Genomic DNA, 115,343 nt, shown 5'->3' with positions numbered 1-115,343 from the left:
CGCTTGCGGCGGCGCCGGTGGCAGGGGCTTGCTACTGGCGACGTAGGGATTGCTGCCCTGACAGGCGGCAAGCCCGGAACACAGGAAGATCAGACCCAGGCGGCGTTTCATTGCGCACTCCGTTAGACCGGCCGGCACAGCCAATGCAGATAACGCCCAAGCCCGGCAAAACCTGGGTGTCGGCGGTGAGCCAATTCCATCTCCAGCAAATCCGTCAGCTCGGCGCGAGCCTGGAATTCCACCGGCATGTAATCGTGGAAAACCCGCACTCCGCTCTGGGTTTCGACTCGCCACAAGCCCTCAAGTTGCGCCGCCAGCTCGCGCGGATCAAGCGGTTGTTGCGGGGTCAGGCTCTGCTTCTCGCCGGCCATATCGTTCTTGCGCAGCTTGCGAAAGTGGCCCTTGAGCAGATTGCGATAAACCAGGGCATCGCGGTTATAGAACGCCAGGGACAGCCAGCCATCGGCGCTGGTCAGTTGGTGCAGTACCGGCAGGATCGCGTGGGGCTCGGCCAGCCATTCCAGCACCGCATGGCAGAGCACCAGGTCGTAGGGCTCGGTCAGTTGCCCCAGCAGTTCCTGCCAGGGCGCCTGGATGAAGGTCGCCTGCTGCCCGGCCTCGGCAAAGCGCTGGCGGGCGCCTTCGAGCATCGGCGCGGCGGGCTCGGCCAGGGTCACCTGGTGCCCATGTTCGGCCAGCCACAAGGACATGTGTCCCAGGCCCGCACCGATATCCAGCACCCGCAGCGGCCGCTCGGGCAGGCTTTCCTTGAGGTCGGCCTGGAGCACTGCGAGGCGGATCGCGCCTTTGGCGCCGCCATAGATCTTCTCGGCGAAACGGGTCGCCAACTGGTCGAAATGCCGATCACTCATGAGCAGAACCGCCGTTCGCTGTCCGCCAGCTTGCTGCGCACCACCTGGTCCATGTCCAGCCCCAGCTCGCTGCACAGCAACAGCAGGTAAAGGACGATATCGCCTACCTCCTGTCCGGCGTGAGCCAGCTTGTCCGCGGGCAGTTGCCGCGACTGCTCCTCGGTCAGCCACTGGAAGATTTCCACCAGCTCCGCCATCTCGACGCTGGCGGCCATGGCCAGGTTCTTCGGGCTGTGAAATTGCCGCCAATCGTTGTGGTCACGAATGGCGTGCAGGCGTTGGGTCAGTTGCTCTAGATTCATCGGGGTCTCCTGAAGGCGTATAGCTTCCGGGGGATAGCCGTGGGACGCAAGAGTGCTTTCGCCGGCCGGTCGGCTCCTACAGAATGAGCGGCCCCGGCAGCTTCTATGCTTAACAGGGAACTCGCTGCGGGCATTCATGGCCCAAGGTTGAGCTCGGGCACCCGCCCCCTCTTTCATCAGGACGCACACATGCAGGTAGAAAGTTTCTTCGAGTGGCTTGGCCAGGCCATAGGTTCGGTCATCCGGTTTATCGTCGACCTGCTCAGCGGGTTGTTCAATACCCTGACCCACGCCGGTGGCAACTTCGTCGACGGACTGTCCCGGGCCCTGGGGATGGACACCTCCATTGTCAGCATCATTGGCCTGATCATCGGCCTGATGTTCCTCTACTCGGCGATCCGCGCCTTCATGCGCGCCTCGATCATCCTCGGCATCATCTGGCTGGTGCTCGGTCTCTGGCTGCTGAGCTGGATCATTCACTGATCCCCTTCTGAAACCTCGGCGCCTCTCGTCGCCGAGGCTACAATGCCGGCTCTCGCAAGGAGCCCGCATGTCCCCCCTGATCACCGATTGGCATCATCGCCCCACCCATCGCCGCGTCTGGGCCCTGGCCGCGCCGATGATCCTGTCGAATATTTCCGTGCCCCTGGTGGCCCTGGTGGACAGCACCGTGATCGGTCACCTGCCCCACGCCCATCAGTTGGGGGCCGTGGCAGTAGGCGCCAGCCTCTATACCTTCCTGGCCTGGGCCATGGGTTTTCTGCGCATGGGGGCCACCGGGTTTGCCGCCCAGGCCGCCGGCCGCGGCGACGGTGCCGCCCTGCGCCAGATCCTCCTCCAGGGCCTGTTGCTGGCGTTGGGCCTGGCACTGTTGCTGGGGGCCATCGGCGTGCCGCTGAGCGGCGCGGCCTTGCACCTGATGCAACCCTCGGCGGGCCTGGACCAGATGACCCGGGCATTTTTCCACACTCGATTGCTGGGCCTGCCAGCGGCTCTGGCCAGCTTCGCCCTGGTGGGCTGGTTCCTCGGCACCCAGAATGCCCGGGCACCGCTGGCCATCCTGCTCAGTACCAACCTGGTGAACATCGCGCTCAACCTGTGGTTCGTCCTGGGCCTGGACTGGGGCGTGGTGGGCTCGGCCCGGGCCTCGGTGATCGCCGAATGGACCGGGGCATTGATCGGCCTGGCCATGACCCGGCCGGCCCTGCGCGCCTATCCGGGACGGATCGTCTGGGCCGCGCTGCGCCGCTGGCAGAGCTGGCGCCCGCTGCTGGCAGTGAACCGTGACATCTTCATCCGCAGCCTGGCCCTGCAATCGGTGTTTTTCCTGATCACCGTACAAGGCGCCCGCCTCGGGGATGCCACGGTGGCAGCCAACGCTCTGCTGCTCAACGGCCTGTTGCTCACCGCCCATGCCCTGGACGGACTGGCCCACGCGGTGGAAGCCCTGTGCGGCCACGCCATCGGCGCCCACGATCGCCAGGCCCTGCGCCGTTCGCTGGTGGTGGCCGGTGGCTGGTCATTGCTGGCCAGCCTGGGATTCGCGCTGATGTTCTTGCTAGGTGGTCACCTGTTCATCGAAATGCAGACCAACATTCCCGAGGTCCGCCAGACCGCCTTCACCTATTTGCCCTACCTTGCCGTACTGCCCCTGATCGCCGTCTGGAGCTACCTGCTGGACGGCCTGTTCATCGGTGCCACCCGAGCCCGGGAAATGCGCAACGGCATGCTCCTCACCGTGCTCCTGCTACTGCCCTTCGCCTGGGGCCTGCAAGGCTTCGGCAACCACGGCCTGTGGCTGACCTTTCTGCTGTTCATGCTCCTGCGCAGCCTGACCCTGGCAGCCTTCGCCTGGCACCTGGAGCGGCGCGACGGCTGGTTTGCCGGGGCTCACTGAGTCGGCGTCGACTCGACAAAACCACTGACCCGATCCAGCACCGGCGCCAGCCCACGCAAGGGGCGAGACAGGGCGGCCACCAGCGTGGCGTGGCCAGTGCGGGAGAAATAGAACTCCTGCACCGGTACTCTTGCCGCTCGCAGCTTGCTGGCCAGGCCACCGGTATTACGCTGTGGGTTGACCAGCGAATCATCATCGGACGCTATCAGCAGCGCCGGCGGCGCGCCGCGGCTGACGTGGTTGATCGGCTGCGAGTCCGGCGGCGAATCAGGGTAGAAAAACACCGGACGTACCTCAGGGTTGCGGATCGGCAGAAAGTCATAGGGCCCGGCCAGGCCGATCCAGCCCTTGATGATCTGCGGCGTCAGCCCGACTTGCCCCAGCAAGCGCGAGTCCAGGGCGAGCATGGCCGCGTTGTAGGCGCCAGAACTGTGCCCCATCAGATACAACCGCCGCGGGTCGGCGCCAAACTCACCGATATGTTCATGGGTCCAGGCCACGGCGCGGGCCGCGTCTTCAAGAAAAGCCGGATAGCGCACCTGTGGATACAGCCGGTAGTCCGCCAGGACCGCCACCATGCCCCGAGAGGCCAGGGCCTCGCCGACAAAGTCGTAGTCGTTGCGCGAGCCGCTGTTCCAACTGCCACCGTAAAAGAACACCACCACCGGTGCACCGGGAACCGCCTGCCGGGGCTGATAGACATCCAACTTCTGCCGTGGATCGCTGCCATAGGCAATGTCCCGGGTCTTGATAAAGGTGCTGTCGGGGGTCAGGGAATTAAGCGCCTTGAGCGGTGAACAGGCCGCCAGCAGGCTGAGCACCAGGGTGCCGAACAGCAGACGCCAGGCGCCTTTCGATGTATTGAGCATCAGCAAGCCTCGTTGCGCCCACCATGGACGCCTCTTTGCAGGCTAGCTGAAATGGAACGGGGCCCCCTCTTGCGTGGCGAACCTGGAAACAGTTCAAAAAAAAGCCGCGCCCTCCATCGCAGGGCGCGGCTTTGTGCCGGGACGGAACAGGCATCACTGGGGATGCCCGGGCCTTCAGGACGACAGGTAGGACGAGCGGGTCAGGCCCAGGCGCAAGGCGTCGAGGAACTGGGTGCGCTCGGCGGCGCTGATCTTGGCGCTGGCCACTTTATCGCGGTAATGAGTCATCAACTCCTCCGGCGACAAGTGCACGTAACGCAGCATGTCTTCGATGGTGTCGTGGGTCTCGATCCCGGCGTGGTACACGCTGCCATTGGGCCGCTGGTAGATGTTCACCGAGTCGGTGTCACCGAACAGGTTGTGCATGTCGCCGAGGATTTCCTGGTAGGCGCCCACCAGGAAGATCCCCAGCAGGTAGTCCTCGCCCTCGTTGAGGCCATGAACCGGCAGGCTGGTCTCGATGCTCTGCTCATCGACGTACTGCTTGATCTTGCCGTCGGAGTCGCAGGTCAGGTCTTGCAGCACCGCGCGACGCAGCGGCTCTTCGTCGAGACGGTGCAACGGCAGGATCGGCAGCACCTGGCCGATGGCCCAGGTGTCCGGCAGGCTCTGGAACACCGAGAAGTTGCAGATGTACTTGTCCGCCAGCTTGTCGTTGAGTTCATCCAGCACCTGGCGGTGGGAACGCTGACGTGCCTTGAGCGAGTTGTGCAGGCGACGGCACACGGCGAAGTAGCACTGCTCGGCCAGGGCTTTTTCGGCCAGGGTCAGCTTGCCGTCGGCATACTGGGCCGCCACGTCGCTCATGTAGTGCGTGGCGCGCCAGTAGGTTTCGGTGACCATCTCGATGTCGGTCGGCCCCAGCAGGTCCACCAGCCATTGCACGGTTTCCGGCAGCTCTTCCTTGTTTTCGATCTTCGGCACGTCGTCGTTGTGTTTCTCGACGTCGGTCACCTGCACCACCAGCATGGCGTGGTGGGCGGTCAGGGAACGACCGCTCTCGGAGAAGATGTGCGGGTGCGGCAGGTTCTGCGCATCGCAGAATTCCTTGAGCATGCCCACCACCACGCCGGCGTAGTCGTCCATGTCGTAGTTGATCGAGCTGGCGTTGCGCGAGTGGGTACCGTCGTAGTCCACGCCCAGGCCACCACCGACGTCGATGTGATCCACCGGCAAGCCGAGGTTGCGCAGTTCGCCGTAGTAGCGGATGGCTTCCTTGAAACCGTGCTGGTAGTCCGCCAGGTTGGCGATCTGCGAGCCCATGTGGAAGTGCAGCAGGCGGATGCCCTGGTCCAGGCCGGCGGCGCGGAAGCGCTCCACCACCGACAGCAGTTGCGCCGCCGACAGGCCGAACTTGGATTTCTCGCCGCCGGTGTCGGCCCACTTGCTCGACGCCAGGGACGACAGACGCACCCGCAGGCCCACCTGTGGCTTGACCTTGAGGAAGGCCGCTTCCTCGATCACCAGGCCCACTTCGGACTCTTTCTCGATGACGATGAACACGTTGTGGCCAAGCTTCTGGCCCATCAGCGCCAGGCGAATGAACTCACGGTCCTTGTACCCGTTGCAGACGATGGTGCCGCCCTTGGGCGCCAGGGCCAGGACCGCCAGCAGTTCCGGCTTGGAGCCGGCTTCCAGGCCGATGGAGACGTTCTGGGTGGCGATGATGTTCTCGATCACCGCTTCTTGCTGGTTGACCTTGATCGGGTACAGGGCGGTGTACTTGCTCTGGTATTCCAGGCGCGCGATGTTGGCGTCGAAAGCGCCGGTCAGCTGGCGTACACGGTCCTGGAGGATGTCCGGGAAGCGCACCAGCAAAGGCAGGGACAAGCCGCTCTTGCGCAGCTCCTCGACTTGTTCGAACAGATCGATGGGCAAACTGCTCGGGCCATTCGGGCGAACTTCGACGCGACCGGCGTCATTGATCGCGAAATACCCGGCCCCCCAATGGCGAATCCCGTAGACACTGCGGCTGTCCGCAACGGTCCATTGGCTGCCATCGTCTTTACGTGTGCGTCGTACGGACATCGAAGTCCCCTATAAAGAAGTCATAGAGCGCCGCCCCAATCCGGGGTCGGCGCAGTCTAAAGAATGAAAATGACGATTAGCCTGCAAGCGCAATAGACCGCGCCTGCCGTGCTGAGTTTAGAAACCGTTCATGAACAGGCTCTGTGAAAACCATGGAGACGACACCTGCGTCCTGAGCCAATCAAGACAGCGTCCAGTCAGAGGTGGTTTTCACAGAGGCTGCTAGCCGCCGGACTTCTTCGCCTTGAAACCGTGCTTGACCAGTTCCGCCAAGAGTAGCTCGACATGGTCACCCTGGATTTCAATGACGCCGTCCTTCAAGGCGCCACCGGTGCCACAGCGTTTCTTCAACGTGGTGGCAAGCTCCTTGAGGGCGTCTTCGGCCAGAGGCACGCCGGTGATGGTGGTCACCGTCTTGCCGCCACGGCCCTTGCTCTCGCGACGCACGCGGGCAATGCCGTCGCCGGCCGGAATCACGGTTTGTTTGCAGATACAGGCGGCCACCGGCTGGCTACAGTCCGGGCAATGTCGACCTGCGTCGGTGGAAAACACCAGGCCACCAAGGGCGGCGAAGGATGCGGCTTTTTTGGCCACCGGCAATCCTCTTGGGAGGACAAAGACTGGTCGAAGCACATGGCGGTGCCATCGACCGCGAAGCCCCACTCAGGCAGGGGCAGCGCTACTGAGCCGGGCGCCCTTGTTTAAGAAGCAGCATCGGTTCAGCTTGAAAAGTCGCGCAGTGTAACGGCAAAAAGCCCGGTTGCTAAGAGCCAATCAGCGTCAATTTATGCAACTTTAACGACGTCGGGCCAGATAACGTTGCAAGGCGGCCAGGGAGTCCGGGCAATAGGGCTTTTCGTGGATTTCCCGCAGCACCTGATCCAGGGGAATGAAGTGCGCTTCCAGGACTTCTTCCGGCTGCAAACGCAGCGGACCGTCCCACACGGCAGAGAACGCCGAACACCAGAGACGGTTGCCGGTGTCCTCGAAAAAGAAGTGATCATGGGCAGTCAGTTCGACGCCGCTCACCCCCAGCTCCTCTTCCAGTTCCCGGGCCGCGGATTCGGCATAGCTTTCAGTCGCCAGGACCATGCCACCGGCGGCAACATCCCAATAGCCCGGGTAGATGGCCTTGCTCAGGGTACGCCGGTGCACGCACAGCTCACCGGCAGAATTGAACAGCATGATGTAGGTGCCACGCCCGATCAGGCCGCGCTCGCGCAGCTCCGAGCGGACCATGGCCCCCAGCAGTTGGTCTTCGCCATCGACCCAGGCTATTTCTTCAGCGTCGGAGGCGGCGCGATGGGCCGCCTCATTGGTGGTCGCAACCATGGATCAGCCTTGATTGAGCAGTTGGCGCAAGTCGATGACCGCCGCGTTGGCTCGGGAAATATAGTTGGCCATGACCAGCGAGTGGTTGGCCAGGACGCCGAAGCCGCTGCCATTGAGAATCATCGGGCTCCAGACCGGCTCCTGGGAGGCCTCCAGTTCGCGGATGATCTGACGCACGCTGACCGTGGCGTTCTTTTTCGCCAGCACGTCGGCGAAGTCCACTTCAATCGCACGCAGCAGGTGCGACAGCGCCCAGGCCTGGCCACGGGCCTCGTAGAAGACGTTGTCGATCTGCATCCATGGGGTTTCCACCACTTCCTCATCCACCTGCGGGCCCTGGCCCGGGGCCGGCACTTCGGTTTTCAGTGCGGTGTTGAGCTTGACCCGGCCCACACTGGCCGACAGCCGTTGAGACAGCGAGCCCAGGCGCGTCCCTACATCACCCAGCCAGTTGTTGAGGTTGTCGGCACGGGCATAGAACTGCGCGGTCTTCTGGTTTGGATCGGAAAGGCGAGCCTGGTAGCGGCTAAGGGAATTGATGCCGTCCTGGTACTCGGACTCGCTGGACGGCAGCACCCAGCTCTTGTTGTCGAAGTTGAAGCGCGGTTCGGCCTTGGCCAGGTCGGAGTCTTCAGCGGACTGCGACTGGGAGCGGGCGAAGTCCTTGCGCAAGGCGCGGGTCAGGTCGCGGACCTGGACCAGCACGCCATATTCCCAGCTTGGCATGTTGTCCATCCACAGGCCCGGTGGAAAACGGTCGTTGGAGATATAGCCACCCGGCTTGTCCAGCAAGGTACCGACCACGGTCTTCAGGGTTTCCACGGTGGTGTAGCCCACCACCATCTGCCGGCCTTCCTTCTCGGCAGCGATCTGGGCGTTCTGCTGGACCGGGAACAGCGCAGGTTCCTGACTCCAGTACCAGCCCAGGCCGCCCGTGACCAGCAGGTACAGGCCCAGCAAGGTGGCCAGGGCACGACTGAACAGCAGGCCACCGAAATAGCTGCGTGTCGCCGACTTGGGTTCGGCAGCACGATCCGGCGCGCTACCTGCGCGATTCTTCCAATCCAGCATGGCTATGTCCTTTCAATCACTTGGGTTCATCGGTTCGACCACAACCCTACTCCATCGTGCCTTGCCTTGACGGGATATATCTTCCGGCAAATGCGCGCCGCGCAATGATTGCGAATCAGGCGGTCACTATAAATGAAGCACACTCCAGAGCCTATGCGACCAGTGGGTCAGGAACTGAATAACCCCGCCTTGCACATTATTGACGTACGACACTCATGGGACACAAAAGTGGTGCTAGCATAGAGCCACCAGTCGACCTCAGCATGCACCCTACCTAGTAGTCAGGATATGACCGAGCCAGAAGACCCCAGCCGTGAGCGCCTCAAGCACCACTTTGCCCAGCGGGTAATTCATCAGGCACGTCAGATTCTTGAGATATGGCAGCGTCTGCAACGCAGCGAATGGTCCACCACCGACATGTCGGAACTGTGCGAAGCCAACCTGCGCCTGCTGCGTTTCGCTGAACGCTTCGAGCAACCCGAACATACCCAACTGGCCCGCAGCATCAGCCAATCGCTGGAGGCTGTAGATGCCAATCGCGGTCGCCTGAGCAGCAACCTGATCACCGACCTCAATCGCTTGATGCAGCGTTTGTCGCGCACCGGCCTGCGCCACGGCGACCAGTTGGAACAGACCTTCCTGCCGCCGTTGCGCAAACCTATCTATGTGATGTTGCAGGATCACGACCGGGCCGAGCGCCTGGCCAAGCAACTGGAATTCTTTGGTCTCACGGCCCAGTCCCTGGACAGCATCGCCGCCTTTCGTTCGTCCATGGTCGAGCGCTTGCCGGCGGCCATCGTCATTGATGTGGACTTCTGCGGCCCCGGCATGGGCCTGACCCTGGCAGCCGAAGCCCAGGTCGGCCTGGAGCAGAAACTGCCGCTGCTGTTCTTCAGCCTGCATGAAACCGACACCCCGACTCGCCTGGCGGCAGTACGCGCCGGCGGCCAGGAGTTCCTGACTGGCACCCTGGAAGCCTCCAGCCTGCTGGAAAAGATCGAAGTGCTGACCTGCGTCGCCCAGTACGAGCCTTATAAAGTGCTGATCATCGACGACTCCCGGGCCCAGGCGCTGCATACCGAGCGCCTGCTCAACAGCGCCGGGATCGTCACCCGCACCCTGATCGAGCCGATCCAGGCCATGGCCGAGCTGGCGGACTTCCAGCCGGACCTGATCATCCTCGACATGTACATGCCGGCCTGCACCGGCACCGAGCTGGCCAAGGTGATCCGCCACAACGACCGTTATGTCAGCGTGCCGATCATCTACCTGTCCGCCGAGGACGACCTGGACAAGCAACTGGACGCCATGAGCGAAGGCGGCGATGACTTCCTCACCAAGCCCATCAAGCCGCGGCACCTGATCACCACCGTGCGCAACCGCGCCGCCCGGGCCCGCAACCTCAAGGCACGGATGGTCCGCGACAGCCTCACCGGCCTGTACAACCACACCCACATTCTGCAACTGCTGGAAGACTGCAGCTTCCGCGCCCGTCGCGAGGGCAAGCCGCTGAGCTTCGCCATGCTCGACATCGACCACTTCAAGCGGGTCAACGACAGCCACGGCCACCCCATGGGCGACCGGGTGATCAAGAGCCTGGCGCTGTTTCTCAAGCAGCGCCTGCGCAAGACCGACTTCATCGGCCGCTACGGCGGCGAAGAGTTTGCCATCGTCATGCCCGACACCGATCAGGACGCCGCCTGCAAGGTCCTGGACGAAATCCGCCAGCGCTTTGCCGAGATCCATTACCCGGCCCAGCCTCAAGACCTGTGGTGCACCTTCAGCGCCGGCGTGGTGGAGATGCAGGAAGACTCCGACAGCCTGATGATGGCCAGCCAGGCGGACGAGGCGCTGTACCGCGCCAAGCACGGCGGACGCAACCGAGTGCAGGCCGCACGGCAATCAAGTCAAAGTGCCATCTTTTCATCCGAATCCACAGATTCGGTCATAACCTTGTAATACAAACGCAATAAATTCAGGCGCTTACCATTTTTGCCGTTGGTAGAGCCCTGATGCGCCTGAAGCTGCTGACCAATCTCAATACCCTGTTGTTAGTTGCCGTCTGCCTGGCCCTGGGGGCCACGCTCTGGTGGTCGCAACGAGCCCTGGAGCGCCCCTATCTGCTGATGGAGCGCTACCTGGGACTGTCCCAGCAGTTTCAAAACCAGGTAGCGCGCAATATCGAAGACTACCTGGCCAGCGGCGACGCCCTGCGCCTGAGCAGCGCAGCCCAGGCCATCGAGGCCCTGCAAGGCGAACTGACCGAGCTGCCGCCGCAACTCGCGCAAAGCTTGCGCCCGAGCCTGGCCAGCCTCGATGACTTCAGCAAGACCGACCTGCTGGCCGCGGGCAAGCTGGCCGGCGATCCCCAGGCCCTGCTGTTGCAGGCCGAGCGGGAGCTGGGGGCCAACCTGGAACAGCTCAGCCAGTACGCCAGCGGGACCAAGACCGCAGAAGGCGCCACTTACCTGCCCTTGCTGCTCACCGCGGCGCAGCACCTGGGCAAACTGTCCCTGGCCCGGGACAAGTTGGTGAGCAGCGGCCGCAGCGAACTGGCCGCCGATGTCGAACGCGAAGTCAACAACATCAAGGCCCAGGCCGACCGGCTCGAAGCCCTGCCTTTATTAGGGGTGGCCGCCAGCAGCGAATCGGGCACCGATGACTTTGCCGCCCTGATGGGCCTGGAAAACACCCAGAAAGCCACTGCCGAAGACGCCGGCATCGGCCTCAAGCGCGAACTCCACAGCCTGCTCAACCGCTACCCGGCGGAACTGCAGCGCACCCGCGAGCAGATCCAGAAACGCGCCGACCTGAGTGCCGCGACCCTGCTGAAGATCACCGCCGTGCGCCAGGCCATCGCCGAGCTGGAACCGGTGGTGCGGGCCCAGCACGGCCAGATCCAGGGCGAGGTACGGCTGATCCAGGGGCTGATGATCGGCCTGATCCTGCTGATCGCCCTGGTCATCGACACCTTGCAGCGCAAGCTGGCCCGGGTCCTGACCAACCTGGCCCCGGCGCTGTCGACCTGGGCCGAAGGCGACTTCAGCCGACCGATCCAGCTGGGCAAGACCAACCGCGAACTGCACGCCATCGAAGAATCCCTCAATCGCCTGCGGGCCTACCTGGTGGATCTGGTGGGCACCATTCGCCAGAACGCCGAGCAAGTGGCCGGCAGCAGCCGCGCCCTGGCTGACCTCAGCAGCGGCCTGCACAGCGGGGCCGAGCGCCAGGCCGGCGATACCGCGCAGATCCGCGATGCCCTGGGGGAGCTGGAAGCCACCATCCAGCAGGTTGCCGGTGACGCCAGCCAGGCCGCCGATGCCAGCCGCAGCGCTGGCCTGGCGGTGCAACAGGGGCAGAAAGTCATAGGCCTGAGCCTGACCGGGCTGCACGCCCTGGTGGGCGAGGTACAGGGCAACGCGCAGATGATCGAGCACCTGGCCCAGGAGTCCGCCACCATTGGCGGCGTGCTGACCGTGATCCGCTCCATTGCCGAACAGACCAACCTGCTGGCCCTCAACGCCGCCATCGAAGCCGCTCGCGCCGGGGAAATGGGCCGTGGCTTTGCCGTGGTCGCCGAAGAAGTGCGCTCCCTGGCCCAGCGTACCGCCGGCGCTACGGCAGAGATCCAGACCTTGATCGCCGGCCTGCAGGCCGCCGCGCAACAATCGGTGCAAGGCATGCGTGCCCAGGTGGAACACGCCGAAGCCACCGCCAGCCAGGCCCAGGCCGCCGACGGTGCCCTGGACGAAATCGTCGGGGCGATCCAGACCATCGCCGACACCGCCGTGCGCATCGCCGATGTCACCGCCCAGCAAAGCGGCGCGGTCAGCGAGATCCGCGACCACAGCGAGCGCATCCATCAGTTGGGCGGCGACAACCTGCTGCGCATTGGCGAAGGCCGGGCCCAGGGCGAGAACTTGCTGGACCTCGGGGGACAATTGCATACGGCGGTGCAAGCCTTCCGCGTCTAAGCTCTGCCTGTGCCCCGGTTTTCCCTGACAAACGCCCCATCATCGGCGAAACGGCTGGCCGGGAGTGCAGCGCTCTCACCCTGCAGGCAAATGACCGGATTTAAGTGCTTGGTCACATATTTTGCGCAAACATCGGTCATCGTGCTGGCTATTGCAGAGAACTGGACAGTCATAAAGTCTTTCCGGCATAGTCGCCGGGTTCTGACAACAGCACCCCGATAACAAGGAACAACCGATGGCCACCCTACTGGTGCTTCACGGCCCCAACCTGAACCTGCTCGGCACCCGTGAACCGGGGGTCTACGGTGCAACCACCCTGGCCCAGATCAACCAGGACCTGGAGCAGCGGGCCCGTGATGCCGGGCACCATCTGCAGTATCTGCAGAGCAATGCCGAGTACGAATTGATCGAACGTATCCATGCCGCCCGCGATGAAGGCGTGGACTTCATTTTGATCAATCCAGCAGCTTTTACACATACAAGCGTCGCATTACGTGACGCGCTGCTGGCAGTGAGCATCCCATTCATCGAAGTGCATTTGTCCAACGTGCACAAACGCGAACCTTTCCGCCATCACTCCTACTTCTCCGACGTTGCGGTGGGAGTGATCTGCGGCCTTGGCGCCAGCGGTTACCGACTGGCCCTGGAGGCCGCACTAGAGCAGCTTGAACAACAAGCTAAACGCCCCTGACCGACCCTTGGGAGTTGATGATTCATGGATATCCGTAAAGTTAAGAAACTGATCGAACTGCTGGAAGAGTCCGGCATCGACGAGTTGGAGATCAAGGAAGGCGAAGAGTCCGTGCGCATCAGCCGCCACAGCAAGACTCCAGCCCAGCAGTACTACGCACCGGCTCCGGTTGCCGCCCCCGTAGCTGCACCAGCCGCTGCCGCCCCGGCCGCCGCCGCTGCTCCTGCCGCCCCCGCCGCACCTGCGCTGAACGGCACCGTGGCCCGCTCGCCAATGGTCGGTACTTTCTACCGCAAGTCTTCGCCTACCTCGCCAGCCTTCGTTGAAGTCGGCCAGAGCGTGAAGAAGGGCGACACCCTGTGCATCGTCGAAGCGATGAAGATGATGAACCACATCGAAGCTGAAACCAGCGGTGTGATCGAATCCATTCTTGTCGAAGACGGCCAGCCGGTTGAGTACGACCAACCGCTGTTCACCATCGTTTGAACCGCGGAGAGTCTTTGATGTTGAAGCCTGCGAAGTTGGAAAAAGTCCTGATCGCCAACCGCGGCGAAATCGCCCTGCGGATCCTGCGTGCCTGCAAGGAAATGGGGATCAAGACCGTCGCCGTCTACTCCAAGGCCGACAAGGAGCTGATGCACCTGGGCCTGGCGGACGAATCCGTCTGCATCGGGCCTGCGCAAGCCGCGCAGTCCTACCTGCACATTCCGGCCATCATCGCGGCCGCTGAAGTCACTGGCGCTACGGCAATCCACCCTGGCTACGGCTTCCTGGCGGAAAACGCCGACTTCGCCGAACAGGTGGAAAACTCCGGCTTCGCCTTCATCGGCCCGAAAGCTGAAACCATCCGCCTGATGGGCGACAAGGTTTCCGCCAAGCACGCCATGATCGCCGCTGGTGTTCCTACGGTTCCAGGTTCCGACGGCCCACTGCCGGAAGACGAAGAAACCGCCCTGCGCATCGGCCGTGAAGTCGGCTACCCGGTGATCATCAAGGCCGCTGGCGGCGGCGGTGGTCGCGGCATGCGCGTGGTGCACAAGGAAGAAGACCTGATCGCCTCGGCGAAGCTGACCCGCTCCGAAGCCGGCGCGGCGTTTGGCAACCCGATGGTCTACCTGGAGAAGTTCCTGACCAACCCACGTCACGTGGAAGTTCAGGTGCTGTCCGACGGCCAGGGCAATGCCATCCACCTGGGCGACCGCGACTGCTCGCTGCAGCGTCGTCACCAGAAAGTCCTCGAAGAAGCGCCGGCACCGGGCATCGACGAGACTGCGCGCCAGGAAGTCTTCGCCCGCTGCGTCAAGGCGTGCATCGACATCGGCTACCGCGGTGCCGGTACGTTCGAGTTCCTTTACGAGAACGGCCGCTTCTACTTCATCGAGATGAACACTCGCGTGCAGGTAGAGCACCCGGTTTCGGAAATGGTCACTGGCATCGATATCGTCAAGGAGATGCTCAGCATCGCCGCCGGCAACAAGCTGTCGTTCACCCAGGATGACGTGGTCATTCGCGGTCACGCCCTGGAATGCCGGATCAACGCCGAAGACCCGAAAACCTTCATGCCAAGCCCAGGCACGGTCAAGCATTTCCATGCTCCGGGCGGCAACGGCGTGCGCGTCGACTCGCACCTGTACAGCGGTTACGCGGTTCCACCGAACTACGATTCGTTGATCGGCAAGCTGATCACCTACGGGGCGACCCGTGACGAAGCCATGGCGCGCATGCGCAATGCGCTGGACGAAATCGTCGTCGACGGAATCAAGACCAACATCCCGCTGCACCGCGATCTGACCCGTGACGAAGGCTTCTGCAAAGGGGGCGTGAACATTCACTACCTCGAGCACAAGCTGGCCGAGCAACACTGATCGGCACTCGCCACACCGACAAGGCCGCTTTCGAGCGGCCTTGTCGTATCTGTCATTTGCCCCTGCGCCCCCCCTGTTCAAGCGAGCTTGCCCGCCAACCGCACAACAGCCATTGCGTGCACTCCCCGATCAACGGCCAACGCGAGCAAGAACTAGGCGTCCCCCTCGCTCCTGCGGGTCGTCTCGCGTAAACTTGCGCGCTTCTCGCGGCCCGCTAGGCTGCACATCACATATTTTCAAAGGTGCCCGCCATGCCTTGGCTGCAAGTCCGTCTCGCCATCAGCCCAGAACAAGCCGAAACCTATGAAGACGCTTTTCTTGAAGTCGGTGCCGTCTCGGTCACCTTCATGGACGCCGAGGATCAGCCGATCTTCGAACCCGAACTCAATACCACGCCACTGTGGTCCCACACTCACTTGCTGGCTCTGTTCGAAGGCGGCACTGAAGCCGCCAGCGTGCTCGCTCACCTGGAACTGCTGACCGGCAGCCCGTTGCCCGAGCACCACAGCGAAGTCATCGAGGACCAGGACTGGGAACGCAGCTGGATGGACAACTTCCAGCCGATGCGTTTCGGCCAGCGCCTGTGGATCGTTCCAAGCTGGCACGCCGCACCGGAGCCTGACGCGGTCAACCTGCTGCTGGACCCGGGCCTGGCCTTCGGCACCGGCACCCACCCGACCACCGCGCTGTGCCTGGAGTGGCTGGACGGCCAGGACCTCAAGGACTGCAACGTGCTGGACTTTGGTTGCGGCTCGGGAATCCTCGCCATCGCTGCCCTGCTGCTGGGCGCCAAGCAAGCGGTCGGCACCGATATCGATGTCCAGGCACTGGAAGCCTCCCGCGACAACGCCGGGCGCAACGGTATTGCCGACGAACTGTTCCCGCTGTACCTGCCCGAGCAACTGCCACAAGTACAGGCCGATGTGCTGGTGGCCAATATCCTGGCCGGCCCGCTGGTCTCCCTGGCCCCGCAACTGTCCGGCCTGGTGAAGTCCGGAGGACGCCTGGCACTCTCCGGCATCCTCGCCGAACAAGGCGAAGAGGTGGCTGCGGCCTATGCCCAGGACTTCGATCTGGATCCGATCGCCACCCTCGATGGCTGGGTGCGCATCACCGGCCGTCGGCGCTAGAATGGCCGCCTGCATAATCCGGATGGCCGCATGACCGACAGTTTCGTCACCCAGTGCCCGCATTGCCAAACCAGGTTCCGTGTCAGCCATGCTCAGTTGAGCGTGGCCCGCGGGGTGGTTCGCTGTGGCTCCTGCCTGCAGGTGTTCAACGCCGCGCGGCAGTTGCTTGAGCAGCGCGCCGCCAAGGAAAACGCAACGTCCAGGCCGGCGGCGAAACCGGCAACCGCGCCCGCGCCCGCGCCAGCTGCGACGCCTAAACCCGAGCAGCCGCCCGCCCCCGCACCAACGCCGGCGGCGGCACCTCCCCAGCGCGCCATCAGCCAGAAACAATGGTCGGCCGCCGAGATGGACCTGGATCACCTGGACCTCGACGAGGAATTGGCCAAGCTCGAGCAACGGGAGATCCAGCCGGCCAAGGCCTTTGGCCAGGAACGCGAACACCAGGAAGACAGCCTCAGTGCCCGTCGCGACCCTCAGGGCGCCGATGAAGCCCACTGGCCCGACGGCCTGTTCGGCAGCGCCAGTGAACACGATGAGTCCGAGCCCGCCCCCCTCAAGGCCCAGGCGCATCAGGACGACATCGCCCCCGAGCCGGTCCGTCCCAGTCGCACCGAGCCTTCGCTGTCCTTCAACCTGGCGGATCTGGATGACGAGCCAAAGACGCCGAAACTGCGCCATGACGACGACCTGGAACCCTTCGAGGCCCAGGTGTCCACAGACGCCGACGAACACGACGAACCATCGCCAGCAGCCTCCCCCGGCAAGAAGCGCCGCGAACGCAGCGAGCCCGGAGTCAAGGAGGATGTACTGCTGGACCTGGTGGACGATCCGATCCACCTCGATTGGCAGAAACGCCGCTCCCCCTGGGGCCGGCGCCTGCTCTGGCTGCTGCTGATCCTGCTGGCCGCCGGCGGCCTGGTCGGACAATACGTCGCGTATCACTTCGACGAGCTCGCACGCCAGGACCAGTACCGGCCGTGGTTCCAGGAGTTGTGCCCGGAGCTCGGCTGTACGGTGCCATCCCGGGTGGATATCGCCCGAATCAAGAGCAGCAACCTGGTGGTGCGCAGCCACCCGGAATTCAGCGGGGCGCTGGTGGTGGACGCCATCATCTATAACCGCGCGCCCTTCTCCCAACCCTTCCCTCTGCTGGAGCTGCGCTTCGCCGACCTCAACGGCCACCTGATTGCCAGCCGCAGTTTCAAACCCGGGGAGTACCTGGGCGGCGAGATGCAGGATGTGGCGGAAATGCCACCGCAGACGCCGATTCACATCGCCCTGGATATTCTCGACCCAGGACCGAAAGCGGTGAACTACAGTCTGAGTTTCCACTCGCCCGAGTGAATCGGCTGATCAGACTAACGGACAACTCTGGATTGACGACAGATTTATGACTGCATCGCTCAGATTGATCACCGGGCGATAACGGAAGAACTGTTCAGATTTTATCCAATTCAGCCTTTATCCGGTCATCGAGAGCGGGTATCATGCCAACCCTTTTTCGAACTCTCATGATCCGGCCCCACAACAGGGAAGTCCTATGTCGGCGGTACGCATCGGCCCATATACATTGCACAACGGCTTGATTCTCGCCCCGATGGCGGGGGTCACCGACCAGCCCTTTCGTCAGCTTTGCAAGCAGTTGGGCGCGGGCCTTGTAGTCTCGGAAATGGTCACCAGCGACATGAGCTTGTGGAACAGCCGCAAATCGCGGTTGCGCATGATCCACGAAGGCGATCCCGAGCCACGCTCGGTACAGATTGCCGGTGGCGATGCACAGATGCTGGCAGACGCCGCCCGCGCCAACGTCGAGTTGGGCGCACAGATTATTGATATCAACATGGGTTGTCCGGCGAAGAAGGTCTGCAACAAGGCTGCCGGTTCCGCGTTGCTGAAAGACGAAGCCCTGGTCAACGAGATTCTCCAGGCGGTGGTGGCCGCAGTGGATGTACCGGTCACCCTGAAGATCCGCACCGGCTGGGACCGGCAGAACAAGAACGGCCTGACGGTGGCGAAGATCGCCGAGCAGGCGGGCATCACGGCACTGGCGGTCCACGGTCGGACCCGGGCAGACCTGTACACCGGTGAAGCCGAGTACGACACCATTGCCGCGATCAAGCAGGCGGTGTCGATTCCGGTCTTTGCCAACGGCGATATCGACTCGCCCGAGAAGGCCCGGCAGGTATTGCACGCCACCGGGGCCGACGGGTTGTTGATCGGCCGGGCCGCCCAGGGGCGGCCATGGATTTTTCGTGAAATCGAGCACTTCCTGCGTACCGGTGAAACCCTCCCGGCACCGGAGCTGTTCGAGGTGGAACGTATTCTGCTAGAGCACCTGGCCGCGCTGCATGCCTTCTATGGGGAGGTCATGGGCGTCCGCATTGCGCGCAAGCATGTGGGCTGGTATCTCGCAACCCTGCCGGGCGCCAGGGAGTTTCGCGCCCACTTCAATCGTTTGGAAGATACGGAAGCACAATGCGCCAACGTTCGTGAGTTCTTTGCCGGACGTTACAAGAGCCTGGAAACAGGGGACGGAGAGGGGGTGGCCGCATGACGATGATGACCGAGACTTTAGTGAGTGGAACTGCACCCGTGAGCGACAACGTGAATTTGAAACAGCACCTCAATACCCCCAGCGAAGAAGGCCAGACCCTTCGCGGGAGTGTCGAGAAGGCGCTGCACAATTATTTCGCCCACCTTGAGGGCGCTGCCGTCACGGACGTGTACAACCTGGTGCTCTCCGAAGTCGAGGCTCCGTTGCTCGAAAGCGTGATGAACTACGTCAAGGGCAACCAGACCAAGGCCAGCGAACTCCTGGGTCTGAACCGCGGCACCCTGCGCAAGAAACTCAAGCAGTACGATTTGTTGTAAGCATTCAATCAAACCAGAAAGGCGCCCGCGTAAAAAACGGTCGCCTTTTTTGCTGACTCCTTTGCTTTTGATGGAAATTGAGATGACCGACCAGACTACCCGCCTGCCGATCCGCCGCGCCTTGATCAGTGTTTCCGACAAGACCGGGATCCTCGAATTCGCCAAGGAGCTGGAAGCCCTCGGTGTGGAGATCCTCTCCACCGGCGGGACCTTCAAACTGCTGCAGGACAACGGCGTGGCCGCAGTGGAAGTCGCGGATTACACCGGTTTCGCGGAAATGATGGACGGCCGGGTCAAGACCCTGCACCCGAAAATCCACGGCGGTATCCTCGGTCGTCGCGGTATCGACGACGCCATCATGAACGAGCACGGGATCAAGCCCATCGATCTGGTGGCGGTCAACCTCTACCCCTTCGAAGCCACCATTTCCAAGCCCGGCTGCGACCTGCCGACCGCCATCGAGAACATCGACATCGGCGGCCCGACCATGGTCCGCTCGGCGGCCAAGAACCATAAGGACGTGGCCATCGTGGTCAATGCCAGCGACTACGCCGGCGTCCTGGAAAGCCTCAAGGCCGGCGGCCTGACCTACGCTCAGCGTTTCGACCTGATGCTCAAGGCCTTCGAACACACCGCCGCCTACGACGGCATGATCGCCAACTACATGGGCACCGTGAACCAGGCCGCCGAGACCCTCTCGACATCCGGCCGCAGCGAATTCCCGCGGACCTTCAACAGCCAGTTCATCAAGGCCCAGGAAATGCGCTACGGCGAGAACCCGCACCAGAGCGCGGCGTTCTACGTGGAAGCCAAGCCTGCCGAAGTCGGCATCGCCACCGCCACCCAGCTGCAAGGCAAGGAGCTGTCCTACAACAACGTAGCCGACACCGACGCCGCCCTGGAATGCGTGAAGAGCTTCGTCAAGCCGGCCTGCGTCATCGTCAAGCACGCCAACCCGTGCGGCGTGGCGGTAAGCCCGGACGCTGAAGGCGGCATCCGCCAGGCCTACGAACTGGCCTACGCCACCGACACCGAATCGGCCTTCGGCGGCATCATCGCCTTCAACCGCGAACTGGATGCCGAAACCGCCAAGGCCATCGTCGAGCGTCAGTTCGTCGAAGTGATCATCGCCCCGAGCGTCAGCGAAGAAGCCCGCGCCATCGTCGCCGCCAAAGCCAACGTGCGCCTGCTGGCCTGTGGCCAGTGGTCGGCAGACCGTGTACCGGCCTGGGACTACAAGCGCGTCAACGGTGGCCTGCTGGTGCAGAGCCGTGATATCGGCATGATCAGCGCCGATGACCTGAAAGTGGTGACCAAACGCGCCCCGACCGAGCAAGAGATCCACGACCTGATCTTCGCTTGGAAAGTCGCCAAATACGTCAAATCCAACGCCATCGTCTACGCCAAGAACCGCCAGACCATCGGTGTCGGCGCCGGCCAGATGAGCCGCGTGAACTCGGCGCGGATCGCTGCGATCAAAGCCGAACACGCCGGCCTGCAAGTGCAGGGCGCAGTGATGGCTTCCGACGCCTTCTTCCCGTTCCGTGACGGCATCGACAACGCGGCCAAGGTCGGCATCACGGCGGTGATCCAGCCAGGCGGCTCGATGCGTGACAACGAAGTGATTGCCGCAGCTGACGAGGCTGGCATTGCGATGGTGTTCACCGGCATGCGCCACTTCCGTCACTGATACGACAACGGTCGCACTGGCACCGGCATCTGCTGCGTTGGAGCCCACCCCGATGATGCTCATTGCCAACAGGCAACTGCGCTCATCGAGGTGGGCTCCGCCTTGCATCTACCTCTGTCATTGCAACCTCCTGAGGCGTGCAGCGCTTCAGGTTCCAAAACAGAATTAGCGTCATCCGAGGTTTTTGAAATGAATGTACTGATCATTGGTAGCGGCGGTCGCGAACACGCCCTGGCCTGGAAAGTCGCTCAGGACCCACGGGTCGAAAAAGTATTCGTCGCCCCCGGCAACGCCGGTACCGCCATCGAAGCCAAGTGCGAGAACGTCGCCATCGACGTCCTGGCCCTGGAGCAGTTGGCGGATTTCGCTGAGAAGAACGTCTCCCTGACCATCGTCGGTCCGGAAGTACCGTTGGTGGCCGGCGTGGTGGATCTGTTCCGCTCCCGTGGCCTGGACTGCTTCGGTCCGACCGCCGGCGCCGCGCAGCTGGAAGGTTCGAAAGCCTTCACCAAGGACTTCCTGGCACGCCACAAGATCCCGACGGCCGACTACCAGAACTTCACCGAGATCGAGCCGGCCCTGGCCTACCTGCGGGAAAAAGGCGCGCCGATCGTGATCAAGGCCGACGGCCTGGCCGCCGGTAAAGGCGTGATCGTCGCCATGACCCTGGCCGAAGCCGAGGAAGCCGTGCGTGACATGCTGGCCGGCAATGCCTTCGGTGATGCCGGTTCCCGCGTGGTCATCGAGGAGTTCCTCGACGGCGAGGAAGCCAGCTTCATCGTCATGGTCGACGGCAAGAACGTGCTGCCCATGGCCACCAGCCAGGACCACAAACGCGTCGGCGACGGCGACACTGGCCCCAATACCGGTGGCATGGGCGCTTACTCGCCAGCACCGGTGGTCACTTCAGAAGTGCACCAGCGGGTGATGGATCTGGTGATCTGGCCCACCGTTCGCGGCATGGCCGAGGAAGGCAACGTCTACACCGGCTTCCTCTATGCCGGTCTGATGATCGACAAAGCCGGCAACCCGAAAGTCATCGAGTTCAACTGCCGCTTCGGCGACCCGGAAACCCAACCGGTGATGCTGCGCCTGCAATCGAGCCTGGTGCTGCTGGTGGAAGCCGCCCTGGCCCAGGCTCTGGACAAGGTCGAAGCCCAGTGGGACCCACGCCCGAGCCTGGGCATCGTCCTCGCCGCCGGCGGCTATCCTGGCGACTATGCCAAGGGCGCGGCCATCACTGGCCTGGACGCCGCCGCTGCACTGGAAGGCAAAGTGTTCCACGCCGGCACCGCACTCAAGGACGGTCAGGTCGTGACCTCCGGCGGCCGGGTGCTCTGCGCCACCGCCATGGGTGACAGCGTCGATGCCGCCCAGCAACAAGCCTACCGCCTGGCGGCCAAGATCGACTGGCAGGGCTGCTTCTACCGCAACGACATCGGCTACCGTGCCATTGCTCGTGAGCGCGGCCAGGAGTAAAGCTGCCAGCGCCCCCCGGCAAGGGCCTCGCGCCCTTGCCGTGCGGTGATCACGCCGCGCATAGTTATAATCAGGCATCAACCAATGAAGGGATTTCGCCGTGCGCTGGCTCAGGACCGCCCTAGGCTTCACCGTCACATTGCTGACCTTGCTCTGCTTGAATCCGGCCCTGGCCGCTCAAGGCAGTGGCTGGGCGGTTTTGCTCGACGAACAGGCCGACCTGCAGCTCAGTGATATCCGCTCCCCGCGCTACACCAACCAATTCAGCCCCATCGAACTGGACAAGCTGACCGCAGCCGAACCCGACGGCGCCCTGTGGTTGCGCTTCAAGCTCCAACCGGGAACCCACGAGCAGATCCTGCGGATCTTCGCCCCCGACCTGTCCCACCTGAATCTCTACGTGCTCGACGGCGACAAGCTGATCGAACAAGTGAACACCGGCGCCAGCCAGTCGCAAGCCCAAAAGCCTTTGCCCAGCAGCGACTTCATGCTGCCACTGCCGCAAAGTGCCAAGCCGCTGGACGTCTATCTGCGCCTGGTGTCCGAACATGAACTGCGTCCCTACATCACCCTGCAATCGGCTGTGATGGGCGCCGCCGACCAGAGCCAGACGCTGATCTACGGCCTGTTGTTCGGCTGCCTGGCGATGCTGATCCTGCACAACCTCACCCGCTTCGCCTACACCCGTTCACGCAGCAGCCTGTGGCTGGCAGCCTGTGAAGGCCTGCTGACCCTCAGCCTGTTGATGCTGCTGAACCTGCTCGGTCCCTGGCTACCGGACTGGCAAGCGTTGCAGACACCGGGCGCCTACGTGGCCCTGCTGCTGACCGCGCCCTGCGGGATGATGTTCGCCTACCGCTTCTTCGCTCCACTGGGCCCGCACCCGCTGAACCGCTTGCTGCTGGGCAATATTCTGCTGATCGGCCTGTTCGGTCTGTTGCTGCTGTTCGTCAACACCCTGCCGCTGAACATCATCACCTACGGCCTGGTGGCCCTGGCCGGCCTGAGCATGCTGTTCGTTGGCGCCTACCACTGGCACCAGGGCTATCGTCCGGCCCGGCTGTTCGTCACCGCCATGGTGATTTTCAACCTCGGCACCCTGGTGATTCTCCCGGCGCTGCTGGGCCTGACCCTGGTAGCGCCGCAAGGGTTGATCGTCACCCTGCTGAGCGTGGTGTGCATCGCCGGGTTGCTGATGAGCATTGCCTTGGGCGAACGCCAGCGCAACATCACCGAGAACCGCTTCAGTGTCAGCCGCGACCTGGCCGCCAGCACCGCCGAGATCAATGCCAAGGCCGAGTTCCTGGCCAAGATCAGCCACGAGATCCGTACGCCGATGAACGGTGTGCTGGGCATGACCGAGTTACTGCTGGGCACCCCGCTGTCGGTCAAGCAGCGTGATTATGTGCAGACCATTCACAGTGCCGGCAACGAGCTGCTGACCCTGATCAACGAGATCCTCGACATCTCCAAGCTGGAGTCCGGGCAGATCGAACTGGACGACGTGCAGTTCGACCTCAACGCCCTGATCGAGGATTGCCTGAGTATCTTCCGGGCCAAGGCCGAACAGCAGAACGTCGAGCTGATCAGTTTCATCCAGCCCCAGGTGCCGCGGGTCATCAGCGGCGACCCGACGCGCCTGCGCCAGGCCCTGCTGAGCCTGTTGGAAAACGCCCTGAAGAAGACCGACGAAGGCGAAGTGCTGATCGTCGTCGCCCTCGACGAGCGCAGCAGCAAACCGCGCCTGCGCATTGCCGTACAAGACAGCGGCCAGCCCATGGATACCGAGGAGCGCGAAGCGCTGCTGCACACCGAACTGCACAGCAAGAACTTCCTCGCCACCACCCGCCTGGGGGGCAACCTGGGGCTGGTGATCGCCCGCCAGTTGATCCTGCTGATGCACGGCGAATTCGGCATCAAGAGCGGCACCAACCAGGGCAGCACCCTGTGGCTGACCCTGCCCCTGGACGCCGAGCGCCTGGAACATCCCACCGCCGACCTCGACGGCCCCTTGCAGGGCGCGCGGGTGCTGGTGGTGGACGATAACGACACCTGCCGCAAGGTGCTGGTGCAGCAATGCAGCGCCTGGGGCCTGAACGTCAGCGCCGTGCCTTCGGGCAAGGAAGCCCTGGCCCTGCTGCGGACCAAGGCGCACCTGCGGGACTACTTCGACGTGGTGCTGCTGGACCAGAACATGCCCGGCATGACCGGCATGCAGCTGGCGGCGAAGATCAAGGAAGACCCGAGCCTGAACCACGACATCCTGCTGATCATGCTCACCGGCATCAGCAACGCGCCAAGCAAGGTGATTGCGCGCAATGCCGGGATCAAGCGCATCCTCGCCAAGCCGGTGGCCGGCTACACCCTCAAGACCACTCTGGCCGACGAGCTCAGCCAACGCGACAAGGCCCCCGCCGCGCCCTACAACATGCCCCTGAACCCGGCACCGGGTCCGGCGCCGATCACCGTTCCCAGCGACTTCAGCATCCTGGTGGCCGAAGACAACAGCATCTCCACCAAGGTCATCCGCGGCATGCTGGGCAAGCTCAATCTGCAGCCCGACACCGCCAGCAACGGCGAAGAGGCCTTGCAGGCAATGAAGGCCAAGCGCTACGACCTGGTGCTCATGGACTGCGAAATGCCGGTGCTCGACGGTTTCTCCGCCACCCAGCAGTTGCGGGCCTGGGAAGTCGGCAACCAGCGGGTGCGCACCCCGGTGGTGGCGCTGACCGCGCACATCCTCGCCGAGCACAAGGAGCGCGCGCGCCAGGCCGGCATGGACGGGCACATGGCCAAGCCGGTGGAGTTGTCGCAACTGCGCGAGCTGGTGGAACACTGGGTCACCCAGCGCGACCTGCGCGAGCGCAGCACCGCGCACACCAGTTGAGCCGACAGCCTGCGCGGCGCCTGTTAAACTCTGGCTCGCCCTCCCTAGTCGTGAGCTCCCGCCATGCTCCACGTGCTGTTCAGCGTTTACCTGAAGATGCTGGTGCTCTATAGCCCGTTCTTCGTCCTCTCATGCTTCATCAGCCTGACCCGCGGCTACTCCTCCAAGGAGCGCCGACGCCTGGCCTGGAAAGTCGCCCTGGCCACCCTGGTTTCCAGCGTCTTGCTGTACCTGTTCGGGCGGGTGATCTTCAGCGTGTTCGGCATCACCGTGGACGCCTTCCGCATCGGTGCCGGCAGCGTGCTGTTCATCTCGGCCCTGGGCATGGCCCAGGGCAAGTCGGCTGTACAGACCGACAACGTGCAACAGGACGTGACCATCGTGCCGCTGACCATTCCCCTGACCGTAGGCCCGGGCACCATCGGCGCCCTGCTGGTGATGGGGGTCAGCCAGCCCCACTGGGACGACAAGCTCACCGCCATTCTCAGCATCGCCCTGGCCAGCCTCACCGTGGGCGTGGTGCTGTACCTGTCCAACCGCATCGAGCGCATCCTTGGCGACCAAGGCTTGCAGATCGTCAGCCGGCTGATGGGACTGTTCGTCTGTGCCCTGGCGGCGCAGATCATCTTTACCGGGGTAAGGGGTTACCTGGTCCCTTAGGTTCGCCAGGTCTCGAACCTGTAGGAAACCTTCCCAGCAGGAGCAGGAACCGCACCATGCCCTACAGCGCCGACACGGCCTTTATCCAGGAACAATGGCAGGCCGGGTACTTCCCCCGGGAAAACACCCTGGTCCTCAACAGCGGGTTCTACTGCCTGTTCGACCTGCCCTACGAACATCCCCGGCTGAGCAACAAAGTCTGGATGCCGGCCCTGGACTTCCCAGGCAGGGATGAACCTGATTTCGTCACCACCCTGGGGTTTGCCACCGAAGGCCCGCAGCCCTTTCATGCCCAGTGCGGTGAGACCGCCGGGCACGGCGGCGACGGCTTCCTGGCCTTGCTGGAAAAGGACACGGATGCACTGATCTGGCTGCTTGTCCTCAGCGAAACCAATCCCTTCTGCCGAGTCGAGATCCACGACCAGCAGATCCATGCCGAGTCGACCTCCGGCGTCACCGTGCGGGTCCCTGTCGAGCGCCCCGATCAGTTGACCCTGGTCTGGCCATGAACCGCCCGCCCACACCGAGCCCAATGAAAAAACTGAGCGCCACCGCCGCCATCGACCTCCTGAGCACACACAGGCTGCCCGGCCTCGACCTCGCCGCTCGGGCTTCCCTGCTCCTGGACTGGTGGGGGATCGACAGCGACAACCTTGAATTCGCGACACTGCCACCCGACCTGCAGCAACAGCTCATCTCGCAACCGGAGCCCCCGGACGATGCGCAAGACCCGCGCTACGACGCCCTGCTGCTGGTCGCCCTGCGCGCCGAGTATCGTGGCGTGACCCAGCTGTACCTGAGGCGCTGCCTGCGTGAAGCCGGGCTGGGCGACTACGCCGTCAGCGCGGACATCGAGTACCTTGAGGCCTGTCCCTGCTGCGGTTATCGAACCCTCACGGCGCGGGGCGACTACCAGATCTGCGACCTCTGCCATTGGGAGGACGACGGCAGCCAGGCGCTGGATGTGCTGAGCGGACCCAACCACAAAACCCTGGGCCAGGCCCGGGAACACTTTGCCCAGCAGCAGGGCCGCCTGCCCTTGGATAAGTGGCCACACATCAGCAAGGAGCACCCATGATTCCCCCGCAGTTGATCGCCCTGATCGAAGCCCAGCCCCGCTTCCGCACGCGCCCCGACACCGCCGAGGTCACCCGAGCGCTGGCAACATTGGGGATTGCCCTGGACAGCGAGTTCGCGCAGATCTACCTGACCTGTCACCCCGCCGACTTCTTAGACCGAGTGAGCTACGGAGCGCTGATGAACATCGACGGGCCCAGTGATGAAATCCTGATGAGCACCGAGTTCATTCATGAAGTCTGGGAGTTGCCCAAGAACTTCATCGCCTTCACCTCACTGCAAGGTCAAGGCGGCTACTTGCTGGACAAGGACAGCGGTGGCGTCTGGGATTTCGACCTGGGCGACAGGGAAGCTTTTATCGCCGGCCGCATTCCCGCCAGATGGGCCAGCTTCTTCGAATTCATCACCTGGCTGCTGACCGCCACGGACAAGGACAAGGATGAGGATGAGGATGAGGACCCTACGCGCTAGAAGCCGCTGCCGGCGATGGCGATCTTACGAGCGCCTTCGCCGGCAAGCCGGCTCCTACAAGGGTTTATTGCCGTACCAGCGCGGCGTGTAGACCCACTCGCCCCCCTCGGCCCGGGGGAAGACGCAGGTGGTGGAAGAGCCCACCAGCACCATGGTGCGCATGTCCACCTGCTCCGGGGTCAGCTCGCCCAGGGTGATCACCCGCAAGGTCTGGCCCGGACGGCCAATGTCGCGCCCCAGCACCACCGGGGTTTGCGGCGTGCGGTGCTGGCGCACGATCTCCAGGGCCCGGCCCAGTTGCCAGGGTCGGGAACGGGAGATCGGGTTGTAGAAGGCCAGGGCCAGATCGGCCTGGGAGGCGAGATCGAGGCGCTTCTCGATGATGTCCCAGGGCTTGAGGTTGTCGGACAGCGACAGCACGCAGAAGTCATGACCCAGCGGCGCGCCGGCCTGGGCGGCGGTGGCCAGTGAGGCGGAGACGCCCGGGAGGATCTCCAGGTCGACACGATGCCAGGCCGGATCGCTGGATTCGTGCAGGGCTTCCAGGACCGCCGCGGCCATGGCAAACACCCCCGGATCACCGGACGACACCACCACCACCGAACGGCCCTGGGCCGCCAGTTCGAAGGCGTGCCGGGCGCGCTGCATTTCTTCGCGGTTGTCAGTGCAGTGCATCACCTGATCGGCGCGGAACGGGCCGGCCATGCGCACGTAGGTTTCATAACCGAGGATGTCGTTGGCCCGGGCCAGTTCGGCTTTCACCGCCGGCACCATGAGTTCGGCAGCACCAGGACCGAGGCCGATGACTGCCAGGCGTCCGCGGGGACGACCGATCCGCTCAGGGTCCAGGGGCTGGCTGGCCACGGCGATGGCGATGTCGTCCCCCACCTTCAGCGGCGGCAGCAATTGCGGCACGGCTTGCTGTGCCAGTTCGACGACACTGCCGGCGGCCGGCAGGAAACGCAGCGGCACACCCAGTTGCGCAGCCGCCTGATGCAGGGCGCGGTCAGCCATGTCACTGTCGGCCGCCAGCAGGCAGGCGACGGACTGCACGGCGATGCGCGCCTGATGCAGGGCCTGACGGATATGGGTAGCGAGGCTGGTATCGCTTTCGCCAGCAAGCTGGCCGCTACGGCAAGCGACCAGGACGCTGCGGGGGTAGATCAGCAGCTCATTGGCCGCCGGCTCGCGCTCGGCAGAGCCGACCCGGATGGTCAGGCGGGCCTGATCGTTCTCGGGCAGCTTGGCCGCGGCCAGCCAGGGCGCGGCGCCTTCGATGCGCACGCTTTCGCCCCCCAGCAGGTCGGAAACGAAACGCTTGCCCAGCTCCAGGTCGCCCAGGGCATAACCGCTGGGCGGGTTGAGCAGGCAGGTGCCGAAGCGCAGTTCGCCACTGGTGGTAATGGCCGCAGCCACGCCAAGGCCCGCGGCGATTTCCCGGGCCATGACGTTGACGCCGCCCAGCCCCCCCAGCAGCGGCACCACGGCGCTGCCGTCTTCGGCCACTGCCAGCACCGGCGGTTCGGCGCCTTTTTCCAGCAGCAGCGGGGCCAGGGTGCGGATCACGATCCCGGCCGCGCACAGGGCGATGATGGGCGTGTCCTGTTGATACAGCTGGCGCAGGGTGGCGCCGAATTCGTGGTAGATCCGATCAGCGCCTTCGACCCGTTCCGCCAGACCGTGGATCAACGAATCGGGATACAGCCGCTGGATCTGCCGTGCGGTGTCGAGACTGCCTTGGCCAAGGATGACGATGGCCGGAATTGAACGGGCCATCAGCCTTGCCACCTTTCGCCGGGCACGATGATCAGCGAGAAGTACGGCGAGGACATCGGCTCCACGTCATCCAGCGGCACGATCTTCTGGTTGGCCATGGTGGCGCGCTCGACGTACAGCGCACGCTGCGCCAGCCCCAGCTCTTCCAGGACCTGGCGCACCTTGGGGAAATTGCGCCCCAGCTTCATCACCACCGCCGCGTCGGCGTCCGCCAGACGCCGCTTGAGCTCGTCATGGGGCAGCACGCCCGAAAGCACCGACAGGCTCTGGTTGCGATACACCAGCGGCGCGCCCAGTACCGACGCGCCGCCCAGCATCGAGCACACCCCGGGCACCACTTCGGCCTGGTAACGCTCGGCCAGACGATCGTGCAGGTACATGTAGGAACCGTAGAAGAACGGGTCGCCTTCGCAGATCACCGCCACATCCCGACCGGCATCCAGATGCAGCGCCAGCTCCTGGCTGGCGCTGTCGTAGAAATCGCTGATCACTTGCTCGTAGGACAGCGGCGCCGGCAGCACTTCGGTGGTCACCGGGTACACCAGCGGCAGCAGGGTCTGGGCCTGTTGCAGGTGCCCTTCGATGATGCCGAAGGCGTTGCCTTTCTTGCCCTTGGCCACGAAGTAGGCCACCACCGGCGACTCGCGCAGCAGGCGCAGGGCCTTCAGGGTAATCAGCTCCGGATCACCAGGACCCACGCCAAGGCCGATCAAACGTCCAGGTTGCTGCATCATTCGATCTCCGTGGCCAAGGCGTTGACAGCGGCGGCGGCCATGGCGCTACCGCCCAGGCGACCCTGCATGATCACAAAGGGCACGCCGCGGCTGTCGGCGGCGAGCATCGCCTTGGATTCGGCGGCGCCGACGAAGCCCACCGGGAAGCCGAGGATCAGCGCCGGTTTCGGCGCGCCGGCGTCGAGCATTTCCAGGAGGTAGAACAGGGCGGTGGGCGCATTGCCGATCACCACCACGCTGCCTTCCAGGTGCGGACGCCAGAGCTCCAGAGCCGCCGCCGAGCGAGTGTTGCCCAGCTCTCGGGCCAACTCCGGGACGCTGTCATCACGCAGGGTGCAGATCACTTTGTTGTTGGCCGGCAAGCGTGCCCGGGTAATGCCTTCAGAGACCATCCGTGCATCGCAGAGGATCGGTGCCCCGGCGGCCAGGGCATCACGCCCGGCCTTGCCGGCGCCCGCGGAGAATTGCAGGCCATCGATGGCCTCGACCATGCCGCAGGCGTGGATCACCCGTACCGCGAGTTTTTCCAGGTCGGCGGGAATGCGATCCAGCTTGGCTTCTTCGCGGATGATCGCGAAGGAGTTGCGATAGATCTCCTGACCGTCGCGGATGTAATCAATCATCTAGGTGGCTCCGTGGGCGGGCATCAAGCAGTGCCTCTGCCGCTTCAATAGAAAGGTTGCGTGCGTGCAGTGCGCCGAAACCCGGCTGCGCTGCATCGCGTAGATACAAGTCGTAACGCCCTGGGGCCGTCGCCAGCAGGGTGGCCGGCGCCACATGGGCGGCGGCGCAGGAACGGGAGCAGGCCGACAAATGCACCGCCTGCTGACGGCCATGGCCCTGGAGCAGGGCTGCCAACTTCAGCGCATCGCCCTTGGTGTCGGCCAGGGCTTTGCCGCAGCCACTGGAGCCGGTACAGGCAATCAGGTGGGCCAGGGATTGTTCAGGGCTGCACAACAGGCCCAATTGGCCCAGACGTGCCGTGACCCCGGGAGCATCCGCCGGGGCAATGCCGGGCAGCAGCAGGCTCTGCCAGGGTGTGAAGCGCAGGCTGGCGTCGCCGTACTGTTCGGCCAGTTGCGCAGCGCCCTTGAGCATGAAGGGATCAAGGCGCCCCAGGGGCGCAACCGCACCGACATAGACCTGTCCGCGTTCACGCTGTGGATAAGTTCCCAGGTGCAGCCCTGGGACCGAGGCCGGACGCTGCCAGCCGTCGATACTCAACAAGGGCCGGCTCAGGCGCAGGTTCAGTTGGGCAAGAAAATCCGCCACCGGCACCTGCGCCAACAGGTGGCGCATCCGCGTCTGCTCGGGCGTGGCCAGCTCGAGAAACAGCTCCAGCACCGCCACCAGCAGTTCATGGCCCAGTTCCTGGGGCACTGCCGCCAAGGGTTTATCCACAGGGCTGCCCGCCAAGCCAAAGGCCAACAGCAACTGCCCCTCCCGCACCAAGGCGGCCAGCCACAGATCGTGATGATGTTCGAGCATGGCCAGGGCTTCGCCGCCATCGAGCTGCACGGCGAACTTGGCCGACAGTTCATGGAAGCGCGAGTGGCTCTGCAAGGTCTCGAGGATCTGCCCGGCCAGGGGCCGGGTGTCCATCAGCAATTGCCGGTCGATGCCGGCGCCGGGGCTGAGCATCAGGTTGCGCACATCGTCGCCGGCGGCTGTGGTCGGTCCCAGGCCGGCCGCCAGCAGTTTGTCGATCAATGCCTGGTGCTCGGCGCCGATCCCGCGAATCTGCAGGTTGGCGCGGTTGGTGGCCTCGATCACACCGCCGGCATAAGCCTGCGCCGCCTCGGCCACCGCCGCTGCCTGAGCTGCACTGATGACGCCGCCCGCCAGCTTGATCCGGCAGATGCCGCCGTCCAGCGCCGGGACAATGCGCAGCAACCCCGGGCAGGCCGAGGGGCGGATGGCGGTGGACATAGGACGTTCGTTCAAAGGGGCGACCGGCAGTGTGGGAAAAGCGCTTCGTCAACGAAGGCGCGGTATTATGCCTGCTTTGTCCGAAGGCATGAAAAGCCTGCCGGTCGGAACCTTAGGTTTGAGGAATATAGATGTCGCCCTGGCTGACAGTAGTGGGAATCGGTGAAGACGGCTTCAAGGGCCTGGGCAGGAACGCCCGCCATGCCCTGCTGGGCGCTTCGCGGATCGTCGGCGGCCAGCGCCAGCTGGATCTGCTGCCGGCGTGCATCCGTGGCGAACGCCAGTTGTGGCCCAGTCCGTTCTCGCTGGAGCCGGTGCTGAGCCAACGCGGCACGCCCGTCTGCGTGCTGGCCAGCGGCGATCCAATGCTGTTCGGCGTAGGGGCCAGCCTGGCCCGGCAACTGCCGGCCGATGAGCTGCAGGTACTGCCCTTTCCTTCCTCCTATTCCCTGGCCGCCGCCCGCCTGGGCTGGGCCCTGCAAGAGGTGGTCACGCTGTCGGTGGTGGCACGCCCGATTGCCGCGCTCAACGCCCAACTGTTCAGCGGCGTGCGCCTGCTGGTGCTGAGCAATGACCGCCACAGCCCGGCGGCCATCGCCGGACTGCTGCGCGAGCGCGGCTTCGGCCCGAGCCGGATCACGGTACTGGAGCACTTGGGCGGGCCCTTGGAGCGACGCCTGGACAGCACTGCCAATCAATGGAGCGATCCATCGATCGCCGACCTCAACCTGCTGGCCATCGAATGCCGGGCGGCGGCCGATACGCCGCAACTGTCCCGTCTGGCTGGCCTGCCGGACTCGGCCTTCCGCCATGACGGCCAGTTGACCAAGCGGGACGTGCGCGCCATCACCCTGGCCCGCCTGGCCCCGGTGCCCGGTGAACTGCTCTGGGATGTGGGGGCCGGCAGCGGTTCCATCGGTATTGAATGGATGCGGGCCCACCCCAGTTGCCGGGCCCTGGCCATCGAAGCCGATGACGGCCGCCAGCAGTTGATCGAACACAACCGCGACGTGCTCGGGGTGCCCGGGCTGCAACTGATTCGCGGCAGCGCGCCCCAGGCCCTGGCCGGACTGGAGCGTCCGGATGCGGTGTTCATCGGTGGTGGGGTGACCCGCGAAGGCGTGTTGCAGACTTGCTGGGAGCAGCTCAAGCCCGGTGGGCGCCTGGTGGCCAACGCGGTGACCCTGCAAAGTGAAATGACCCTGATGCACTGGCGCGACCAGTACGGCGGTGAACTGACCCGCATCCATATCGCCCAGGCCCAGCCCCTGGGGGAGTTCGACACCTGGCGCCAGGCCCTGCCGATCACCCTGCTGGAGCTGCACAAGCCCCGGGACCTGCCATGAACCTTGCAGGAGCGGGCTTGCCCGCAAAAGCGTCCAGCAAAGAGACCGCAGCGCGCCCTTCGCGAGCAAGCTCGCTCCTAAGGGGGCAAGGGCATGCGTGAGGAAACAGCGGAACAACCCGCGCCCCTGCGCAGCGGCCTGACCACCGGCAGCTGCGCCACGGCCACCAGCCTGGCCGCCGCTCGCCTGCTTTTGGGGGGCGTCAATGCGGACGCGGTGGATATCGTCCTGCCCAAGGGTAAACAGGTACAGATGCGCCTGGAGTTCTGTCGCCGCACCCACGACGGCGCCGAGGCCGGAACCCTCAAGGATGCCGGCGACGACCCGGACGTGACCCACGGCGCCCTGCTCTACTCCCAGGTGCGCCTGACTCCCGAGCCGGGAATCCGCTTTATCGCCGGCCAAGGCGTGGGCACCGTGACCCGCCCCGGGCTGGTGCTGGCAGTGGGTGAGCCGGCGATCAATCCCGTGCCGCGCCGGATGATCAGCGAACACCTGCAACGGCTCGCCGAGGAACAGGCCTACCCCGGCGGGTTCGAAGTCACGGTGAACGTCGAGGGCGGAGCGGAACTGGCCCTGAAAACCATGAACCCCCGCCTGGGGATTCTCGGCGGGCTGTCGATCCTGGGCACCAGCGGCATTGTCCGGCCCTTCTCCTGCGCGGCCTATATCGCCTCGATCCACCAGGGCATCGATGTGGCCAAGACCAATGGCTACCTGCACATCGCCGCCTGCACCGGCAACGCCAGCGAAGACACCATGCGCCGGGTCTACGAACTGCCGGAAATCGCCCTGATCGAAATGGGCGACTTCGTCGGCGCAGTGCTCAAGCACCTGCGCAAAGTGCCTGTGGATAAACTCAGCCTGTGCGGCGGCTTCGGCAAGATCAGCAAACTGGCCGCCGGACACATGGACCTGCACAGCCGCCATTCCAGCATCGACCTGCCACAACTGGCGCGCTGGGCCGCCGCGGTGGGTGCCGACCCGGCGCTGCAACAGGCCATCCGCGAGGCCAATACCAGCCAGCAGGCCCTGGCCATGGCCAGCGCCGCGGGGATCGCCCTCGGCGACGCGGTGTGCCAGCACGCCCTGGACTTCGCCCGCAGCGTGGTGCCGGCCCAGGTTCAGGTGGAAGTCTTCGCCATCGATCGCCAGGGCGGCATCGTTGGCCACGCCGGAGTCTTGTCATGACCCGTATTCTGCTGCTGGGCGGGGTCACCGAAGCCCTGGCCATCGCCCGCACCCTGGGCCCAACACATATCTACAGCCTGGCCGGAGTCGGACGGGTGCCCACCGACCTGAACTGCCAGGTACGGGTCGGCGGCTATGGCGGTGCCGAGGGCCTGGCCCGCTTTATCCGCCAAGAGCGCATCGGCCTGCTGCTGGATGCCACCCACCCTTACGCGGCGCAGATCAGCGCCAATGCACAGGCCGCCGCGCAACTGGCCGGGGTTGCCTGCTGGGCCTTACGACGTCCGGCCTGGCAACCGCAGCCCGGGGATGACTGGCGCGAAATAACCGACTGGCCGCACTTGGTGCAGGCCTTGAAACCCTTCAAGCGGCCCTTGTTCACCCTGGGTCGCGAACCCTTGCAGCATCTGGATGAGATTCCTGCCGGCCAGTTCTGGACCCTGCGCGCCCTAGACGCCTGCCCGGGCAACCCGCGCTGTGAAGTGATCGGGGCCCGCGGGCCGTTCCTGATCGAGGACGAACGAGCGCTGTTCGAGCGTCGGCAGATCGATGTGCTGATCAGCAAGAACAGTGGCAGCAGCGCCACCGAACCCAAGCTGGAAGTGGCCCGCGAGCGGGGCATACCGGTGCTGGTGCTCAAGCGTCCCGAGCTGCCCGAGGTCGACCGCCACTTTGCCAGCGTGGCCGAGGTGTTGAGTGCCCTGGGGCAGCTGTCTCACGCCTGACAGACAAAGGCGCCAAGCCCCACAGACTCTTGGGATTCCCCTGGCAGCAATCGATAAGACAGTGCTTTAGCCTCCTTGGAACGATTCAGTGGCGACCGGCTCATCAATGGCCAGTCGTCGCGCCAATCGACTTCAGTCTGGCAAATGACTTGCCAGCCCGTATCCCAAGGAATACAGTCGCCATGTTCGTCTTTGAGCAGACTCAGGCGTTCACCCACTGGCTGCTACGCCTAAAAGATCCCCAGGGAAAAACCCGCGTGCTGGCCCGGATCAGGGCGGCGCAACTGGGCCGATTCGGCGACTGCGAACCGGTGGGCGAAGGTGTCTATGAAATGCGCATCCATCGCGGCCCCGGCTACCGGGTGTACTTCTCGCGCCGGGACACCGTGATCTACCTGTTGCTGATCGGCGGCGACAAGGGCACCCAGAGACGCGATATCCAACGCGCCAGGCAACTGGCCCATGACCTCAAGAGCGAGGGCTGAAACATGCGTACCCCAGTGACCCGCTTCGACGCGGCAGAGTACCTCAAGACCCCGGAAGACATGGTGGCCTACCTCGACGCCTGCTTCGAGGAAGATGCCGGCGACGGCAAGCTGATCCGCGCCGCCCTCAACGACATCGCCCGCGCCCGGGGCATGACCCAGGTGGCCCGCGACACCGGCCTGGGTCGCGAGAGCCTGTACAAGGCCCTGGGCAGCCAGGGCAATCCCGAATTCGCGACTATCATCAAGGTCATGAAGGCACTGGGACTCAAGCTCCACGTCAGCCCGGCCTGAACTGGCACTGCGACACCACACCGCATACGCTGCTTTTTTACTTATCCACAGCGATCAGGCTAAATACCCGCCTGATCGCTCAACCGACGGATCGTCCCCATGTCCCGACAACGGCTCGCATTTGCCTGGATCGCCTGCTTCGCAGTGCTGTTCAACATGCTTGCCATGCCGCTTTCCGGGGCCATGCAACGCAACGATTCGGGGCTGGACGAACAACTGCTGTGGGGCAGCTTCTGCTCTTCCAGCGGCACCAAAATGGTGGCCACTTCCCTGGGCAAGCTTGAACAGAAAGCCCCGCAGAACGACGAGCACTCGAACATGCAGCACTGCTGGTGCTGCTCAGGCTCGGCGCCGCTGGTGGCCCTGCCCGGTCATGTGCCCCAGCTGAATTTCATTCGTTTCGCCGTCCAGCCGGGCGCGCCGCAACCGAAGATCGCAATGCTCACCCTGCGCCAGCAATGGCCCAGCCTGAACCCCGGTGCACCGCCTCTGGCATGATTCCCTTTCGCAAGTGATCTGCGTTTTTGAATCGTTCTGGAGAACCGTCATGTCCAAACCGTCCCTGATCAAGCAATCCCTGCTTATTGCCGCACTGCTGCTGCCCGCCTGTTTCGCCACCGCTCACGACTACAAGACCGGTGAGTTGCAGATCGCCCATCCCTGGTCGCAGGAGCTGCCGCCGAACGCGCCGACCGTCGCGGCTTACTTCGTGGTGCACAACCCAGGTAAGAACGCCGACACCCTGCTCAGTGTCGACTCGCCGATCTCTGGCCGGGCCGAACTGCATGAACACGTCATGCAAGGCGACATGATGAAGATGCAGCAAGTGGCCAAGGTTGCGGTGCCCGCCGGCGGTGAGGTGACCTTCGCCCCCATGGGCTACCACGTGATGCTGATGGAGCTCAAAGACCGCAGCCTGCTCAGCGACGGCAAGCGCTTCCCGCTGACCCTGCACTTTGAAAAGGCCGGCGACGTCACCGTCGAAGTGGCCGTACAGAAGCAGCCACCGGCCGCCATGCACGAGTCCAAGCACGCTCACTAAGCTGACCGGCTCGTTACCGTGAACACCCCGCACGCGCCTGGCCGCAGGCGGTCCGCGCCGCGTCGCAACTCCCCGGGAGTGCGCCGCGGCAGCTGGATCAGCCTGTTCGCCATGCTGATGATCTTTATCGGCCCGCTGATTTCTCAGTCGATGCCGATGGATCACGCGATGCCGATGAACATGTCCGTCTCCATGGACATGGGCGACGGCGCGCCCGGCTGTCACGGTGAAAGCCCGCATCACGCCCAACCGGGCAAGTCCCAGGGCGAACAACACGTACTCTGGGAAAAATGCGGCTATTGCAGCCTGCTGTTCAATTGCCCGGCACTGCCTTCGGGGCTGTCGTTCGCCGCTCTGTCCGCGCCGCCCACACAGCATTTCCTGATCCCCGCCACGCGCCTGGGCCACGCCCGGCAGACCGTGTTCCCCGGCGCACTGACCCGCGCCCCGCCGATCCTCGTCTGAGTCCCCTGCTCATCTCACACGGCCGACTGTCATTGCGACAGCCGCGTAGTTGCGGCCGTGTCATTCAAGACCGATCGATGGAACATCTATGTTTTCTGCTGACACTCGCCTGGGCGCTGCCCAGCCATCCAAGCCCTTTGCCCTGAACCCGTCGCGCCTGCGTTTCAACCATGCCCTGGCGGTGCTTTGCGGCGTGCTGCTGACCCCCCTGGCCCTGGCCGACGAGGCCCCGACGGACCACTCCCGACACGGCACGCAATTGAGTCCGACGGTGATCACCGCCATCGCCCCCAGCTCGCCGCTGACCGTGGTCACCAATCCCAAGGACCCGCGCCAACCGGTCCCGGCCAGTGACGGCGGCGACTACCTGAAGACCATTCCCGGCTTCGCCCTGGTACGCAATGGCGGCACCAACGGCGACCCGGTACTGCGGGGCATGTTCGGCTCGCGCCTGAACATCCTCACCAACGGCGGCATGATGCTCGGCGCCTGCCCCGGCCGCATGGATGCACCGACCTCCTACATCTCTCCGGAAACCTATGATCGCCTGACCGTGATCAAGGGCCCGCAAACCGTGCTCTGGGGCCCCGGCGCCTCGGCCGGCACCGTGCTGTTCGAGCGTGAGCCGGAACACTTCGGCGAACTCGGCACGCGGGTCAACGCCAGCCTGCTGGCGGGCTCCAATGGCCGCTTCGACAAGACCCTGGATGCTGCCGCCGGTGGCCCCCTGGGGTATGTGCGGGTGATCGGCAACACCGCCCACGCCGACGACTACAAGGACGGCAACAACGACACCGTGGCCTCGCGCTACGACAAGTGGAACGGTGACGTGGCCCTGGGCTGGACCCCGGACGCCGACACCCTGCTGGAGCTCACCGCCGGCAAGGGCGACGGCGAAGCCCGCTACGCCGGCCGCGGCATGGACGGCTCGCAGTTCAAGCGCGAAAGCCTGGGCCTGCGTTTCGAAAAGTCCAACATCGGCGAAGTCCTGGACAAGGTCGAGGCCCAGGTCTACTACAACTACGCCGACCACGTGATGGACAACTACAGCCTGCGTACCCCGTCCGGCACCGGCATGATGGCCGGCCCCATGGCCTCCAATGTCGACCGTCGCACCCTCGGTGCGCGGATCAAGGCCACCTGGCGCTGGGCCGACCTGCAGTTGATCGGCGGCCTGGATGCCCAGACCAACGAACACCGCACTCGGGCCAGCAACGGCGTGGATACCTACAAGCAACTGCCCCGTACCAAGGACGCCGACTTCCACAACTACGGCGCCTTTGGCGAACTGACCTGGTACGCCGCCGAGCGCGACCGCCTGATCACCGGGGCCCGCCTCGACCGTGCTTCGGCCAAGGACTACCGGCAGAGCATCGGCTCGGGAATGATGAGCCGGCCCAACCCCACTGCCGGCGATACCCGGGCCGATACCCTGCCCAGCGGCTTCGTGCGCTACGAGCATGACCTGGCCGACAGCCCGACCACGCTCTACGTCGGCCTTGGCCACACTCAGCGCTTCCCCGACTACTGGGAGCTGTTCTCGCCGAAAATGGGCCCGGCGGGCTCAGTGAACGCCTTCGATTCGATCAAGCCGGAAAAGACCACCCAACTGGACTTCGGCCTGCAATACCAGAGCGAGGATCTGGAAGCCTGGGCCTCGGGCTATATCGGCCAGGTACGCGACTACATCCTCTTCGACTACAGTCCTGCCATGGGCGGCATGAGCACCTCTCGGGCCGAGAACATCGACGCACGGATCATGGGCGGCGAACTGGGTGCGGCCTACAAGCTGACCTCCAACTGGAAAGCCGATGCGACCCTGGCCTACGCCTGGGGCAAGAACAGCAGCGACGGCAAGGCCCTGCCGCAGATGCCGCCGCTGGACGCGCGCTTCGGCCTGACCTACAGCGAGGACGACTGGAGCGCCGGGGCCTTGTGGCGAGTGGTGGCAGCACAAAACCGCGTCGACCTGAACAAGGGCAACGTGGTCGGCAAGGACTTCGGCAAGAGCGGTGGCTTCGGCGTGTTCTCCCTCAACGGCGCCTACCGGGTCACCAAGAACCTCAAGCTCAGCACCGGGGTCGACAACCTGTTCGGCAAGGCCTACGCCGAACACCTGAACCTGGCGGGCAACGCCGGCTTCGGCTACCCGGCCAGTGATCCCCAGGCGATCAAGGAGCCGGGGCGCACCCTCTGGACCAAGGTCGACCTGAGCTTCTGATCCGCCTTCGCCGGCACGCCGGCTCCTCACCGCAGGAGCTGGGGTGCCAGCGAACAGCCCCTATAAGAAAAGATTCACTGCCCTGCGGAGCGTGCCCCGATGAACCGACCCAAAGTGTCTTTCTACAACCTGGCCTGGCGCTGGCATTTCTACGCCGGGCTGTTCGTGGCCCCTTTCATGGTGATGCTGGCCCTGACCGGCATCATCTACCTGTTCAAGCCACAACTGGACCCGTTGATGTACCCCAGCCTGCTCAAGGTGCCCGCCGGTCATCACCTGCTGAGTGCCGACGACTTGCTGCACAGGGTGCAATCGGCCTACCCCCAGGGCCATATCAAGCAGTACCTGCCACCGATTGATGCCGAGCGCAGCGCGCAGTTCGTGGTGCAGGACAAGGGTCAGGAGCTGAATGTCTTCATCGACCCCTACCACGGCGATGTGCTCGGCGAGCAGGATGCCAAGGCCAACCTGCAGGCCGTGGCCCGGGCCATTCACGGTGAGCTGATGATCGGCATCGTCGGTGACCGACTGGTGGAACTGGCCGCTGGCTGGGGCATTGTCCTGGTGGTGTCCGGCCTGTACCTGTGGTGGCCACGGGGCAAGTCGTCGGCGGGCGTGCTGTGGCCGCGTTTCAGCGTCCGCGGCAGGCCGTTCTGGCGCGACCTGCACAGTGTGCTGGGCTTCTGGGGCGCGGCATTCCTGCTGCTGATGCTGCTCAGCGGCATGACCTGGACCGGCTTCTGGGGCAAGCAGTACGCCGACCTGTGGAACCGCTTCCCGGCGGCCATGTGGAACGACGTGCCGACTTCCGACCAGCATGCCCGGGAGCTCAACAGCGCCACGCGCCAGACCGTGCCCTGGGCGGTGGAAAACACCCCGATGCCGATGTCCGGCGACCACGCCGAGCACATGGCCCACAACGCCGCGGACACGGCGCCGGCAGCCCCGTCCATCAGCCTGCAAGCGGTGCAGGACATCGCCCGCGAGCGCCAGGTCGAACCGGGCTACAGCATCACCTTGCCGAAGACCGCCACTGGCGTGTTCACCATCGCCGTGTTCGCCGACGATCCGCGCAACGATGCCACCCTGCATGTCGACCAATACAGCGGCAAAGTCCTGGCCGACGTGCGCTGGCAGCAGTACAGCAACGTGGCCCGGGCCACGGAGGTTGGGGTGATGCTGCATGAAGGCAAGATGTTCGGCCGCGTCAACCAGATCCTGGTGCTGGTGGTGTGCCTGATGATCCTGCTCAGCGCCGTGAGCGGCATCGTCATGTGGTGGCAGCGTCGTCCCCAGGGCCGACTCGGCGTGCCCCCGCTGCGCCACGACCTGCCGAAATGGAAAACCGCGATGCTGATCATGGCGCTGCTGGCCTTGGCATTTCCTTTGGTTGGAGCCTCGCTGATTGGGGTGTGGTTGCTCGATCGCCTGCTGCTTTCACGCTTCAACCGCGGGCCTGAATCTGCTTCATCTTCAACATGAATCAGCCGAGATGCGCGTTCCAGAGGGCTCTGTAGAATCTCGGCGCCTTAGCCATGCACAGTTATAATGTTACTTTATAACGCTAAAGTGTAAGATCCCTGCCCGCAGTCCCCCACTGCGGGCACCCCCCTCGAAGAAGTGATTCACCGTCCCGATGAACAAGTACTTGCTGCCCAGCCTTTGCCTGATGGCCTTGCCTTCCCTGGCTCAGGCGGATGATTCCGCCGCCTCCCTGACCCTGCCCACCGGCACCATTTCGGCTCCGGCCAGCGCGGCCGACGACAGCGTCAGCCTGAAGACCCCCACCAGCGCCGGCTCGCGCTTGGGCCTCAGCGCCCTGGAAACCCCGGCCAGCACTGACAGCCTGAGCGGCGAACGGATTCGCGCCCGGGGTGACCGCAGCATTCAGGACGCGGTCTCCCGCAGCGCCGGCATCAGCCGCACCGGCACCCCGGGTGACGGTGGCACTTCGTTGTCGGCACGGGGTTTCACCGGGCAGAGTTCGGTGATGCAGCTGTATGACGGCAACCGCATGTACACCGGCATGGGCACCGTGACCTTCCCGGTGGACAGCTGGGCGGTGGAACGGGTCGACGTGCTGCGCGGCCCGGCCTCGGTGCTGTATGGCGAAGGCGCCACCGGCGCGGTGATCAACACCCTCCCGAAAAAGCCCTTCAGCGGCGCAATCGAAAACCACCTGCGCCTGGGCTACGGCTCCTTCGATCGCCAGCAGCAGGCCCTGGACAGCGGTGGCTCCCTGAGTGACACCTTGAGCTACCGGCTCAACCTCAACCGCGAGCGCAGCAACGGCTGGATCGACCGTGGCGACTCCTCCGGCGATTTCGTCAGTGCCGCCCTGCGCTGGCAGGCCCGCGACGACCTGGCCTTTACCCTGGCCCACGACTACGGCGACCAGAACCCGATGAACAACTTCGGCACGCCGCTGATCAACGGGCGCTTCCACAAGAGCCTGCGGGACAAGAACTACAACGTCCGCAATGACCAGCAGCACTACAACGACCAGTGGACCCGCCTGACCAGCGAATGGCAGATTTCCGACCAGGTCAGTGCCAGCAACGAGCTGTATTACCTCAAGGCCCAGCGTCGTTGGCAGAACGCCGAGAACTACAACTTCAACCCGACCACCGGCCAACTGAGCCGCAGCGGTTACTACGGTATCGGCCACCAGCAGGAACAGGTCGGCGACCGCCAGACCTTCACCTTCAAGCACTCGCTGCTGGGCCTCGACAGCCAGACCCTGACCGGCGTCGACTACAACCGCATTCGCTTCCACCTGAAAAGCAATTCGCCCTTCACCGACAGCTTTACCAACGGTCAACCGCTGGACCTGTATCACCCGGCCCCGGGCGACTTCACCAGCAACAGCCCCTACCGCGATCAATTCAAGACCACCACCAAACAGATGTCGGTGTTCGCCGAAAACCGCCTGCAACTCAGCGAGCGCTGGTCCCTGGTGACCGGTGTGCGCCGCGACTATGCGCACATTGATCGGGATGACTTGAAGGACGGCAGCCAGAGCGACAAGACCCTGACCGGCAATAACTGGAAGGCCGGGCTGGTGTTTGCCGTCACTCCGGATACGTCCGTGTACGGTCAGTACTCCACCAGCACCGACGGTATTGGTGGCCTGATTTCCCTGAGCCAGAGCCAGCAGCAATTCGATCTGTCCAGCGCCAGGCAGAGCGAGATCGGCCTCAAGCAGGCGTTCTGGGACCAGCGTGGCGAATGGACCCTGGCCGCCTACCACATCGTCAAGAAGAAGCTGCTGACCGATGTTCCCGGCGACCCGGGCCAGAAACAGCAGGTGGGCCAGCAATCCTCCAACGGCCTGGAGGCCAGCCTGGACCTGCAACTGCCCCACGCCTGGCAACTGCAAGCCAACGCCGCCCTCGTTCGCGCCCAGTACGACGACTTCAAGCAGGACGTCAACGGCGTGCAAGTCTCCCGCGACGGCAAGCGCCCGGTGGACGTGCCCCGGCGCACGGCCAACCTGTGGCTGAGCAAAGCCCTCAACGATGACCTGCGGGCCGGCGCCGGAGTGCGCTACGTGGATGCGCGCTACGCCGATATGGCCAACCGCAATGAGTTGCCCAGCTACACCGTGGTCGATGCCAACCTGTCGTGGAAAGCGCTGCCCAATACCACCCTGGGCCTGCAATTGAACAACCTGTTTGACCGCCAGTACGCACAAAGCCAATACAATGACGGCCAGCAATGGATACTCGGCGAGCCACGCTCGTTCTTCGTCACCGCTGACTACACCTTTTAACCCCACCTGGCGCTACGGCACGGGGATCACACGGACACCGCATGACCTCGCTGAACCTCACCAACCTGGCCTGGACACCCCTGGGCCAGGGCCACTGCCATCACCAGTTCCAACTGCGTGAGGCCAGCCTGCACGTGGCGGCCGGCGAGTTCGTCGGCCTGATCGGGCCCAACGGCAGCGGCAAGACCAGCCTGCTGCGCTGCGCCTATCGCTTCAGCAAGCCGCAGCAGGGCGAGGTGCAGCTTGAGCATCAGAATGTGTGGAAGCAATCGCCACGCTGGTGCGCGCAACGCATCGCCGTGGTGCTCCAGGAGTTCCCCGACGCCTTCGGCCTGACGGTGGAGGAAGTGGTCGCCATGGGCCGCACGCCGCACAAAGGCCTGTTCGACGGCGACACCGAACAAGACCGGCGCATCGCCCGCGAGGCCCTGGAATCGGTGGGCCTGCTGGGCTTCGAAGACCACGCTTTCGCCACCTTGTCCGGGGGCGAGAAACAACGGGTGATCCTGGCCCGGGCCCTGGCCCAGCGCCCGCAACTGCTGATCCTCGATGAACCGACCAACCACCTCGACCCGCGCTACCAGCTGGAGCTGTTGCAACGGGTCAAGCGCCTGGGCATCGGCACCCTGGCGAGCATCCATGACCTGAACCTGGCCGCGGCCTTCTGCGACCGGCTGTATGTCCTCGATCACGGACGCATCGTCGCCAGCGGCACTCCCACCGAAGTGCTCACGGTCGATCTGCTGCGCAACGTCTTCGGCGTCGAGGCGCTGATCGACGCCCACCCCCTGTCCGGCTACCCACGAATCACCTGGATCACTCAACCATGACCTTGCGCTCCCTGCTCCGCTCCGGCCTCGCCCTGACCCTGTTCCTGGGCACCGCCCAAGCCTTCGCCGAAGCGACCCACTACCCGCTGACCATCACCAGCTGCAACCGTGAAGTGACCTTCAAGCAAGCGCCGCAACACGCCCTCAGCCATGACATCAACATGACCCAGATGATGCTCGCCCTGGGGCTCAAGTCGCGGATGGTGGGCTACAGCGGCGTCAGTGGCTGGAAGGCCGTGACCCCGCAAATGAGCACCTTGCTCGACGGTCTGCCGGAACTGGCGGCCAAGTACCCGTCGGTGGAAACCCTGCTCAACGCCAACGTCGACTTCCTGTTCGCCGGCTGGGACTACGGCATGCGCGTCGGCGGCGACCTCACGCCGCAGACCCTGGCGCCGCTGGGGATCAACGTCTATGAGCTGACCGAGTCCTGTGCCTTCGTGATGAAGCGCCCGGCGGCCAGCCTCGAGGACACCTACAACGACCTGCGCAACCTGGGGCGGATCTTCGACGTGCAGGACCGGGCCAACGCGCTGATCGCGCAGATGCAGGAGCAGGTCGCCGAGGTACAGAAGGACCTGCCCAAGGACCCGCCCCGGGTGTTCCTCTACGACAGCGGCGAAGACCGCGCCATGACCTCGGGCCGCCTGGGCATGCCCCAGGCCCTGATCGATGCCGCTGGCGGGCGCAACATTCTCGATGACGTCGAGGCCAGTTGGACCCGGATCAACTGGGAGACGGTGGTCGAGCGCAACCCGCAGGTGATCGTCATCGTCGATTACAGCGAAGTCACGGCCGAGCAGAAGCAGCAGTTCCTGCTGAACAACCAGGCCCTGCAAGGAGTCGACGCGATCAAGAACCAGCGCTTCATCGTCATTCCTTATGTGCAGGCCACCCCGGGCATCGATAACGTGCTGGCGGTGGAAACCCTGGCCAAGGGTTTCCACGGCGAATGATCAAGGGTCGTTATGCCTGTCTGTTACTGACCCTCGGCGCCCTGCTGCTGGTGTCCTGCGTGCTGTCCCTGGGGTTTGGTCCGGCGCGGGTGCCGGCGGAGGTGGTCTGGCGGATTCTCCTGCACAAGGCCCTGGGCCTGGGTACGGTGGACTGGAGCCCGGGCCAGGAGCATATCGTCTGGCTGATCCGCGTCCCGCGCATGCTCCTCGGCGCTTTGGTCGGCGCCGGGCTGGCGCTGATCGGCGCGGTGCTGCAGGCCGTGACCCGCAATCCCCTGGCCGACCCGCACCTGCTGGGGGTGACCTCCGGCGCCACCCTCGGCGCGGTGATCGTGGTGCTGCACCTGGGGCAGGTCATCGGCCTCTTGACCCTGCCCCTGGCGGCCTTTATCGGCGCCCTGGCGAGCATGCTCCTGGTGCTGGGCATCGCCGCGCGCAACGGGCGCCTGGACAGCGACCGCCTGCTGCTGTGCGGGGTGGCGGTGTCCTTCGTGATGATGGCGGTGGCCAACCTGCTGCTGTTCATGGGTGATCACCGGGCCAGCTCGGCGGTGATGTTCTGGATGCTCGGCGGCCTGGGCCTGGCGCGTTGGGAACTGCTGGCGATTCCTGCCGCCAGCGTGCTGCTGGGGCTGGGGTTGCTGCTGGGCATGGCACGGCCGCTGAATGCCTTGATGGCCGGGGAACAGACCGCCGTGACCCTGGGCCTGAACGCACGCAACGTCCGCCTGAAGGTGTTCCTGATCGCCTCGCTGATGACCGGGGTGCTGGTGTCCATCAGCGGCTCCATCGGCTTTGTCGGGCTGATGGTGCCGCACATCGCCCGGCGCCTGGTGGGCGCCGAACATCGCCGCTTGCTGCCAGCGTGCGTGCTGCTGGGCAGCCTGTTCCTGGTCTGGGTCGACGTCGCCGCGCGTACCCTGATCGCCCCTGAGGACCTGCCCATCGGCGTGGCCACCGCGGCCATTGGCGGGCTGTTCTTCATCGGCCTGATGCGCCGCCGCTGATCCACCCGCCGTTGTAGGAGCCGGCTTGCCGGCCAAGGCGCCCGTGAGCCTTGTGCCAGGTTCGAGGGCCTCTTCGCTGGCAAGCCAGCTCCTACAATCGTCGCCCTTGCTTTAAGATCGCGCGCTTGGATCTCTCAGGATGAGTCTCATGTTCAGAACCGCATTCTTGGCCTTGCTGCTCGGCACCTCCCTTGGCGCCCAGGCCGGCACCTCGGTCGATGTCTCGAAAATCTACGGCAACATCCAGATCGTCAACAGCTTCCCCGACTACAAGGTCAAGGTGGTGAACTCCTTTCCCGATCTGAAGGTCAAGCAGGTCAACTCCTTTGCCGACGCGCCGGGCAAGTGGAAGATCGTCAACAGCTTTCCCGATTACAAGATCCAGATCGTCGACTCCTTTCCCGATTTCACCATCAAATACGTCGACTCCTTCCCTGGGGTTAACTGAAGCCCCTGGCTGACCCAGGCTGCCGCTCTGCGGCAGCACCACAATGACGCATCCCTGCGCACCATCCTCTGCGCAAAGCCTCCTCTTGGGGCATCACCTAGCCGCTCACTGCCGCTAAGACCGACGTTTTCATGCCCTGCGGCGACTCGGCACATCCCTTGCAAAACAGCCCTTCAGCACAGGCGGAGTGAAAACTACTGCGTTTTCGCTGCGCCTGAGAAGTCGCATCTACCACCTGAAAAAATCAAGAGTTCATGGAGATCGCACAATGAAGCGTCGTAGTTTGCTCAAGGCTTTCACTCTCTCGGCAAGCATTGCCGCGATGGGCATGACCTGGACCGTCCAGGCCGCCGAGACCATCAAGGTCGGTATCCTGCACTCCCTGTCGGGGACCATGGCGATCTCTGAAACCTCGCTCAAAGACATGGCGCTGATGACCATTGACGAGATCAACGCCAAGGGCGGGGTCAACGGCAAGCTGCTGGAACCGGTGGTGGTGGACCCGGCGTCCAACTGGCCGCTGTTCGCCGAAAAGGGCCGGCAGTTGCTGACCCAGGACAAGGTGGCGGTGGTGTTCGGCTGCTGGACTTCGGTGTCGCGCAAATCGGTGCTGCCGGTGTTCGAAGAACTCAACGGCCTGCTGTTCTACCCGGTGCAGTACGAAGGCGAAGAAATGTCGCCCAACGTCTTCTACACCGGCGCCGCGCCGAACCAGCAGGCGATCCCGGCGGTGGAGTACCTGATGAGCGAAGACGGCGGCAGCGCCAAGCGCTTCTTCCTGCTGGGCACCGACTACGTCTACCCGCGCACCACCAACAAGATTCTGCGTTCGTTCCTGCACGCCAAGGGCGTGGCCGACAAGGACATCGAAGAGGTCTACACCCCCTTCGGCCACAGCGACTATCAAACCATCGTCGCCAACATCAAGAAGTTCTCCGCCGGCGGCAAGACCGCGGTGATCTCCACGGTCAACGGCGATTCCAACGTGCCCTTCTACAAGGAACTGGCCAACCAGGGCCTGAAGGCCACCGACGTGCCGGTGGTAGCGTTCTCGGTGGGCGAAGAAGAACTGCGCGGCATCGACACCAAGCCGCTGGTGGGCAACCTCGCGGCGTGGAACTACTTCGAATCGGTGGATAACCCGGTGAACCAGAAGTTCGTCGCCGCCTGGAAGGCCTACGCCAAGGCCAAGAACCTGCCGGGGGCAGACAAGGCCGTGACCAACGACCCGATGGAAGCCACTTACGTCGGCATTCACATGTGGGCCCAGGCGGTGGAGAAAGCCAAGTCCACCGATGTCGACAAGGTCCGCGAAGCCCTGGCCGGGCAGACCTTCGCCGCGCCCTCGGGCTACACCCTGACCATGGACAAGACCAACCACCACCTGCACAAGCCGGTGATGATCGGCGAGATCCAGCCGGACGGTCAGTTCAACGTGGTGTGGCAGACCGAAGGCCCGATCCGCGCCCAGCCCTGGAGCCCGTACATCCCGGGCAACGACAAAAAGCCGGACTACGCGGTCAAGAGCAACTGATCGCCGGATGGACGCCAAGCCTTCAGGCCCGGCACACCCCCTGTACCCGCTGCCGCCGGCTGCGATCGGCCTCGAAGAGCACGTGCTCTTGAGGCCGTTGAAGGTCCTGCGGACCTTATCGCAGCCTGCGGCAGCGGCTACAGAACCACGCTACGCGCAAGGCCACTGATATGCCCACTGCCCTCTACCGTTTGATCCTCGCCTGCCTGTTGCTGCTGCCCATGGCAGCCCAGGCCGGCGACGCCGAAGACTTCGTCGCCGGCAACTCCAGCGAACAGGCCCGGCTTCTGGAAAGCTGGGCCGCGCAGCCCGACCCGGCGCGCCTGGAACTGCTCATGGCCCTGCAACAAGGCCAACTGAGCATGGCCGGCGAAACCAAGCCCCTGCGCCTGAACAACCGCTTGCGGGGCCTGATCGACAGCGCCCTGGCCAGCCACCAACTGCTCGCCGCCGACGCCCAGAGCCGGCTGGCCGCCGCCCGCCAATTGCAGAAAAGCGCCAAGCCGGCGCAATTGAAATTCCTCGATGCCCAGCTCGCCGCCGAGCAAGACCCCGGCGTGCACGCCGCCCTGAGCCTGGCCCTGGCCAACCTGCAACTGGTGGACAGCGACCCGGCGGTGCGTCTGGCCGCCGTGCGCCTTTTGGGGGAAACCGGCGACCCACTGGCTCGCACCCGCCTCGAAGGCCTGCTGCAACCCGGGGTCGAGGCCGATGCCAATGTGCGCACCGCCGCCGAAACCAGCCTGGCCCAGGTCAAGCGCAAGCTGCTGGTGGGTGAAGTCCTCGGCCAGGCCTTCAGCGGTTTGTCCCTGGGTTCGATCCTGCTGCTGGCGGCCCTGGGCCTGGCCATCACCTTCGGCCTGCTGGGGGTGATCAACATGGCCCACGGCGAGATGCTGATGCTCGGCGCCTACGCCACCTACGTGGTGCAGCTGCTGTTCCAGCGCTACGCCCCACAAGCCATCGAGTACTACCCGCTGCTGGCACTGCCGGTGGCGTTCTTCGTCACCGCCGGGATCGGCATGGCCCTGGAGCGCACGGTGATCCGTCATCTGTATGGCCGGCCCCTGGAAACCCTGCTGGCCACCTGGGGCATCAGCCTGATGCTGATCCAACTGGTGCGCCTGCTGTTCGGCGCGCAGAACGTCGAGGTGGCGAACCCGGCCTGGCTCTCCGGCGGCATCCAGGTATTGCCCAATCTGGTACTGCCCTACAACCGCATCGTGATCATCGCCTTCGCGCTGTTCGTTGTCGTGCTCACCTGGCTGCTGCTGAACAGGACCCGCCTGGGCCTGAACGTGCGAGCAGTGACCCAGAACCGCAACATGGCCGCGTGCTGCGGCGTGCCCACCGGCCGCGTGGACATGCTCGCCTTCGGTCTCGGCTCGGGCATCGCCGGCCTTGGTGGCGTGGCCCTGAGCCAGGTCGGCAACGTTGGCCCGGACCTGGGCCAGAGCTACATCATCGACTCGTTCCTGGTGGTGGTGCTCGGCGGCGTCGGGCAACTGGCCGGCAGCGTGCTGGCGGCCTTTGGCCTGGGGGTGGCGAACAAGATCCTCGAACCGCAGATCGGCGCCGTACTGGGCAAGATCCTCATCCTGGCGCTGATCATTCTGTTCATCCAGAAACGCCCGCAAGGACTCTTCGCACTCAAAGGACGGGTGATCGACTGATGAATCAACCACTGCTCATTACCGCCACCCAGAAAGCCGGGCCCAAGGTCACGATCGCCGTCGGCGCGCTGCTGCTCCTGGTGCTGCTGGCCTTGCCGCTGTTGTCACTGCTGCCCGCGGACAACCCGCTGCAGGTCTCGGCCTACACCCTGACCCTGGTGGGCAAGATCCTCTGCTACGCCATTGTCGCCCTGGCCCTGGACCTGGTCTGGGGCTACGCCGGGCTGCTGTCCCTGGGCCACGGCCTGTTCTTCGCCCTGGGCGGCTACGCCATGGGCATGTACCTGATGCGCCAGGCAGCAGGCGACGGCCTGCCAGCGTTCATGACCTTCCTTTCGTGGAGCGAACTGCCCTGGTACTGGACCGGCACCAGCCACTTCCTCTGGGCCCTGTGCCTGGTGGTGCTGGCGCCGGGTCTCTTGGCCCTGGTGTTCGGTTTCTTCGCCTTCCGCTCGCGTATCAAGGGCGTGTACTTCTCGATCATGACCCAGGCCCTGACGTTTGCCGGGATGCTGCTGTTCTTCCGTAACGAGACCGGTTTTGGCGGCAACAACGGCTTCACCAATTTCCGCAGCATCCTGGGTTTTGGCATCACCGAACCCGGGACTCGCGCGGTGCTGTTCCTGGCCACGGTGCTGCTGCTGGTGGCCAGCCTGTACCTGGGCTGGCGCCTGGCCCGGAGCAAGTTCGGCCGGGTGCTGACCGCCCTGCGCGATGCCGAGAACCGCCTGATGTTCTGCGGCTACGACCCGCGTGGCTTCAAGCTGTTCGTCTGGGTCTTGAGCGCGGTGCTCTGTGGCTTGGCCGGGGCCCTGTATGTGCCCCAGGTGGGCATCATCAACCCCAGCGAGATGTCCCCCACCAACTCCATCGAGGCTGCCGTGTGGGTGGCCCTGGGCGGACGCGGCACGCTGATCGGACCGCTGCTGGGCGCCGGGCTGGTGAACGGCATGAAGAGCTGGTTCACCGTGGCCTTCCCCGAATACTGGCTGTTCTGCCTCGGCGCCCTGTTCATCGTGGTGACCCTGTACCTGCCCAAGGGCGTGATCGGCCTGCTGAAGAAACGAGGTGAACAATGAGAGTCACAGCCACCGCGGACTTCATGCTCGAACCCATTCTCGACGCCAACAAGGACGCCGGCGCCAGCCGCGACGCCATCGGCCTCGGACACGCCGCCGGCAAGGGCCTCAACACCCGCCACGGCACCCTCCTGACCCTGGAAGACATCAGCGTCAGCTTCGACGGTTTCAAGGCCCTCAACGACCTCAACCTGTACATCGGCGTCGGCGAGTTGCGCTGCATCATCGGCCCCAACGGCGCCGGCAAGACCACCCTGATGGACGTGATCACCGGCAAGACCCGCCCCACCCAGGGCAAGGCCTGGTTCGGCGAAACCCTGGACCTGACCCGGATGAGCGAAGTGCAGATCGCCCAGGCCGGGATCGGCCGCAAGTTCCAGAAGCCCACGGTGTTCGAGGCCCTGAGCGTGTTCGAGAACCTGGAGCTGGCGCAGAAGACCGACAAGTCGGTGTGGGCCAGCCTCGGGGCGCGCCTGAGCGGCGAACAGAAAGACCGCATCGCCCAGGTGCTGGAGACCATTCGCCTGAGCCCTTCGGCCCAGCGCCAGGCCGGCTTGCTGTCCCACGGCCAGAAGCAGTTCCTGGAGATCGGCATGCTGCTGATGCAGGACCCGCAACTGCTGTTGCTGGACGAGCCAGTGGCGGGCATGACCGACGCCGAGACCGAGTTCACCGCCGAGCTGTTCAAGACCCTGGCGGGCAAGCATTCGCTGATGGTGGTGGAGCACGACATGGGCTTTGTCGGCTCGATTGCCGACCACGTCACCGTGCTGCACCAGGGCAGCGTGCTGGCCGAAGGGTCGCTGGAGCAGGTGCAGGAAAACGAGCGGGTGATCGAGGTGTACCTCGGCCGCTGACCCAACCAACCACCTTTGTAGCCACTGCCGCAGGCTGCGATCGGCCTTGAAGAGGACGTGCTCTGCAAGGCCCATGAAGGTCCTGTGGACCTTGTCGCAGCCTGCGGCAGCGGCTACAGGTTTTTGAAGGAATCCGAACATGCTGCAAGTCGACCAGCTGCACCAATACTACGGCGGTAGCCACATCCTGCGCGGCCTGAGTTTCGAAGCCCGGATCGGCGAAGTCACCTGCCTGCTGGGACGCAACGGCGTGGGCAAGACCACCCTGCTCAAATGCCTGATGGGCCTGCTGCCGGTCAAGGAAGGCGCGGTCAACTGGGAGGGCCGGACCATCACCGGCTACAAGCCCCACCAGCGGGTCAACGCCGGGATCGCCTACGTGCCCCAGGGCCGGGAAATCTTCGGCCGCCTGAGCGTGGAGGAAAACCTGCTGATGGGCCTGTCCCGCTTCCCCGGCTCCCAGGCCAGGGAAGTGCCGGCCTTCATCTACGAACTGTTCCCGGTGCTGTTGCAGATGAAGCAGCGCCGTGGCGGCGACCTCTCCGGCGGCCAGCAGCAACAGCTGGCCATCGGTCGCGCCCTGGCCAGCCGCCCCCGGCTGCTGATCCTCGATGAGCCCACCGAAGGCATCCAGCCCTCGGTGATCAAGGAGATCGGCGCGGTGATCAAGCAACTCGCCGCCCGGGGCGATATGGCGATTGTGCTGGTGGAACAGTTCTACGACTTTGCCGCCGAACTGGCGGACCAGTACCTGGTGATGTCCCGGGGCGAAATCGTCCAGCAGGGCCGCGGGGAAAATATGCAGGCAGAAGGTGTACGCGGCCTGGTTACGATCTAATCTGTAGCTTCCTAACGATAACGACCCAGCATGAACTCACCTGCCGCCACCGCCCTGTTCACCCCCAGCTGGCACGCCGAGCTGGAACTGGCCTATGCCCGTTTCGGCGCCACCACGCGCCCGGTGCTGCGTCGCCACCTGGGCCCGCTGCGGGTGCAGAAGCACCTGTATGCCGAAGGCCCCGAGGTCTGCCAGCACATCATCGTCCACCCACCCGGCGGCATCGCCGGCGGCGACCGGCTGGCCATCAGTGCCCGGGTCGAGCGCGGCGCCTGGGCACAGCTGACCAGCCCCGGTGCCGCCAAGTGGTACCGCGCCACCGGTCCTGCCAGCCAGACCCTGAGGCTGCAAGTGGCGCCGGGGGCGACCCTGGAATGGCTGCCCCAGGAAACCATTGTCTTCAGCGCCGCCCAGGCCGAACTGACCACCCTGATCGAACTGCAAGGCGATGCCCGGCTGTTCTACTGGGATGTCGTGGCCCTGGGACGCCCGGCCAGTGGCGAGCGCTTCGAGCAAGGGCACTTCCAGGCTCACCTGGATATCCAGCGCGACGGCCGACCGCTCTGGCATGAGCGCCAGCGCATCAAAGGCGGCGACGGCCTGCTGGATTCCCCCATCGGCCTGGACGGCCAGCCAGTGTTCGCCACCTTGCTGGTGACCGGTGAAATCGACAGCCAACTGCTGGAGCGCTGCCGTGCCCTGGAACACCCGGTACGTGGCGATCTGAGCCAACTGCCGGGCCTGCTGGTGGCCCGCTGCCTGGCCAGTGAAGCCCTGCAGGCCCGGGCCTGGCTGATCGACCTGTGGCGCCTGCTGCGCCCGGCGTTGCTGGGCCGCGAGGCCGTGCCGCCGAGGATCTGGAACACCTGACGCCGACTCTTTTTTCAACTGCCCAACAACGGATTGATCACGATGGACCTGACCCCACGCGAAAAAGACAAGCTGCTGATCTTCACCGCCGGCCTGGTGGCCGAGCGGCGACTGGCTCGCGGCCTCAAGCTCAATTACCCGGAAGCCATGGCCTTTATTTCCGCGGCGCTGCTCGAAGGCGCCCGGGATGGCCAGACCGTGGCTGAACTGATGCACTACGGCACCACGCTGCTGAGCCGTGAACAGGTGATGGAAGGCATTCCGGAGATGATCCCGGAGATCCAGGTCGAGGCCACCTTCCCCGACGGCACCAAGCTGGTCACCGTCCACCAACCCATCGCCTGAGGCCGCGCCATGACCTATCGCATCCGCGACGCATTGCACGCCGACCTGCCGGCGATCCGCGACATCTACAACGACGCCGTGCTCAATACCACGGCGATCTGGAACGACTCGCCGGTGGACCTGGGCAACCGCCAGGCCTGGTTCAGCGCACGCCAGGCCCAGGGCTACCCGATCCTGGTGATCGTCAACGCCGAGGAGCAGGTGCTCGGCTACGCTTCCTTCGGCGACTGGCGACCCTTCGACGGCTTTCGCCACACCGTGGAACATTCGGTCTATGTCCGCCGCGACCAGCGCGGCAACGGCCTGGGTCCACAGCTGATGGCGGTGCTGCTGGAACGTGCCCGTGGCTGTGACAAGCACGTGATGGTGGCCGCCATCGAAAGCGCCAACGCCGCCTCGATCCGCCTGCATGAGCGCTTCGGTTTCATCAGTACCGGGCAGATGCCCCAGGTGGGCACCAAGTTCGGCCGCTGGCTGGACCTGACCTTCATGCAGCTGATTCTCAACCCTGGGGCACAACCGCCCGCCCCTCACAAGGAGTGACCTCTCGATGAACGCCGCCCAACTGCGCCGAGTCCATGGAGAAAGCTTTGCCCATTACCGTCAAGGATTGATCGACCTGCTGCTGGATTCGGTGCACCACGGCGCGTCCATCGGCTTCATGGCCGATCTGGACGACAGCCAGGCCCGGGATTACCTCGGCAGCGTGCAGGCAGGCGTCGAGGACGGCAGCCTGATGCTGTGGGTGGTGGTTCACGATGAGAAGGTCCTGGCCAGCGTGCAACTGGCGCTGTGCATGAAGGCCAATGGGCGCAACCGCGCCGAGGTGCAAAAGCTCCAGGTGCTACACAGCGCCCGGCGCCGCGGCCTGGGCCAGCAACTGATGAACGCCCTGGAGCAGGCCGCCCGCCAGCACAAGCGCGGGCTGCTGTACCTGGACACTGAGGCAGGGTCGGCGGCCGAGGACTTCTACCGCTCACTGGGCTACACCCGGGTTGGCGAGCTGCCCAACTACTGCCAGAGCCCGGACGGCACCTACACCCCCACCGCCATCTACTTCAAGACCCTGGGACAACCCCTATGATTCCTGGCCAATACCAGATCCAGCCCGGCGAGATCGAACTCAATGCCGGGCGCCGCACCTTGACCCTCAGCGTGGCCAACAGTGGCGACCGACCGATCCAGGTCGGCTCCCACTATCACTTTTTCGAAACCAACGACGCCCTGACCTTCGACCGCGCCGCCAGCCGCGGCATGCGCCTGAACATCGCCGCCGGCACCGCGGTGCGCTTCGAACCGGGACAGACCCGGGAAGTGGAACTGGTGGATCTGGCCGGCAAGCGCCGGGTGTTCGGTTTTGCCGGACGCATCATGGGCGACCTCTGATCCCTCGCCCCCACGCACATAGGAGCCAGCTTGCTGGCGAATGCGGTCTTTCGGGCCCCTTCGCCGGCAAGCCGGCTCCTACAAGACCTGTTTCTGTAAGGAGCTGCGATGAAGATTTCCCGTGAGGCCTACGCCGATATGTTCGGCCCTACCGTGGGCGACAAGGTGCGGCTGGCCGATACCGAGCTGTGGATCGAAGTGGAGCAGGACTTCACCACCTACGGCGAAGAAGTGAAGTTCGGCGGCGGCAAGGTGATCCGCGACGGCATGGGCCAGAGCCAGCTGCTGGCGTGCGATGTGGTGGACACCCTGATCACCAACGCGCTGATCATCGATCACTGGGGCATCGTCAAGGCTGACGTCGGCTTGAAGGACGGGCGCATCGCCGCCATCGGCAAGGCCGGCAATCCGGATATCCAGCCCGATGTGACCATCGCCATCGGCGCCAGCACCGAGGTCATCGCCGGTGAAGGCATGATCCTCACCGCTGGCGGCGTCGACACCCATATCCACTTCATCTGCCCGCAGCAGATCGAAGAGGCGCTGATGAGCGGCGTCACCACCATGATCGGCGGCGGCACCGGGCCGGCCACCGGAACCAACGCCACCACCTGCACCTCCGGGCCTTGGCACATGGCGCGCATGCTCCAGGCCGCGGACGCCTTCCCGATGAACATCGGTTTTACCGGCAAGGGCAACGCCAGCCTGCCGGAGCCCTTGATCGAACAGGTCAAGGCGGGGGCCATCGGCCTCAAGCTGCACGAGGACTGGGGCAGCACCCCGGCCAGTATCGACAACTGCCTGAGCGTGGCCGATGAGTACGACGTGCAGGTGGCGATCCACACCGACACGCTGAACGAATCCGGCTTCGTCGAAACCACCCTCGGCGCCTTCAAGGGCCGGACCATCCACACCTACCACACCGAAGGTGCCGGCGGCGGCCATGCCCCGGACATCATCAAGGCCTGTGGCTTCGCCAATGTGCTGCCCAGCTCGACCAACCCGACCCGGCCCTTCACCCGCAACACCATCGACGAGCACCTGGACATGCTCATGGTCTGCCACCACCTGGACCCGAGCATCGCCGAGGACGTGGCTTTTGCCGAGAGCCGCATCCGCCGCGAGACCATCGCCGCCGAGGACATCCTCCATGACCTGGGCGCGTTCTCGATGATCAGCTCCGACAGCCAGGCCATGGGCCGGGTCGGCGAGGTGGTGACCCGCACCTGGCAGACCGCCGACAAGATGCACCGCCAGCGCGGCCCGCTGCCGGGCGACGGCCCGGGCAACAGCAACTTCCGGGTCAAGCGCTACATCGCCAAGTACACCATCAACCCGGCCATCACCCACGGCATCAGCCATGAGGTGGGCTCCATCGAAGTGGGCAAGTGGGCCGACCTGGTGCTCTGGCGCCCGGCCTTTTTCGGGGTCAAGCCGACCCTGATCCTCAAGGGCGGGGCCATTGCCGCTAGCCTGATGGGCGACGCCAATGCCTCGATCCCGACCCCGCAACCGGTGCACTACCGACCGATGTTCGCAAGCTTCGGCGGCAGTCGCCACGCCACCAGCCTGACCTTTATCAGCCAGGCCGCACTGGACGCCGGCGTACCGGAGCAATTGGGGCTGAAGAAGCGCATCGCCGTGGTCAAGGGCTGTCGCACCGTGCAAAAGAGCGACCTGATCCACAATGACTACCTGCCGAACATCGAGGTCGACCCGCAGACCTATCAGGTCAAGGCCGATGGTGTGCTGCTGTGGTGTGAACCGGCGGATGTGCTGCCCATGGCCCAGCGTTACTTCCTGTTCTGAGGCGTGCCCGGCCACTGGGCAGGCGCGATGTTGAAGCCGTGGATAAGGCGCTAAGATGCGTGTCGGTTTTCCACTCTCTGCCCAATAAGGTGCCCGGCTATGCGCCTGTCCGATTTCATCGTGCAGCACGTTGATCGAATCGTTGATGAATGGGAACAATTTGCCAGGACCCTGGCCGCGGACACTCTGACCCGCAGCGACCTGCGGGATCACGCCACCTCGATCCTGCTGGCGGCCGCCCGGGACATGCGCATCACCCAGAGCCCGGGTGAACAGCTGGCCAAGGCCAGGGGCGAAGGCCCGGAGAAATCCCCCAGTCTGGATGCGGCCGCCGCCAGCCATGGCGAACTGCGCCATCACGTGGGTTTCGATCTGGTGCAGATGACGTCCGAGTTCCGCCACCTGCGGGCCTGTGTGATCCGCCTGTGGGTCGCCAGCCTGGTAACCCCGGACCTGGAACACCTGCAGGACATGATCCGTTTCAACGAAGCCATCGACGAAGCCCTGGCCGAGTCCACCTGCGCCTATGCCGAGCAGGTCAGCCGCTCACGGGACATCTTCCTGGCGATTCTCGGCCACGACCTGCGGGCACCGTTGCAGGCGGTGAGCATGTCCACCGAGATGCTGGCGCGCAAAGTGCCGCTGGATGGCGACGCCCAGGCCTTTGTCTCACGCATCAAGACCGGCACCCGACACATGGGCGCCATGGTCAGCGATTTGCTGGAGTTCGTCCGCAGTCGCCTGGGCAACGGCCTGCCCATCGACCCCGCGCCCATGGACCTGGCCAGCGCCGCCAAGGCGGCCATGGACGAAGCCTGCGCCGGACAGCCCGATTGCACTCCGTTACTGAGCTTCGAGGGTGACAGCCATGGCATCTGGGACCGGGGACGTATCGAACAGATGCTGCAGAACCTGATCGGCAACGCCCTGCAACACGGCAGCAACCGCCGTACCGTGACCGTGACCATTACCGGCGGTGCGGAACAGGTGCTGTTGACCGTGCACAATTACGGCACGCCGATTCCCAAGGAAGCCCTGGGCACCCTGTTCGATCCTTTGGTACGCAGTGCCGATGAGGAACTGGGCAGCACCAGCACCAGCCTTGGCCTGGGGTTGTTCATCGTCAAGGAAGTGGTGACCGCGCACCAAGGCAGCATCGAGGTCAGCTCCAACGAAAGCGACGGCACCACCTTCACCGTCACCCTGCCGCGGGTCTCCCGCGCCTGAGGCTCGCTATAACTGCTGCTGCCCTCTGTAGCCGCTGCTGAGCGCCAGCGAAGCTGCGAACGAGGACGCAGTCCTCGCAACCTGCTTTTTCCTGACACCCCGCATCTGCCTGTTTTTACGGCCGCTGCACGCCCGGTCGCAGCCTCGCTGGCGCTCGGCAGCGGCTACAGGTCATCAGTCCAGCAGCAGGCGGCCCAGGCGCTGCTTGAGCATCTGGTTCTCCGCCCGCAGTTGCCGCACCTCGTCCAGCAGGTCCAACGCCAGGGCGACGCCTTCCCACTCCAGGTCCAGGTCGCGGCGCAACTTCGCCGCGCGTTTGGCCAGGGCCAGTTCGACATCATTGAAGCGCCAGTCCTTGGGCGCCGTCCCCTGAGGTTCGAGGATGCCGTGTTCGACGATTTCGATCACGTAGGCCGCCGACAGGTCGGCCACTTCACAGAACTCTTCCATGTCCAGCTGAACGATCAGGGTGCTCATGATCAGCGCCTCCTAGTGTCGAATCAGAAATTTTCCCGAGGGTCGAACGCGGCCTTCTTCGCCAGTTCCTGCCACAACGCCTTGACGTCGTCGCCGGTCTGCTTGGGCATCACCGCCTTGAGCTGGACGAACAGGTAGCCACGCTGGCCGGCCTTGTTCAGCAGGCCATGCCCCTTGGCGCGCATGCGCTGGCCGTTCTGGCTGCCGGCCGGGACCTTGAGATTGATCTTGCCGGTCAGGGTCGGCACCGCCACCTCGGTGCCCAACGCCAGCTCCCAAGGGGCCAGCGGCAGGGTGATGATCAGGTTTTCACCTTCGACATCGAATTTCGGATGGGGCGCAAAACGAATGGTCAGGTACAGGTCGCCATTGGCCCCGCCGCCCACGCCCGGCGCGCCCTGGCCCTTGAGGCGGATACGCTCGCCGTCGGTAACCCCGGCCGGAATCTTCACGTTCAGGCTTTTGCTGGTATTGCTGACGTGCTGCCCGTTGGCGTTGTATTGCGGCACCTGGAAGCTGATCTTCTTCGACTCGTTCGACAGGGTTTCTTCAAGAAAGATCGGCAGTTCCATTTCCACATCCTGTCCACGACGACCGCTGCTGCGGCGCTGCTCCGGGCCGCCGAATCCTGGCCCCCGGTTACCAAAGATCGAACTGAAGAAGTCCGAGAAGTCCCCACCGTCGCCGCCACCAAAGCCGCCACGGCTCTGCCAGCCCGGTGGCCCCTGGAACGGCTGGCCGTGCTGGCCGTACTTGCGCAGGTCGTCGTACTCGGCGCGCTTGTCGGCGCTTTTCAGCGCTTCATAGGCTTCCGAGGCATCCTTGAACTTGGCCTCGGCATCCTTTTCCTTACTGACGTCGGGGTGGTATTTGCGCGCCAGCTTGCGATAGGCGGCCTTGATCGCCTTGTCGTCCGCCGTCGGCTCCACGCCGAGAATCTTGTAATAGTCTTTGAAGTCCATCGAGGGAATCACCATCCGTTATCAAAGTCGCGCGGCGTGCAGCACAGCATGCTCGGTCTGGCAGCATGAGAATTGATCAATCTCAATCCTCTGACTGAACGGCGCATCAGAAGTTTATCGGCAGCCGCGGGCGGATCTTGTGATCCCTGGTGGCTGCTCGGCCCATGCCTGCAAGTTTGGGGGTCAAGGATAGTCTTTCAAGGCACGACAGGGGGTGATTTAGCAGATAGTCGGCCTTTGCAACGCGCGAGGACTGGCGTACGCTTCGCGGCCGTTTTTTTCACCGGATCCAAAGACATGAACAACGCCACCCCGGCCCGTGCCTGCGGCATTGACTTCGGTACCTCCAACTCCACCGTCGGCTGGCTGCGCCCCGGCGAGGAGACGCTGATCGCCCTGGAGGACGACAAGATCACCCTGCCTTCGGTGGTGTTCTTCAATATCGAGGAGCGCCGTCCGGTGTACGGCCGCCTGGCGTTGCACGAATACCTGGAAGGCTACGAAGGCCGGCTGATGCGCTCGCTGAAGAGCCTGCTGGGCTCCAAGCTGATCAAGCACGACACCAGCGTGCTGGGCACCGCGATGCCGTTCAAGGACCTCTTGGGGCTGTTCATCGGCCAGCTGAAAAGCCGCGCCGAAGCCACCGCCGGTCGGGAATTCGAGCAAGTGGTACTGGGCCGCCCGGTGTTCTTCGTCGATGACGATGCCGCCGCCGACCAGGAAGCCGAAGACACCCTGGTGGAAGTGGCGCGCAAGATCGGCTTCAAGGAAGTGTCCTTCCAGTACGAACCCATCGCCGCGGCCTTCGACTACGAATCCACCATCGAACGCGAAGAGCTGGTGCTGATCGTCGACATCGGCGGTGGTACTTCGGACTTTTCCCTGGTGCGCCTGTCCCCCGAGCGCCGTGGCGTCGACAACCGTCACGACGACATCCTCGCCACTGGCGGCGTGCACGTCGGCGGTACCGACTTCGACAAGCAACTGAGCCTGCAGGGCGTGATGCCACTGTTCGGCTACGGCAGCCGGATGAAGAGCGGCGCCTACATGCCCACCAGCCACCACATGAACCTGGCGACCTGGCACACCATCAACTCGGTGTACTCGCAAAAGTCCCAGCTGGCCCTGGGCAGCATGCGCTACGACATCGAGGACACCGGCGGCATCGACCGTCTGTTCAAGCTGATCGAACAGCGCGCCGGGCACTGGCTGGCCATGGAAGTGGAAGAAACCAAGATCCAGCTGACCCACGCCGAGAACCGCCTGGTGGCCCTGGACCGCATCGAGCGCGACCTCAGCGTCGACCTGAGCCGGGCCCTGTTCGAATCCTCCATCGACGGTTTGCTGGAGCGCATCCGCACCAGCGTCACCCAACTGTTGAGCGATGCCAATGTGGGTGTGGCCCAGGTCGACACGGTGTTCTTCACCGGCGGTTCCAGCGGTATTCCGGCGCTGCGCCAGAGCGTGGCGGCCATGCTGCCCAACGCCCGGCATGTGGAAGGCAATATCTTCGGCAGCATCGGCAGCGGTCTGGCCATCGAGGCCAAGAAGCGTTACGGCTGAAACCGCCTCGCCGGCAGCCGGCTCCTACAGACCGTTGTAGGAGCCGGCTGGCCGGCGACCTAGATTCAAACCAATCCCGCCAGCTTCAACTCGCTCTTCAAGTACGCGTAATAGATCGGCCCCGCCACCACCCCGGGCAGGCCGAAGGCGGCCTCGAACACCAGCATCGCCAGCAGTAGCTCCCAGGACTTGGCACTGATCTGCCCGCCAACGATCCGCGCGTTGAGGAAGTATTCCAGCTTGTGGATAAAGATCAGGTAGCCCAGCGCCGCCACCGCCACCCAGATCGACAGCGACAGGCCGACGATGGTGATCAGGGTGTTGGAGATCAGGTTGCCGATCACCGGCAGCAGGCCCAGCAGGAAGGTCAGCACGATCAGGGTCTTGGTCAGCGGCAGCTTGACCCCGAACAGCGGCAGGATCAGCGCCAGGAAGATCCCGGTGAAAAAGGTGTTGAGCAGGGAGATCTTGATCTGGGCGAAGACGATGTTGCGAAACGCCTGGACCAGCAGGTGCAGGCGGTCGAACAGCGCCGCTGCCAGGGGCTTGCGCTTGGTCAGGTCGGGGATGCGCTGCAAGGCGATGATCGCCCCCAGAACCATGCCGATCAGCAAGGTCACGAACATGTGCGCCGCATCCTTGCCCACCAGTTGCAACTCGCTCAGGTGCTTGCTGGCCCAGGCGCCGATGGCGGTCTGGAACTCGGCCGCACTGGCCGGCAGGTAGGAATCGAGGAACGGCGGCAACTGGCCGCGGGCCTTGTCCACCACCACCATGAACTTGCCCAGCGAAGCGCCGGGGTTCTCCGCTTCATGCAACAGGAAACTGATGGCTCCGGCGAACAGCAGGGTCAGCAGACTGACCACCAGCGTGCCCAGCAGGGCCACCGCCAGCCAGCGCGCACGCCGACCTTCGATCAGCCGCTGCAGTTGCGGGGTGAGCATGTTGACCAGCTCGAACACCAAGAGACCGGCCAGCAGGCTGGGCAACAGACGCATGGGCAAGGCCAGCAACAGGCCACCGAAGATGATGATCCAACTGATGAACAACAGATGACGCTGTGAAAACGCTGGCATAAAGCCTCAAGACAAACAGCGGGAAAAGACCGGCAGTCTGCCAGCCTTCACCCCGGAGGAATAGTGGCAGGCGCCCCAAGGGCATGGGCTTACATGGGTACTTGAGTCTTGTGACAGGCGAAGGTTCAGTCGCTTTTGGCCTGAGGCACCGGGGCTGAAAGGTCGGGCAGCGGCACGTTGTAACCGCAGTAATGCAGGTGAGTCAGGGTCAGGCGCTTGTCGGGGTAGTCATCGCCCCATCTCAGGTTCTGGTCGTAGCGCGATTTGACATGGGCACAGAACCCTTGAAGATCGGCCCGGGCCTTGGCCAGCAGCGGTGCCGGCAATGGGTTGATCTTCAGGCTCTGGAAGAACGGCAGGATGAACACCTGATCCAGGTCGTAGCCCTTGCTTCCCAAGGGCAGGCGCTGGCCGGCATGCACGTAGAACGGCTGCTGCAGGCCGCTCTCCTGCTCCCAGCACCAGTACTTGACCTTGTCTTCGAGAATGCCCACTGCGGTCCCTTCCCAGCGCTCGTAGGCGCGCAGGCATTGATAGCCCTGCACAGTCACCCACTGCAGGCTGCTGGGCTTGACTCCGCTATGGGAAGGCAGCGCCTGCCTGGCCAGCAGATCATCCAGAAAGGCCTGGCGGGGATACAGCAGCCCATCCGCGCGACCATCGAGAAAGCTGTTGACCCGCATGTACAGTGCCGCAGCCGTCACCTCGGTAGTGCCGTAGGAGAAGGTTCCGGAGGTGCCGACCGACAGCGCGTCACGGCCCTTTTCATAGTCAAAGCCGCCGGTGACGGTGCCACACGGCGCATGCCGATAAGGCTCGGGCAGGTCGAAGGAGTAACGCTGCATCAGGGTGACCCGCTTCGCCCCCTCCTGGCACAGCATGCGGGAATCCAGACGAGCATTTTCATAGACCAGGGGTGGGCCGCCGCACGCCGGCAGCACCCCACAGGTCAGAACGATCAGCGCTATCTGTGCAGCCTTCATTGCGAGCCCAGTAATTTGTCGTTGCCGTGCTGATCGATCAAGGTCGGGACGATGTACTTGTTGCTGTTCTTGAAGGTCTCTTGCAACCCGCTGCTGGCTCCGCCACAAATGTCCTTGGCCACACACAAGTAGTTGGAGTGAGGACTGTCCGCGGCCAACAGCTTGCCTGACGTAGCCGCGGCCCCGAAGAATCGGGCAACCGTATCGGACGAGCGCCACGCATTGAGCCCCAGCAAGTCGGACACCGTATCGGTCACCGGCAACGTATTGAAGAACATGCTCGAGGTCGGCCGGTTGACCTGGAAGAACGCCCCTTCACTGATGTCGAACCCGGCATTCTTGGCCGCCTGGAAGAAGTCCGTCGAAGCGACGGGCGCGCCCGACAGCTGGATGCTACCCGCATTGCCATTGGCATTGAAGTTGAGTCCGGCAATGGCCCGGTACGTCAGCAAGCCGCCCTGGCTGTGGCCGAATACATCCAGCTTGTTGCCCTGGTCGAGCCCGGCGCCGAGGAAATCATTGAGCTGCCGGGCGTTCCCTGAACGCACGGCACCGCCGAGCATCACATCCCACAAGGACTCCACCAGGTCACCCAGGAAGCCATGCTCAGGGTTATAGGCCTGGATGAAGCTGTCCTTGCCGGTCTGCATGCCGCCGTTGACCAGCGCCGCATCCAGCGAGTTCTGGATCCCGTTGGTGAACACCGCTGCGTTACCGTCGGGTGTCAGCAAGTTCTGCAAACTGTTGCGTGTGGCGTCCACATCCAGGACCGGCTTGCCCGATTCCGGGTCGATAAAGACTTTTCCATTGGCATCCTTTTTGTACTCCATCTGCACACGATAGAAGCTCATGTCCCCCGTGAGCAGCGCCGGGACTTGGGTAACCACGCCACCATGACTGACGACGCCCGGTATTACGCCGCCGGTGTAGAAGGCCGACTCGTCCATGGCTTTCTGCAGGAAGCCCGGTATCCAGGCCAAAGGCGCCAGCGCCGGGTTGTCGGCCAGGGCCTTGTCCGCGGCCTGGGTCAGATCGCCGTACTGGGTGAACGCTGCGGACGCATTCTTGCCATAGTCCTTGATCCCCTGGGCCCATTGATTGAGGGTCTGCAACGGATGGCTCACCGCGTCCAGGGACGACTGGGACACATACAGATCGGTACGCTTTTCCTTGTCCTTGGTGATCTCGTAGGCCCGTGACGGATCACGGTTCAGGCCCGCCGTGGAGTCGGCGCCGGTCTTGGCGTCGTTGCGCACGGTGATGGTGCCCGCGCCCACCGTGGCGCGCACTTCCTGTTCACGCTCCTTGCGGTAGTCATAGCCGCTGACACTCCAGCCCGAAGCCCCGGTCTTGCCCTTGCCTTCCTGGCTTTTGTCATTGGTGAAGGCCACCTCCTTGCCGCCGGTGGACTTGGCGCCGTCGCCGCCGCCCCAGCCAAAGGTGCCGCCCGCGTTGACGTAGTAGCTGTGCTCCTTGTCCTGGCCGGAGATATCGCGGAAGCCCAGGGTGCCGGTGTCCAGCTTGAGGTTGCCGTTGTCGGCGGCGACCAGCGCGCCATCGAGCTGGGTGTGCTTCTCGGTGCGGATGTCGACACCGTTCTTGCCGGTGATGCTGGTCTGCTCCTGGACCCAGTTGGTCGTGCCGGTGGTCTTGCCCACGCCCAGGGAACCGCTGACGCTGCCACCGCCGCCCAGGCCGATGCTCACGGTGACGCTGGCATCCAGTTCCTTGCCGCTGACCTTGCCGGTGTCCGGCACCGAGGACACGGTCAGGTCGCCGCCCACCCGGCCGATGACTTCTCCGCCGCGCAGGGTGGCGCCGGCAATGGTCGTGTCCTTGCCGCTGCTGAAACGCAGCTGGTCGCCGGCCACCAGGTTGGCGTTCTGTTGCCGCTGGTTGTCCCGGTCCAGTTGGCCCTTGCCCATGTCGACGCTGGCATAGACCGAGATGAAGTCCTTGCCACCCACCGCCAGGCCCACTTCGCCTCCGCCGCTGTGACGGCTGGACTCGCTGCTGGAATCGTTCTGCGCAGCGCGGATGGTCAGGTCGTTACCGGCCCCCAGGTCGATATCGCGCCCGGCCTGGACCTGGGTTCCGATCAGGGTCAGGTTGTTGCGCGCCTCAAGGCTGACGTCGCGCCCGGCGAGGAACACCGACGGAGTATTGGTGCCCTGGCTCATCTGCTCGCTGGCCACACCGTTGCTACCACCGATACCGGCACGGGCGCTGCCGCCGCCGCTCTGGCCGTTGATGCCGCCCTGGCTGCGGGCGCTCTTGCTCTCTTCGGAAATCGAGCCGCGGGCCACATCCACATTGATGTCGCGCCCCACCAGGGTAATGTCGCGCCCGGCGTCGAACTGACCGCCACGAATGTTGATGTCATTGCCGGCCACGGCGCTGATATCCCGTCCGGCACCGAGGCTGGCTGGGCTGTTGCTGTGCACTTCCTGGCGCGAACTGCTGGACTGGCTGGCCGTGCCGAAGTGGGTCGCGGTGGTCGGGCCCGAGGTGAACTGGTTGATCGCATCCACGGTGCTCAGCACGCTGGAGGCCTTGCTGGTGTTGTCCTCGCCTTTGCCGGTGCCCTTGATCGCATCCATGGTGTTGCCGTAGTTGTGGCTGACGTTGACCGTCAGACCATTGCGGTCACGGCTCTTGCTGCGTTCCTCGATCGAGGTTTGCTTGCCGGCATCGATGCTGATATCGCGCCCGGCCTGCAGGTTGATATCGCGCCCGGCATCCACCCGCGAGCCTTCCAGGGTCAGGTCACGCCCGGCCTTGATGGTTGCATCCTGCCCGGCCAGCAACTGGCTCGGCGCCACTGTCTGCTCGGCATTGCGCGACTTCTGCTTGAGGGCTTCGCTGCCCAGGAACGCGGTGACGCCGTTACGATCGCTCTCCAGGGACAGCCCCACATGCTTCTCGGATTTCCAGTTGCTCTGGTCCGAACTGTTGCTGCCGGCCAGCACGTTGACGTCGCGGCCCGCCCCCACGTTGAGGTTGCGCTCGGCCGCCGCCGTGCTGCCGATCATGTTGACGTCGCGGGCCGCCTGCAGGGTGGTGTCACGCCCGCCGCTGACCACGCTGCCAACGCTCTGGGACTGGGTGTTTTCCTGCCCCGACTTCTTCGCCGAGGCAATCGAAGTGAAGCTGCCGGAACTGGAAAGCCCCACCTTGCTCTTGTACTTCTCGCTCTGGCTGCTGGAGGTGTTGGCCGCATCCATCAGGTTGATGTCGCCGTTCTTGTCGATCAGCCCGGCGCGCACTTCGGCATCGCGCTTGGCCTCGATGGAGCTGGCCGAAAGGTTGACGTTGGTCCCTGCGATCACCACCGCGTCATTGCCGGCACTCAGCTCGCTGCCCACCTGGGTGGTGCTGCTGGAGGTGCGGCTGTTGCCGCTTTTGTTCAGGCCGAAGCTGCCTTTCTTCTTCTGGCTGTAGGCGCTGTCCTGCTGCTCCTGGGCCGACACCACACTGACATCCCGGGTGGCGCCCACCAGCAGGTCGTTGCCGGCCTTGAGCTGGCTGCCGACCACAGTGACGTCGCGCCCGCCGTTGAGGCTGATGCGGCCGTCCTGGTCCTGGCTGACGTTGACCATCAGGTCGTGCCCGGCGCTGATCTCGGAGGCCACGTTGGTGGTCGAGGAGTCGGCGCTCTGGGTGGTCTTGCTCTTGCCCCAGGAACCTTTCTTCTTCTGGTAGGAAGTCGAGGACTGCTCGTCCTGGGCCGAGGCGATGACGATGTCGCGCTTGGCGTTGAGGGACAGGTCATGGCCGGCATCAACCTTGCTCGCCACCACCGCCAGGTCGCGCCCGGCATTGAGTTGCAGGTTGCCGCCGGTGGTCACGCTGGAGCCCAGGGTCTGCACCGTGTCGTGGGTCACCAGGCCGCGACGGATCGCGCTCTGGGTGAAGGTATGGTCCTGCACCGCCAGTAAATCGATGTCACGACCAGCGCTGAGCTTGGCATCCCCGGCGCTGGCGAGCTGACCGAGGTTGCTCAGGTCGCGGCCGGCGCTGAGGTCGAGCTGCTGGCGCGCGGTGATCTGGCTGCCCTGGTCAAGGATGGTGCGACTGCCCGAGCCGTAGCCGACGGCCACCGCGGTGCGGTCGTTGATGATGTCGCCCTTGATTGAAGTGACGCTGACCTGATTGCCGCGAATCTCCCCGGCCAGGGCGTTGCGCACGCTGTCCTGGGCCATCAGGCTGACCCGCTCGTTGGCTTCGATCAGGCCACCCTGGTACAGGCTGCCGCCGGCATTCACGCTCAGGTCGTTGCTGGCCCGCAGGGTGCCGACGTTGCTCAGGTCGCCACCGGCGATCAGGGTCATGTCGCGCCCCTGCACCAGGCTGCCGCCGCGCAGGTTGCGGGTTTCCGCCTGGGCCAGGTACAGCACCGGCACCAGCACCTTCTCGCCCTGCACTTCGCGGGTTTCCATCCACACGATGTCGTGGGTCAGCGAGGCCACCTGGGCCGGGGTCAGGGACACGCCGACGCTGAGCTGCAACTGGTCCTTGGAAGCGATGGCGTTGTCCATCAGATAGCGATACTGGTCGTAATCACTGGTCAGCCCCGCCGCGAGGAAGCGCTGCCCGGTCTGGGCCAGCACCGCATCGCGGATCAAGCGGGTTTCATACAGGCCGTCGCCCAGCCGGCGCCAGGTCTGGTCGGTGTTGTAGTTGAGGTGGCCGAGCATGTAGTCCGAACTCATGAAGCGCGACAGGTCGGTGAAGGTCGGGTTGGTCTCGATCAGGTAGCGGCCCTGGGGATTCTGGCTCTTGACGAACAGGCCGTACTCGCCCTGGGGTACGCGGAAACTCGACAGAGAAGTCGGGTCCACGGCAGCGAACGGTACGCCGGAGAAGTCCACCGGCACGAAGCTGACTTGGGTAGTGCCGTCGGCGGCGACCTTTTCGATGCGCTGCACATCCTTGGCCACCTGATTGGCAGCGGCGGAGCTTTGCGCGTTGACTGTAATCACCTGGCCGCCCACCTGGGCCAGGTTGTTCTGGAGCGTCTGCCCGGTGAGCTGGGCGCGGCTCTGTTCGGTCTGCACGCCGTTCTCGATAGTGCCGCTGACCTGCAGGTGCAGGCGCTGGCCGGCCTGCAAGGTGGAAGCGTAGGCAGTCTGGGTGCCCGGAGTGATCACCGTGTGGCTGGCGGGTTCGTAGATCGGGTACTGGGTCACCTCTGTCGGCAACGGGTCCTGCTGGCCCGGCGCGCGATTGGCGTTGGCAGCGTTCCAGGCGAGGGTCGCCCGCTCCGCGGCGCGGAACGCGCCCTGGGAAACCCCATGCAGGAAATAGCTGATGCTGTCGACCCGCTTGTCCAGGGTCAGGCCGCGGTTGTAGAGATTGTTGGCCGTAATGGAAACATCGCGGTTGGCGGCGATCAGGCTCTGGTCGTTCTCCACCGTGTCGGCATTGATGGTCAGGTCACGGTTGGACACCAGGCGGGCACCGGCGGAGTGCTCGCCCATGGTGCCTTCATAGGTGGTGTTAACGATGTAAGTGGCGGTGTGGTGATCGCCGGAACAGTCGGTGCAATTGATCACGATGTTGCGCTGGGTGATGGTTTCGCCGACCTGGTACTTGTCCATGGCGTTTTGCAGCAACGCCACGTTGAGGTTCATGTCGCCCTCGCTTTCGATGGTCCCGGAGCGGTTGCTCAGCAGGGCCGCGCGGCCACCGTCGAGGGCGGCAAAACTGAGGTTGCCGGCGCTGTAGAGATCGCCATAACTGTTGCTCAGAGTATTGCCCCGCAGGAGCATGTCGCCGCCGCTGTAGATCAGGGTGTCGGCCGAGGTGGTGATGCCGTTACCGGAGCGCAGTTGCATCTGCCCCAGGGCCCCGAGGGTGCCGCGGTTGTTGATCTGCGCCGCGGACACATAGAGATTCTGGCTGGCGATCAGGCGCCCCAGGTTGTCCAGGGTGCCGCGCAGGTTCAGTTCGCTGTCGCCGCCACTGGCGATACGACCGCCGTACTGGTTGAGGTCGCCGGCCCCCACCGTGAGCTTGCCCCGGGACGACAGCAGGCCGCTGTTGTTCAGGTTGCCCCCCAGGTCCAGGGTCAGGTAACCGTCACTGGCCAGCTCCCCGGCGTTGTTCAGGGTCGCCGCGCCCACTCGCAGGCCGCTGGCGCTGGCGATGCGGTCGCCGGCATTCAGGTTGAGGTCGCCCCCGGTGCTCAGGTCCAGCGTACCGTTGAGTTGCATCAGACCGCTGCGATCCACCGCAGCCACATCCCAGTCGCCACGGCCCAGGCCGGTGATCCGTCCCTGGAAGCCGGACAGCGCCCCCAGGTCCAGTTTGAACAAGCCGCTGCCGGCGTGCTCGATGCTGCCGCCGATGTTGTTCAGCTGTCCGGCATTCAGGGCAAAGGCGCTGGAGCCCAGGGCCAGGGTGCCGCCCTGGTTGTTCAGCACGCCGCCCAGGGTAATCCGGCTTTGCTCGCCAGCCAGTGCCCGTACCCGGCCCCCGGCGCTGTTGTCCAGGTTGCCGCCCACCAGCAGCAGTGAGTTGCCCGACTCCAGCAGCCCGCCCTGGTTGTAGAGGTTGGCCGCCACGTTCAAGTCCAACTGCCGGGCGCTGACTTCGCCGCCAAAGCGGTTGTCCAGGGTCTGCCCGGTGCTGCTGAGCAGGCCATTGGCGTAGAGCTTGCCCGCCTGGTTGGTGAGGCGATCGACCACCAGCTTGAGCGCTCCGGCCTGGCTGCTGATCAGTCCGGCCTTGCCGTTCAGGGCACTGTTATCCACAGCCCCGGCAGTGACTCCCAGGGTCGCGCCCTGCAGGGTGCCTCCACGGTTGTCCAGAGTGCCTTGGCCCAGCGCCACTTCGCCGTGGCCGTCCTTGGCCAGGATCATCCCTTGGGCGTTGTTCAGGCCGCCGGCCACCAGGTTCAAACCGTCGCTGCCGGCCAGCAGTTGTCCCTGGCGGTTATCCAGGGCTGTACCCGCAACCTCCAGGCGCTTGCCCTTGAGGGTGCCGCCCTGGTTGTCCAATTGCCCGCCCTGGGTCACCCGCAGCGCCTGTTCACCGGCGTCGATGACCCCGGCGTTGTTGTTCAGTGCGCCGTGGTTGAGCTTCAGATCCAGCGCCCCCTGGCTGGCCACCACCGCGCCCTTCGCGCTGTTGTCGAGGCCGGAGGTATCGAGCCCGACGCTGCGGCCCAGCAGCACACCGCCACTGTTGTTCAGTTGACCGCCGTTGATCTGCAGGTGCCCATCGCTTTGCAGGCGCCCCTGGCTGTTGAGCAGTTGCCCCGGTGCCGCGCCGTCAGCCGTCAAGGTCAACTGCAGGCCATCGCTGCCGGCCGCCAGCAGGCCCGACGCCTGGTTGTCCAGACGCTGGGTGCTGACGGTCAACTGATCACCGGCCAATTGCCCACCACGGTTATCCAGCAGGCCGGTGTTGGTCAGCAGCAAGTGATTGCCCACCACCACACCGCTCTGGTTGTTCAGGCTGCCCGAGACGATCTGCACGTCACCGGTCTTGGCCTGCAGGTGGCCCAGGGCATTGTTCAGGTGCTGCTTGACCGTCAGCGTGAGCTTGCCGGTCTCGGCGCTCAACACCCCGGCCTGGTTCTGGCTGAGGCTGTCGAGGTTGGCGCTCAGCACGTTGCCGATGACCTGGCCCTGGTTGTTCGCCAGGTCCCGGGCGTCCAGCAGCAGGTTGTCCTTGCCCTGCAGCAGGCCGCTCTGGTTGTCGATGTCCGCGGTGTGCAGCTCCAGCGCGTCGGCGGTGAGAGTGCCGCCCTGGTTGCCGAGCTTGCCGCTGCTGTTGAGGGTCAGTTGCGGGGCGATCAGGGTACCGCCGCGGTTGTCCACACTGCCGGCCTTGAGGTTCAGCAGCGAAGTGGCCTGCAACTTGCCATCGGCATTGGCCAGGTCCTGATCGAGGCTCACTTGCAGTGCGCCCTTCTCGGCGCTGATCAGGCCCTTCTGGCTGTTATCCAGGCGCTTGCCGGTCACCTTGATCTGGTCCGCCAGCAGCTTGCCGCCCTGATTGAGCAACTCCCCACCCTGGGTTTCCAGCAGGGTCTGGGCCTGAAGCCGGCCGCCATTGTTGTTCAACTGCTCGCTGACCTTGAACGTGGCGCTGCCCTGGCTGGCCCCGATCAGGCCCTGCTGGTTGTCCAGCCGCTGGGCGCTGATCGCAACCTGGTCGGCGACCATCGAACCCTTCTGGTTACTGACCTCACGGGCGTTGAGGGTCAGGTCGGCACCCGCCACTTCCAGGCGTCCGCCGTTGTTGTTCAGGCTGTCGAGGGTCAGGGTTGCCGCCTGCCGGTCGCCAAAGCGGATCAGGCCTTCCAGGTTGGCAATGGCCGGGGTGGTAAGCACCAGCTCATTGTGCGCCAGCACTCGGGCCTGCCCGCCCTGGTTGACCAGGCGTGCGGCCTTGACCTCGACCTTGGGCCCCTGGATCACGCCGTTCTGGTTGCTCAGGGTCTGCCGCGCGGTCAGTTGCAGAGAGCGGCTGGCCAGCACATCGCCGCGGTTTTCCAGGTTGTCGGCGTTCAGCTTGACCACGCCTTGATCGTTGCGGCTGTTGTCGCTGTTGACCCCGGCCTCGATGATGCCGTGGTTGACCAGTTGCCCGGTGTCCACCACCCGCACCTGATCCCGGGCCGCCAGACTGGTGCCCACCTCGATCTGCTCCTTGGCCTGCAGGGTCGCTTCGGTCCCGGCATAGGCCTTGCCCTTGAGGTCGATGCTCTGGGCCTTGATCGCGATCGCCTGGTTGGCGCCCATGCCGGCCACCGTGACCTTGCCGTTGGCATCGATCTGGATGTCACCGGTGCTGGCCGCCATCTCCCCCGACATGTTCACACCCACGCCCTTCTCTGTGCCCACCAGACGGATGGCCCCGGCGTACATGCCTCCCAGGGCCGCACTGTCGATGGCCAGTTCCGGCTTGGCACTGGCATCGGCGTCCCGGGCGGTGACGCTCAGGTCATCGGCCTTGACGTCGTTGCGCCCGGTGATGACGTTGAGGTTCTTGGCATACAGGTTGGCGTTGAGCTTGGTGCTGCGGGTGATCAGGTCGAACTGATCGATATTGCTGGCGTTGAGGCCGGCACCTTCAATGCTGATATCGCCGCCATCGACCTGGAAGCGATCGAGCTTCTGACCCTCGATAATCGGCTTGCCGGTGGTCAGGGTGGCGCGCGGGGTGTTGATGAAGCCGCAACCGTTGCAGGTAATGCCATGGGGGTTGGCGACGATCACTCGGGCAGCCTGACCGGCCACCTCGGTGTACCCCGCCAGCTTGCTGCGGTTGCTGCCGGTGACTTCGTTGAGGATGACCTGCGCCGCCTGCCCCTTGAGGTTGGGGTTGCCGATGATGTAGCCGCCCAGCTGGGTGCTCTGGGTCGAGCCGGTGGCGTTATTGAGGATCAGGCCGTTACTGCCGACGTTGTATTCGCTGAACTTGTTGTGGGACAAGCCGCTGCCATTGGCCGCATTGATGTTGACGATGGGGACGCCGTTGCCCGCCGCGCCGATGCTGGCATTGCCCCCGGCGGCCGGGTCCAGGGCCAGGCCGGCGGCGACGCTGATGATCGGATTGAGAAACAGGATCCCCGACAACGACAGGGCAATGCATTGGGCAAAGGGCTTGCGTACGTCCATATACGAATCATCCATCCACTAGCGTTTGGGTCGGGTCAGAAGAACAGGTCTACTCGCACGTACACCGGATGCTCTCGTCTCTCGATAATGTCGGGTCGCTCCAGGGAGCGCGCGAAGCTGACTGACGCGGCCAGGTACTGGCCACGGGCGTTGAGTTCGATGGCGTTGCCACTCATGCGGCCCTTGGCGTCATGGTTGTAGCGATCGCCCTTGATCACCCCGACGTCATAAGCAAAGGCCAGGCCGTATTCCTGGACAAAGGGTTGCAGCGCTTGCCAGGTCACGGCACGGCGCCAGCGCAGCTGGTTGCGCCAGTAGCCGCCGCTGTTGCCGGAGAGGGTCTGGTCCTGGAAGCCGCGCACCGAATTGAGCCCGCCGAGGCTGATGCGCTGAGGGCTGAAGAGCACGTCCTCGCTACGCTGGCCGGTGGCCAGGCTGTCGAAACTGAAGTTCTCGTTCCACAGGCGAAAGGGCTGCAGGTAGCTCAGGGTCAGGCTGTACTTGTTGTAGCGCGAGACCGGCTCGCTGCCGTGAGGGTTGCCGCTGCCCTGGGCGTCCAGCGCGCCGATGCCCTGCTGCCAGCCGATGTCGGCGTTGACCAGGGCATTGCCGATGCGCCGCCCGTGGTTGAAGCCCAACTGGCTTTCGGTGATGCGGTTGCTGGAGACGTCGATCAGGTTGTCGTCGATGTAGTTGCGCGTGCGCAGCTGGCTCAGCCCCAGGCTCATCCCGGTCTTGCTCAGGTTGTCGCGGTGCAACACACGCTCGGCGCGCAACTGCTGGTTCTTGCTTTCGCCGTCCATGGTGAAGTCGAAGCCGGTGCTGTCATTGCGAGTGCGGTAGTAGCTCTGGCTGTAGGCGTAGCTAAAAGTCCACCAGCCCCAGGGCAGGCTGTAGAACAGGCTCTGATTGTCGGAATGGCGCCAGCGATCGCTGACCGCGTCCTGGTTGGCCCGCAGGCTCAATTGATCCGCCAGCCCCAGGGGGCTGTCCCAGTCCAGGCCGAGGCCCATTTGCTGCTCGCCGGTGCTTTTGTCGCCGCTGTTGTTGCGGGTGGCCGAGACGCGCCAGGGTTTCAGGCGCTGGCCCTTGAGCCCGACATGGCTGTCCCCCAGTGCCTCCCCCGGTGACAGTTCCAGCTCGACCTGGCGCGAAGGCAGGCGGCTGAGCTGGTCCACCAACTGCTCCAGTTCCCGCAGGTTCAGCACTTCGCCGGTGGTGCCGGGAAAGGCCATGGCCAGCTCCCGGGAACTGGCCAGGGCCGAGCTGTCCAGGCTTTCCAGGCGACCTTCGACAATGACGATGATCAATTGCCCCGACGCCAGCTCCTGGGCAGGCAGGTAGGCGCGGGTGGTGACATAGCCTTGTTGCAGGTAGTGGTGGGTAATGGCCTTGAGCAGGGTGTTGATCTGCGCCACCGACAGGCACTGGTCGCGATAGGGCGCCACCAGGCGCTCCTGATCCGCCGCCGAGAGGTGTTCGGCGCCTTTGAGGACCACGGTCTTGATGGTGAAACAGCGCTGCTCGCCAGGTTGCGGAGCAGGCTCGGGGGGCAGGGTCTTGCCGGGCAGTTGCTGCAGTTCGTCGAGGCGCTTTTGCTGTTCTTGCAGCAACTGCTGCTGGCGATCACGGATCAGATCGCGGTCACCCGGCGTCTGCAGCGGGGCGGCGGTGAGGGCAAACGAGCCGAACAAAGCACAAAACGCTACGACAGGCCTGAAACAGCCAAAACGCGACATGCCTTCCATTCCCTTGAGTCGCAGACGCCGGTACTAGAGCGGCCGCGCGGTGCATCCCGGCACCTGTTTTCGAAGGGGATAAAGTCTAAATGTAAAATTTATTACATTAAAAAAAAGCGACGAGCGGTATCTTTCTGATTTATCTCATTGAAATAAAAGATTTTTTGTGATCTTGAAATCGTAAACCTCGATGCGAACCAAGGCCCTGTGCCAGCCCGGTGACCTTGGTCCCATCGATTCAGGCTCACTTTTTCTTCAGGCAATCACTCATGAACGCCTTGCGCGCATCGCCCTTGAGGGCCTGAGCAGTGGCGGTGGCGTTGCACGATTTCATTCTTTCCTGGGGCGTGGAAGGTGTCGCTGCTGCCGCCGGAGCCGCCTTAAGGCAGGTGCTCATGAAGGCCTTGCGCTCGTCGCCCTTGAGGGCCTTGGCGGTGGCCTCGGCATTACAGGTGGTCATCTTGTTTTGCTGGGCAGTGGCGGCAAAACCTTGGGAGCAAAGCAGCAGGCCCACCATCAACAAAGGGATACGCAACATCTTCATGGAGTTTTCTCCTGGTCACCGCACCGATGGGCACGGCCTCCTGCGCAGTGTAGACAAAGCCTGTTACACCTTCACCTGTTCTGCAGGCTGGCCCGGCGGTACTGCTCGGGGGTGCAGCCGGCCTGGCGCTGGAACATCGCGATAAACGCCGAGGCGCTGCTGTAGCCCATGTCGAAGGCGATTTCCTGGACGCTGCGGGTGCTTTCCAGGGCCTCGATGGCCGCGAGGAAGCGCTGGCGTTGGCGCCATTCGCCGAAACTCATGCCCAGCTCGCGAACGAACTGCCGGGCCAGGGTCCGTTCACTGACATGGGCCTGCTGCGCCCAGTGGGCCAGGGGCTGGTGGTTGCCCGGTTCGGCCTGCAGGGCCTGGAGTACCCGCAGCAGCTCGGGGTTGCGGGCATAGGGCAGGTAACAGTCTTGCACCGGGGCCTGGCGCAATTGGTCCAGCGCCACCTGGGCCAGACGCTGGTCGGCCTCGCCCTCGGGGATCTGCACGTCCCGGGCGGCGAAGTCCTTGAGGATCGCCTTGAGGATCTCGCTGATGGCCAGGGTGCTGCCCTGCTTCGGCAGGTCCGTGCACAGTTCCGGCGCCAGCAGCACCGCTCGGTAGTTGATCGGTTGCGGAGTGTAGAAACTGTGGGGCGTCTGCGGCGGCACCCAGACCGCGTACTGTGGCGGCGACATGAAGCGCCGGCCGGCGATGTCCATGCGCATCACACCATGGGCCGAATACTCCAGGCAGCCCCAGGGATGCCGGTGCTCCAGGGCGTGGCTGTCGGCGGCGAAGTCGGCATAGCGGAAGTACACCGGCGCAGGCAGGCCGTGGAAATCCAGGAGATCGATGTGTTTTTTGCTCATGCTGTCCGGATGTCGGGGCAGGTTGTCCGGTTCGAAGTATAGGCATTGATCCGGACAGGAGGATAATCAGCCCTCATCAACTGTCTGGCTGTTTCCATGCAATACGCTTATCCACTGCTGGCCATCTTTATCTGGGCCGGCAATACCGTGATCAACAAACTCGCAGTGGGTGCGATCTTCCCGGCAGAGATCGGCTTCTACCGCTGGCTGCTGGCGGGCCTGCTATTCACTCCGTTCATGCTCAAGCCGGTGCTGCGGCACTGGCCGGTGATCCGCCCCAACCTGGGCCGGATCTTCATCCTCGGGGTGTTGGGCATGGCCGTGTATCAAAGCCTGGCCTACTTCGCCGCGACCCTGACCTCGGCCACCAACATGGGCATCATTCTTTCCCTGATGCCGCTGATGTCCCTGGCCATGGCCATTGCCGCCCTGGGCCAGCGCCTGACCGCCGGGGCCCTGGTAGGCGCCGGGCTGTCCTTTGCCGGGGTGCTGGTGGTGGTGTCTTCCGGCAGCCTCGCCGCGCTGCTGCAACACGGGGTCAACCTGGGTGACGCGATGATGCTGATCGCCACCCTGGCCTATGCGATCTACAGCACCTTGCTGAAGAAGTGGCAACTGCGCCTGCCGCCGCTGGTGCTGCTGTACCTGCAGGTGCTGGTGGCGGTGCTGGTGCTGCTGCCGCTGTTCCTGGCCTCACCCAAGGTCGGCCCGACCCTGCAGAACATTCCGCTGGTGCTCTATGCCTGCCTGCTGGCGTCGATGCTCGCGCCCCTGGCCTGGATGCAGGCAGTGGTGCGCCTGGGGCCAAGCCGGACCACGCTGTTTTTCAATCTGCTGCCGTTGATCACGGCGCTGATTGCCGCGGTGGTGCTGCATGAGCAACTGGCCTGGTTCCATTTGGTGGGGGGCTTGTTGACCTTGGGCGGGGTGGTTCTTTCCGAACGCTGGACCAGGGTGCTGGGGCCGGTCGCCGGCAAGCCGGCGGCTACAGGGCAACAGTGAGGGTCAGAGGTTGGCGGCCTTGAGGCGCCGGGCATGTTCGACGAACAGGCGGATCGGTTCGGCGCCCTTGCCCACCAGCCCCAGGGATTGGTTGACGATATCGAAGTGGTCCAGGGGGTAGTCGTCGCCGATGACCTGCCCCAGGTGCGAGCTGTAGCGCCCGACCATGCCGTCGCACTGGCCGGCCTCGCGGACGAAGGTGCGGGCGAACAGGCGGCAACTGCGGTTGGTGCCGTCGAACAGGTTGCGTCCGCGATTGGTCTTGCCCGGCTGCAAGGTGCCGGACCAGGAGTAGTAGCGCACGCCGCCGACCTCTTCCGCGCCCTGGCCGCCCCAGGTGGACGGCAACCCTTGAGGGTATTGGCGGTTGAACAGGGCCACGCCCTCGGTGGTCAGCGATTGATGCGAAGCGTGGATATCCACCGGCAGTTTCGGCCCGCGATAGCCGGTTTCCAGCAGCGTCATCAAGGCCGCGACACCCCGCAACAGCCAGCTCAGGACACGCCCCTTGAGGCTGTGGGCCGGGGAATGCCGTGCCAGGTAATCCGCCAGTTCGGAACCGTGGTTGGGACCTGCTACCGAAGTCACCGAGGCGACCCAGTCAGGGCGTTTGGCCGCCGCGTAACGGGCGGTCAGCGCGCCCTGGCTGTGGCCGATCAGGTTGACTCGGGGCGCACCAGTCTCGGCCATGATCCGCTGGACCTGGGCCAACAGTTGTTCGCCGCGCACCTCGCTGGAGTTGAGCGGCGACACCTGTATCGCAAACACCTGGGCGCCACCTTGGCGCAAGGCCGGAATGATGCCGTACCAGTAGGGATACAGCAGCAGGCGGACAAAACCGAGCATGCCGGGCACCAGTACCAGGGGGTAACGCGTGGCAAGCTCTTGGGACATGCGGGGACATCCTTGTGCGAAGGCGGCGGGGCTGGCTGAAAGCTAGACCATAACCAAGGCCGTCGTCAGCCCCTATGACGCTTTGGCGACAAACCGATGACAACCCGGCCCCGAGTTGCTACTTCAGCCCCACCACCCCGGCCACGATCAGCCCCACCGACACCAGCTTGACTGGCGTCAGGCTTTCCCCCAGCAGCATGAAGCCCAGCAGCACCGTGCCCAGGGAACCGATGGCGGTCCAGATCGGGTAGGCCACGCTCACCGGCAACTCGCGCATGGCCAGGCTCAGGAAGTAGATCCCGCCCAGCGCCGCGACCACCGTCAGCAGCGACGGCCAGGGCCGGGTAAAGCCCTGGGCATACTTCATGCCCATGGCAAACGTGACCTCGAAGGCCGCCGCCAGCAGCAGGAACATCCAGGCCATGGCGCCGCCTCCTCAGAAGGTCTGCGCCAGGGCCAACAGGCGCTGCCGGGCTTCGCCACAGGACTCCGCGAAACGCTCGGGCGCCGACTCCTCGCCTTCCGCCGCAACCACCGTCACATCCTCGATCCCGATGAATCCCAGGGCCGTGCGCAACCATGGATCGGCGTGATTCATCGCTTCATGCTCACCCCCGGGCCCAAATCCACCGCCGCCACGGCTGGTGACGATCAACACCTTCTTGCCCTGCACCAAGGGCTGGTACTGGGCCACGCCGTTGTCCAGCTGGGTGTTGAAGGTCAGCCCCAGGCGCACGATGTGATCGACCCAGGCCTTGATCCCGCTGGGCACGCTGAAGTTGTGCATCGGCGCCGAGATCACCAGGCGCTGATGGCCGAGCAACTCGCCGACCAGCTCGTCACTCAAGGCCAGGTCCGCCTGCATCGACAGCGGCCGCGCTTCGGGCTGTGGATAAAACGCCGCCGCGATAAAGGCTTCGCTGACATGGGGCAAGGAGCCCCGCCCGACTTCGCGCCGGGTCAGGATTGCCCCGGGATTGGCCTGTTGCCAGGCTTGTAGAAAGTCATCGGTCAGACGCCGACTGTGGGAGCGCTCGCCTCGTGGGCTGCCGTGAATCGCAAGAATTGTGCTCATCTGTTTTCTCGTGTACGAATTGACTGTAACGGCCTTGAAACCGGCCATGTTCCGCGTTAAAGCTAGAGCTACCGCGAATCACCCACAAATGAGCAAACATTCACTTGGATGAGCTCAATTCATCCATGGAGCCCGTCATGTTCGCCCACCTGCCCCTGACCGCCCTGCGTACCTTCGAGTCCGCCGCGCGCCTGCTGAGCTTCAAGGCCGCTGCCGAGGACCTGTCGGTGACACCCACCGCGGTGTCCCACCAGATCCGCAGCCTGGAACACTGGCTGGGGGTGCCACTGTTTGAACGCCTGCCCCGCCAGGTACGCCTGACGGAGGCTGGCCGCCGCCTGTTCCACAGCCTGCATGGCGCCCTGCTGGATGTGGCCCAGAGCGTCGACACCCTGCGCCCCAGTCCCAGCGCCGCGCAGTTGACCGTTTCCACTACTGCGGCCTTCGCCGCCCTGTGGCTGGTGCCGCGCCTGGGGCGCTTTTACGCCCAGCACCCTGGCATCAACCTGCGCCTGGACACTCAGTGCGAGGTGGTGGACCTGCAACAGGACGCCAGCATCGACGTCGCGATCCGCTACAGCCAGGACGGCTACCTGAATCTCCATGGCCTGTGCCTGTTCGACGAGCGCTTTGCGGTCTATGGCGCGCCGCAGCAGGTGGCCCTGGCCCGGCAGCAGCCACCGTCCCTGATCAGCGTGCATTGGCGCAATTCCAGGTTGTATGCCGATGGCTGGCAGGCCTGGTGTACTCAGGCCGGGGAAAACTGGCTCGACGCTCAGTTGCCAATCCGTTCCTACGACGAGGAGCAGTACGCCCTGCAAGCCGCCATTGCCGGTCAGGGCCTGGTGCTGGCGAGCAACATCCTGGTGTCCCAGAGCGTGGCCAACGGCCTGCTGCAAGCCTATCGGCCGGAGGTCCAGGTGGACGGCGCGGGCTATAGCGCCCTTTGCGTGCCGGGACGGGAGCGGCACCCTCCGGTGCGGGCCTTCCTCCAGTGGCTGCAACAGGAAGCGCTGCTGGCCGGGCATCCGCCCCTGGCCCGCAGTTGACCCCGGCGCAGACCACCGGGCACATCCGATAAAACTTTTTGCCACGCCCGGGACTCACAACCCAGGCAGTGATCAGGCCGAGAGAGCCTGGCGCAAAACGGATTAGCCCCAGGAGAGAGACATGAGCGACAAGCATTTATCCGATGTGAACACCCTGCGCGAACGGGCCCGCCAACACGTGGAGAACGGAGCCGTGACCGAGGGCTACAACGCCGACCGCGAGCAGGTGCTGCGGCTGCTCAACGAATCGCTGGCCACCGAGCTGGTGTGTGTCTTGCGCTACAAGCGCCACTACTTCATGGCCAACGGCCTCAAGGCCAGCGTGGCGGCCGACGAGTTCCTCGAACACGCGACCCAGGAAGCCGAGCACGCCGACAAGCTGGCGGAACGCATCGTCCAGCTCGGCGGCGAACCGGAGTTCAACCCGGACCTGCTGTCCAAGCACTCCCACGCCCAGTACGTGGCCGGCAACACCCTGAAGGAAATGGTCTACGAGGACCTGGTGGCCGAACGCATCGCCATCGACAGCTACCGCGAGATCATCCAGTACATCGGCGACAAGGACCCTACTACCCGCCGCCTGTTCGAAGAGATCCTGGCCCAGGAAGAGGAACACGCCGACGACATGGCGGACATCCTCAACGACCTGTAATCCCCTTCTCCAAGCCCGCCCCTGCCTACCGCAGGAGCGGGCTTGTCCGCGAAGCCCCAATTCTTCCTACTGGCTCGGCTTGACCGTCACCGGCGCCTTGCCCGAGCGCATCTGCTGCAGCAGCGGCGCGCACTGATTGGGCTCGTCACCGCTGGGCGCCACCAGCGCCAGCAAGCCTGCCGCCGGCCCGGCGATCAACCCCAACGCCACCATCCCGGCACCGCGCAGCACCAGCGGCACCGCCTTGACCCCGGCACTGGGCTTGATGAACTTGCCCTGCACATAAAGCGGTGAACGCAGGGAGAACAGGCGCAGCCCCTTGGATTCCGGCGTGATGGTCAGGTCCAGTTGCTCGGAGGCCATATTGGCGGTGCCATCGATGTAGATGATGGCGTTCTCGGTATCGAAGACGAACAGCCGAGACGTAGCCAGGCCGCTCTTGATGCCAAAGTCGGCGGCGGCGCAATTGATCTTCACTTCCTTGTCGCCAAACATCTTGCCGACCACATAGTTGCCGACGTTGAGCCCGGCGATTTCCATCAGGCTGCGGCTGATGGCGCCATCGTTGATCAACATCTTCAGGTCGCCGTTGGCGCTGCCCAGCAAGGCTGCCACCGAGTTGCCGCGTCCGGTGATATCGGCATCGCCGTTAAGTTCGCCGAAGCTGGTCTTCATCGGCTCGAAGGTCGGAAACAACTGCTTGAGCTTGAAGTTGCGCGCCGTCAGCCTGGCCCGGCCTTCCAGCGGCGTGGTGTGACCATTGAGGCGCACCTGGGCATCCAGCTTGCCCCCGGCCACGCCGAAGCGCAGGGGCTCCAGGCTGAGCTGGCCGTCGTTGAGCACCAGGTGCGTGTAGAGATCGGTGAACGGCAACTCGGCGCTGTGGACAATGCGCTTGCCGGTGAACTCCACATCGGCGTCCATGTCACGCCAGCGCTCGGTGCGGAACTCCTCCACCGGCAGCACCTTGTCCGCCGGCTGCTTGCTCTCGCCGCCCCGGGCCTTCTGCTTGGCGTTGGAGTCGGCACCAATCAGCGGCGCCAAATCGCTCATCAGCAACTGGTTGGAGACCAATGCACCGCTGAGCTTGGGTCGCGGCTGGCTGGCCACGTAGGTCAGGTTGCCGTGGATATCGCTGTCGCCGATCTTGCCGTTGAAATCCTGGTAGCTGAAGGTCGCACCCGCCGGGTCGCGGAGCTTGGCGGTCAGATGGCCGTCGGTGGCATAGGGCGGCGAGTCCGGCAGGGTCACCCCGGTCAGCGGGTAGAGATTGCCCAGGCTGGTGCCCGCCAATTTCAGGCGCAGGTCCAGGGCGCCCAGATTCAGCGGGTCGGTGAGGCTGCCCCGCAGCTCCACCTTGGTGTCGCCGATCTGCGCTTGGGCCTGCAGTGGAAACGGCTTGCGCCCGTCCTGCAGGGCCAGCAAGCCGCCGATCTTGCCGGTGCCGGCGAGCTTCTGCCCGTGGTACTGGCCCTTGACCTTGAGGGCGAAGGCATAGGCTTGGGCCGCGGCGCCTTTTTCACTGATTTTCTTCGCTTCGCTCTCACCGACTATGTCGCTGAAGGGAATGGGTTTGCCGAGCAGCTCTACCTGCAGGTCAAGCTGGGTTTTCAGGCTCTGGTCGTCCAGGGTCACATGGCCCTTGTCGAAACCGATGGCGCCGATGTCCACCGTCCAGTTGGAAGGCTCGGCCTCGGGGTCCTTCGGGTCGAACTTGAAGGTCCAGTTGGCGCGACCGTCCGCCAACCGCTGCAGCGCAGCATCGGGCTCGGTCAGATCGATACGCGGGATGCTGACCCGCTGGGCCAACAGGGCCAGGGGCGAGATGCGCAACTCGACCCGTTTGAGGCTGACCATCTGCGGCGCCTTGGACCACTCCGGGTTGCCCAGGGTCAGGTCCTGGGCCACTACGTGAGGCCAGGGCACCCAGGCCCGCCAACCACCCTCGTCGGGCTCGCGCTGCCAGGCCACGGACAAGTCGCCATTGATCGCGAAGGGCCGATGCAACTCCTCGGACACCTTGGCGTTGAGGGTCGGCTTGATGCGGTTCCAGTCGAAGAACGCGATCACCAGCACCAGCACGGCCAGTAGCAGGATCAGGCTGGCGACGGACCAGGCGAGGATTTTACGAGTGCGCGTCATTGCACGAGGCTCCTGAAGACAACTGAGCGCCAAACTGCGACGCATCGATGAAATGCCGATGGAAAATCACCGGCCATGAAAACTACGACTGACAAAGCCCACGCAGGTTTAATCCGGCGGCTCGATGCGGCGAAAAAACCTGAATTGCTGATCGCTTGGACAGCTTTGTGTTACCTCGAACCGCCCCTTCCTGAAGCGGGAGTGGGTCGAAAATACCCACCCTGGTGCAAAAGCCATCGGCGCTAAAGCCCGAGCTAGAGCCTTCGAGGCAAACAATCAATTCCGTTGATTATTACCATTGTGTTTATGAACTTTTATATCGATTTTGCGGCGGTAACATTAGCTCCGTACCCACTTTATCGCCCTACCAAGGAGCAACCCATCATGAAACGCCACCTCTTACTGAGCCTGACCTTATCCGTTCTGGCTGCCAACGCCTTCGCCCTGCCAGCCGCTGAACAAGCCACTCCACAGGTCAAGGCCAGCCACAGCGTGTTCACCCAGACCCTGGCCGAAGGCGGTTCGGACCGTCTGATCGAACGCAACAAAGTCGCTGCCGACGGTTACGAACGCACTCCACAAGGTCAGAGCGTTGCCGAAGACGGCTATGATCGCACCCCACAAGGCCAGAGCGTTGCTGAAGATGGCTACGACCGTACCCCACAAGGCCAGAGCGTTGCCGAAGATGGCTACGACCGCACCCCACAAGGCCAGAACGTAGCTGAAGGCGGCCGTGATCGCCTGGAAGAGAAAGGCCTGGTTGAAGACGGCTACAGCCGCACGCCTCAAGGTCAGACCGTTGCCGAAGGCGGCGCTGATCGCCTGGCTGAACGTCATCAAGCAGCGAGCTGAGGCCATGCTGGCCCTTAAAAAAAGCCCGATCCCTGGATCGGGCTTTGGCTTTTATGGCCCCGGCATTTTAGCCCTGACCTTCCCCGCTCTCGCCTGACTCCAGTTCGACTCCGGCAAAGTTGATTTGCTAGAGTGCGCCGCTCCCATTGAGCAAAGAACGCCCCGCCGATGCTGCCCCGCGCCGAACAGAAGCAACAGACCCGCAACGCCTTGATGGATGCCGCCCGGCACCTGATGGAGTGTGGTCGTGGGTTCGGCAGCCTGAGCCTGCGGGAAGTGGCCAAAGCCGCCGGCATCGTGCCCACCGGCTTCTATCGGCACTTCAGCGACATGGACCAACTGGGCCTGGAACTGGTCAGCGAGGTCGGCCAGACCTTCCGCGAAACCATCCGCCTGGTACGCCACAACGAATTCGTCATGGGCGGCATCATCGACGCCTCGGTGCGCATCTTCCTTGATGTCGTGGAAGCCAAGCGCGCGCAATTCCTGTTTCTGGCCCGTGAGCAATACGGCGGCTCGCTGCCGGTGCGCCAGGCCATCGCCACCCTGCGCGAGAACATCAGCTCGGACCTGGCTGCCGACCTGACCCTGATGCCCAAGCTGCAGCATCTGAATGCCGCCGACCTGAGCGTCATGGCCGACCTGATCGTCAAGAGCGTGTTCGCCACTCTGCCGGACATCATCGATCCCCCGGCCCAGGCCCTGCCTGAACACCTGACGCCGCAGGCGAAGATCACCCAGCAACTGCGCTTCATCTTCATCGGCCTGAAGCACTGGCAAGGCCTGGGCAGCACCGAGTAATACAGCCTGCCCCTCGCCCCTTTTCAATCGGCGTGCCCCGCTCTGGGTAGCGCGTTTGCGCCTGCTCGTCGGCCCGGCACCGGATTGCAGCAAAAATATTTCCAGCGCACCAACTCAGTGCTATAAATCAGCTCAGCGCGCCATTTTGTAACAAGATAAAACAAGGTTTTGCCCCTTTTTCAGGCGCAGTTCCGGTGTCGACAAAGGGTTTTTCCTCTCCTCCGGGCGATTGGCAAGGCCCTTGCTCTGGCTTGTGTATCGCTCATAGCTGGAAGCTTTCCGATGCTGGTGATCCACCGCAGAACCGAACCCCAAGCCACCTGGTCCGCCGAGCTGCACCTGACCTATGAGGCTCGCAGCAAAAGCCGTCTGCGCTGTTTCAGTGCCACAGGCGAAGACGTCGGCCTGTTTCTGGAGCGCGGCCAGCCGCCCCTGCACGACGGTGAGTTCCTGGCGGCCGAGGACGGACGCATCGTCAAGGTCTGCGCCCGCCCGGAAACCCTGCTCCATGTCACCTGCCGCAATGCCTTCGAACTGACCCGCGCCGCCTATCACCTGGGCAACCGCCACGTGGCCCTGCAGGTGGGCGACGGCTGGCTGCGCCTGCTCGATGACTACGTGCTCAAGGCCATGCTTGAACAACTGGGCGCCAGCGCTGAAACCATCGAGGCGCCGTTCCAGCCCGAACACGGCGCCTACGGTGGCGGCCACCATCATTCGCGCCACGGCGATGAAGACTTCAACTACCCGCCGCGCCTGCACCAGTTCGGCGTGCGTCAATGAACCCAGCCTGGGCCCTGCTACGCCTGGCCAGCCCACAGCTGCCGATCGGTGGCTACAGCTATTCACAGGGACTGGAAATGGCAGTGGAGCAACAACGGGTGAACGACCCGGACAGTGCCAGGCGCTGGATCAGCGATCAGTTGCTGCTCAACCTGGCGCGCTTCGAGGCTCCGCTGCTGCTCGCCCACTGCCAGGCCGCCGCAGATCAGGACTGGGCCAGGCTGCAGCAACTCTGCGAAGAACATCGGGCCAGCCGTGAAACCCGCGAGCTGTACCAGGAAAGCCGGCAAATGGGCTATTCCCTCAAGCAATTGCTCGAAGGCCTGCCGGAACTGGACGGCGGCGCTCGGGAGCTGCTGGCGCACCAGGACGAACCGCACCTGGCCCTGGGCTGGGCCCTGGCCGCCCGCGCCTGGCACATCAACCCCGAAGACGCCCTGGCGGCCTGGCTCTGGAGCTGGCTGGAAAACCAGCTGGCGGTGCTGATGAAAACCCTGCCCCTGGGCCAACAGGCGGCCCAGCGTCTGACCAGCGAGCTGCTGCCGCAGCTGCAAGAGGCCCAGCGCCACGCCACCCACCTTGACCCCAACCACCTGGGCAGCGCCGCTTTCGGCCTGTCCCTGGCGAGCATGGCCCACGAGCGCCAGTACAGCCGCCTGTTCCGTTCCTAGGAGAAACTCATGAACGCACAACCTCTGCGTGTCGGCATCGGCGGCCCGGTGGGCTCCGGAAAAACCGCCCTGACCCTGGCCCTGTGCCTGGCCCTGCGCGAGCGCTACAACCTGGCAGTGGTGACCAACGATATCTACACCCGCGAAGACGCCGACTTCCTGGTACGCAATGAAGCCCTGGCGCCGGAGCGGATCATCGGCGTGGAAACCGGCGGCTGCCCGCACACCGCGATCCGCGAAGACGCCTCGATCAACCTGGAAGCGGTGGACCAGTTGAACCGGCGCTTCCCGGGGCTCGATCTGATCCTGGTGGAGTCCGGCGGCGACAACCTTTCAGCCACCTTCAGCCCGGAACTGTCGGACCTGACGATCTATGTGATCGACGTTTCCGCTGGCGACAAGCTGCCGCGCAAAGGGGGCCCGGGCATCTGCAAATCCGACTTGCTGGTGATCAACAAGATCGACCTGGCGCCGCTGGTGGGCGCCTCTCTGGAGATGATGAACAGCGACACCCAGCGCATGCGCGGCGGCAAGCCGTTCGTCTTCAGCAACCAGAAGACCGGCCAGGGCCTGGAAGACATCATCGCCTTCATCGAACGCCAAGGGCTGCTGACCGCGGCCTGAAACCGAACCTGAAAAACGCTCAACAAGGAAGCCACTCATGACCCTGAAATCACTCTTCGGCGCCCTGGTGCTGCTGCTGACCCCGGCCCTGGCCTTCGCTCACCCGGGCCACGGCGACAACGGCCTGATGGCCGGTATCAGCCACCCCATCGGCGGCCTCGACCACTTGCTGGCCATGCTTGCGGTCGGCCTGTGGGCCGCCCAGCAACAAGGCGCGGCGCGCTGGGCACTGCCCTGCACCTTTGTCGGCACCATGCTGATTGGCGGCCTGCTGGGCTTCGAAGGGCTGAACCTGCCGGCCCTGGAAAGCGGCATTGCCGCTTCGGTACTGGCCCTGGGCCTGGCCGTGGCCCTGGCGGTGCGCCCACCACTGAGCCTGGCGCTCGCCGCCACTGCGCTGTTTGCCCTGTTCCATGGCGTGGCCCATGGCCTGGAACTGCCAGACATGTCCAGCCCCTGGGCCTATGCCGCCGGTTTTGTCGCGGCCACCGCGGCCCTGCATGCCGCCGGTTATGCCGTGGTGCGGGTACTGCCGCAGGCGGCGGCGCCGCTGGTGCGCATGGCCGGTGCCGCCTCGGCCGCAACGGGCGTGTGGTTGCTGGCTGGCTGATCCCTGCCCTCTTCTGTAGGAGCCGGCTGGCCGGCGAAGGCGGTCTTGCGGGCCTCGTTCGCTGGCAAGCCAGCTCCTGCAAGGCTGACGTGATCTTTAGGCCGCCTTCGCTGGCAAGCCGGCTCCTACCCATCTGCCGTGCTCGGCGGGCAAGCCGCCTTGGGGGGCTTCTCTGGTAACATGTCGCGCACTCAAACCTGCCGTGACGACGCCAGCCAATGCCCGATGTATCCCGCTCCGCCACCTCGCCTGAATCGAGCGCTCTGTTCAACGCCATGCAGCAGCATTTCCACAAGGTGATAGTGCCGCTGTGGCAAGGTCCGGGCTGGAATCCGCAGTTGGCACTGCCCTATGAGGCGCTGGACGCCGAACAGCGGCCATTGCCGCCGCAGCGCTATCGAGCCATGGCCTGTGCCCGGCAGCTGTACCTGTTCTCCCAATTGATCGGTGATGCCGCCGCCCCCTTTGCCCAAGAGCGGGCCGCCGCGCTGTTCCGCTCGCTGCAGCGGCACTTCCACGATGCCGAGCACGGTGGCTGGTTCTACAGCATCGATGCCGACGGCGCGCCGCTGGATCGGCGCAAGGACCTCTACACCCACGCCTTTATCCTCTTCGCCTGCGCTCATTACTGGGCCAAGGTCCGCGAGCCGCTGGTGGAGTCGGTGCTCAATGCCGCCCTGGAAGTGGTAGCCCTGCGCTTTGCCCGGAGCGATGAACTCTACGAAGCCAGCCTCGCCGAGGACTGGTCCGTACTGGGTTCCGGGCCCCTGCAGAATCCGCTGATGCACCTGGCCGAAGCCTTTCTCGCAATCCTGGCAGTACGCGAAGACGCCGCGGTACAAACCGCACTGCTGGAGCTGTGCCAGGCCATGCAGCAGCAGTTCATCGACCCGCAGCACGGAGTGATGCTGGAGAAGCCCCTGGGGGCTGTGGATAACTGGTTCGAGCCAGGGCATCAGTTCGAGTGGTTCTTCCTCCTCGACTCTTCGCCGTTGCTGCGCAGCAACCCGCTGCACGCCTCATTGAGTCGTGCCTTCGCGTTTGCCGAGCAGCTTGGTGTCGACCCGCAGAGCGGCGCGGTGTGCGCCATGCTCGACCTGCAACCGGGTGCCCCCATCAAGGACGCCACCCAGCGCATCTGGGCCCAGGCCGAGTACTTGCGTGCCCTGACCTTGCGTGCGGACAGCCAGGCGCCCCTGCTGCGTCAGCTCAAGGCGCTGCACGCGCATTTCCTGCATGCAGGGGGCTGGAATGAATGCCTGGATGCCAGTGGCGCGGTCAGCCGGCGGGATATGCCATCGACCACGCCTTATCACCTGGCGACCTGTTATCGCGGGCTGGCGGAATATTTTGCCTGAAACCTCTGCCGGCCAGCCGGCTCCTGCAAGCCCCCTGTAGGAGACGGCTGGTCGGCGAAAAGCGCACCGCCCATCAAACGATCCACTTGCGATCCCCGGTAAAGCTGATGGTCAGCCAGCGCGCTGCGTCGGCCTCTCCCAACTCACTGGAAATCTCCTCGCGCAAGCGGTCCAAAGTCGCCACATCCTGCAGCGGATAGTCCGCCGGCAGCACGATATGGATCTCGATGAAACGCGCCCGGCCGTGCTTCTGCACGTAGGAAATGTATTCCTGAAAGCCATAGGCAACCATGGCCTCTTCCATCACGCTGCGCACCTTTTCATCCAGCTGGTCCGGAGCGATGCCCAGCACATCACGCAACGCCGGCCGCAGGATCTTCAAGGCCGGCGGCAGCATGCTCAGGGCCAGCAGGATCAGGATCGCCGGGTCGACATACACCGCCCACTGGCCATGCCCGTACTGCTTGAGCAGCAAGGCGATGATGAAACTCACCAGCAGCCCCACCGAGAGCATTGCGTCCACCAGCCAGCTGATGTTGTCGAACTGGATCAGCGACGATTTGAGCTTGCGGTTACGCCGGCGCACATAGAAGAAGTAGGCGAACTCCGTTACCGCAAAGAACCCGGCGTAGAAGATCACCATCCCCAGCTCGACCTCCCGGCCGCCATTGATGATGCCGAACACACCGTTAAGAAAGGCGTAGATGGCGATCAACAGCAGGAAGCTGCCTTCGATCAGCAGCACCATGGGTTCCAGGTGCCAGAAGCCGAACTGGAAACGGTGGTTGCTTTCCTTGGCAATCAGCTTGGCAGTGATCAGCATCAGGACCTTGATGAAGGTCGCGATCAGGGAAAAAAACCCATCGAACAAAATGGATTGGGCGCCAGAAACAAAACCCGTGACGATACCGGCGATCGCCACGGCGAACATCAGTACAGTCGATTGTTTGAGCAGAACCTGCTCACCTCGGTTACTCACAACTCCTCCTATCGAACTTCAAAAACACCGCCTTGAGTGAGGCGGCAGTGAAATTTCGGGGCGGAATTCTACCCTGCCAAGGCTGACCTTCAGCTGAAACGAATCAGCTTATGTGTTTCCAAGTACAACTGTAGTCACTGCCGAGCCATGGCGGAGGTTGCGACTAACTGCGTAGCAGGCCCAGGTCTTGCAACCGCTGGAGGGCCTGGCGGCCCTGTCGCAGCCTGCGGCAGCGGCTACACCTTGCGCTCGATGGCGAAGCCGGCCCAGGTCTGGCTCACCGGCATCAGCTCCAGGCTGTTGATGTTGACGTGGGCAGGCGTGTTGAGAACCCAGAAGATGGTATCGGCAATGTCCTCGGGCTGGATCGGCTCGGCCCCGGCGTAGGTGGCGTCGTAGCGCGCCTGATCGCCGGCGAAACGCACCAGGGAGAACTCGCTTTCGCACAGGCCCGGCTCAATGTTGGTGACCCGCACGCCAGTGCCCTGCAGGTCGCAACGCAGGTTCAGGGAGAACTGTTTGACGAAGGCCTTGCTCGCGCCATAGACGTGACTGCCCGGGTACGGGTAGTTGCCGGCAATGGAGCCCAGGTTGACGATCCCGGCGCCCCGGCCATGGGCGATCAGCCGCGGCAGCAGCAGACGGGTGCTGTACATCAAGCCCTTGATGTTGGTGTCGACCATGGTGTCCCAGTCATCCAGGTCGCACTTGGGCGCCGGGTCGACGCCCAGGGCCAGGCCGGCATTGTTGATCAGGCCGCGCAACTTGCCAAAGGACGGCGGCAGGTTGGTGATGGCCGCTTCCATGGCCTTGCGGTCCCGCACATCGAGTACCAGGCCGTGCACTTCGGTCTGCTTGGAGAGCTCTGCGCACAGCGCGTTGAGGCGCTCCTCGCGGCGGCCGGTGAGCACCAGCGACCAGCCGGCCTCGGCAAAACGACGGGCGCAGGCTTCGCCAAAACCGGACGTCGCGCCCGTAATGAACAGTGTGGAAGTCATGGTGTTCTCCTTGCTGGGTGGCGAGCCGCCGTTACGATAAAAAAGCGTTTCGCAGCATGCCCGGCCCGGCTCTGGGCGGCAACAGAAGCGCTGGATATCCGCTATCACTGTACAAAAAACGCTCACATGGCTGAAAGCTATGGCCGGCAAGGCCTGCAGCCACATGCCCGCACCTTATCCACAGGCCGGTCCACAGTCTTTGGGGGCAAGTGCAAATCGCGCAAAGCCGCTGTACACAGGGCTTGCAGCGGATCATGGGAAGTTTTTTGCTTGACCCGCAGAGGCTGTCCATGCAGGTGGCCGCAAAAAAGATGACCGAGCGGTCAAAGTGTATAAGGCCAGAGGCCAGTAACTACGCCGCCCAGAGCAGTCTTTCCAGAGTTTAGTCACAGACTTATCCACAGGCTTATCCAGAGTCTTTTGCGGGTACGGCTGCGACAATAAAAAGGTTGACAAGCGCGTCTTCGAGTTGCTCAAAAAGCCATGATCAAAAAACAATCAATTGCTTGCAGGCCACGTAAACAAAGGCTTCCAGCCAGCTACTCCCACGTTACCCACAGCCCGCTCCACAGCAAACGGGGACAAGTCAAAACGGTGGAAAAACAACTGTTTGCAGCGTCTTTATGCCGCGCTTTGCCAGCTTGGGAATAATGTTTTCCACAATTGTCGGACGCCGGCTGCCCTTCTGCGCACCCGCGGTTGCCAATGCCCGCACTCAGTCCGCAGGAACCGGCTTGCCGGCAAATCCCGGACGCACAACGGAATCTGAACAGCTGCCATAGGCAGGGGGCGTTCCGCTGGCAAGCCAGCGCCTACGGGGCGGGTGAAAACTGTGGATAAAAAATGCCCCGGCGGCGTGAACCGACGGGGCATGGTTTATCCACAGACCGGGCCGTCAGTGACCGCCCAGGTAAGCGTTGCGCACTTCCTCGTTGACCAGCAGCTCCTTGCCGGTGCCGCTCAGGCGGATCTCGCCGTTGACCATCACGTAGGCGCGGTCCGACAGCTTCAGCGCATGGTTGGCGTTTTGCTCCACCAGGAAGATGGTCATGCCGGTGGCCGCCAGCTCCCGCAGGGTGGCGAATATCTGCTTCACCACGATCGGCGCCAGCCCCAGGCTCGGTTCATCCAGCAACAGCAGCTTGGGCCGGCTCATCAGCGCCCGAGCGATGGCCAGCATCTGCTGCTCACCGCCAGACATGGTCATGGCCCGCTGGGTACGCCGCTCCTTGAGCCGTGGAAAGAGTTCGAACATACGCTGCATGTCCTCGCTAGCGTACTTGTCGCCAATCGGGATGGTGCCCATCAGCAGGTTCTCTTCCACGGTCATGTCGGGGAACACCCGGCGCCCTTCCGGCGACTGGGCGATGCCGTTGGAGGCAATGTAGTGGGACGACTTGTGAGTGATGTCCACGCCGCGATAAAGGATCTGCCCGGACTCCGCCCGGGGCTGGCCGAAGATCGACATCAGCAGGGTCGATTTGCCGGCACCGTTGGAGCCGATCAGGCTCACGGTTTCCCCTTCGTTGATGTACAGCGAGACTTTCTTCAGGGCCTGGATCGGGCCGTAGTACACATCCAGATCCTTGAGTTCGAGTATGGGTTGACTCATACCAGCTCCTCTTCGTCGGCACCCAGGTAGGCGGCGATCACCTTCGGATCGTTGCGGATGGCCTCCGGTCCGCCTTCGGCGATCACGTTGCCGTGGTCCAGCACCACGATGTGGTCGGAAATACTCATCACCATGCCCATGTCGTGTTCAATCAGCACCACGGTCAGATCGTGCTCGTCGCGCAGCAGCCGGATCATCGCGCTCAGCGCTTCGGTTTCCTGGGGGTTGAGGCCGGCGGCCGGTTCGTCGAGGCAGATGATCTGCGGCCGGGTGCACATGGCCCGGGCGATCTCCAGGCGCCGCTGCTGGCCGTAGGACAGCTCGCCGGCCAGGCGGTTGGCGCAGTCCACCAGGTCCACCACTTCCAGCCAGTAGAAAGCGTGGTCCAGGGCGGCGCTTTCCGCCTGGCGGTAGCCCTTGGTGTTGAGGATGCCCGCCAGCAGGTTGCGGTTGACCCACATGTGCTGGGCCACCAGCAGGTTTTCCACCACGGACATTTCCTTGAACAGGCGAATGTTCTGGAAGGTCCGCGCCAACCCGGCGCGGTTCACCAGGTGGGTGCCGCCAAACATCTTGTAGTACAGGCGACTGGCGAAGCTTTTCGGCGACACCAAATCGGTGGCACGAAATGGCTCGCCCAAGAGCTTGATGACGTTGGTCTGCTGGCCCCGGGTATTGAGCTCGATGCGCCCGCCGGAGGCCTTGTAGAAGCCGGTCAGGCAGTTGAACACCGTGGTCTTGCCGGCGCCGTTGGGGCCGATCAGGGCGAAGATCGAGTTGCGCTTGACCTTGAGGCTGACGTCGCTGAGGGCCTTGATGCCACCGAAGTGCATCATCAGGTTCTCGACCGAAAGAATGTATTCGCTCATGGCGCGTTCCCCTCAGTCAGAGCACCTTTGCGTGGCGTCACCCCGGTACGGCTGATGCGGATCAGCCCCCGCGGTCGCCAGATCATCATCAACACCATGAGGATGCCGAACAGCAGCACCCGGTACTCGGAGAAGCTGCGCAGCAGCTCCGGCGCCACGGTCAGGACGAAGGCCGCGATCACCACGCCCACCGTGGAGCCCATGCCCCCCAGCACCACGATGGCGAGGATCAGCGCCGACTCGAAGAAGGTGAACGAGGACGGGTTGACGAAGCCCTGATAGCTGGCGAAGAAGACCCCGGCCAGACCGGCGGTGGAGGCACCGATGGTGAAGGCCGAGAGTTTCACCAGCACGTGGTTCAAGCCCATGGCGCGGCAAGCGATCTCGTCTTCACGCAGGGCTTCCCAGGCCCGGCCCACCGGCATGCGGGTCAACCGGTGCTTGATGTAGAGCACCAGCAACACCACCAGGAACAGCACGATGTAGATGAACAGGAACTTCAGGTTAGGGTTGTATTCCAGGCCGAAGAACTCGTGGAACGGCACCCCACCGTCCTTGGCCCTGCGACCGAACTCCAGGCCCAGGAACGTCGGCGATGGCACCGGCATACCGTTGGGGCCGCCAGTGAAGGACAGCCAGTTGTTAAGCACCAGGCGGATGATCTCGCCGAAGCCCAGGGTCACGATGGCCAGGTAGTCGCCATGCATTCGCAGCACCGGGAAGCCCAATATGCACCCCGCCAGCGCGGCGGCAATCGCCGCCAGGGGCAGCACGCTCCAGAAGCCCAGGCCCAGGTACTGGTAACCCAGGGCCAGGCCGTAGGCGCCGATGGCGTAGAACGCCACGTAGCCCAGGTCCAGCAGCCCCGCCAGGCCCACCACGATGTTCAGCCCCAGGCCCAGCAGCACGTAGATCAGGCCGAGGATGACCACGGTCAGCAGGTACTTGTTGGCGAAGAACGGGAACACGATGGCGATCACGATCAGCGCCGGAATGATCCAGCGCAACCGCGACTTGTAGTCCGGCGCCAGCACATGCACCCCAGAGCCTGTGGTCTCGAAGCCCTGGAGAATCTTCAGGCCCTTGGGGGTTTGCAGGAACAGGCTCAGGGCCAGGCGGCCGGCCATGACGATCGCCACCAGCCAGGCGACCCGGGTCGGTTCCAGGTTGAAGCTGTAGCCATCCAGGACCACGCCCACGATGGGGCCGAACACGATCAGCGAGATCAGCCCGGCCAGTACGGCGTCGATGACGCTCTTCTTGATATCAATCGGTTTATTGGCAGCAGACATACTTATACCTTCGCCACGAGTGGGCGACCCAGCAGGCCTTGGGGACGGAAAATCAGGATCAGCACCAGCAGCGAGAAACTGAACACGTCTTTGTAGTCGGAGTTGATCAAGCCGGAGAACAGCGACTCGGAGATCCCGAGGATGATCCCGCCGAGCATCGCTCCGGGCAGCGAGCCAATGCCGCCGAGCACGGCTGCGGTGAACGCCTTGATGCCGATGACGAAGCCGGCGTAGAAGTCGAAGGTGCCGTAGTTCATGGTGATCAGCACACCGGCCAGGGCCGCCATGGCCGCGCCGATGACGAACACGTAGGAGATCACCCGATCAGTGTTGATGCCGAGAATCGAGGCCATCTTGCGGTCTTGCTGGGTGGCCCGGCACATGCGCCCCAGCTTGGTGTACTTGATGATGTAGGTGAGCAGCGCCATGCCGGCGAACGCCGCCACCAGGATGAAGATCTTGGTGTAGGTGAGTTGCACGAAGCCGGTGCCGATATCGACTTTCCAGGCGCCGGCCAACAGGGTCGGAACCCCTTGCTGCTTGGCGCCCTGGCTGATCTGCGCGTAGTTCTGCAGGATCAGCGAGATACCGATGGCGCTGATCAGCGGTGCCAGGCGGGTGGAGTTGCGCAGGGGTTTGTAGGCCACGCGCTCGATGACCCAGCCATAGATCCCCGTCACCACCACGGTGAAGACCAGGGTGCCGAGAATGAGTAGCGGGAAGGATTCAATGCCGAAGTAGGCCAGCAGAGCCAGACTGATTGCCGCGAGGTAAGCGGAAATCATGTAAACCTCGCCGTGGGCGAAGTTGATCATGCCGATGATGCCATAGACCATTGTGTAGCCGATGGCGATCAGACCATAGACAGACCCGAGGGTCAGTCCATTGATCAGTTGCTGCAGGAAAATACCATCCATAACGCAATCTCACGGACTTGAGAGACGGCACAGGGCGTCAGCGACGGACAGGGATCACCGGTCCGCGCAACACGTCCGTTGTGCAGCTCTACGAGAAAAGGCAAGTACTGCACGAGTACGAACCGGTACCAGGGGGTAGTACCGGTTCGTTCGGACTCATGTCACTTCTGTTTTTCCAGCTGGTGGTACTTGCCGTCCTTGTCCCACTGATAGACCACGTAGTCGGAGATCTTCAGGTCGCCCTTGCCATCCCAGGACTTCTCGCCCATCACGGTTTTCACCGGGTTGGCCTTGAGCCACTTGGCGGCGTCTTCGCCTTTGTTGGATTTGGCACCATTGAAGCCGGCGGCCAGGGCCTGGACCGACGCGTAGGCGTACAGGGTGTAGCCTTCAGGCTCGGTGCCGGCCTTGCGGAAGGCATCCACCACCGCCTTGCTGTCCGGCAGCAAGCGTGGGTCGGCGCCGAAGGTCATGTACACACCGTCGACGTATTGCGGGCCGCCGGCGGTGGTCACCAGCTCGTCGGTAACGATGCCGTCGTCGGACATGAACTTGACGTCCTTCAGGCCCTGCTCGCGCAGCTGGCGTACCAGCGGACCGGCTTCCGGGTGCAGGCCGCCGAAGTACACCACGTCGGCACCGGCAGCGCGGATCTTGGTCACCACGGCGCTGAAGTCTTTCTCGCCACGGGTCAGGCCCTCGTACAGCACCGGGGTCACGCCGCGCTTGGTCAGCTGTGCCTTGGTGGCGTCCGCCAGGCCCTGGCCGTAGGTGTCCTTGTCGTGCAGCACCACGACTTTCTTGCCTTTGAGCACGTCAACGATGTAGTCGCCGGCGACGATGCCCTGCTGATCGTCACGCCCGCACATACGGAACATCGCGGACAGGCCACGCTCGGTGACCTGGGGGTTGGTGGAACCCGGGGTGATGGCAATCACACCGGCGTCGCTGTACACCTCGGAAGCCGGAATGGTCGACGAGGAGCAGAAGTGCCCCACGACGCCCGCCACCTTGTCCTGGTCCACCAGGCGGTTGGCCACGGCCACGGCCTGCTTCGGTTCGCAGGCGTCGTCGCCCTTGACCAGGACGATCTTCTCGCCGTTGACCCCGCCTTTGGCATTGATCTCGTCAGCCGCTGCCTGTGCACCCTTCATGTACTGCTCGCCAAATGCCGCATTGGCGCCTGTCATGGGACCCGCTACGCCGATCTTCAGGTCGGCTTGAGCAAACGCAGAAACACCCAGCGCAGTTGCCACTGCGAGGGCCAGAAAGCCTTTCTTGTAAAACGTCTGGGACATGAGGTGGTGCTCCAAGGTTTTTTTAGTTGGCACTGCGACTTCACTAGAATTGCTCAGAGCAAGCGCCGTGCCAGTGGTTTTTTATTCTGAAAAAAGTCGCTGTCTTATTGTTATTTCGACTGTTTCGAGCCCATTTTTATTGGGCGTGCAACCGTCTAAACCGCGGAAGGTAAAACCCTGCTTTTTAATGGGCGCAACCCATGCGTGCCATCATTGCAACCGCGACACAATTCAACGTGCAACCCTGCTGTAACAGCCCGCGTCACCGAACTGCACACTGCTGGTGCGAGACTGCTACGAGCCGCACCATTACAGGCTAGTCGCTGCATCGAAAAGCGTCGTCCCCGACTGTTTATTTCCTTGTTCAGATGACGATCCGCAGGCACTGGCCCGCGTGGTAGAGGGAAAATCCAGCCTCGTACAGACAACTGCGCAGCCCCACTCCGGCCAGGGGCTGCATGGGGGCGAAGGGAATCGGCAAAGCCTGGGGATTGCCGTTACACAGGTAGTCGGCGAAGGCCTTGCCGACCACGGTGCCGGTGGTGACGCCACGGCCGTTGTAACCGGTGACAGCCACCAGGCCGGGTGCCGGTTCGAACAGACGCATCAAGTGATCGGGGGTAAAGGCAATGCAGCCGGTCCAGGTGGATTCCCACTCCACCGGCTTGAGGTAGGGGAAGTAATGCTGCTGCACCCGGTCGGCCCAGGCCTTGAGGAACCACAGGGGTTTCTGGTTGCCGTTGCCCAGGCTGCCCAGCAACAAGCGGCCATCGGCATCCCGTCGAATGCTGCTCAGCACCTGGCGGGTATCCCAGGAGCCCTGGCCTCCGGGCAGGATCTGCCGGGCGGCCTCTTCGGTGAGCGGCGCCGAGGCCACCTGGTAGTAGTAGCCGGGGAAGAAGTTGCGCCGCAGCTCGGTCCAGTCGCCTTCGGTGTAGGCGTTGGAGGCGATCACCACCTGCTCGGCCAGCACCGAACCCTGATCGGTCTGCACCGACCAGCGCTGGCCTTGGCGTTCCAGGCGAGTGACGGGGGAATGATCGAACAACTGGCCGCCGAGCTTGATCGCGGCCTTGGCCAGTCCGGTGGTGTAGGCCATCGGGTTGAGGGTACCGGCGCGCCGGTCGAGCAAGGCGGCGGCGATCTTCCGGGTGCCGGTGGCGGTTTCACAGGCGGCACCGGTCAACAGTTCCACCGGCGCACCACGGCGCTTCCATTGCTCCTCGCGGCTGCGCAAGTCAGCTTCGCCCCGGGCGTTGTGGGCCATGTGCAACGTGCCTTCGCGGCGTAACTGGCAATCGATCTGGTATTTGTCCACCAGGCTGAACACCAGGGACGGCGCGGCCCCGAGCATGCGGTTGAGCTGGCTGCCCACCTGCTCGCCGAAACCGGCCTCGATCTCGTCCGGGGGAATCCACAGGCCGGCGTTGACCAGCCCGACATTGCGCCCCGAACCGCCCTGCCCGGCGCGGTGGGCCTCGACGACACAGACCCGTTTGCCTTGCTCCAGCAGATGCACGGCCGCCGACAAGCCGGTGAAGCCGGCGCCGATGATGCACACATCCGCCGTCAGCTCGCCCTTGAGCGGCGCATTGTCAGGCCTTTGTGGGGTCAGTTTTTCCCATAGACATTGTTCTTGTAGCGCCATTGCCAGACTCCGAAATCAACCCACCACAGACGCTGAAACGCATTGACCGCTGTTCGCCAGCAAGCTGGCTCCTACAAACCTCCCCGTAGGAGCGAGCCTGCTCGCGAAAAGACTCAATCGAAGGTGATGCCCTGGGCCAGCGGCAGTTCCTGAGAGTAGTTGACGGTGTTGGTCTGGCGCCGCATGTAACCGCGCCAGGCATCGGAGCCGGACTCGCGGCCGCCGCCGGTTTCCTTCTCGCCACCAAAGGCCCCGCCAATCTCCGCGCCACTCGGGCCGATGTTGACGTTGGCAATCCCGCAGTCGCTGCCCACCGCCGACATGAACTGCTCGGCTTCACGCACGTCAGTGGTGAAGATGCACGACGACAGGCCCTGGGGCACGGCGTTGTTCAAGCGCAGGGCTTCCTCGAAGTCGTTGTAGCCGATCACATAGAGGATCGGGGCGAAGGTTTCGCTGCACACCACATCACTCTGCTCCGGCATTTCGACAATCGCCGGCGACACGTAATAGGCATTGGGGAACTGGTCCTGCAACTGGCGTTGGCCACCGAACACCCGGCCGCCCTCGCTCAGGGCCTGTTCCAGGGCGTCCTGCATGGCGTCGAAGCTGTGCTTGTCGATCAGCGGGCCGATCAGGTTGCCTTGCAGGGGGTGGCCGATGCGCACTTTGGAGTAGGCGGCCTTGAGACGGGTGACGATTTCCTCTTTCACCGACTCGTGGGCAATCAACCGGCGCAAGGTGGTGCAACGCTGGCCGGCGGTGCCGACGGCGCTGAACAGGATGGCGCGCACGGCCATGTCCAGGTCGGCGCTCGGGCCGAGGATCATGGCGTTGTTGCCGCCCAGTTCGAGAATGCTGCGGGCAAAGCGTGCGGCCACTTTCGGCGCCACTTCACGGCCCATGCGGGTGCTGCCGGTGGCGCTGATCAGGGCCACTCGTGGATCGTCCACCAGGGCGGCGCCAGCGTCGCGGCCACCGATGATCACCTGGCTCAGGTACTCGGGAGCGTCCTGGAAGTTCTTCAGCACCCGCTCCAGCAACGCCTGGCAGGCCAGGGCGGTGAGCGGGGTCTTCTCCGAGGGTTTCCAGATCACCGGGTTGCCGCAGACCAGCGCCAGGGCGGTGTTCCAGGCCCAGACCGCCACCGGGAAGTTGAAGGCACTGATCACCCCCACCACACCCAGGGGATGCCAGGTTTCACGCATGTGGTGACCGGGACGCTCGGAGGCGATGGTCAAGCCATAGAGCTGGCGCGACAGACCGACGGCGAAGTCGCAGATATCGATCATCTCCTGCACTTCCCCCAACCCTTCCTGGGTGATCTTGCCGGCTTCCCAGGAAACCAGTTCGCCCAGATCGGCCTTGTACTCGCGCAGCACCTCACCGAATTGCCGTACCAGCTCGCCACGACGGGGGGCCGGGACTTTGCGCCATAGCGCGAATGCATGCTCTGCGCGACTGACCTGCTGCTCCACTTCGGCGGCGCCCTGCCAGTTCACGGCGGCGATCCGGCTGCCGTCGATCGGCGAATGCACAGGCTGGGTGCCCGACTGGTACAGGGCCGGGTTCACACCCAGACGATCAAGCAATGCGGCAACCATGGGGGTCACTCCTTACAGATGAATAGCCAAAAAAACCGACCGCTGCGACGGCCATCAAGGCCTGTAGTTGTAGCTGGCCTGAGACTTGCCAACAAACGACCTTTAAGCGAGATATCATTCCGTTTATTCATGCTGAGCCGGCATCCAGCACCGATAAGAACAAGGACCACCCATGCTCAACAAACGCTACCTGCCGTCAATCACTGCCCTGCAGTGCTTCGAGGCCGTGACCCGGCACCTGAGCTTCACCCGCGCCGCCGAGGAACTCAATCTGACCCAGAGCGCGGTCAGCAAGCAGGTGGCGCAGCTGGAAGAGCTGCTGCAGCACCTGTTGTTCCGTCGGGTCCGCCGCCGCCTGCAACTGACCCCGGCCGGCGACCTGTATCTGGTGGAAGTGCGCAAGATCCTTACCCAGGTGGAGATGTCCACCCACTACCTGCGCTCCTACGGCGGCGAGACCGAAGTGCTGCGGGTGTCCACGCCCTACACCTTCGGCGCCCGCTGGCTGGTGCCGCGCCTCAAGGGCTGGCGCCTGCGCCATCCGCATATCCACCTGGACCTGTGCAACGAGCAGGAGCCGGACGAACTGCTCCAGGGCCACGCCGACCTGGCGTTCTACTTCGGCCAAGGTTCGCGCCCCGGCACCGAGAGCCTGAAACTGTTCAGCGAAGAACTGGTGGCGGTCTGCGCCCCGGATAGCCTGCCCGCCGAACCCTTGACCGACCCGCGGCAACTGACCGATCTGGTCCTGCTGCAAAACGCCTCGCGCCCCCAGGGTTGGCACGAATGGTTTGAACAGCAGGGCTACCAGACCGAACACAGCTATCACGGCCCGCGCTTCGAAACCTTCTATATGTGCATCCGCGCCGCCCAGGTCGGTTGTGGCGTGGCGCTGCTGCCACGCTTCCTGGTGGAAGAGGAACTGGCCGAGGGCAAGCTGGTGATCGCCTGGAAGTACGCCATGCCCAGCCAGGATGCCTACTACCTGGCCTACCCCGAACACTCAGCGGAAGTGCCCAAGGTCCGCGACTTCGTGCGCTGGATGCTCGAACACAACGATGCTCCCCTCCCGTAGGAGCCGGCTTGCCGGCGATGGGGCCCAGGCACGGCCGAAGCCCCATTCGCTGGCCAGCCAGCGCCTATCGCAGGAGAATGGCCCGCCGCAAAAATCGCTGGTCAAGCGCAGGACGTCTATGCGCCACTAGCGCCTTCATTGAAAGAGCTGAAGCCGCCGCTGTCCGTCGCGGCCAGCATGGAGATTCCCGTTATGAGCGAGAGTGTGTTTGCCGATCGCATCGTGCAGAACCTGCTCGACACCGACTTCTACAAACTGACCATGATGCAGGCGGTGCTGCACAACTACCCCAACGTGGAAGTGGAATGGGAGTTTCGTTGCCGTAACAGCGAGGATCTGCAGCCGTACCTGGCGGAGATCCGCTATCAGTTCGAGCGCCTGGCGGAACTGAGCCTGAGCGCCGACCAACTGGGCTTTCTCGAACGCATCAGCTTCCTCAAGCCGGACTTCCTGCGCTTTCTCGGGCTGTTTCGCTTCAACCTGCGCTACGTGCACACCGGCATCGAGAACGGCGAGCTGTTCATCCGCCTGCGCGGTCCCTGGCTGCACGTGATTCTGTTCGAAGTGCCGATGCTGGCCATCATCAGCGAAGTGCGTAACCGCTACCGCTACCGCGAGATCCAGCTGGTGCAGGCCCGGGAGCAGCTGTACCGCAAGTTCGACTGGCTCAGCGCCAACGCCAGCAGCGAAGAGTTGTCCGAACTGCAAGTGGCGGATTTCGGCACCCGCCGACGCTTTTCCTACCGGGTCCAGGAAGAAGTGGTGAACGTGCTCAAGCACGATTTCCCCGGGCGTTTTGTCGGCACCAGCAACGTGCACCTGTCCCGGGAGCTGAACATGAAACCCCTGGGCACCATGGCCCACGAATGGATCATGGCCCACCAGCAGTTGGGGCCGCGGCTGATCGACAGCCAGATCGCCGCCCTCGACTGCTGGGTCCGTGAATACCGCGGGCTGCTGGGTATCGCCCTGACCGACTGCATCACCACCGATGCCTTCCTCGGTGACTTCGATCTGTTCTTCGCCAAGCTGTTCGACGGCCTGCGCCACGACTCCGGGGACCCGATCCTCTGGGCGGAGAAAGCCATCGCCCATTACCACAAGCTGGGCATCGACCCGATGAGCAAGACCCTGGTGTTCTCCGACAGCCTGACCCTGCCGCGCTCCCTGGAAATATTCCGTGCGCTGCGGGGGCGGATCAACGTCAGCTTTGGCATCGGCACCAACCTGACCTGTGATATTCCCGGTGTCGAGCCGATGAGCATCGTGCTTAAAATGGCCGCCTGCAATGGCCAGCCCGTCGCCAAGATCTCCGATGAAGCGGGCAAGACCCATTGCAAGGATCCCAACTTCGTCGCTTACTTGCGCCACGTTTTCCAAGTACCTGCCCAACCTGGCAAGGAGTGAATCATGCAAGCCGCACAGCGTGAGATTGCGCAGCAGCTGAAGGTCCAAGCACCTTTTCCCGACCAAGCTGCCCTGGAGGCGGAAATCGCCCGGCGCGTCCGTTTCATCCAGGATTGCCTGGTCAATTCCGGTCTCAAGTCCCTGGTCCTGGGTATCAGCGGCGGTGTCGACTCGCTGACCGCCGGCCTGCTGGCCCAACGCGCCATGCGTGAGCTGCGCGAGCGCAGCGGTGACGACAGCTACCGCTTTATCGCCGTACGCCTGCCCTACGAGACCCAGTTCGACGAACACGACGCCCAGGCTTCGGTGGACTTCATCAACCCCGACGAACGCCACACCGTGAACATCGGCCCGGCGGTCAAGGCCCTGGCCAATGAAGTCGCGGCCTTTGAGGGGCAGCACGCGGTGTCCCGGGACTTTGTCCTCGGCAACACCAAGGCGCGGATGCGCATGGTGGCCCAGTACACCATCGCCGGCGCCGCCCAGGGCCTGGTGATCGGCACCGACCACGCCGCCGAAGCGGTGATGGGTTTCTTCACCAAGTTCGGTGATGGCGCCTGCGACCTGGCGCCACTGAGCGGCCTGGTGAAAAATCAGGTGCGCTCGATTGCCCGCTACTTCGGCGCTCCGGAATCCCTGGTAGAGAAGGTGCCCACCGCCGACCTCGAGGACCTGTCCCCGGGCAAACCGGATGAAGCCTCACATGGCGTCACCTACACCGAGATCGACGCTTTCCTGCATGGCCAGCCGGTGCGCGAGGAAGCCTTCAAGATCATCTGTGACACCTACCGCAAGACCCATCACAAACGCGTCATGCCCTTCGCCCCGTGACCCACCACGTTCTGTAGGAGCCGGCTTGCCGGCGAAAGGGCCGCTTGATGCTGCACAAGGTTCAAGGGCCTGTTCGCCGGCAAGCCGGCTCCGACCAGAGGGTGAAACGTCAAGCACAAAAAAGCGCCCCGCGGGGCGCTTTCTTGTTGCAGCCGGACCTGATGCTTACTTCAGGATCACAGCGCCTTTCATCATCGAGTTGTGGCCTGGGAACGAGCAGAAGAACTGGTAGCTTTCGCCAGCAGTCAGCTTCGATACGTCGAAGGTCACCGAGTCTTTCTCGCCAGCACCGATGATCTTGGTGTGGGCGATGACGCGGGTGTCGCCTTCTTTCAGGTAGCTCTTGTCGATGCCAGCGGCCATGCCGTCGGCGGCGATGCCAGCCATGTCTGCGGTTTTGCTCAGGACCCAGTTATGACCCATGACGTTCTTCGGCAGGCTGCCGGAGTGAGTCAGGTTCACGGTGAAGGTCTTGCAGCTCTTGTCGATGGTGATTTCCTTAGTGTTGAAGGACATCTGGTCGGTAGAGTCGACATCGACCTTGCATTCGGCAGCCATCAGTTGGCTGCTGGCCAGTGTCAACAGGGATACCGCAACGAGTTTGGCAAACATGGTGAATCTCCAAGGCAGGGTTAACAAAATCCATCTGAATCCATGGGACCGAAGACTGCCTGAATTTCTGCCAAGTTCCTATGATTTGCATCAAAAAACTGTATACAACTCTCTGCTATCGGGCCGATCAAGACAATCAAACAGCCCCCTGCGAAACCGCCCTCTAAGATCTGCCCATCAACATCTTTTAGGAGCCTTGGCCATGCCTCTCAACAGCCTGTTTCGCAGCTTGCTCGCCGCCTACGCCTGTGGCGCCAGCGGCACCCATGAAACCCCGCAACGCGAGGTTTAATGCTTGGAGCCAGATCTTTCAGCCTTTACTCTGAGGCCATCAATGACCGCGGAGTAAGGCATGACGTTAACTTCTGTCTGTGTATTTTGTGGCGCCAGTACCGGCAGCCATCCCCTCTATCGTGAAGCAGCCCAGGCCCTGGGCCGCGCCCTGGCCGAGCGCAAGCTGACCCTGGTCTATGGCGGCGGCGCGGTGGGCCTGATGGGCATAGTGGCCGACGCGGCCCTGGCAGCCGGCGGTGAAGTCATCGGGATCATCCCGCAAAGCCTGAAAGACAAGGAAATCGGCCACAACGGCCTGACCCGCCTGGAAGTGGTGGACGGCATGCACGCGCGCAAGGCGCGCATGGCTGAACTCAGCGATGCCTTCATTGCCCTGCCTGGGGGCCTGGGCACCCTGGAAGAGTTGTTCGAAGTCTGGACCTGGGGCCAACTGGGCTATCACCACAAGCCTCTGGGCCTGCTGGAAGTGAACGGCTTCTACGAAAAACTCAGCGGATTTCTCGACCATATCGTCGGCGAAGGCTTCGTCCGGGCCCCGCACCGTGACATGCTGCAAATGAGCGAATCGCCAGCCAGCCTGCTGGATGCCCTGGACGCCTGGAAGCCTTCGGTAGCGGACAAGTGGGCCGAGAGCAAACCCAATTAACCGTCAGCACCCGATAACAGGCAGAATACGCGCCGCTCAACCTCACCTTCGACCCCAGAGGATCGCCCATGGCTAAACCCAACTACTCCTTCGCCAAACGTCAACGAGACTTGGCCAAGGAACAGAAGAAAGAGGAAAAGCTGCAACGCAAGAAAGCTGCTGCAGAAGAAGCCAGCACACTGACCCCGGATACTGAAGGTGAAGTGAGCGTCGATGACGCCGAGCCTCAAGCCCCCCAAGCCTGAAACACCCGACCTGGCACAGTAGGGGCTGGCGGGCCTGCGAAGGCTTCCCCAAGCCCCACGCAGCATCCGCCGGCCTCTTCGCCGGCAAGCCGACTCCAGCTTTATTCCAGAGGCATGACGGTGACCCGGACCTCCGGGTCATGGCTGCCCCCGCCAAGAATCACTCCACGCAACGGCGAGACATCGGAAAAATCCCGGCCCCAGGCCAGGGTGATGTGTTCCAGTGCCGGCTGCACGTTGTTGGTCGGATCGAAATCCACCCAGCCCAGCACCGGGCAAAACACCGAAACCCAGGCATGGGAAGCGTCGGCACCGATCAGCCGCGGCTGCCCCGGCGGTGGCTGGGTCAGCAGGTAGCCGCTGATGTAGCGCGCCGCCAACCCTCGCGAACGCAGGCACGCCAGCATCAGGTGGGCAAAGTCCTGGCACACACCCCGTCGACGCTCCAGGACTTCCACCAAAGGTGTCGCCACTTGGGTCGCTTCGGCATCGAAGGTGAACTCGCTGAAGATCTTCTCCATCAAGGCCTGGACGCCCTGCAACAGAGGCCGCCCCGAAGCAAAGCAGCTTGCGGAAAACTCGACGAAACGCTGCTTGAGATGCACATAAGGTGACTCGAAGCGATAACGACTGGCCTCCAGCAAATCCACCGGCAACGGCCGACCGCTGTAGGTCAGGGCTCCGCGGGCGACATCCCACGCCATGGACGCGGCAAAGTCCAAACGCGGCCGATCCAGCACCTCGACACTAAGCTGGGCGTTGACCTGCAATTCATCATGGGGCCGCTCAAAGGCCAGACGGGTCAAAGGGTTACCAAACACATCCTGCTCGTCACGGCGGGAGGTGGGCTCGGGACTGATCAGCAACTGCCGCTCGCTGCACTGTTGCCAGGCGCAAACCCGGGGCCACAGGTGCGCCAGCTGCTGGGCCAGGGACACCGGGCTGTCGTAGCGATAATGGGTGTCATGGAAAATCTGGTAGCGCGCGCTCATTACACCGACACCGTTTGCTGGCTGACATCATCCACGTGGGCGAAATGCCGCAAGGCCAGGCGATCGGACACCTGGCCGCTGACCTCGGCGATCTCTTGCAACAGGTCCGCCAGCCCCGCCACCGCGGCTCTCACGCTGGCCTCGCCAAACAGGGAGTTCTCCAGGCAGCCCAGGTCGACATGGGCCAGGCGCTCCACCAGCCCCGGCAACGCCACCTCGCGGGGCACGCCGAAGTCATCGTTGAGGCGCTTGAGGGTACGGGTCACCAGCTTGAGCTGGAACAGCACCGCGTGGGGGTTCTGCTCATCCAGCAGCAACAGGTCGAGGACCGGGATCAACTGCGCCACCGCCAGGTAGCGGGAGCGATAGGTGATGCTGCTGTTGCCCAGCTCCAGCAGCCACTCCAGGCCCGCCTGATCGAACACCGCAGTGCCCCGCAGGAAGGCGGCCAGGCTGCTGCTGAGAAATTGCAGGCGCTCGATGCGCCGGCCAATCATCAGGAAGCGCCACCCTTCGTCGCGGGTCATGTCGTCCAGGGCGAATCCCGAGAGCGCTGCCAGGGACATCACCAGACGGTTGAGAAAATCCAGCAGCTCGCCGAAGTCCGGCTCTGCGGTGTCCAGCTCCTGGGCTTCGCGCTGCAACTCCACCAGGGCCTGCCAGTTTTCCCGGGACAGCTTGCCGCGCACCTGGGAGGCGGCCCACTGCAGGCGCTGCAGGTTGGAGCGCAGGCTGAACGACCAGTCCTCCCCCAACAGGGCCGCCAGCAGACGCTCGGGCAACTCGCCCTCATCCGGCAGCAGCATCAGGCTTTCCCCCAGGTCCACTGCGGCCAGCAAAGCTCGCGGATCGTCGCCATCGACGTAACGGGCCAGCATGATCCGCAACAGCCGTGCGCTGTCGTCACAGCGCTCACAATAACGACCGAACCAGAACAGGTTCTCCACCACCCGCGACGGCAAGTAGGGATCACGACGGACCAAGTCATAAACACCAATGGTGCGCTGGGCTTTCCATTGCTCGCCGCTGGGGGCGCGCTCCCCCAGCACCCAAGTGTCCTTGCTGGCGCCACCGCGCTGCATCGACACCACTTCGGCGTCGGCGTCGGCGGCGACCCGGGTCAGGCCGCCGGGCAGCACCCGATAGCCGTCGTCGCTGGCCACCGCGTATACCCGCATACCGATGGCCCGTGGCTGCAAGCCACCGTCCTCGGCCTGCCAGACCGGCGCCTGGGACAGTTGCGGCAACTCCTGGGCGACATAAGCGTAGGGCCGCGCACGCATACGCTCGGCGAGGCTGGCGCGCTGTTCGGGACTCAGGTCGCGCCCCAGCACCGGGGTGAAACTCTGGGATGGAAACGCCGGTTTGATCAGCAACTCTGGGAGTTTCTCCAGGGCTTGTTGCAGCACGGGCGCCTCGCCACACCACCAGGTGGCGATGGAAGGCAGGAGCAATGGCTCCCCCAACAGGAACTGGCTGATTTTCGGCAAGAAGCCCAGCAGCCCTGGAGACTCCAGCACCCCGCTGCCCAGGGCATTGGCCACCAGCACCCGGCCCTGACGCACCGCATCCAGCAGGCCGGGCACCCCCAGAGCGGAATCGGTACGCAGCTCCAGAGGATCACAGAAATCATCATCCAGGCGACGCATGATGGCGTGCACCCGACGCAGGCCGCTGAGGGTCTTGAGATAGACCGTGGCATCGCGCACCGTCAGGTCGCCGCCCTCCACCAGCGGGTAACCCAGCTGGCGTGCCAGGTACAGATGCTCGAAGTAACTCTCGTTGAAACGCCCCGGAGTCAGCAGCACGATCAGCGGTGCTTCGGCATCCCGGGGCGCCTGCCGGGCCAGGGTTTCCTGCAGGGCACGGAAGAAGCCAGCCAGATGCTGCACGTGCAGGTCACGGTACAGATCCGGAAAGGCCCGGGACACGATCATGCGATTTTCCAGGGCATAGCCGGCCCCGGACGGCGCCTGGGTACGATCGGCAGTGACCCACCAGCGACCATCGGGGGTGCGCGCCAGGTCCACTGCATAGAGGTGCAGAAAGGTCTGCTCGGGCGGCTGGATGCCCTGGCATGGCCAGAGAAAGTTGTTGTGCCCGAACACCAGTTCAGCAGGCAACAGCCCTTCGCTGATCAGTCGCTGCGGGCCGTACAGGTCCGCCAGTACGGCATTGAGCAGGCGCGCCCGCTGGGCGATCCCGGCGGACAACAGTTGCCACTCCTCCACCGGGATCACATGGGGCAGCAAATCCAGCTCCCAGGGCCGGTCCGCGCCCTTGGGGTCGGCATAGACGTTGTAGGTGACACCGTTCTCGTGGATCTGCCGGGTCAGCAGCGCCTGGCGCTGGGCCAGTTGCGCGGGGCTGCTGCGTTGCAGTTGTTCAAGCAGGCGCTGCCAGTGCGCCCGGACCGCACCCTGGTCATCCAGCAGCTCATGGTAGGTACCCGCCGTCAGCGGGTAACGGTCTAGCAAGTCAGGCATGGAACACTCGGCAGACGGCAGGGAAAGTCAGATTAACCCACAGCCCCGACGCCCGGATATGGCTATATCGCGGGCGTCGCAGGTGGATTAGAAGCGTCGCAAATCCAGGGTCATGGGCAGCTCGTCATTGATGATCAAAGGCGGCACCACAAGGCTACCGGGGCTGTGTCCGAGGCGAAAGAAACGCGCCATGCGTCGGCTTTCCGCTTCATTGGCATTGACCGGCAGACTGTCGTAGTTGCGCCCCCCAGGATGGGCCACATGGTATTGGCAGCCCCCCAGGGAGCGCTGCATCCAGCTGTCCAGCAGATCGAACACCAGCGGTGCGTGTACCGGGATGCCGGGTTGCAGGCAGTTGGCCGGCTGCCAGGCGCGATAACGCACCCCGGCGACAAACTCCCCTACCCGCCCGGTGGGCTGCAAGGGGACCGCCACACCGTTGCAGGTCAGCACATGGCGCTGCGGCGTCAGCCCGCTGACCTTGACCTGCAGACGCTCCACAGAGGAGTCGACATAGCGCACCGTGCCCCCGGCCCCGCCCTCTTCCCCCAGCACATGCCAGGGCTCCAGGGCCTGACGCAACTCCAGCTCGATACCGCTGACCGCGTAATCGCCGACCTTGGGAAAACGAAACTCCAGATGAGGGGCAAACCACTCGGCCCGCAGCGGATATCCGGCGGCATTGAGCTCCACCAGCACATCGGCAAAATCCTGCTCGATGAAATGCGGCAGCAGGAAACGATCGTGCAGCTCGGTGCCCCAACGCGCCAGCTTGGCCGGGGCATATGGCTCGCGCCAGAACCGCGCCACCAGCGCCCGCAGCAGCAACTGCTGGACCAGGCTCATGCGCCCATGGGGCGGCATCTCAAAGGCCCGCAGTTCCAGCAGGCCGAGACGCCCGGTGGCGCCGTCCGGCGCATAGAGCTTGTCGATGCAGAACTCGGCGCGATGGGTATTGCCGGTGACATCGATCAGCAGGTTGCGCAGCAGGCGATCCACCCGCCACGGCGGGCACTCCTCGCCCGGTGCGGGCATCTGTGCAAAGGCAATTTCCAGTTCATAAAGCGAGTCGTTGCGCGCCTCATCGACCCTGGGTGCCTGGGAGGTGGGGCCGATGAACAACCCGGAAAACAGGTAGGACAACGACGGATGATTGTGCCAATAGCTGATCAGGCTACGCAGCAGGTCGGGGCGGCGCAGGAACGGCGAATCCGCCGGCGTCGCGCCACCGAGGACGAAATGGTTGCCGCCGCCAGTACCGGTGTGGCGCCCGTCGATCATGAATTTCTCACTGGTCAGGCGGGTCTGCCGGGCCTGCTCGTACAGGAACTCGGTGCGCTCCACCAGCTCGTCCCAACTGACCGAAGGCTGCACGTTGACCTCAATCACGCCCGGGTCCGGCGTCACCCGGAAGTTGCTCAAGCGCGGGTCGGCGGGCGGCTCGTAGCCTTCCAGCAGCACCGGGCAATGCAGCTCTGCCGCAGTGGCTTCGATCACACTGACCAGTTGCAGGTAATCCTCGAGTCGCTCCAGGGGCGGCATGAACAGGTACAGCCGCCCTTCTCGCGCCTCGGCGCAAAGCGCGGTGCGGGTCAGCCAATCCGCGGACTGATCAATCTCTGGCACGCGCTCATCCGCAACCGCCGACTCAGGGACTTCTGCGAGCTGCGCCGGGTCCGGCAGCTCAGGGAAATCCTGGTTCGGATCGTTGGGGTGAATGAAGGGGTACTCCGCCGCTGTCACCCAGGGTTGGGACGCCAGGGGCAGGCGATAGCCCAGGGGGGAATCCCCAGGCACCAATCGGCAATGACTGTCTCGCAAATACCAGCGGCCGCTCTGCCATTGATCACCCTTGGCGCTACGGGCCAGGGGCAGCACCTGGCCAATGACTTTATCCAGACCCTGGCTGAACACCTTGCGCAACCGCTGGCGCTCCAGGGCATCCTCCAGCCGCGAGTCCTCGGCACTGACATTGAGGGGCAGGCGGCCCTCGCGCCACAGGTAATAGAAGTGGTCTTCGTAGGCGGGAAACACAAAGCGCCCGGGCAGCTTCAGGCGCTCGGCGACACTGGCGAGAAAGCGCCCGGCCAATGATGCGTCAGCGCCATAGTCCTCGTGCTCATCGGCAACCAAGGCGCTGTTGTGCCAGATCGGCACACCGTCAACTCGCCAATAGCAGTTCAGCGACCAGCGCGGCAATTGCTCCCCCGGGTACCACTTGCCCTGGCCGAAATGCACCAGCCCCTGAGGCCCGTAGCGCTGGCGCAGGCGCTGGAACAGCTCAGCGGCCAAACGCCGCTTGTTCGCGCCCAGGGCGGCGGTGTTCCACTCGGCGCCGTCGGGATCGTCGATGGCCACGAAGGTCGGTTCGCCGCCCATGGTCAGGCGCACATCGTTCTGCAGCAGGTCCACATCGATCTGCCGACCCAGGGCCTGGATGGCCAGCCACTGCTCGTCGGTGTAAGGCTTGGTGACCCGGGGCGCTTCCCAGATCCGCTCCACACTCATTTCATGGCTGAACTGACACTCGCAAGGCTCCACAAGACCCGTGATAGGCGCCGCTGAAGAGGGATCGGGGCTGCAGGCCAGGGGAATGTGACCTTCTCCGGCAAACAGCCCTGAGGTGGCGTCCAGGCCGATCCAGCCGGCTCCGGGGAGGTAGACCTCGCACCAGGCGTGCAGGTCGGTGAAGTCCACCTCAGTACCCGAAGGACCGTCCAGGGATTTGACGTCGGCCGTGAGCTGGATCAGGTAGCCGGAGACGAAACGCGCCGCCAGTCCCAGGTGGCGTAACAGCTGCACCAGCAGCCAGGCCGAATCGCGACAGGAGCCGGAGGCATTGACCAGGGTCTGCTCCGGGCTCTGCACGCCCGGTTCCAGGCGAATCAGGTAGGCGATGTCTGCGCTGAGTCGCTGATTCAACGCCACCAGGAAGTCCACCGCAGGCAACGGCGTACGCGAGATACCGTCCAGGTAGGCCTGGAACTTGGGCGTCAGGGGCAGGGTTTCCAGGTAGGGCGCCAGCTCGCGCTGCTCATCGGCGGCGTAGGCGAAAGGGATCTGCTGCGCGTAGGGCTCAAGGAAGAAGTCGAACGGATTGAACACCGCCATCTCCGCCAGCAGATCCACTTCGATCCGCAGCTCGGTGGTTTTCTCCGCAAAGACCAGGCGCGCCAGATAATTGCCCTGGGGATCCTGCTGCCAGTTGATGAAATGCTGCTCGGGCTGGACCTTCAGCGCATAGGAGAGGATTCGCGTGCGGCTGTGGGCAGCCGGGCGCAGGCGGACGATCTGCGGGCCAAGTTCGACGGCGCGGTCGTAGCGATAGTGCGTGACATGGTGCAATGCGACATGAATCGACACGGCGTGCCTCCTGCGAGCCTGAGCGGTGGATGAACCCGCGCAAGACTTGTGCCAGGGCCCAAGTCCGGGGGGTTGTTCAACGACTCGTGGCAGTACAGCACCAAAACCGCGCAACCGGTGCATCCCTGTGCAGCTCACTGCACAGAAATGTGCCAGACGGCATGACCCGAAGCGGCTGCGCTCGCACTGTTAATGCAGCGCCAGCTCAATGCGCCAACGCTGACAGCGGACCGCCAACAAGACCGGCTTGCGCCGCGATCGGCAGCCAAAACAAAAACGCCAGCTCCGAGGAGCTGGCGTTCTGTTGTCTAGCGCGGTACCACCGGCTTGCGGGTTGGCTTCTTGCCTTTGCCCTTGGCCGCATCGGCACGCTCCTTGGCGGCCTGCTTGTTGCGGGCGAAGGCGGCGGCCTTGGCCTGTTCACGCTTGTCCCAGGCATTGCCACCGTCACTGCCACGCGGCGGCAGGCCGGTGTGCTGGGTCAGGATCTTGGTTTCCTTGGCCACTTTGTGGCTGCCGGCCGGTGTCGAGTTCTTGCGGCGGGCGCTCTGGTAGCTGTCGGTGGCCGGCTGATGGGTCGGAATCAGCTGGTGCTTGCCCGGGCCGATCAGGTCGCCACGCCCCATGCGCAGCAGGGCCTCGCGCAGCATCGGCCAGCCCTTGGGATCGTGGTAGCGCAGGAACGCCTTGTGCAGGCGACGCTGCTCCTCGCTCTTGACGATGGTCACGCCGTCGCTCTTGTAGGTGACCTTGCGCAGCGGGTTCTTGCCCGAGTGGTACATGGCGGTGGCGGTGGCCATCGGCGACGGATAGAACGCCTGCACCTGGTCGGCGCGGAAGCCGTTGCCCTTGAGCCACAGGGCCAGGTTCATCATGTCTTCGTCGGTGGTCCCCGGGTGGGCGGCGATGAAGTACGGAATCAGGTACTGCTCCTTGCCCGCTTCCTTGGAGTACTTCTCGAACATCCGCTTGAAGCGGTCGTAGGTACCGATGCCCGGCTTCATCATCTGATTGAGCGGACCTTCCTCGGTGTGTTCCGGGGCAATCTTCAGGTAGCCACCCACGTGGTGGGTCACCAGTTCCTTGACGTACTCCGGCGATTCCACCGCCAGGTCATAGCGCAGGCCGGAAGCGATGAGGATCTTCTTCACCCCGGGCAAGGCGCGGGCGCTGCGATACAGCTGGATCAACGACGAATGGTCGGTGTTCAGGTTCGGGCAGATGCCGGGGAACACGCAGGACGGCTTGCGGCACGCGGATTCGATCTCCGGGCTCTTGCAGGCAATGCGGTACATGTTCGCGGTCGGGCCGCCAAGGTCGGAGATCACTCCGGTAAAACCGGGAACCTTGTCGCGGATTTCTTCGATCTCGCGAATGATCGACTCTTCGGAACGGTTCTGGATGATCCGCCCTTCGTGCTCGGTGATGGAGCAGAAAGTACAGCCACCGAAGCAGCCGCGCATGATGTTCACCGAGAAGCGGATCATGTCGTAGGCCGGGATTTTTTCCTTGCCATAGGCCGGGTGCGGAACGCGCTGGTAAGGCATGCCGAACACGTAGTCCATTTCCTCGGTGGTCATGGGAATGGGCGGCGGGTTGAACCACACGTCCACTTCGCCATGTTTCTGCACCAAGGCGCGGGCGTTGCCCGGGTTGGTTTCCAGGTGCAGCACGCGGTTGGCGTGGGCGTACAGGACCGGGTCGTTGCGCACCTTCTCCATGGACGGCAGGCGGATCACGGTCTTGTCCCGGGTCATCCGCGGGCTGGCAAGGATCTGCACCACCTTGGCTTCGCTTGGATCTTCAACCGGGCCCTTCTCCTGCTCGATGGCGCAGGCCTGGGTGTCCTGGGTATTGACGTAGGGGTTGATGATCTTGTCGATCTTGCCCGGGCGGTCGATACGGGTGGAGTCCACTTCGTACCAGTCTTTGGGCGTATCGCGGCGGATGAAGGCGGTGCCGCGCACGTCGGTGATGTCTTCGATCTTGTGGCCATAGGACAGGCGCTGAGCCACTTCAACGATGGCCCGCTCGGCGTTGCCGTACAGCAGGATGTCGGCGCTGGCGTCGATCAGGATCGAGTTGCGCACCCGATCCTGCCAGTAGTCGTAGTGAGCAATACGGCGCAGGGAAGCCTCGATGCCGCCCAGGACGATCGGCACATGCTTGTAGGCTTCCTTGCAGCGCTGGCTGTACACCAGGCTGGCGCGGTCCGGACGCTTGCCCGCCAGGCCGCCCGGGGTGTAGGCGTCGTCGGAGCGGACTTTCTTGTCGGCGGTGTAGCGGTTGATCATCGAGTCCATGTTGCCGGCGGCGACACCGAAGAACAGGTTCGGCTCGCCGAGCTTCATGAAGTCGTCTTTGGACTGCCAGTTGGGCTGGGCGATGATCCCCACGCGAAAGCCCTGGGACTCCAGCAGCCGGCCGATGATCGCCATGCCGAACGAGGGGTGATCGACGTAGGCATCACCGGTGACGATGATGATGTCGCAGGAATCCCAGCCGAGCTGATCCATCTCCTCCCTGCTCATGGGCAGGAATGGTGCTGGCCCGAAACATTCGGCCCAGTACTTTGGATAGTCAAATAACGGCTTGGCTGCTTGCATGTCGATGACCGGTGTTGGCTTGGATAGGGACGCGTTGATTCACAGGGAAATTCGCGGGCGCGGAATATAGCACAAAAAATAACCAATTCCGACCATTATGGTCGGAATTCGGTGCAGCCCGATTCGCCGGCGAGCCGGCACCTACAGCTGGGCGCCGGCAAGCGAATTGCCAGCGAACGGGCGGGTTATTCGTCGTCGTCGAAGTTGTAACTGCCCGGCGCGAGGTTCTCGAAGCGGGTGTACTTGCCGATGAACGCCAGGCGGATAAAGCCGATGGGGCCGTTCCGCTGCTTGCCGATGATGATCTCGGCAATGCCCTTGTGCTCGGTCTCGGGGTGATACACCTCATCCCGGTACACGAACATGATCACGTCGGCGTCCTGCTCGATCGCTCCGGATTCCCGCAAGTCGGAGTTCACCGGGCGCTTGTTGGGGCGTTGTTCCAGAGAGCGGTTGAGCTGGGACAAGGCCACCACCGGGCAGTTGAATTCCTTGGCCAGGGCTTTGAGGGACCGGGAGATCTCGGAAATCTCGTTGGTCCGGTTGTCACCGCTGGACCCCGGGATCTGCATCAGCTGCAGGTAGTCGATCATGATCAGCGCGATGTCGCCGTGCTCACGCACCAGGCGACGGGTCCGCGCACGCATCTCCGAAGGGCTGATACCCGCGGTGTCGTCGATGAACAGCTTGCGGTCGTTGAGCAGGTTGACCGCCGAGGTCAGCCGCGGCCAATCGTCGTCTTCCAGCTGGCCGGAACGGACCTTGGTCTGGTCGATGCGGCCCAGGGAGGACAGCATACGCATGATCAGCGATTCGCCTGGCATCTCCAGGGAGTACACCAGCACCGCCTTGTCGCTGCGCAGCACCGCGTTCTCCACCAGGTTCATGGCGAAGGTGGTCTTACCCATGGACGGACGGCCGGCGACGATGATCAAGTCGGCCGGTTGCAGGCCGCTGGTCTTCTCGTCGAGGTCGGTGTAGCCGGTTGACAGGCCGGTGATGGCGTTGTCGGTATTGAACAGGGTATCGATGCGGTCGATGGCCTTGGTCAGCAACTCGTTGACGCCCACCGGACCGCCGGTCTTGGGCCGCGCCTCGGCAATCTGGAAGATCTGCCGTTCGGCCTCGTCGAGGATCTCTTCGGCGGTGCGACCT

100 protein-coding genes (2 of these 100 running past the window's edge) are annotated in these 115,343 nt (G+C 64.0%); 61 read left to right on the top strand and 39 right to left on the bottom strand.

The features are described 5' to 3' along the window. The 3 genes in view from PFZ56_RS09285 to PFZ56_RS09275 are tightly spaced (at most 11 nt apart) and all read right to left on the bottom strand, a layout consistent with a single transcriptional unit that may run on beyond the window. A protein-coding gene (locus tag PFZ56_RS09285; RefSeq protein ID WP_102863003.1) for a DUF4136 domain-containing protein crosses the window boundary here: on the bottom strand, nt 1-111 show its 5' portion. Its footprint begins 498 nt before the window's first position; only the first 111 of its 609 coding nucleotides appear in the window; its start codon is at nt 109-111; its stop codon lies off the left edge, out of view. 11 nt (nt 112-122) lie between these two features. Next, on the bottom strand, nt 123-872 hold the full coding sequence (locus PFZ56_RS09280) for a methyltransferase (protein WP_170001553.1): 750 nt from the start codon (nt 870-872) through the stop codon (nt 123-125). Then, nucleotides 869-1,174, bottom strand: a complete 306-nt coding sequence (locus tag PFZ56_RS09275; RefSeq protein WP_102863001.1) for a MazG-like family protein — start codon at nt 1,172-1,174, stop codon at nt 869-871. The genes PFZ56_RS09280 and PFZ56_RS09275 overlap by 4 nt, the downstream gene beginning before the upstream one ends. A gap of 189 nt (nt 1,175-1,363) precedes the next feature. Here PFZ56_RS09275 and PFZ56_RS09270 point away from each other — a divergent pair, with 189 nt between their 5' ends. Both PFZ56_RS09270 and PFZ56_RS09265 read left to right on the top strand, forming a co-directional pair. Continuing rightward, nucleotides 1,364-1,657 carry a hypothetical protein gene (locus PFZ56_RS09270; protein WP_102863000.1) on the top strand — a complete coding sequence of 98 codons (294 nt, stop codon included), beginning with the start codon at nt 1,364-1,366 and terminating at the stop codon, nt 1,655-1,657. Nucleotides 1,658-1,724: 67 nt separating this feature from the next. After that, nucleotides 1,725-3,071, top strand: a complete 1,347-nt coding sequence (locus PFZ56_RS09265) for an MATE family efflux transporter (RefSeq protein ID WP_110650868.1) — start codon at nt 1,725-1,727, stop codon at nt 3,069-3,071. On the opposite strand, the gene PFZ56_RS09260 is transcribed toward PFZ56_RS09265, so the two are convergent. From PFZ56_RS09260 to PFZ56_RS09240, 5 genes are all read right to left on the bottom strand, one after another. Further along, entirely contained in the window at nt 3,065-3,940 is an 876-nt protein-coding gene (locus PFZ56_RS09260) for an alpha/beta hydrolase (protein WP_170001554.1), read from the bottom strand. The two genes, PFZ56_RS09265 and PFZ56_RS09260, sit on opposite strands and share 7 nt — an antisense overlap. A gap of 174 nt (nt 3,941-4,114) precedes the next feature. Beyond that, the gene (gene speA, locus PFZ56_RS09255) at nt 4,115-6,028 is read right to left on the bottom strand and encodes an arginine decarboxylase (RefSeq protein ID WP_170001555.1); all 1,914 of its coding nucleotides are present in this window, start codon (nt 6,026-6,028) and stop codon (nt 4,115-4,117) included. 222 nt (nt 6,029-6,250) lie between these two features. Continuing rightward, nucleotides 6,251-6,622 carry a translation initiation factor Sui1 gene (locus PFZ56_RS09250; RefSeq protein ID WP_015634001.1) on the bottom strand — a complete coding sequence of 124 codons (372 nt, stop codon included), beginning with the start codon at nt 6,620-6,622 and terminating at the stop codon, nt 6,251-6,253. A 201-nt stretch (nt 6,623-6,823) separates the two neighbouring features. Continuing rightward, nucleotides 6,824-7,360: an NUDIX hydrolase gene (locus PFZ56_RS09245; protein WP_092319250.1), complete on the bottom strand. Its 537-nt coding sequence runs from the start codon at nt 7,358-7,360 to the stop codon at nt 6,824-6,826. 3 nt (nt 7,361-7,363) lie between these two features. Then, nucleotides 7,364-8,431: a DUF2333 family protein gene (locus PFZ56_RS09240; protein WP_102862996.1), complete on the bottom strand. Its 1,068-nt coding sequence runs from the start codon at nt 8,429-8,431 to the stop codon at nt 7,364-7,366. Between the two features lie 288 nt (nt 8,432-8,719). Here PFZ56_RS09240 and PFZ56_RS09235 point away from each other — a divergent pair, with 288 nt between their 5' ends. The 16 genes from PFZ56_RS09235 to PFZ56_RS09160 all read left to right on the top strand — a co-directional run bounded on the left by PFZ56_RS09235 (nt 8,720) and on the right by PFZ56_RS09160 (nt 27,226). Then, nucleotides 8,720-10,390 (top strand): PleD family two-component system response regulator, encoded by a 1,671-nt coding sequence (locus PFZ56_RS09235; protein ID WP_102862995.1) that lies wholly within the window; start codon nt 8,720-8,722, stop codon nt 10,388-10,390. A 53-nt stretch (nt 10,391-10,443) separates the two neighbouring features. Next, entirely contained in the window at nt 10,444-12,405 is a 1,962-nt protein-coding gene (locus tag PFZ56_RS09230; protein ID WP_110595481.1) for a methyl-accepting chemotaxis protein, read from the top strand. 235 nt (nt 12,406-12,640) lie between these two features. Continuing rightward, nucleotides 12,641-13,096: a type II 3-dehydroquinate dehydratase gene (gene aroQ, locus PFZ56_RS09225; protein ID WP_025130565.1), complete on the top strand. Its 456-nt coding sequence runs from the start codon at nt 12,641-12,643 to the stop codon at nt 13,094-13,096. A 24-nt stretch (nt 13,097-13,120) separates the two neighbouring features. Further along, nucleotides 13,121-13,582, top strand: a complete 462-nt coding sequence (gene accB, locus PFZ56_RS09220; protein ID WP_015633997.1) for an acetyl-CoA carboxylase biotin carboxyl carrier protein — start codon at nt 13,121-13,123, stop codon at nt 13,580-13,582. Nucleotides 13,583-13,599: 17 nt separating this feature from the next. Beyond that, nucleotides 13,600-14,961 carry an acetyl-CoA carboxylase biotin carboxylase subunit gene (gene accC, locus PFZ56_RS09215; protein WP_015633996.1) on the top strand — a complete coding sequence of 454 codons (1,362 nt, stop codon included), beginning with the start codon at nt 13,600-13,602 and terminating at the stop codon, nt 14,959-14,961. Between the two features lie 251 nt (nt 14,962-15,212). Beyond that, nucleotides 15,213-16,091: a 50S ribosomal protein L11 methyltransferase gene (gene prmA / locus PFZ56_RS09210; protein WP_102862993.1), complete on the top strand. Its 879-nt coding sequence runs from the start codon at nt 15,213-15,215 to the stop codon at nt 16,089-16,091. Between the two features lie 30 nt (nt 16,092-16,121). Further along, the gene (locus PFZ56_RS09205) at nt 16,122-17,435 is read left to right on the top strand and encodes a DUF3426 domain-containing protein (protein WP_102881948.1); all 1,314 of its coding nucleotides are present in this window, start codon (nt 16,122-16,124) and stop codon (nt 17,433-17,435) included. Nucleotides 17,436-17,631: 196 nt separating this feature from the next. After that, the gene (gene dusB, locus PFZ56_RS09200) at nt 17,632-18,645 is read left to right on the top strand and encodes a tRNA dihydrouridine synthase DusB (RefSeq protein WP_016968220.1); all 1,014 of its coding nucleotides are present in this window, start codon (nt 17,632-17,634) and stop codon (nt 18,643-18,645) included. Next, nucleotides 18,642-18,962 carry a DNA-binding transcriptional regulator Fis gene (gene fis, locus PFZ56_RS09195; protein ID WP_007921650.1) on the top strand — a complete coding sequence of 107 codons (321 nt, stop codon included), beginning with the start codon at nt 18,642-18,644 and terminating at the stop codon, nt 18,960-18,962. Before dusB ends, fis begins: the two co-directional genes overlap by 4 nt. An 82-nt stretch (nt 18,963-19,044) precedes the next feature. Next, nucleotides 19,045-20,652 (top strand): bifunctional phosphoribosylaminoimidazolecarboxamide formyltransferase/IMP cyclohydrolase, encoded by a 1,608-nt coding sequence (gene purH / locus PFZ56_RS09190; protein WP_102862991.1) that lies wholly within the window; start codon nt 19,045-19,047, stop codon nt 20,650-20,652. A 189-nt stretch (nt 20,653-20,841) separates the two neighbouring features. Then, nucleotides 20,842-22,131: a phosphoribosylamine--glycine ligase gene (gene purD / locus PFZ56_RS09185; protein WP_102862990.1), complete on the top strand. Its 1,290-nt coding sequence runs from the start codon at nt 20,842-20,844 to the stop codon at nt 22,129-22,131. Between the two features lie 100 nt (nt 22,132-22,231). Continuing rightward, on the top strand, nt 22,232-25,018 hold the full coding sequence (locus tag PFZ56_RS09180; protein WP_110650877.1) for a hybrid sensor histidine kinase/response regulator: 2,787 nt from the start codon (nt 22,232-22,234) through the stop codon (nt 25,016-25,018). A 63-nt stretch (nt 25,019-25,081) separates the two neighbouring features. Next, nucleotides 25,082-25,678: a MarC family protein gene (locus tag PFZ56_RS09175; protein ID WP_003171467.1), complete on the top strand. Its 597-nt coding sequence runs from the start codon at nt 25,082-25,084 to the stop codon at nt 25,676-25,678. Nucleotides 25,679-25,734: 56 nt separating this feature from the next. Further along, complete coding sequence (locus tag PFZ56_RS09170) at nt 25,735-26,187, top strand: hypothetical protein (protein ID WP_170001556.1); 453 nt, start codon at nt 25,735-25,737, stop codon at nt 26,185-26,187. A gap of 23 nt (nt 26,188-26,210) precedes the next feature. Then, nucleotides 26,211-26,756 carry a CPCC family cysteine-rich protein gene (locus tag PFZ56_RS09165; RefSeq protein ID WP_170001557.1) on the top strand — a complete coding sequence of 182 codons (546 nt, stop codon included), beginning with the start codon at nt 26,211-26,213 and terminating at the stop codon, nt 26,754-26,756. Continuing rightward, nucleotides 26,753-27,226, top strand: a complete 474-nt coding sequence (locus tag PFZ56_RS09160) for an SMI1/KNR4 family protein (RefSeq protein WP_170001558.1) — start codon at nt 26,753-26,755, stop codon at nt 27,224-27,226. Before PFZ56_RS09165 ends, PFZ56_RS09160 begins: the two co-directional genes overlap by 4 nt. A gap of 54 nt (nt 27,227-27,280) precedes the next feature. Here PFZ56_RS09160 and cobJ read toward each other — a convergent pair whose 3' ends face one another. Genes cobJ through cobG form a run of 4 tightly spaced genes read right to left on the bottom strand, consistent with a single transcriptional unit; the run spans nt 27,281 to nt 31,665 of the window. Continuing rightward, a complete protein-coding gene (gene cobJ, locus PFZ56_RS09155; protein ID WP_170001559.1) occupies nt 27,281-29,002 on the bottom strand; it encodes a precorrin-3B C(17)-methyltransferase in 1,722 nt (573 codons plus the stop codon). Continuing rightward, nucleotides 29,002-29,733, bottom strand: coding sequence for a precorrin-2 C(20)-methyltransferase (locus PFZ56_RS09150; RefSeq protein ID WP_102862984.1), 732 nt, complete (start codon nt 29,731-29,733; stop codon nt 29,002-29,004). Before PFZ56_RS09150 ends, cobJ begins: the two co-directional genes overlap by 1 nt. Next, nucleotides 29,733-30,359 carry a precorrin-8X methylmutase gene (locus PFZ56_RS09145; protein ID WP_102862983.1) on the bottom strand — a complete coding sequence of 209 codons (627 nt, stop codon included), beginning with the start codon at nt 30,357-30,359 and terminating at the stop codon, nt 29,733-29,735. The genes PFZ56_RS09150 and PFZ56_RS09145 overlap by 1 nt, the downstream gene beginning before the upstream one ends. After that, entirely contained in the window at nt 30,352-31,665 is a 1,314-nt protein-coding gene (cobG, locus tag PFZ56_RS09140) for a precorrin-3B synthase (RefSeq protein WP_170001560.1), read from the bottom strand. The genes PFZ56_RS09145 and cobG overlap by 8 nt, the downstream gene beginning before the upstream one ends. Before the next feature lie 131 nt (nt 31,666-31,796). Between cobG and cbiE the strand changes: the two genes are divergently transcribed. From cbiE to PFZ56_RS09005, 27 genes are all read left to right on the top strand, one after another. After that, entirely contained in the window at nt 31,797-33,011 is a 1,215-nt protein-coding gene (gene cbiE / locus PFZ56_RS09135) for a precorrin-6y C5,15-methyltransferase (decarboxylating) subunit CbiE (RefSeq protein ID WP_102881955.1), read from the top strand. 93 nt (nt 33,012-33,104) lie between these two features. Next, nucleotides 33,105-34,202 (top strand): cobalt-precorrin-5B (C(1))-methyltransferase, encoded by a 1,098-nt coding sequence (locus tag PFZ56_RS09130; protein ID WP_102862980.1) that lies wholly within the window; start codon nt 33,105-33,107, stop codon nt 34,200-34,202. Further along, a complete protein-coding gene (locus PFZ56_RS09125; RefSeq protein ID WP_170001561.1) occupies nt 34,199-34,927 on the top strand; it encodes a cobalt-precorrin-6A reductase in 729 nt (242 codons plus the stop codon). Before PFZ56_RS09130 ends, PFZ56_RS09125 begins: the two co-directional genes overlap by 4 nt. 182 nt (nt 34,928-35,109) lie before the next feature. Beyond that, nucleotides 35,110-35,412: a type II toxin-antitoxin system RelE/ParE family toxin gene (locus tag PFZ56_RS09120; protein ID WP_123391220.1), complete on the top strand. Its 303-nt coding sequence runs from the start codon at nt 35,110-35,112 to the stop codon at nt 35,410-35,412. Nucleotides 35,413-35,415: 3 nt separating this feature from the next. Beyond that, a complete protein-coding gene (locus PFZ56_RS09115) occupies nt 35,416-35,706 on the top strand; it encodes an addiction module antidote protein (RefSeq protein WP_102881959.1) in 291 nt (96 codons plus the stop codon). Nucleotides 35,707-35,805: 99 nt separating this feature from the next. Further along, nucleotides 35,806-36,204 carry a DUF2946 domain-containing protein gene (locus PFZ56_RS09110; RefSeq protein WP_110650894.1) on the top strand — a complete coding sequence of 133 codons (399 nt, stop codon included), beginning with the start codon at nt 35,806-35,808 and terminating at the stop codon, nt 36,202-36,204. Nucleotides 36,205-36,253: 49 nt separating this feature from the next. Beyond that, nucleotides 36,254-36,748 (top strand): copper chaperone PCu(A)C, encoded by a 495-nt coding sequence (locus tag PFZ56_RS09105; protein WP_394304631.1) that lies wholly within the window; start codon nt 36,254-36,256, stop codon nt 36,746-36,748. A gap of 111 nt (nt 36,749-36,859) precedes the next feature. Next, on the top strand, nt 36,860-37,213 hold the full coding sequence (locus PFZ56_RS09100; protein WP_222933604.1) for a DUF2946 domain-containing protein: 354 nt from the start codon (nt 36,860-36,862) through the stop codon (nt 37,211-37,213). Between the two features lie 88 nt (nt 37,214-37,301). Continuing rightward, nucleotides 37,302-39,434, top strand: a complete 2,133-nt coding sequence (locus tag PFZ56_RS09095; protein ID WP_110650898.1) for a TonB-dependent copper receptor — start codon at nt 37,302-37,304, stop codon at nt 39,432-39,434. Nucleotides 39,435-39,533: 99 nt separating this feature from the next. Further along, on the top strand, nt 39,534-40,916 hold the full coding sequence (locus PFZ56_RS09090; RefSeq protein WP_170001563.1) for a PepSY domain-containing protein: 1,383 nt from the start codon (nt 39,534-39,536) through the stop codon (nt 40,914-40,916). Nucleotides 40,917-41,070: 154 nt separating this feature from the next. After that, the gene (locus PFZ56_RS09085) at nt 41,071-43,206 is read left to right on the top strand and encodes a TonB-dependent siderophore receptor (RefSeq protein WP_170001564.1); all 2,136 of its coding nucleotides are present in this window, start codon (nt 41,071-41,073) and stop codon (nt 43,204-43,206) included. A 41-nt stretch (nt 43,207-43,247) separates the two neighbouring features. Next, nucleotides 43,248-44,036, top strand: a complete 789-nt coding sequence (locus tag PFZ56_RS09080; RefSeq protein WP_102881966.1) for an ABC transporter ATP-binding protein — start codon at nt 43,248-43,250, stop codon at nt 44,034-44,036. After that, nucleotides 44,033-44,992, top strand: coding sequence for an ABC transporter substrate-binding protein (locus tag PFZ56_RS09075; RefSeq protein WP_123391274.1), 960 nt, complete (start codon nt 44,033-44,035; stop codon nt 44,990-44,992). The genes PFZ56_RS09080 and PFZ56_RS09075 overlap by 4 nt, the downstream gene beginning before the upstream one ends. Next, nucleotides 44,989-45,999, top strand: a complete 1,011-nt coding sequence (locus PFZ56_RS09070) for an iron ABC transporter permease (RefSeq protein WP_102881968.1) — start codon at nt 44,989-44,991, stop codon at nt 45,997-45,999. The genes PFZ56_RS09075 and PFZ56_RS09070 overlap by 4 nt, the downstream gene beginning before the upstream one ends. A gap of 148 nt (nt 46,000-46,147) precedes the next feature. Then, nucleotides 46,148-46,447, top strand: coding sequence for a hypothetical protein (locus PFZ56_RS09065; protein WP_102881969.1), 300 nt, complete (start codon nt 46,148-46,150; stop codon nt 46,445-46,447). A gap of 268 nt (nt 46,448-46,715) precedes the next feature. Next, nucleotides 46,716-47,981 (top strand): urea ABC transporter substrate-binding protein, encoded by a 1,266-nt coding sequence (urtA, locus tag PFZ56_RS09060; RefSeq protein WP_102862967.1) that lies wholly within the window; start codon nt 46,716-46,718, stop codon nt 47,979-47,981. A 170-nt stretch (nt 47,982-48,151) separates the two neighbouring features. Further along, complete coding sequence (gene urtB / locus PFZ56_RS09055) at nt 48,152-49,654, top strand: urea ABC transporter permease subunit UrtB (RefSeq protein ID WP_102881970.1); 1,503 nt, start codon at nt 48,152-48,154, stop codon at nt 49,652-49,654. Continuing rightward, a complete protein-coding gene (urtC, locus tag PFZ56_RS09050) occupies nt 49,654-50,733 on the top strand; it encodes an urea ABC transporter permease subunit UrtC (protein WP_110595462.1) in 1,080 nt (359 codons plus the stop codon). The genes urtB and urtC overlap by 1 nt, the downstream gene beginning before the upstream one ends. Then, nucleotides 50,730-51,590, top strand: coding sequence for an urea ABC transporter ATP-binding protein UrtD (urtD, locus tag PFZ56_RS09045; RefSeq protein ID WP_102881972.1), 861 nt, complete (start codon nt 50,730-50,732; stop codon nt 51,588-51,590). Before urtC ends, urtD begins: the two co-directional genes overlap by 4 nt. A 139-nt stretch (nt 51,591-51,729) precedes the next feature. Next, the gene (urtE, locus tag PFZ56_RS09040; protein WP_102862963.1) at nt 51,730-52,428 is read left to right on the top strand and encodes an urea ABC transporter ATP-binding subunit UrtE; all 699 of its coding nucleotides are present in this window, start codon (nt 51,730-51,732) and stop codon (nt 52,426-52,428) included. A 30-nt stretch (nt 52,429-52,458) separates the two neighbouring features. Beyond that, entirely contained in the window at nt 52,459-53,298 is an 840-nt protein-coding gene (locus PFZ56_RS09035; RefSeq protein WP_102881973.1) for an urease accessory protein UreD, read from the top strand. A gap of 42 nt (nt 53,299-53,340) precedes the next feature. Next, on the top strand, nt 53,341-53,643 hold the full coding sequence (locus PFZ56_RS09030) for an urease subunit gamma (RefSeq protein WP_102881974.1): 303 nt from the start codon (nt 53,341-53,343) through the stop codon (nt 53,641-53,643). A gap of 9 nt (nt 53,644-53,652) precedes the next feature. Then, on the top strand, nt 53,653-54,186 hold the full coding sequence (locus PFZ56_RS09025) for a GNAT family N-acetyltransferase (RefSeq protein WP_102881975.1): 534 nt from the start codon (nt 53,653-53,655) through the stop codon (nt 54,184-54,186). Between the two features lie 7 nt (nt 54,187-54,193). Next, complete coding sequence (locus tag PFZ56_RS09020; RefSeq protein WP_110650910.1) at nt 54,194-54,727, top strand: GNAT family N-acetyltransferase; 534 nt, start codon at nt 54,194-54,196, stop codon at nt 54,725-54,727. Further along, on the top strand, nt 54,724-55,029 hold the full coding sequence (locus tag PFZ56_RS09015; RefSeq protein WP_102862959.1) for an urease subunit beta: 306 nt from the start codon (nt 54,724-54,726) through the stop codon (nt 55,027-55,029). Before PFZ56_RS09020 ends, PFZ56_RS09015 begins: the two co-directional genes overlap by 4 nt. Before the next feature lie 108 nt (nt 55,030-55,137). Beyond that, complete coding sequence (gene ureC, locus PFZ56_RS09010; protein ID WP_102881977.1) at nt 55,138-56,838, top strand: urease subunit alpha; 1,701 nt, start codon at nt 55,138-55,140, stop codon at nt 56,836-56,838. A gap of 99 nt (nt 56,839-56,937) precedes the next feature. Beyond that, complete coding sequence (locus PFZ56_RS09005) at nt 56,938-58,065, top strand: sensor histidine kinase KdpD (RefSeq protein ID WP_102862957.1); 1,128 nt, start codon at nt 56,938-56,940, stop codon at nt 58,063-58,065. A gap of 174 nt (nt 58,066-58,239) precedes the next feature. Here PFZ56_RS09005 and PFZ56_RS09000 read toward each other — a convergent pair whose 3' ends face one another. Then, nucleotides 58,240-58,542, bottom strand: a complete 303-nt coding sequence (locus PFZ56_RS09000; protein WP_102862956.1) for a chaperone modulator CbpM — start codon at nt 58,540-58,542, stop codon at nt 58,240-58,242. A 23-nt stretch (nt 58,543-58,565) separates the two neighbouring features. Beyond that, complete coding sequence (locus tag PFZ56_RS08995; protein ID WP_102882200.1) at nt 58,566-59,504, bottom strand: DnaJ C-terminal domain-containing protein; 939 nt, start codon at nt 59,502-59,504, stop codon at nt 58,566-58,568. Between the two features lie 297 nt (nt 59,505-59,801). Here PFZ56_RS08995 and PFZ56_RS08990 point away from each other — a divergent pair, with 297 nt between their 5' ends. Then, nucleotides 59,802-61,067 carry an Hsp70 family protein gene (locus PFZ56_RS08990; RefSeq protein ID WP_102862955.1) on the top strand — a complete coding sequence of 422 codons (1,266 nt, stop codon included), beginning with the start codon at nt 59,802-59,804 and terminating at the stop codon, nt 61,065-61,067. Nucleotides 61,068-61,132: 65 nt separating this feature from the next. Here the strand turns inward: PFZ56_RS08990 and PFZ56_RS08985 are convergent, their stop codons facing one another. From PFZ56_RS08985 to PFZ56_RS08960, 6 genes are all read right to left on the bottom strand, one after another. Then, nucleotides 61,133-62,143, bottom strand: coding sequence for an AI-2E family transporter (locus PFZ56_RS08985; RefSeq protein ID WP_102881980.1), 1,011 nt, complete (start codon nt 62,141-62,143; stop codon nt 61,133-61,135). A 125-nt stretch (nt 62,144-62,268) separates the two neighbouring features. Beyond that, nucleotides 62,269-63,126, bottom strand: coding sequence for a hypothetical protein (locus PFZ56_RS08980; protein WP_110650912.1), 858 nt, complete (start codon nt 63,124-63,126; stop codon nt 62,269-62,271). Next, nucleotides 63,123-72,758, bottom strand: a complete 9,636-nt coding sequence (locus PFZ56_RS08975) for a hemagglutinin repeat-containing protein (RefSeq protein ID WP_170001566.1) — start codon at nt 72,756-72,758, stop codon at nt 63,123-63,125. The genes PFZ56_RS08980 and PFZ56_RS08975 overlap by 4 nt, the downstream gene beginning before the upstream one ends. Before the next feature lie 35 nt (nt 72,759-72,793). Further along, nucleotides 72,794-74,497, bottom strand: coding sequence for a ShlB/FhaC/HecB family hemolysin secretion/activation protein (locus PFZ56_RS08970; protein ID WP_170001567.1), 1,704 nt, complete (start codon nt 74,495-74,497; stop codon nt 72,794-72,796). Between the two features lie 244 nt (nt 74,498-74,741). Beyond that, nucleotides 74,742-75,041, bottom strand: coding sequence for a PsiF family protein (locus tag PFZ56_RS08965; RefSeq protein ID WP_102862950.1), 300 nt, complete (start codon nt 75,039-75,041; stop codon nt 74,742-74,744). Between the two features lie 71 nt (nt 75,042-75,112). Continuing rightward, nucleotides 75,113-75,901 (bottom strand): helix-turn-helix transcriptional regulator, encoded by a 789-nt coding sequence (locus tag PFZ56_RS08960; protein WP_102862949.1) that lies wholly within the window; start codon nt 75,899-75,901, stop codon nt 75,113-75,115. Between the two features lie 96 nt (nt 75,902-75,997). On the opposite strand from PFZ56_RS08960, the gene PFZ56_RS08955 reads away from it, so the two are divergent. Further along, nucleotides 75,998-76,903 carry a DMT family transporter gene (locus PFZ56_RS08955; protein WP_170001568.1) on the top strand — a complete coding sequence of 302 codons (906 nt, stop codon included), beginning with the start codon at nt 75,998-76,000 and terminating at the stop codon, nt 76,901-76,903. A gap of 3 nt (nt 76,904-76,906) precedes the next feature. Here the strand turns inward: PFZ56_RS08955 and PFZ56_RS08950 are convergent, their stop codons facing one another. From PFZ56_RS08950 to PFZ56_RS08940, 3 genes are all read right to left on the bottom strand, one after another. Next, nucleotides 76,907-77,797, bottom strand: coding sequence for a triacylglycerol lipase (locus PFZ56_RS08950; protein WP_102881985.1), 891 nt, complete (start codon nt 77,795-77,797; stop codon nt 76,907-76,909). Nucleotides 77,798-77,915: 118 nt separating this feature from the next. Then, nucleotides 77,916-78,221 (bottom strand): multidrug efflux SMR transporter, encoded by a 306-nt coding sequence (locus PFZ56_RS08945; protein WP_110650918.1) that lies wholly within the window; start codon nt 78,219-78,221, stop codon nt 77,916-77,918. Between the two features lie 12 nt (nt 78,222-78,233). Next, a complete protein-coding gene (locus PFZ56_RS08940; RefSeq protein ID WP_123391281.1) occupies nt 78,234-78,872 on the bottom strand; it encodes an FMN-dependent NADH-azoreductase in 639 nt (212 codons plus the stop codon). Nucleotides 78,873-78,997: 125 nt separating this feature from the next. On the opposite strand from PFZ56_RS08940, the gene PFZ56_RS08935 reads away from it, so the two are divergent. Together PFZ56_RS08935 and PFZ56_RS08930 are read left to right on the top strand one after the other, a co-directional pair. Next, nucleotides 78,998-79,921: a LysR substrate-binding domain-containing protein gene (locus PFZ56_RS08935; RefSeq protein WP_170001569.1), complete on the top strand. Its 924-nt coding sequence runs from the start codon at nt 78,998-79,000 to the stop codon at nt 79,919-79,921. Between the two features lie 121 nt (nt 79,922-80,042). Next, on the top strand, nt 80,043-80,573 hold the full coding sequence (locus tag PFZ56_RS08930; RefSeq protein ID WP_102881989.1) for a bacterioferritin: 531 nt from the start codon (nt 80,043-80,045) through the stop codon (nt 80,571-80,573). Nucleotides 80,574-80,639: 66 nt separating this feature from the next. Here PFZ56_RS08930 and PFZ56_RS08925 read toward each other — a convergent pair whose 3' ends face one another. Further along, on the bottom strand, nt 80,640-82,715 hold the full coding sequence (locus PFZ56_RS08925) for an AsmA family protein (RefSeq protein WP_102881990.1): 2,076 nt from the start codon (nt 82,713-82,715) through the stop codon (nt 80,640-80,642). 384 nt (nt 82,716-83,099) lie between these two features. On the opposite strand from PFZ56_RS08925, the gene PFZ56_RS08920 reads away from it, so the two are divergent. The 7 genes from PFZ56_RS08920 (at nt 83,100) to PFZ56_RS08890 (ending at nt 88,414) form a co-directional block, all read left to right on the top strand. Continuing rightward, the gene (locus tag PFZ56_RS08920; RefSeq protein ID WP_102881991.1) at nt 83,100-83,567 is read left to right on the top strand and encodes a hypothetical protein; all 468 of its coding nucleotides are present in this window, start codon (nt 83,100-83,102) and stop codon (nt 83,565-83,567) included. A gap of 168 nt (nt 83,568-83,735) precedes the next feature. Continuing rightward, nucleotides 83,736-84,368 (top strand): TetR family transcriptional regulator, encoded by a 633-nt coding sequence (locus PFZ56_RS08915; protein WP_102862940.1) that lies wholly within the window; start codon nt 83,736-83,738, stop codon nt 84,366-84,368. A 282-nt stretch (nt 84,369-84,650) separates the two neighbouring features. Further along, nucleotides 84,651-85,151 carry an urease accessory protein UreE gene (gene ureE / locus PFZ56_RS08910; RefSeq protein ID WP_170001570.1) on the top strand — a complete coding sequence of 167 codons (501 nt, stop codon included), beginning with the start codon at nt 84,651-84,653 and terminating at the stop codon, nt 85,149-85,151. Beyond that, nucleotides 85,148-85,822, top strand: a complete 675-nt coding sequence (locus PFZ56_RS08905; protein ID WP_170001571.1) for an urease accessory protein UreF — start codon at nt 85,148-85,150, stop codon at nt 85,820-85,822. Before ureE ends, PFZ56_RS08905 begins: the two co-directional genes overlap by 4 nt. Nucleotides 85,823-85,831: 9 nt before the next feature. Beyond that, nucleotides 85,832-86,446, top strand: a complete 615-nt coding sequence (gene ureG, locus PFZ56_RS08900; RefSeq protein ID WP_047301379.1) for an urease accessory protein UreG — start codon at nt 85,832-85,834, stop codon at nt 86,444-86,446. A 37-nt stretch (nt 86,447-86,483) separates the two neighbouring features. Further along, on the top strand, nt 86,484-87,056 hold the full coding sequence (locus PFZ56_RS08895; RefSeq protein WP_170001572.1) for a HupE/UreJ family protein: 573 nt from the start codon (nt 86,484-86,486) through the stop codon (nt 87,054-87,056). 218 nt (nt 87,057-87,274) lie between these two features. Continuing rightward, complete coding sequence (locus PFZ56_RS08890) at nt 87,275-88,414, top strand: AGE family epimerase/isomerase (protein ID WP_170001573.1); 1,140 nt, start codon at nt 87,275-87,277, stop codon at nt 88,412-88,414. Nucleotides 88,415-88,487: 73 nt separating this feature from the next. On the opposite strand, the gene PFZ56_RS08885 is transcribed toward PFZ56_RS08890, so the two are convergent. From PFZ56_RS08885 to PFZ56_RS08845, 9 genes are all read right to left on the bottom strand, one after another. Further along, entirely contained in the window at nt 88,488-89,393 is a 906-nt protein-coding gene (locus tag PFZ56_RS08885) for a cation diffusion facilitator family transporter (RefSeq protein WP_102862935.1), read from the bottom strand. A 236-nt stretch (nt 89,394-89,629) separates the two neighbouring features. Next, nucleotides 89,630-90,391, bottom strand: coding sequence for an SDR family oxidoreductase (locus PFZ56_RS08880; RefSeq protein WP_123391289.1), 762 nt, complete (start codon nt 90,389-90,391; stop codon nt 89,630-89,632). An 895-nt stretch (nt 90,392-91,286) separates the two neighbouring features. Continuing rightward, entirely contained in the window at nt 91,287-92,003 is a 717-nt protein-coding gene (locus tag PFZ56_RS08875; protein ID WP_170001574.1) for an ABC transporter ATP-binding protein, read from the bottom strand. After that, nucleotides 92,000-92,872 (bottom strand): ATP-binding cassette domain-containing protein, encoded by an 873-nt coding sequence (locus PFZ56_RS08870; RefSeq protein WP_102862933.1) that lies wholly within the window; start codon nt 92,870-92,872, stop codon nt 92,000-92,002. Before PFZ56_RS08870 ends, PFZ56_RS08875 begins: the two co-directional genes overlap by 4 nt. After that, nucleotides 92,869-94,164: a high-affinity branched-chain amino acid ABC transporter permease LivM gene (livM, locus tag PFZ56_RS08865; protein WP_102862932.1), complete on the bottom strand. Its 1,296-nt coding sequence runs from the start codon at nt 94,162-94,164 to the stop codon at nt 92,869-92,871. Before livM ends, PFZ56_RS08870 begins: the two co-directional genes overlap by 4 nt. Nucleotides 94,165-94,166: 2 nt before the next feature. Continuing rightward, entirely contained in the window at nt 94,167-95,081 is a 915-nt protein-coding gene (locus PFZ56_RS08860; RefSeq protein WP_102862931.1) for a branched-chain amino acid ABC transporter permease LivH, read from the bottom strand. A 161-nt stretch (nt 95,082-95,242) separates the two neighbouring features. Then, nucleotides 95,243-96,379 carry a branched-chain amino acid ABC transporter substrate-binding protein gene (locus tag PFZ56_RS08855; protein WP_102881998.1) on the bottom strand — a complete coding sequence of 379 codons (1,137 nt, stop codon included), beginning with the start codon at nt 96,377-96,379 and terminating at the stop codon, nt 95,243-95,245. Nucleotides 96,380-96,743: 364 nt separating this feature from the next. Further along, complete coding sequence (locus PFZ56_RS08850) at nt 96,744-98,027, bottom strand: FAD-binding oxidoreductase (protein WP_170001575.1); 1,284 nt, start codon at nt 98,025-98,027, stop codon at nt 96,744-96,746. A 113-nt stretch (nt 98,028-98,140) separates the two neighbouring features. Next, nucleotides 98,141-99,631 carry an aldehyde dehydrogenase family protein gene (locus PFZ56_RS08845; protein ID WP_110595448.1) on the bottom strand — a complete coding sequence of 497 codons (1,491 nt, stop codon included), beginning with the start codon at nt 99,629-99,631 and terminating at the stop codon, nt 98,141-98,143. A gap of 172 nt (nt 99,632-99,803) precedes the next feature. Here PFZ56_RS08845 and PFZ56_RS08840 point away from each other — a divergent pair, with 172 nt between their 5' ends. From PFZ56_RS08840 to nadE, 3 genes are all read left to right on the top strand, one after another. After that, nucleotides 99,804-100,706, top strand: coding sequence for a LysR family transcriptional regulator (locus tag PFZ56_RS08840; RefSeq protein WP_170001576.1), 903 nt, complete (start codon nt 99,804-99,806; stop codon nt 100,704-100,706). A gap of 192 nt (nt 100,707-100,898) precedes the next feature. After that, a complete protein-coding gene (pncB, locus tag PFZ56_RS08835) occupies nt 100,899-102,113 on the top strand; it encodes a nicotinate phosphoribosyltransferase (protein ID WP_102882000.1) in 1,215 nt (404 codons plus the stop codon). A gap of 3 nt (nt 102,114-102,116) precedes the next feature. Continuing rightward, nucleotides 102,117-102,944, top strand: coding sequence for an ammonia-dependent NAD(+) synthetase (nadE, locus tag PFZ56_RS08830; protein WP_102862925.1), 828 nt, complete (start codon nt 102,117-102,119; stop codon nt 102,942-102,944). 165 nt (nt 102,945-103,109) lie between these two features. Here nadE and azu read toward each other — a convergent pair whose 3' ends face one another. Next, nucleotides 103,110-103,556: an azurin gene (azu, locus tag PFZ56_RS08825; protein WP_102862924.1), complete on the bottom strand. Its 447-nt coding sequence runs from the start codon at nt 103,554-103,556 to the stop codon at nt 103,110-103,112. Between the two features lie 352 nt (nt 103,557-103,908). On the opposite strand from azu, the gene PFZ56_RS08820 reads away from it, so the two are divergent. Both PFZ56_RS08820 and PFZ56_RS08815 read left to right on the top strand, forming a co-directional pair. Continuing rightward, the gene (locus PFZ56_RS08820) at nt 103,909-104,496 is read left to right on the top strand and encodes a TIGR00730 family Rossman fold protein (protein ID WP_170001577.1); all 588 of its coding nucleotides are present in this window, start codon (nt 103,909-103,911) and stop codon (nt 104,494-104,496) included. Between the two features lie 68 nt (nt 104,497-104,564). Further along, a complete protein-coding gene (locus tag PFZ56_RS08815) occupies nt 104,565-104,741 on the top strand; it encodes a hypothetical protein (RefSeq protein WP_162884106.1) in 177 nt (58 codons plus the stop codon). 101 nt (nt 104,742-104,842) lie between these two features. Here PFZ56_RS08815 and PFZ56_RS08810 read toward each other — a convergent pair whose 3' ends face one another. The 5 genes from PFZ56_RS08810 to dnaB all read right to left on the bottom strand — a co-directional run. Then, on the bottom strand, nt 104,843-105,733 hold the full coding sequence (locus PFZ56_RS08810; RefSeq protein WP_123391295.1) for a transglutaminase family protein: 891 nt from the start codon (nt 105,731-105,733) through the stop codon (nt 104,843-104,845). Further along, nucleotides 105,733-108,219 (bottom strand): circularly permuted type 2 ATP-grasp protein, encoded by a 2,487-nt coding sequence (locus PFZ56_RS08805; RefSeq protein ID WP_123391297.1) that lies wholly within the window; start codon nt 108,217-108,219, stop codon nt 105,733-105,735. Before PFZ56_RS08805 ends, PFZ56_RS08810 begins: the two co-directional genes overlap by 1 nt. Nucleotides 108,220-108,306: 87 nt before the next feature. After that, nucleotides 108,307-111,582, bottom strand: a complete 3,276-nt coding sequence (locus PFZ56_RS08800; protein WP_170001578.1) for a transglutaminase family protein — start codon at nt 111,580-111,582, stop codon at nt 108,307-108,309. A gap of 308 nt (nt 111,583-111,890) precedes the next feature. Further along, nucleotides 111,891-114,188 (bottom strand): YgiQ family radical SAM protein, encoded by a 2,298-nt coding sequence (locus tag PFZ56_RS08795; RefSeq protein WP_102862919.1) that lies wholly within the window; start codon nt 114,186-114,188, stop codon nt 111,891-111,893. A 185-nt stretch (nt 114,189-114,373) separates the two neighbouring features. Next, nucleotides 114,374-115,343, bottom strand: partial view of a replicative DNA helicase gene (gene dnaB, locus PFZ56_RS08790; protein WP_007921486.1) — the 3' portion only. 428 nt of this gene lie beyond the right edge of the window; 970 of the gene's 1,398 nt are visible here — the last part of the coding sequence; the start codon falls outside the window, past its right edge — the gene reads right to left on this strand; its stop codon occupies nt 114,374-114,376.

It is taken from the genome of Pseudomonas danubii (assembly GCF_042980055.1).
Classification (GTDB): Bacteria; Pseudomonadota; Gammaproteobacteria; order Pseudomonadales; family Pseudomonadaceae; genus Aquipseudomonas; species Aquipseudomonas danubii.
Note: the sequence above shows the minus strand (reverse complement) of the source record. Positions and strands in the feature narration are given on the sequence as shown.

Bases quoted from the DNA above. Each gene is read 5' to 3' on its own strand.
- PFZ56_RS09080 (WP_102881966.1), top strand. From the start codon at position 43,248: ATGACCTCGCTGAACCTCACCAACCTGGCCTGGACACCCCTGGGCCAG.
- PFZ56_RS09110 (WP_110650894.1), top strand. From the start codon at position 35,806: ATGTCCCGACAACGGCTCGCATTTGCCTGGATCGCCTGCTTCGCAGTG.
- PFZ56_RS09100 (WP_222933604.1), top strand. From the start codon at position 36,860: ATGCTGATGATCTTTATCGGCCCGCTGATTTCTCAGTCGATGCCGATG.
- PFZ56_RS09025 (WP_102881975.1), top strand. From the start codon at position 53,653: ATGACCTATCGCATCCGCGACGCATTGCACGCCGACCTGCCGGCGATC.
- PFZ56_RS08875 (WP_170001574.1), bottom strand. From the start codon at position 92,003: ATGAGTCAACCCATACTCGAACTCAAGGATCTGGATGTGTACTACGGC.
- PFZ56_RS08975 (WP_170001566.1), bottom strand. From the start codon at position 72,758: ATGGACGTACGCAAGCCCTTTGCCCAATGCATTGCCCTGTCGTTGTCG.
- PFZ56_RS09020 (WP_110650910.1), top strand. From the start codon at position 54,194: ATGAACGCCGCCCAACTGCGCCGAGTCCATGGAGAAAGCTTTGCCCAT.
- cobG (WP_170001560.1), bottom strand. From the start codon at position 31,665: ATGTCCACCGCCATCCGCCCCTCGGCCTGCCCGGGGTTGCTGCGCATT.
- PFZ56_RS08880 (WP_123391289.1), bottom strand. From the start codon at position 90,391: ATGACTTCCACACTGTTCATTACGGGCGCGACGTCCGGTTTTGGCGAA.
- PFZ56_RS08890 (WP_170001573.1), top strand. From the start codon at position 87,275: ATGCCCGATGTATCCCGCTCCGCCACCTCGCCTGAATCGAGCGCTCTG.
- PFZ56_RS09280 (WP_170001553.1), bottom strand. From the start codon at position 872: ATGAGTGATCGGCATTTCGACCAGTTGGCGACCCGTTTCGCCGAGAAG.
- prmA (WP_102862993.1), top strand. From the start codon at position 15,213: ATGCCTTGGCTGCAAGTCCGTCTCGCCATCAGCCCAGAACAAGCCGAA.
- PFZ56_RS09165 (WP_170001557.1), top strand. From the start codon at position 26,211: ATGAAAAAACTGAGCGCCACCGCCGCCATCGACCTCCTGAGCACACAC.
- urtA (WP_102862967.1), top strand. From the start codon at position 46,716: ATGAAGCGTCGTAGTTTGCTCAAGGCTTTCACTCTCTCGGCAAGCATT.
- PFZ56_RS09035 (WP_102881973.1), top strand. From the start codon at position 52,459: ATGAACTCACCTGCCGCCACCGCCCTGTTCACCCCCAGCTGGCACGCC.
- PFZ56_RS08870 (WP_102862933.1), bottom strand. From the start codon at position 92,872: ATGAGCGAATACATTCTTTCGGTCGAGAACCTGATGATGCACTTCGGT.
- PFZ56_RS09090 (WP_170001563.1), top strand. From the start codon at position 39,534: ATGAACCGACCCAAAGTGTCTTTCTACAACCTGGCCTGGCGCTGGCAT.
- urtC (WP_110595462.1), top strand. From the start codon at position 49,654: ATGAATCAACCACTGCTCATTACCGCCACCCAGAAAGCCGGGCCCAAG.
- PFZ56_RS09070 (WP_102881968.1), top strand. From the start codon at position 44,989: ATGATCAAGGGTCGTTATGCCTGTCTGTTACTGACCCTCGGCGCCCTG.
- PFZ56_RS08795 (WP_102862919.1), bottom strand. From the start codon at position 114,188: ATGCAAGCAGCCAAGCCGTTATTTGACTATCCAAAGTACTGGGCCGAA.
- PFZ56_RS08820 (WP_170001577.1), top strand. From the start codon at position 103,909: ATGACGTTAACTTCTGTCTGTGTATTTTGTGGCGCCAGTACCGGCAGC.
- aroQ (WP_025130565.1), top strand. From the start codon at position 12,641: ATGGCCACCCTACTGGTGCTTCACGGCCCCAACCTGAACCTGCTCGGC.
- PFZ56_RS08995 (WP_102882200.1), bottom strand. From the start codon at position 59,504: ATGGACTTCAAAGACTATTACAAGATTCTCGGCGTGGAGCCGACGGCG.
- PFZ56_RS09115 (WP_102881959.1), top strand. From the start codon at position 35,416: ATGCGTACCCCAGTGACCCGCTTCGACGCGGCAGAGTACCTCAAGACC.
- PFZ56_RS09275 (WP_102863001.1), bottom strand. From the start codon at position 1,174: ATGAATCTAGAGCAACTGACCCAACGCCTGCACGCCATTCGTGACCAC.
- PFZ56_RS09000 (WP_102862956.1), bottom strand. From the start codon at position 58,542: ATGAGCACCCTGATCGTTCAGCTGGACATGGAAGAGTTCTGTGAAGTG.
- PFZ56_RS09150 (WP_102862984.1), bottom strand. From the start codon at position 29,733: ATGCAGCAACCTGGACGTTTGATCGGCCTTGGCGTGGGTCCTGGTGAT.
- pncB (WP_102882000.1), top strand. From the start codon at position 100,899: ATGAGCGAGAGTGTGTTTGCCGATCGCATCGTGCAGAACCTGCTCGAC.
- accB (WP_015633997.1), top strand. From the start codon at position 13,121: ATGGATATCCGTAAAGTTAAGAAACTGATCGAACTGCTGGAAGAGTCC.
- azu (WP_102862924.1), bottom strand. From the start codon at position 103,556: ATGTTTGCCAAACTCGTTGCGGTATCCCTGTTGACACTGGCCAGCAGC.
- PFZ56_RS08950 (WP_102881985.1), bottom strand. From the start codon at position 77,797: ATGTCCCAAGAGCTTGCCACGCGTTACCCCCTGGTACTGGTGCCCGGC.
- PFZ56_RS09005 (WP_102862957.1), top strand. From the start codon at position 56,938: ATGCGCCTGTCCGATTTCATCGTGCAGCACGTTGATCGAATCGTTGAT.
- PFZ56_RS08815 (WP_162884106.1), top strand. From the start codon at position 104,565: ATGGCTAAACCCAACTACTCCTTCGCCAAACGTCAACGAGACTTGGCC.
- PFZ56_RS08965 (WP_102862950.1), bottom strand. From the start codon at position 75,041: ATGAAGATGTTGCGTATCCCTTTGTTGATGGTGGGCCTGCTGCTTTGC.
- PFZ56_RS09065 (WP_102881969.1), top strand. From the start codon at position 46,148: ATGTTCAGAACCGCATTCTTGGCCTTGCTGCTCGGCACCTCCCTTGGC.
- PFZ56_RS08955 (WP_170001568.1), top strand. From the start codon at position 75,998: ATGCAATACGCTTATCCACTGCTGGCCATCTTTATCTGGGCCGGCAAT.
- PFZ56_RS08810 (WP_123391295.1), bottom strand. From the start codon at position 105,733: ATGAGCGCGCGCTACCAGATTTTCCATGACACCCATTATCGCTACGAC.
- PFZ56_RS09175 (WP_003171467.1), top strand. From the start codon at position 25,082: ATGCTCCACGTGCTGTTCAGCGTTTACCTGAAGATGCTGGTGCTCTAT.
- PFZ56_RS08850 (WP_170001575.1), bottom strand. From the start codon at position 98,027: ATGGCGCTACAAGAACAATGTCTATGGGAAAAACTGACCCCACAAAGG.
- PFZ56_RS08840 (WP_170001576.1), top strand. From the start codon at position 99,804: ATGCTCAACAAACGCTACCTGCCGTCAATCACTGCCCTGCAGTGCTTC.
- PFZ56_RS09260 (WP_170001554.1), bottom strand. From the start codon at position 3,940: ATGCTCAATACATCGAAAGGCGCCTGGCGTCTGCTGTTCGGCACCCTG.
- cbiE (WP_102881955.1), top strand. From the start codon at position 31,797: ATGTCGCCCTGGCTGACAGTAGTGGGAATCGGTGAAGACGGCTTCAAG.
- PFZ56_RS09145 (WP_102862983.1), bottom strand. From the start codon at position 30,359: ATGATTGATTACATCCGCGACGGTCAGGAGATCTATCGCAACTCCTTC.
- PFZ56_RS09095 (WP_110650898.1), top strand. From the start codon at position 37,302: ATGTTTTCTGCTGACACTCGCCTGGGCGCTGCCCAGCCATCCAAGCCC.
- PFZ56_RS08980 (WP_110650912.1), bottom strand. From the start codon at position 63,126: ATGAAGGCTGCACAGATAGCGCTGATCGTTCTGACCTGTGGGGTGCTG.
- PFZ56_RS08990 (WP_102862955.1), top strand. From the start codon at position 59,802: ATGAACAACGCCACCCCGGCCCGTGCCTGCGGCATTGACTTCGGTACC.
- PFZ56_RS08860 (WP_102862931.1), bottom strand. From the start codon at position 95,081: ATGGATGGTATTTTCCTGCAGCAACTGATCAATGGACTGACCCTCGGG.
- PFZ56_RS09015 (WP_102862959.1), top strand. From the start codon at position 54,724: ATGATTCCTGGCCAATACCAGATCCAGCCCGGCGAGATCGAACTCAAT.
- PFZ56_RS09265 (WP_110650868.1), top strand. From the start codon at position 1,725: ATGTCCCCCCTGATCACCGATTGGCATCATCGCCCCACCCATCGCCGC.
- PFZ56_RS09125 (WP_170001561.1), top strand. From the start codon at position 34,199: ATGACCCGTATTCTGCTGCTGGGCGGGGTCACCGAAGCCCTGGCCATC.
- livM (WP_102862932.1), bottom strand. From the start codon at position 94,164: ATGTCTGCTGCCAATAAACCGATTGATATCAAGAAGAGCGTCATCGAC.
- ureG (WP_047301379.1), top strand. From the start codon at position 85,832: ATGAACGCACAACCTCTGCGTGTCGGCATCGGCGGCCCGGTGGGCTCC.
- PFZ56_RS08930 (WP_102881989.1), top strand. From the start codon at position 80,043: ATGAGCGACAAGCATTTATCCGATGTGAACACCCTGCGCGAACGGGCC.
- PFZ56_RS09105 (WP_394304631.1), top strand. From the start codon at position 36,254: ATGTCCAAACCGTCCCTGATCAAGCAATCCCTGCTTATTGCCGCACTG.
- PFZ56_RS08920 (WP_102881991.1), top strand. From the start codon at position 83,100: ATGAAACGCCACCTCTTACTGAGCCTGACCTTATCCGTTCTGGCTGCC.
- PFZ56_RS08940 (WP_123391281.1), bottom strand. From the start codon at position 78,872: ATGAGCACAATTCTTGCGATTCACGGCAGCCCACGAGGCGAGCGCTCC.
- urtD (WP_102881972.1), top strand. From the start codon at position 50,730: ATGAGAGTCACAGCCACCGCGGACTTCATGCTCGAACCCATTCTCGAC.
- urtE (WP_102862963.1), top strand. From the start codon at position 51,730: ATGCTGCAAGTCGACCAGCTGCACCAATACTACGGCGGTAGCCACATC.
- PFZ56_RS08970 (WP_170001567.1), bottom strand. From the start codon at position 74,497: ATGTCGCGTTTTGGCTGTTTCAGGCCTGTCGTAGCGTTTTGTGCTTTG.
- purD (WP_102862990.1), top strand. From the start codon at position 20,842: ATGAATGTACTGATCATTGGTAGCGGCGGTCGCGAACACGCCCTGGCC.
- PFZ56_RS08985 (WP_102881980.1), bottom strand. From the start codon at position 62,143: ATGCCAGCGTTTTCACAGCGTCATCTGTTGTTCATCAGTTGGATCATC.
- accC (WP_015633996.1), top strand. From the start codon at position 13,600: ATGTTGAAGCCTGCGAAGTTGGAAAAAGTCCTGATCGCCAACCGCGGC.
- cobJ (WP_170001559.1), bottom strand. From the start codon at position 29,002: ATGGCCCGTTCAATTCCGGCCATCGTCATCCTTGGCCAAGGCAGTCTC.
- PFZ56_RS08945 (WP_110650918.1), bottom strand. From the start codon at position 78,221: ATGGCCTGGATGTTCCTGCTGCTGGCGGCGGCCTTCGAGGTCACGTTT.
- dusB (WP_016968220.1), top strand. From the start codon at position 17,632: ATGTCGGCGGTACGCATCGGCCCATATACATTGCACAACGGCTTGATT.
- fis (WP_007921650.1), top strand. From the start codon at position 18,642: ATGACGATGATGACCGAGACTTTAGTGAGTGGAACTGCACCCGTGAGC.
- PFZ56_RS08925 (WP_102881990.1), bottom strand. From the start codon at position 82,715: ATGACGCGCACTCGTAAAATCCTCGCCTGGTCCGTCGCCAGCCTGATC.
- PFZ56_RS08895 (WP_170001572.1), top strand. From the start codon at position 86,484: ATGACCCTGAAATCACTCTTCGGCGCCCTGGTGCTGCTGCTGACCCCG.
- PFZ56_RS08855 (WP_102881998.1), bottom strand. From the start codon at position 96,379: ATGTCCCAGACGTTTTACAAGAAAGGCTTTCTGGCCCTCGCAGTGGCA.
- PFZ56_RS08905 (WP_170001571.1), top strand. From the start codon at position 85,148: ATGAACCCAGCCTGGGCCCTGCTACGCCTGGCCAGCCCACAGCTGCCG.
- PFZ56_RS08960 (WP_102862949.1), bottom strand. From the start codon at position 75,901: ATGAGCAAAAAACACATCGATCTCCTGGATTTCCACGGCCTGCCTGCG.
- speA (WP_170001555.1), bottom strand. From the start codon at position 6,028: ATGTCCGTACGACGCACACGTAAAGACGATGGCAGCCAATGGACCGTT.
- PFZ56_RS08915 (WP_102862940.1), top strand. From the start codon at position 83,736: ATGCTGCCCCGCGCCGAACAGAAGCAACAGACCCGCAACGCCTTGATG.
- urtB (WP_102881970.1), top strand. From the start codon at position 48,152: ATGCCCACTGCCCTCTACCGTTTGATCCTCGCCTGCCTGTTGCTGCTG.
- PFZ56_RS09245 (WP_092319250.1), bottom strand. From the start codon at position 7,360: ATGGTTGCGACCACCAATGAGGCGGCCCATCGCGCCGCCTCCGACGCT.
- PFZ56_RS09235 (WP_102862995.1), top strand. From the start codon at position 8,720: ATGACCGAGCCAGAAGACCCCAGCCGTGAGCGCCTCAAGCACCACTTT.
- PFZ56_RS08805 (WP_123391297.1), bottom strand. From the start codon at position 108,219: ATGCCTGACTTGCTAGACCGTTACCCGCTGACGGCGGGTACCTACCAT.
- PFZ56_RS08935 (WP_170001569.1), top strand. From the start codon at position 78,998: ATGGAGCCCGTCATGTTCGCCCACCTGCCCCTGACCGCCCTGCGTACC.
- PFZ56_RS09030 (WP_102881974.1), top strand. From the start codon at position 53,341: ATGGACCTGACCCCACGCGAAAAAGACAAGCTGCTGATCTTCACCGCC.
- ureE (WP_170001570.1), top strand. From the start codon at position 84,651: ATGCTGGTGATCCACCGCAGAACCGAACCCCAAGCCACCTGGTCCGCC.
- purH (WP_102862991.1), top strand. From the start codon at position 19,045: ATGACCGACCAGACTACCCGCCTGCCGATCCGCCGCGCCTTGATCAGT.
- PFZ56_RS09130 (WP_102862980.1), top strand. From the start codon at position 33,105: ATGCGTGAGGAAACAGCGGAACAACCCGCGCCCCTGCGCAGCGGCCTG.
- PFZ56_RS09205 (WP_102881948.1), top strand. From the start codon at position 16,122: ATGACCGACAGTTTCGTCACCCAGTGCCCGCATTGCCAAACCAGGTTC.
- PFZ56_RS09075 (WP_123391274.1), top strand. From the start codon at position 44,033: ATGACCTTGCGCTCCCTGCTCCGCTCCGGCCTCGCCCTGACCCTGTTC.
- PFZ56_RS09120 (WP_123391220.1), top strand. From the start codon at position 35,110: ATGTTCGTCTTTGAGCAGACTCAGGCGTTCACCCACTGGCTGCTACGC.
- PFZ56_RS09160 (WP_170001558.1), top strand. From the start codon at position 26,753: ATGATTCCCCCGCAGTTGATCGCCCTGATCGAAGCCCAGCCCCGCTTC.
- ureC (WP_102881977.1), top strand. From the start codon at position 55,138: ATGAAGATTTCCCGTGAGGCCTACGCCGATATGTTCGGCCCTACCGTG.
- PFZ56_RS08845 (WP_110595448.1), bottom strand. From the start codon at position 99,631: ATGGTTGCCGCATTGCTTGATCGTCTGGGTGTGAACCCGGCCCTGTAC.
- PFZ56_RS09085 (WP_170001564.1), top strand. From the start codon at position 41,071: ATGAACAAGTACTTGCTGCCCAGCCTTTGCCTGATGGCCTTGCCTTCC.
- PFZ56_RS09170 (WP_170001556.1), top strand. From the start codon at position 25,735: ATGCCCTACAGCGCCGACACGGCCTTTATCCAGGAACAATGGCAGGCC.
- nadE (WP_102862925.1), top strand. From the start codon at position 102,117: ATGCAAGCCGCACAGCGTGAGATTGCGCAGCAGCTGAAGGTCCAAGCA.
- PFZ56_RS09230 (WP_110595481.1), top strand. From the start codon at position 10,444: ATGCGCCTGAAGCTGCTGACCAATCTCAATACCCTGTTGTTAGTTGCC.
- PFZ56_RS09270 (WP_102863000.1), top strand. From the start codon at position 1,364: ATGCAGGTAGAAAGTTTCTTCGAGTGGCTTGGCCAGGCCATAGGTTCG.
- PFZ56_RS09240 (WP_102862996.1), bottom strand. From the start codon at position 8,431: ATGCTGGATTGGAAGAATCGCGCAGGTAGCGCGCCGGATCGTGCTGCC.